We start from the raw sequence: 115343 nt of genomic DNA, 5'->3' as shown, positions 1-115343 counted from the left end.
GATCGTTTTTTTCCGCTTCCGCCTGCATAGTCAGATATGTTTTAAGATCATTGGGCGTTTCCCATGCCGTACCATAGATACGGGTCAGCATCGGGCGTTTTTCATCGCCGCGCCAATAGGCGCCCGCAATTTTTTGCAGCTTAAAACTTTGCGCGTTAATTTCTTTTGAATTGGCAACATGCGGCCCTCTGCATAAATCGACAAAATTACCCGACCGGTAAATCGAGATTTCCGCATCTTGAGGTAAATCATTGATAAGCTCGCATTTGTACGGTTGATCCTTAAAAAGCTCAAGCGCTTCTTGCCGACCGATAACTTCTTTTACAAAGTTTTGCGGAGTTGATAGAAGACGGCGCATTTCTTTTTCGATGCGAGCAAGATCATCCTGCGTGATCGATGTCGGAAGGTCAAAATCATAATAAAACCCGTGTTCAACAGCAGGTCCAATAGCGACCTTTGTGCCGGGGAATAAATTCATAACAGCTTCTGCCATTATGTGTGCAATACTGTGCCGTAGTAACGGTAATTTTTCTGATTTCGGTAATGAATAGTTCATACGACCTCCCTTTATCTCTTCTATTATATAAATATAAATAAAAGCATACCGCCGAATTTTTAGACTGTCAAGACGGCGTACAACTGTAAAACCGTCAGGGTAAACACGAGGCAAAAAATCTTGCGCAAAAATCTGTTATCCGATAATCTTACGGTATGAACACTCAAAATAGACTCTCTTTTTCTTCGGATTACATGGAAGGGGCTCATCCTGCGATTATCCAGCGCCTTGTACAAACAAATATGGAACAGACGGCAGGATACGGAACCGACGAATATTGTGAACGGGCACGTGCCCTTATCAGAAAAGCGTGCCAATGCCCTGAGGCGGCGGTGCATTTTCTTGTCGGCGGTACGCAGACAAACGCAACGGTTATCGATGCACTCCTTAACCGGTATGAGGGTGTTATCGCAGCTGAAACCGGTCATGTCGCTGTACACGAAGCGGGCGCAATAGAGTTCGGCGGGCATAAAGTGCTTTCTATTGCCTGCGACAAAGGTAAAATCACGGCCGCTTCGGTTAAGCGGTATCTACAGGATTTTTATGCGGACGGAAACTATGAACACATGGTATATCCGGGGATGGTATATATCTCGCAGCCGACGGAATACGGAACGCTCTACAGCAAGCAGGAGATGACCGCAATCAGTGCAGTGTGCCGCGAGTATCATATTCCGCTGTATGTTGACGGAGCGCGGCTTGCGTATGCGCTTGCCTGCAAAGAAAACGATGTAACGCTTGCAGACTTTGCAACGCTCTGTGATGCCTTTTACATCGGCGGCACGAAATGCGGCGCACTCTTCGGCGAAGCGGTTGTTATTCCCGATCCGAAACGTAGCCCACATTTTTTTACTATTATGAAACAGCACGGTGCGTTGCTCGCAAAAGGAAGACTGCTCGGCATTCAGTTTGAAACACTTTTTACCGATGACCTGTATCTTCATATCGGGGAAAATGCGATCCGAGCCGCCGATACCATTCGCTCATTCCTTGCCTCACACGGGTATGAACAATATTTTACGGCGCCGACAAATCAGATTTTCATCGTCCTTGAAAATACACGCTATGCAGAACTTTCAAAAAAAATCGCATTCGGGTTTTGGGAAAAGAAAGATGATTCGCACACCGTTGTCCGCATCGCAACCGACTGGGCAACCACGCCTGAGAACGTAGAAAAGCTCTTACAAGCACTTGCATAAACGACAGAACGTTCAAAGGAAAATACTATGGGAAAGGCCATTGCATTCAGAGTAAGCCAAAGCGATTATTTCAAATTTAGCATCGTCAATCAACAACCCCGACGCAAGCATCGGGGCACAGTGCACAACGTTTCGCACTGTGTGTTCTATAAGGTGGTTGCAGTCGGGTTTAATACCCTTTGTTACGACGCAGAGCGTTGCCGAGGACGGCAGGTATTAAACCCTCCGCACGAATAAAAGGCGGAGTCCGGGCATTTGCCGCGGTCTGTATCGCACTGTTGTACGGCTGGGTATTTATCGCGTTGGGAATAATCGCAATGATCATCATACTGCGTTTGCGGAAACGGCGGCGGAAGGCAGGGTAAACGCATCAGGCCGGTTTTCATATCCGCCACGGATGGCGGGGGTACTAATCAGCAACAAGTTTTTCGTTAGAAAAACTTGACATGAACATTGTACAAGGAAGTACAATGTTCGTGTTACCCGCAGAAAAATTGGGACTGAGGGATAGACTTTCCGTAAGCCTTTTGAAATAGACGGTGTAGGTACGAGGCGTGAGTACAAATTAACCGCAGGCGTATCTTTGATACGTTGAGGATTAATTTGTGCGCAGCAACAAAGTAGATACACCGTATATTTGCAAAAGGAAATTTTCCGCGATTTATATCTACTCAGCCTGATACGTTTACCCATTTACTGGGAAAATGTGCGAAATTTTATTTCCTTAAAATGCAACAGTTGAACAAAATATGAATTTTGGAAACTGTTGCATTCGTGCGCGAAAAGCGCACACATCAATACGCAAGTTTTCGAAAGAAAACTTGACGGTTAAGGTGAGCGGCATCATTGTAGACGCTCACCTTATACCTATGAAATTTCGCACAGAAGGAAGGCAACCGCTAAAAATATTTTTAATGCGGTTGCCCTGCATCGGAAGGATAAGGCTGAGAAAGCACAATAGAAAATTTTATGTGAATAGGTATAATGACAGACAAAGAGATACTGAAAGAATTAAGCGTAATCACAAAAGACAAGGTGCATTGGAACACAGCGATTGATGATGTCGCAGCAAAACTCGGCGAACAGTATTCAGCGGATGTAAAAGCAAAAGCGTTGTGGCTTCTCGGTGAAATGGGATTACAGTATCCGTTATCGGTGCAGCCGTATATTGAACAAATTGCGGACTATTTAAAAGACGGTAATCCGAAACTGCGGGAGCGCTCGGTAAACGCATTGGGGCGAATAGGCAGGGCAAACAAGGATTTGATTCTCCCTTATTTTGACACAATGATGAATATGCGCTCCGACACAGCAGAAGCGGTACGGCTTGCGTTTGTATGGGCTTGTGAAAATATTGCAACAGGCGCGCCGGAACTTTTTTGCGACACATTGGATTTGTTCTATGAGTTGATATCGGATAAGGGAGAGCGCGTACGAATTGAGGCGCCTGAAATGTTTCGGGTAATGGGAAAACGGCTGCCGCATTCTGTAGAACCGTACTTGGAAAAACTGGAATGGTTTGCACAACATGATCCGCATCCTGTTGTCCGTATTCACAGCGGCGGTGCAATTCGCATAACGAAAAAAGCATTGGAGGAAAGTAAATATGCCACAGATGAGTAAAGGCGGAAAATATATCTTCGGTTGGGCATTGATACGCGAAAACGGGCAGGTCATCTTTCCGCTACCGGCAGTGGAAGAATATAAATTACACCAAGAGCAATATATTTACATCGTTTCCGGCAGTAAGCAGACGGGCGGATTTTGTGTGATGAGCGAGCCCCTGCTTTCCCGCTCAACACTCAATCACATCTTAAAAGGAAACCCTCGTTTGGCGGATAGGACACTCAAAGAGGGTGAGTTGATTTCATATAAGGGAAGAAAATACGGCTGGCTTACCTTGAAAGATAATGGAGTTCACCTTTCAGAATCTTTAATGCAGATGTTGGATATAGAGACGGGAGATAAACTATTGGCAATTCGAAGCAGTAATATTGCTTTTACTATGGGTGCAAAAGGTTCATTGGTACAAAAAGCGAATGAATATACTGGAGAAATAGAAGTCTTCTGAAAATATGGTAAGAAGCTACTGAGGAGTAAAAACTATGACGATAAAAAAACTAGCAATCATCAGTCTTTCGCGGGGTTTGCTCGGCGAGCCGTTTATTAAGCACGAGGAAGAATTGGGCTTTAGGCGTTTACGCTCATACGGGATAGAAGTCGTTACTACTGCAAATGCCTGTAAAGGAATTGATTTTCTTCAAAGTCATCCCGAAGCCCGTGCGAAGGATTTATTGGATGCTTTCTCCGATCCGTCTATCGATATGATCCTGTGCGCAATCGGCGGAGACGACACATACAAGTTGCTGCCGTATTTATTTGAACATGATGAACTACGGAAGGCGGTACAACACAGCAAAAAGATCTTCCTCGGATTCTCCGATACAACGATGAATCATTTTATGCTGCATAACGTAGGCGTGAATACTTTTTACGGTCAGTCGTTTGTGGCGGATATCTGCGAACTTGAAGATGAAATGCTGCCGTATTCAAAAAAGTATTTTGAAGAATTGATTACAACCGGCACAATAAAAGAAATCCGCCCGAGCGATATGTGGTATAGTGAGCGTACGGCATTTGATGAATCACAGATCGGTGTAAAAAGAGTGCGGCACCGGAACAATGGATTTGAATTGTTGCAAGGGAATTCCGTATTCTCCGGCGCTATTCTCGGAGGCTGCATTGAAACAATGTATGATATGTTTGACAACACCCGCCATAATGACAGCCCTGCTTTGTGCCACCGGTATCATCTTTTCCCGAGCATTGACGATTGGCATGGTAAAATACTGCTTTTGGAATCGAGCGAAGAGCGCACAAAACCAGGGCTATATCAAAAGATGCTGCAAGCCTTAAAAGCAACCGGGATTTTTGAAGTTATAAACGGCATCCTTGTCGGCAAGCCTATTGACGAAGTATATTACGAAGACTACAAACGCCTTTTAATCAGCGAAATCAACAAACCGGATTTACCGATTGTGTACAACGTTAATATCGGACACGCGACACCGCGGTGTATTATTCCGCTCGGCATTGAGGCGATGGTTGATGCGGATGAACAGGTTATACGGTTTGCATGAAAGTCCTAAGATAAACATTTTACAAAAGGCAATGCTTCGAATGTGTGATTTTCCAGCATACTAATTAAACGGCAAGCCGTACCGGTTGGACGATTTGTTCCTTTTTCCCATGCTTCTACCGTCTTGAGTGAAACACCCATGTAATTTGCAAACAAAACCTGTGTCATCCCAACGGAATTTCTTATGTGTTTTATTTCAATGTTATTATATTTTTTTATAGGTTGAATTTCATACACGGTTTTACGGCCTTTTAACTCACCTCGCTCAATAGCAACTGCTTCATTTAAGCCGGTCATTAGACTATCAAAAAAATCACTCATGTTCTTTCCTCCAGTTCCTAGCAGCTTCTGTTTTTAAAACACCGATAACTTTTTTTACTGCATTCTTTTCCGAATCGGTTAGATTCGGTTTTTCTTCCTTTGAAAATACTTGAATCAGGTAAGTTTTTGCAAAAGTTGCAAAATCAACATAACAAACTCTGGCACTTCCGCTTTTGCCTCTACCCCGAAAAGCATATCGGATTTTTTTCAAACCGCCTGTTCCAATCATCACATCGCCTGCCTCCGGATTTTTGATAAGGAATTGCTGCAATTCAGCCAAATCATCATCATTAAATCCAAGTGCAAACCACCTTTTTGTGAATGATGGTGTTTCTATAAATTCTCTTCTCATCTTACACTTTATAAAATACCCTATAAAATAGGGGTTTGTCAACGGTATTCCCTGAATACTTCCCAATCCGGCTATCGATATGATATTATTCCGCTCGGCGTTGAGGCGACAGTTGATGAGGATGAACAGGTTATACGGTTTGCATAATTCGTATAATCTATCTCAGATTATGATGACGTCGATAATTAATAACTTACACTATTGAAGATGAGCGTATGAAATTAATCCAAAAAGCTTTTTTATATAAACTTGAAGCGGAAATACGCAACGGAAAATTAATATACACACAAAAGAGGTTACTTTCAAAAATTTCAAAGGAATGCAACCTCTATGATTTTGATGATGAAGTATATGAATCGGTATATAAAAATTGGCGCATTGGAATTATTGCCGCTATGCTTTTTCTCTTGGCAGGATTTATCATAATAGACATCTATGTTAATTCAAACACAATCGATAATTTCTTGTTTTATTTTATCCCTGCCGTAATTCTGACTATTCTTTTTTTTGTTACGATGAGAAAAACAGTTTATATCAATTCAAGAGCCGGTATATTTGAATTTCTCTATACTGAAGAAGCCCGCTATTTTCTCAGCGGACTGATACGTGAATATGATACATTGTATAAAAAATATAATATAAAAGAGTTTACCGGAAAATATTTTTCCGAACAATTAGAAGAGATAAAAAGTGAAGTTGATTTAAAAAAAATGTCTAAAAAAGAGGTAAAAGAAATTATTAATACTCATGCAGAACAATTATTAGATTGTTTTTGTCCGCTATGCAATAAAAGAAAAGGTATAAATGCATTAACCATAAATACCGCCTTCAGTATATTGATTTTGACGTTCCGCCATACGAACATTGAAATCGGCTGCAAAGAGTGTTTAAAAGAAAAAGTAAAAAAAGCAAATATCATGTCTTTATGCTGCGGAATCTGGAGCCTTCCATTCGGCATTCCCGTAACGCTGTTTGCAATTTTTAAAAATATACATTCTTTGAAATATCTAAACATGGATATACCGACAAAGACATTAAAAAAATATGTATTAAAAGCGATAAAATAGCGAATTATATAATTTTCCGTATTGCTACACCAACAATAGTTATTGCAACTACGAGGAAAAGGACACTTGTCACAACGACCATACTAGTAAACTTTTTTGCAGCTCCAGTTAATTCCAACTCAGGAGCGTTAAGGACGACCGTCCATCCGGTAGTCTGCATAGTAGAGTATGCAGCTATACAAGGAAGATCCATAAACGTGTAGTACCCAACCCCTGTTTGACCGGTTAACGCAGTCTCTATAAAAACCTTAAAAGATGCAAGACTTTCATCTGCTGCTGCTTCCGATATGATATTGTACTTATTTTCTACAAAATGTTGATCCCTGTCGGCGATTATTATTCCCGTTGAACCGAGTACGGAACAATAGCCGGTATGTCCTGCTGTTATGGGTTTGATTTTTTTCGAGAAAAAATCCGATGAAACAATCATGCTTAATACGCCGGCAATTTTATCTCCCATGTAGATAGGAACCGCAAAGATAAACGATACGGTATTTATGGATGAAAAAACAGTCAGTTCTGAAACGAAATGTTTCCCGCTTGCCGCCGCTCTAAACCATTCTTCGTTTAAAGCAGATACTCGTTCACCGCTATTTATAAAGCCGTGCCCATCCATGCCACAAAACACTATTCCACGGATTGCATCGTTAAAAGCAATTTGTTCATACACTATCTTTGCTTTCTTACTATTGGGGATAGACCGATCAGTAAACGCCGGCGAATGCGCCAGCATTTCGGCATATTGAAAAAAAGCGGCAGTTTCTTTATCTAACATATCAGCGACCGCTTCCGCTTTATCAACCAGAGCTGTTTCGGCTTGTTCACGAACCATTCTTTTTACGGCTTTGACTGCAAACCGGCTTTGTACGGCAATACCTATAATCAGCATACAACTAACTCCCGCTATCAGTTTTCTGCGCAGCCGTATTTTTTCCGTTTTGTTTTTTTCAGCCTCATATCCGTCACCATTTTGATTTTCGGTATATATTGTTCTATATCTTCCCATAATAATTACCTTGCTCGTATAACTACATCCGGCTCTATTTCTACAATATCGATATATTATAATGTCCGGTATCAAACTATAAAGTAAAAAGGCTGCCCAAAAACTAACATTTTCGGACAGCCTTCCAGTCGCAAGTTATATCAACTAACGATTATTTACTTCTTTTTCGTTGCGGTTTTAGCAGATTTTGCCGTTTTAGCTGTCTTTGCGGTTTTAGCCGTTTTTTTAGCTCCGGCCTTTTTATCCTCTATTGCAGCCTGTGCAGCAGCAAGGCGGGCAATCGGAACACGGAAGGGCGATGCCGAAACATAAGACATACCGGCACGGCAGCAGAACTTAACGGATTCCAAATCACCACCGTGTTCACCACAGATACCGACCTTTAATTCGGGGCGGGTCGAACGGCCTTTTGCAATACCTTCTTTTACGAGCAATCCAACACCGACCTGATCCAAAGACTGGAACGGATCTGCCGGGAATACTCCCGCTTTTTGTTCATCGACATACGCAGGTAAGAACTTCGCAGCGTCATCGCGGCTGATACCGAGCGTCATCTGCGTTAAGTCGTTGGTTCCAAACGAGAAGAACTCTGCCCGTTCTGCAATTTTATCGGCTAACAAAGCAGCACGCGGGGTTTCGATCATCGTACCGACTAGATATTTAATCTTAGCCTCATGCTTTTTAAGAATTGCATCTGCAACGCTGCGGACTCTCGCTTCAAGAATCGCAAACTCTTTGGGATCGATAGTAAGCGGAATCATAATTTCGGGCAGTACCGTGATGCCTTTTTTATGCACATTGCATGCCGCAGTAATAATAGCGGTTACCTGCATTTCGAGGATTTCGGGATAGGTAATTGCCAAACGGCAGCCGCGGTGACCGAGCATCGAGTTTGCTTCATGGAGCTGTTCAACCCGTTCTTTTACGCTTGCAAAGCTGATATTGAGCGCTTCGGCCAATTTCTGCTGCCCTTCTTTATCGTGCGGTACAAACTCGTGCAGCGGAGGATCGATTAAGCGGATGGTAACGCCCTTTCCATCCATTGCTTTAAAGATACCTTCAAAGTCCTTTGTTTGAATCGGAAGCAGCTTCGCTAAAGCCTTTTTGCGTCCATCGGTACTGTCCGCAACAATCATCTCACGAATTGCAAGGATACGTTTTTCATCATTAAAGAACATGTGTTCGGTGCGGCACAAACCGATACCTTCGGCGCCGTGTTCGATTGCAACTTTCGCATCTTCGGGGCGGTCAGCATTGGTGCGTACTTTAATGGTGCGAGTTTCATCAACCCACTTCATCAAGGTTTTATATGATTCGGGCTGTTTTGCTTGTACCAATTTTAATTCGCCGACATATACGTCGCCTTTAGTTCCGTCAAGGGTGATAAAATCTCCTTCTTTAAGAACCTTACCGTTATAACTGCATTCACCTTTTTCGTAATCGATCACGAGTTTTTCGCATCCGACGATACAGCATTTTCCCCAACCGCGTGCGACAACCGCCGCATGGCTCGTTTTTCCGCCGGTTGCAGTCAAGATACCCTGTGCAGCGTGCATACCGCCGACATCTTCGGGACTGGTTTCTTTACGCACGAGGATTGCTTTTTCTTTCTTTGCGGCCAGCGCCTCTGCCTTAGCGGCGGAAAAACAGATTTTTCCGGCGGCAGCGCCCGGTACTGCGGCAATTCCGCTGACAAGTAACGCGGATTTCAAGTTAGCCTGCTTATAGTCAATGGCAGGATAGAAGATACCTTCAATATCGCTCGCCTTAATACGCATAATCGCTTCTTCTTTTGTGATAAGTCCTTCATTTACCATATCGACGGCCATTCTGAACGCAGCGGCAGGAGAACGCTTACCGGTACGGCACTGGAGCATATAGAGTTTACCTTCTTCTACGGTGAACTCCATATCCTGCATGTCCTTATAGTGATCTTCCAAAAGAGCGCGAACTTTGCAGAGCTGATCGTATGCTTTTTTATCTTCTTTTTCAAACTCGGAGAGTTTAATCGGCGTACGAATACCCGCAACGACGTCTTCACCCTGCGCATTAAAGAGGTAATCGCCGTAGAATATATTTTCGCCGCTGTTGGGGTCGCGCGTAAAGCAAACGCCGGTACCGGAGGTAGCCCCCTTGTTACCGAATACCATCTGCATAACGTTGACTGCAGTGCCTTTAATTCCAACGAGGTTTTCTACGCGACGGTAGGTAACCGCTTTTTCGGCCATCCAAGAATTGAATACCGCTCCGATAGCACCCCAAAGCTGTTCGATCGGATCCTGCGGGAAGTCTTTTTTAATTTCTTTTTTATACAGTGCCTTAAATTTTGTGATAACTTCTGCAAGCTCGTCTTCATTTACATCCGTATCACCGACTTTTTTGCTCGCTGCAATGTTCAAGCGCCCGCGGGTATGCTTTTCTTTTACCTCATCGAAAAGGTCATCGAACTTCATACGATCGATGCCCATTGCCGTTGAACCGTACATCATAATGAAGCGGCGGTAGGCATCCAAAGCGAAACGGCGGTTCGATGTCTTTTTTGCCAAGCCTTCAACCGATTTATCGGTTAAACCGAGGTTCAAAATCGTTTCCATCATACCGGGCATCGAAACGGGAGCACCTGAACGGACGGAAACCAAAAGTGGGTCATTGGGATCACCGAGCTTCTTACCGGCGCTTTTTTCCAGCTTTGCCAAGTTTTCTTTTACAGACTGCTCCAGACCGGCAGGATATTTTTTATTGTTCGAATAATACAACTGACAAACTTCAGTGGTAATCGTAAAACCTGCGGGAACGGGCAACTTTGCGCGAGTCATTTCGGCCAAACCGGCTCCTTTGCCGCCCAGCAGCTGCTTCATCTCGCCATTGCCTTCAGCCTTGCCGTTTCCGAAGAAATAGACATATTTCTCTTCTGCCATGATTTCCTTCCTTAATAAGTAGATAAAAATAGATTAGATACCTATCGAGAACTTCTAAAAACGAACCGTTTTTTAGAGATGTCCTAACGTATAAATAATGTATTATTTTATAGTGTACGATGATTTATGTCAACGGCTCGATTAGAGCTGTCGGGCAACCGCACCAGACTATTTTTTAACCGCCCCGCAGAATAAGTGAGGCCGTTCAACCAGAGTTTCGCCGCCTTGCGTCTCAAATGCTTGCCCGACCTCACTTATTCTGCGTCCATGCTCTACTCTGTCTGATGCGATTACTCTTCTTCTAAAATAAACCTCGGATATCATTGCAAAAGACATTACCTTTTGTTATGCTGTCGGCATGAAAATAGTTGTAATATTGCTACAAGCATTGGGGAGCCTCGGCTTCATTTTATACGGCATGAAACTGATGAGCGAAGGTATTCAGAAAAGTGCCGGAGGAAGCCTTCACCGAATCCTCAATATGATGACCGGTAATCGGGTTCTTGCCGTAATCACCGGTTTTGCAGTTACCGCTATTGTTCAATCATCAGGCGCAACCACCGTTATGACCGTTTCTTTCGTCAATGCGGGGCTGCTCTCGCTGACGCAGGCAATCGGTGTTATCTTCGGCGCCAATATCGGTACTACGGTTACCGCATGGATTGTCGCACTGGTCGGCTTTCAACTCAAACTCGCCGAAATTGCAATTCCGGCATTCGGTATTGGCTTTTTTCTTACCTTCTTCAAAAAGTTTCGGAAAGAAAGCTTGGGCGAAGGAATTATGGGCTTTGGCCTCCTCTTCACGGGGCTCGGCATTCTCTCTTCGCTTATGCCGGATATTTCCGCCGATAACCTTTCGTTTTTATCGGTAGCCGCCGACGGCAGTATATACAGCATTATAATCGGTTTTGTTGCAGGCTTTGTTTTAACGGTTGTGCTGCACTCCTCGTCAGCAACCACCGCTATTATTTTAACTATGGCATACGGCAAGGTTATCGGCATAGAATTTGCTGCGGCAAGCGTACTCGGCAGTAACGTCGGTTCGACAATCGATGCGGTTGTCGCAGCAATCGGCAGCAAGCTCAATGCGCGCAGAACAGCTATGGTACACGTACTGTTTAACGTATGCGGCGCGCTTTTATTCTTAATCTTTTTTAAACCGTCACTTGCGTTGTTGTACCGTTTAACGCCCGAAGGCACCAAACTTGCAGATATCACTATCCGACTTGCACTTTTCCACTCACTGTTCAACATTCTGAATACATTGATTGCACTCCCCTTTGTTTCGTACATTGCACGCTTTGTAGAATGGCTTGTCAAAGACAAAGGGGACGAATCGCCGGAACGGTATCAACTGGTTATGCCGAACGAAACAGCGATTAAAGAAAATATCGAAGCATATATTCTGCAGGCTGAGCGCGAAATCAGTGTGATGTCTATGGTTGTTCGAAGAATGTTCGACACAATCCGTCCGCTGCTGGAAGACGATCATAAAGGATCCGTTGAAGCCGTCATCGAACAGCTCGTACAGCAAGAAGACTATGCAGACCAAATGCAGGAAGAATTGTCCCGTTTCTTAATTGCAACATCCCGTCTGTCCCTCAGCGCTAAAGCGGAACATAATGTACGGCTGATGTTGACAATCGTTGATAACCTCGAAAACATGACCGATCATATTTATGAATTGGGACTGCACATCGAAAAGAGCAAGAAGAAAAAGCTCAATATTCCGAAAGAGGATATGGATAAACTCTTGCCCTATCTCGGCGTTGTCAATCAATTTATTCACTTTGTACACGATCACTTAAATAAACCGTTGGCACAGGATCAATTAGCGCTTGCCGATGAGATGGAACAAACGATTGATGCAATGCGCAGCAATCTGAAAAAGCTCGCACGAAACCGGTTGGAAGAAGGTGGTAATGTTAAGGCAGAGCTTTTGTATATCGATATGGTACGGACAATTGAAAAGGTCGGAGACTGCGCGTTCAGTATTTCTGAAACACTTAGCAAAACGATGTAACAGTTTACCGATGGATACCTCTAAAAATTCGATTAGATGTACAAGATATTCCTTAAAGGTTGACCGACAGAATATCCCTGTATATTATTTAATACGAGGCGAGGTGAAATATGGAACTATTGAGATATGCCGAAGACGATCCGCAGCGGGTACTAGCGATAACCGATAGCGGCGAAACATTACATTACAGCGAAATCAATACAGCTGCAGCAGCGCTTCCGAAAGAAGCAGCCCATCAGCTGGTGTTTCTACTCTGTAGAAATTCGCCCGGGACGCTGCTCGGATACCTCGGTTGCTTAAAGGCAGGCGTCGTACCGCTTTTGTTGGATGCACACATCGCACCGGAGCTTCTACACCATTTAATTGAAACCTACCACCCTGCCTTTTATTATATCCCGCAAGACTTACCGGAAGAAACAAAAAATATCCTTCCGCTGAATAGACCCGTTACAACAATAGCAGACAGCGTACTGCTCCGTTCGGATAAAAAAGGGCCGGAGCTTTTTCAAGATTTAGCGCTGCTCCTCACCACATCGGGAAGTACCGGCAGCCCCAAGCTCGTACGGCTGACATACCGCAATATCTACGAAAACGCACGGTCAATCGCAGAATACCTACATATCACCGACAAGGAGCGGCCGGTAACTATGCTGCCGATGAGCTATTCATACGGAATGTCCATTATCAATAGCCATGTCCTTATGGGCGCAACCGTCATATTGACCGGGCACGATATCTTAACCGCTGCGTTCTGGAAACGGGTTAAGCAAGAGAGCGTCAGCTCGCTTGTGGGCATCCCCTATACCTATCAAATGTTCTCCCGTCTACGGCTGACCGAAATGGAGCTGCCGGCACTCAAAACGCTGACGCAAGCAGGAGGCAAACTGCTGTATGAACTGCATCAAAAATTCGGCGAATGGAGCCTGAACACCGGACGGCGCTTTTTTGTGATGTACGGACAAACCGAAGCCGCGCCGCGCATGGCATATCTGCCGCCAGATAAGACAATGGAAAAATGCGGCAGTATGGGTATTGCAATCCCCGGCGGCGAACTCAAGCTGATCGACGAAGCCGGTGCGGAAATTACCGCACCCGATACTGTCGGCGAGTTGGTGTACCACGGGCAGAATGTCGCGATGGGATATGCGGAATGCGCTGCCGATTTAGCGAAAAGCGACGAATGGCACGGAACGCTGCATACCGGTGATATGGCAAAACGGGATTCAGATGGGTATTTTTTTATCGTTGGGAGAAAAAAGCGATTTATCAAGGTGTTTGGCAATCGGGTTAATTTAGACGATACCGAACGGCTGCTGTCCGCCGCCTTTCCCGATGCCGAATTCGCTTGTATCGGGCAAGACGACCTCCTCTGCGTTTATACGACACTTAAAACGGAGGAACAGCATCACGCAATATCGGAATACCTCGCGCAAACGACACGGCTTCCGGCAAAGGTGTTCCATGTCTTTTTTATCGAAGCTATCCCTAAGAATCCGGCGGGGAAAACGCTCTATTCGCAGCTGGAGATACGTTAGAGCATCTTCTAAAAACTCGCATAGCTTCTAAAGATGCCCTGTACAGTTGTCCGTATATACAAAAAACGGCAGCCTACCTGAACGGTAAGCTGCCGTTATGTTGCTCTGCGTATTTTTTACAGAGCTTTCATCTCTTTAGCTGTAGGCTTAGAAACCTTCTTTAATTTAAACGTCATTGCACCACCATTTGATATTGTCATCGTTTCGCCGCTAACTTTATAATCACATTCAACCATGGCTATAACCGGAGCTTTAATTTTTCCGTTTTTTGCAGTATAGTCGCCTGAGGTTACCTTCGTAAGTGTACCCAATAGCTTACTGGCGACAATCATTTTGCCATCCGCACCAAAGTAAACATACTGTTCGAAAGCTGGCGCGCCAGCAGCAGTGTCTGTCACCTGCCAAACAGTATCAGTCTCGAACTTTGCACCGCAGCTGGTAACAAACAAGGCACTTCCGATAAGCACGGTGAGCATTGCAAGTAATGAAAGTTTTTTCATCTTTCGTTCCTTTACATAATGCAATAACGCATTACGTTTTTGAAAATACGTCCGCCATACGGCAAACGTAAGTTACACGTTGTGCATAACTTCTCTTCTATAATTACTCTCCCTCTCCCCTTAAAGTCAAGCACAAATATTAAAAAAAATGAAAAACAGTCTGATGCAATTGCTATCTTCTCGGCTTGCAGTTTTCGGCTCTTTCTCATATACTGAGCAGCATGAGTGAAAACACAACTGAAATAATTACCTATGATGATTTTGCAAAACTACAGCTGAAAACCGGCAAGGTTTTGGAATGTGTAAAAGCTGAAAATGCGGAAAAACTCTACATTTTACAGGTAGACCTCGGCGAAGAAAAGCCGCGCCAAATCGTTTCGAGCTTAGTAGACTACTACACTGCCGAAGAATTGGTCGGCAAAGAGATTATCGTGCTTGCAAACCTCAAGCCCGCTAAAATGCGCGGGCATATTTCCGAAGGTATGCTGCTCTGCGCGGAATCCGAAGATTCATCGATCTGCGTCCTGCTAAAACCCGAAACGCCGGTACCCGCCGGTACTAATATCACCTAACGCTCACCGAGCCTCAATGCAAATGAGAGGTTTTCCTTAGATTTATTTACGGAGGACACTATGAAAGCGCAAGAAATAAGTGCAGGCATATACTGTATCCATGCAGATATTTGCGCACGCACCAGCCGGTTTGAAGGTTTGTGGATGCTTCCTCAAGGGGTAAGCATCAATTCATACATCGTAAAAGGTGAAAAGACCGCCTTGATCGACATTGTTCGTGATTGGGACGGCTCGTTAAAAAGCTATACGGAACAACTGGAATCCATCGGGATTTCGTTCAAGGACATCGATTACCTTATTCTGAATCACTTGGAACCCGACCATTGCGGCCTGATCGAGTATGTCCATTCCTGTAATCCGCAGGCGGAAGTTATCAGTACGTCAAAAGGGCTGGCGATAGTCGAAAAGTTTTTTAAGGTGCAGGGAAATCTCCGCGCAGTTAAAACGGGAGATAGCCTTGACCTCGGCGGCGGAAAAGTTCTCCAATTTTACGAAACACCGAATGTGCACTGGCCCGAAACAATGATGACATATAACCCTGCAACCCAAGTGCTTTTTTCCTGCGATGCATTCGGTTCGTATGGCGCTATCGGCGAAAAGATCTTTGACGATCAGCATTCGGAAAAAGAACTGCGGTTTTACGAATCCGAAGCGCTGCGCTATTATTCCAACATCGTCGCAAGTTTCAGTACCTTTGTCTTAAAGGCTGTGGATAAACTTGCAGCGCTGGACATCAAATGCATTGCGCCGAGTCACGGTCTTATTTGGCGCTCCCATCCCGACCGTATTTCTGCCCTGTACAAACGGTTTGCAGGTTACAACGCCGGCGGCGAATGCGAAAAAGAAATCTGTATTATTTGGGGTTCTATGTACGGATATACCAAACAAGGGCTTGATGCCGTTATCAAAGGAATTGAAGCCGAACAAGTCCCCTACACTATCCACGACATACCCGACACGGACGTATCCTACATACTCGGTGATGCATACAAAGCGGCAGGCTTGGTGCTTGCGATGCCGACCTATGAATACAAGATGTTCCCGCCGATGGCGTACGTATTGGATTTATTTGAACGCAAGCACATTACCGATAAAACAGTACTGCGTATCGGAAACTGGGGATGGTCGGGCGGCGCAAAGAAAGAATACGAGCAAAAAACAGCCGCTCTGAAATGGAACCATCTGGAACAATATGAATGGCAGGGCAAGCTGCTCGACGCAGATATTCGGCTGCTGGAAGAACGGGGGGCAGAACTCGCTCGTATGGTCAAAACAGGCGTTCAAGCGTAAAGTTCAACCGCTTTCCATATTGGCACAGCTTGATTAGCACAACTTGACGTATGCACGAAATCGAATTAAAAGCGCATCTTGAACATCCCGAAAAAACCGAGGCGCTGTTATCCCGTATCGCAGATTTTTCACTCCGCTGCGTCAAGACCGACCGGTACTGGACGCTTGGAGAAAAGACGGTACGGATACGGCAGGAACTGATTGGGGGCAAAGAAACGGTTTTCGTAACGCATAAGCAAAAACACTATACCGGTACGATAGAAACCAACCGCGAACTTGAATTTGAACTTGCAGCCGCGTCCGTACCGGTATTTACCGAAATGCTCGAAAGCCTCGGTATGGCCTGCACCGCAAAGAAACAAAAGGAGACAAAAGTTTTTGTTCCGCACTCAAGCTTGTTTTCCGTGGACATACTCAAAGATACTCGGTCGGTGTCGGCGGAGCTTTCCCTCATACATCCGATCGGGTATTTTTTGGAAATCGAAGTCCTCTACCCCGATGAAGGTTCCGATACCGCCGCTTACGGACGGCATATCCGTAATGCGCAGCTCATTTTCGATACACTACTCGCCGCTTTAGAAGTTCCACAATCGGCTATCGAAATACGCCCGTATAATGAACTATTGGCTCGTTAGATTTTATGAAAACATATAAAACGATATTTTTTTTACCGCGTACATTTTTCTTTTTTGCCTTACTACTTCTGTTAAACGGAACAACCGTACTGTATGCGCTAACCATTGATGCACAGCTCGAATATGAAGTTGCCGTCTTGAATCCTGAATCTTTCAAAAAACATAACCGCATCTACAACTATGAACTCAATCACGCTTTTTCAGCACCTGAATTAACCGATGAAGGTGTTTTAGACACTCCACTCACCGTTTTTTATCCGGTACTTGAGGGAACATACCCGCTCGTTATTATCAGTCATGGCTGGCATGTTTCAAAAAAGCCGAATGCAAGCCTTGCCCGTTATCTTGCCTCTCAGGGATATGTTGCGGCAATATTGTCGGCAAAAGAAAAAAGTTACCCCGAAGAGTTTATCGCTGCATTTGAATCGGCATATACCCTTTTAAAAATGGCAAACGAAAATACCGAAAGCCGTTTATTTAAGCGGATGGATATGCAAAAAATAGCAATAATCGGTCACTCTATGGGAGGAACCGCTGCGCTGCATTTTTCAAAATCAACCCCCGATATCGGTGCCGTGATTGCATTGAATCCGTATAACGGAGCATCTTCTTTGGTAGAACGAGTTGGAGGAAAAAATGAGGTTCTCGGTACCGATCTAACCGCCCTGCACATTCCCATTCTTATTGTTACCGGCAACAAAGATAATGTTGCATATCCCGAAAAAACCTTTGAATTTTACGAACACTGCAATACCTCCGCTCCCGCAGCTTTTTTTGCCGTTAAGAACGGTGTCCATAGCAGCGGGCTCGATACCAAAGGCAATATGCTTTCAGGTTGGTTCGATATCGAACTTTATATGCGCTATAGGCTGTTAATACTCGGATGGCTCGACCTGTTTTTAAAGCAGAAAATATCAGAGGCGTCTATGCCGTACTTACACCCTGCCGCTTTTGAAGCAATAACAGGATGGTTTTATTCCGGTAACACAAAACGTTACCCCGCTTACGCTTTCCGTAACTTTTTGCGCCGGTAAGAGTACCGCTGAAAAACCGCTGCACGCTGAAGCTTTTGAGGACTTCCCGTCAAAAACCTCCCCGCGTACAGCCTCGTTCCGCTTGCGTACTAACACCACCTCCTGATATGAGCGGGAAACCTGCCTCGATAAAACTCATATACTCACCGTTCGGCGACAAAATGATGTGATCCAACACCTCAATTCCTAAGAGGCGTCCCGCCTCACAGAGCCGGTGTGTCAGGTTTAAATCCTCAGCAGAAGGCGCCAAAGCGCCTGAAGGGTGGTTGTGTGCAAGAATAACTGCGGCAGCTCTATCTGCAAGTGAATCGGCGAATACCTCACGAGGATGCACGAGCGTATGCGTCAGTGTCCCGACTGAAACTACACGGATTGCTAAAATTTCGTGCGCACCGTTCAGCGATACACAGATAAACTGCTCTTGTTTACGCACCGAGTAATGCCGCAAGAATGGAACGATATCACTCGGATGCCGGACTTTTTCACCTCCGACACCGTAATATCTCCTACCAAGCTCGAACGCCGCGAGTATCGTTGATAACTTCGCAGCCCCTATCCCGTTAACGGTCTTTAACGCCGCTTCGATACTTTCCGTTTTACGTGTATCGATATGCCGGATAATCTCTTCGGCAAGTTTTGTTACCGGCTTATTTGCAATACCGGTGTGCAGAAGAACCGCGAGTAAATCGGTATCGCTGAGCTGTTCCGCTCCATGCGCCAAAAGACGTTCTCGTATATTCGGTTTTTCCCGTACATTTGAATGTATAATCATACCCGATATATAGCGCACGAGCAGTCATTTTGGCAGGGAAAATGAGAAAAATATGTCGAGGATTTTCAGTAGCGGCATGCGGTATAGAGCTTTCCGCAAGCCTTTTGAAAATAGACTGTTAAGCAGTTGTACATCCGTGTACCTCTCTACCGATGTACGTCCATGTACATCGGTAGAGGACAAGTTTTGTTCCAAAACTTGTTCCTGACTTATTCCCCGCCCATCCTTGGGCGTTCTGACGACGAGATTTGTGTTCAGTACCGCCACGGATGGCGGGCGTATTAAGCAGAAACGATGTTTTGCCTTTGGCAAAACTCGCAAGTCAATTTACAACACGGATGTTGTAAATTGACGCAACTCGCTACTGCTTATAACCACGGACATCCCTGTCCGCTCTGATACGTTGAGGACACTTTTTTACCGTATGACGCAGTAGATGTGTCGTATATTTTTGAACCAGCGCCTTTTGAAAATAGACTGTTAAGCAGTTGTACATCCGTGTACAACTGCTTAACGACGAGTTTTTCTAACAAAAAACTCGCTTCTGCTCAATTTCACGGACATCCTTGTCCGTTTTGAAATTACGAGGCGCGAGCACAAATTAACCGCAGGCACGGTACAAAATGTACATCCCTGTACATTTTGTACCTACGTGTTTGCAGGGCAAACACGCTACTGACTAGAACCACCGCCATCCGTGGCGATTCTGAAATATCATTTGCCGCAAGCCTTTTGAAAATAGACGGCGTAGATACGAGGCGCGAGCACAAATTAACCGCAGACGTATCTTTGATACGTTGAGGATTAATTTGTGCGCAGCAACGAAGTAGATATGCCGTATATTTTCAAAAGGTTATCGGATGCTTCGTAACAAAGACAACAACTGCGACATCTGCTGCCCGCGCGGGTCGGTGCCGTCGACGGTTTTTTCCGCCTTACTGCCGGTCTTTGCCGGATCGGTGTAAATGAGTACCGCCATATCGCCTTTCGTCATCCTATCGTAGTATCCCTTCCGCGTAAGCGTTCCTTCGGTAAGGTCTTCCGAAATCCGCCCTATCGTGAACGTCCCGAGTACATCTTTTTCGTTGTACAAAAGACCGATGCCTTCATTCGCGATGGTGAGCGTTCCCTTTTTGACGATTTCGATAGTATAATCGGTAAAATCGCAGTCGCCCGAACCGATATCGATAACAGCTTCTGCTTGGGAACGACCGGCGATGCTGCCGATAACCGGCATTGCTTGATTAAATAGACCGATGATGCGGCGGACAGCGTTACCGAACCGATCATTACCCGACCGATACACCGTTAAGGTTTCCGCTTTTGAACCGGTACGCCCGACATAGAGGTCAAGCGTAATCTGTATATCCCGCTCATTTTCCTGCAAATTGATGATACCGAAATAATCGTTTCCGGCAGTGCGTGCCTGTCTGAACGCTTCCATATACGAACTGGGGCTATCCAGATGAGCGGAAACCGCAAAACGGCGGTTGTAAGAAAGAATATCGTTTATCAACGCCGCGGTGAGTTTTTCTGCTTCGGGATGAAACACATTGGCCGCATTTACCTGATAAAAAAGCCCGATAGAAAGGTGTGCCTTGTTCAAATACAGCGGATCGATCTGCCAGCGGTTCCGCACCGAGTGGTCGAGCATCTTGCTGTAAGCCTCTACCGTGTCGTTTATTCGAGCAGTGCTTTTTTCGATGGACTGAATAAATTCAAGCTGCTGTATGGCGCGCTCATAAAAGCCCTGCCGCATCAGGATATTGGAGTATGCTTGACGGCTGTCCGTGTCATAGGGGTACACCTTGAGGGCGCGCCGGTATTCGTATAAAGCTTGGTCAGTCATATTGCGGTTTAAAAAGGCATCGCCCTTTATGCGGTGCGCTCCGGCAAGCTCCTTCCGTTGTGCATCTTCAAACTCAAAGGTCTGAACGGCGATATCCTCAAGCAGGGTGCGCATCAGCTCGTTTTCGGTATCGACGGAAAGCCCGATTTGCGCAGCTTCAAAGGCTTGTTTTTTTTGCGCAAGCTTCATTAAGCAGAGCGCTTTTACATACCACGCATCAGCACGCTTACGGTCGCCTGCAATGCGCAAATCGGCTACGGACATCGCCTCGCGGTAACGGCCGGAGCTGTATAAAAGCGAGCAGAGCAACGCCCGCGCCTTGTCATAGTCTTCGTCGATGGTAAGCGCCGCACGGATACGTCCTTCCGCTTCGTTCAGGTTGCCTGCAAGGGCGGAAAGGTAACCGGCAAAGTAATGCACCTGCGCGTTATCCCCGTGGTATTGCAGGGCGCGGCTGATATAACTCTGCGCCGCTTTGTTATTGCCCGTTTCATAGCTGAGCAGCGCAAGCGACAGAAGAGCCTTGCGGTTTTCACTCTGACGGCGGAGCGCGGCGGTGTACAGTTCCGAAGCATTGGTTAAGCGACCGCCCGTTACCTCGATTTCCGCCATGCCAAAGCGGGCGTCGAGGTTGTTCGGATAACGATTTAAAACACTCGAAAAAATCTTTTGAGCGTCTTCGATACGCCCGATACCGATCAGAATAAACGCATAGAGGTTTTCGATATCGACATCCTGCGGGGAGTAACGGCGCGCCTTTTCAGCATAGACAATGGCCTGATCATATTCGCCCAGCGCGTAAAAACATTCGGCTAATCCTCGATACACGGCATTATAGGCAGGATTTTCTTTTAACGCCTGTTGATAGAGTTCTATAGCGCCGTACCAGTTTTCATGGTATTGCAGCTCCTTTCCTTTCTCAAATAGTTGAATAGGAGAAGCCAAAAGAGGCAGCGCAACGCAGAGCAGAAATATACTAAACAGACTATTTTTACGCATAAATCTTCCTTTTATTGATCCTCATCTTTAACCGCAGCGATCTTTACCGTGTTTATTTTATGCCCGTCCATATCCTGAACGATAAAATCAAAATTCTTCCACCGTACTTTTTCGTAACGCACGGGAATTTTTCCGAATAAATCAAATACAAACCCGCCGAGTGTTTCAAACTCATCGGAGGGCAGCTCCGTATGCAGACATTCCGCCAAATCGTCCATATCGACACGGGCATCGCAGAGCCAAAGCCCCTCCCCAATGGAAGAAATATCTTCACCTTCATTATCGAATTCATCCTGAATGTCGCCGACAATCTCTTCGATAATATCTTCCATACAGACAATACCCGAAATGCCGCCATATTCATCGACCGCAATCGCAATATGCACATGGCGGCGCTTAAACTCCCGTAACAGACCGTCAATACGCTTGGATTCGGGTACAAAAAACGGCTTTCTGATAATTTTTTCCAAATCGATCGGTTCTTTTTTTGCGAATGAATTGATTAAATCCTTCACATACAGGATACCCACCACATTATCGATAGATTCGTCATAAACCGGAAACCGCGAATGGCCGCTTTCTGCGACACGTGTCAGCAACTCTTCCATTTCCATATCCAGCGGAATAAAATCGACATCAATCCGCGGAATCATCACTTCTTTTACTGCGGTGTCGGAAAGATCTACCACACCGCGTATCATATCTTCTTTTTCTTCATTGAGCGAATCCTGCAAAATCTCGGAAACCGCCCGCTTTTTTTTCAGTTTATCAAATATCCCCATACTTATTCCTGATATATTACCGTACTACTATATTCCTTGAGTATTTTTTCCTGTAATTGCAGCATTTCCTGCTGCGGATCGTTATCACTATGATCCATCCCGCTCAGGTGCAAAATCCCATGTATCAGTAGCCGCTTTAATTCTTCATTCATCGTTACATTAAAAGTTTCGGCATTTGAGCGCAAACTATCGAGGCTAATTACAATATCTCCCGCATTAAAACGCAAGTTTCCGTCTTCATCATCGTATTCATCGCCCTGCTCAAAAGAAAGCACATCAGTCGGCAAGTCGATATGCCGGTAGGTCTTATTCAGCTCATGGATAAATGCATCGCGGCAAAACACAACGGATAAATCCCAATTCGTGTGTTCAAGCTGTGTAAGCACCGCCTCTAAAAACGGCAGAATCTGCACACTCCATTTCGGTTCGGGGACATCCTGCCATGTAATCGCAATAGTATTCATTTTATTCTTCCTTATTGTTCTTCCCATCCGGCTGCCCCTGCTTGACTGCCGTCGTTTGCTCCGATGTCGCAGTTGATGACTGCGCTGTTGCCGACGGTTCTGATACCGGTGTACCGACGGGGCTTTCGGATGCCGTTAATCCGAGGTCTATTTGCAGATAGTTTTTTACATCGGGAGAAATACTTTTCTCAAGCGGCATTTCCGATTGCGCCGATTTTTCATCGGGAGTCTTTTCCGGCGAGGCATCCTGCGGTGCAGCCTTTTCGTCGGGAGTTTTTCCACCTGCACCTTCTTTTTCGTCGGGGTCTTTTTGATTCGGGTACTTGATACGGGAATGGTAATATCCGGCAAGCGTCGTTACAAAAGATTCTTGAATAATGCGTAATTCCCGCAGCGTTAAATCGCAGTTATCAAGCTGTCCCGACTCCATTTTACCCTTAACGAGCTTCGCAATAAACTTTTCGAGCCGCGGGACTGACGGATGGTCTAACGTCCGGCAGGCGGCTTCGCTTACGTCGGCAAGCATTACCACGGCGGCCTCTTTGGTACGCGGCGGCTGCCCCGGATACGAAAAGTCCTTGGGGCTGACATTGGGGTCGAGTTCTTTGGCCTTTGCATAAAAGTATTGTACCAAAGAATTACCGTGATGCTGCCCGATAATGTCGATAACCTCGCGGGGCAGCCGCATACTTTCCGCTTTTTCCACACCGATTTTTACGTGACTGCGGATGATAGCCGCCGAAAGCCGCGGGTTTAAATCCAAGTGCTTATTATATGACGTCTGGTTTTCGACAAAGTATTCACTGTTTGCCATCTTGCCGATGTCGTGGTAATATGCGCCGACCCGCGCCAACAGCGCGTCTGCCCCGATTTCGCGGCAGGCTGCTTCCGCCAATGTCGCAACCATCATCGTATGGTTATAGGTACCGGAAGCCGTCAACAGCATCTGCTTCATCGTCGGAGAGTTAAGGTCGGAAAGCTCCATCAGGCGGAAGCAGGTCGGCGTATTCAGCCGGTCTTCCAAAATAGGCAAGAAGCCGAGCACAAAGATGCCGCTGATAAAGCCGTTTATGACCGAACCGAGCAGCACAAAGACAAAGTCGCTGTATGAGTCCGGAAATACCGAGCAAAGTACAAAGGTAATAATCGGGTGAATGATCGCAAGCTGGCATGCAGTCTTAATTAAATCCATCCGCCGTCCGGTCAAATTCATCAATGAGACAGCCGACAAGCCGGAGAACAGTGCAAAGAGCGCCGGTTCAAGCTTAAAACCGGTTGCCGTTAGCACAATCAGCATAACAAGAAATACCATCCGTATTGCCATCTTTGTGGAAATGAGCGTGGCTACCAGCATAGCAGTCAGCGCGGCAGGAATAAACGGAATAATATCGAGCGCCTGCACGAGGGATAGCGCCTTTGCCGTAAAAAGTACACTAAGGTATACGGCAAGCGAAATCAGCAATAAAAAAATCTTTCGGCTTTCTTTTAACCGGCCGCTAATTGACTGCGGCGACAACATAAAGACACCGATGATATAAAGACAGAGGATAAAGGCGGAAAGTCCCAAAAATTTATTGATGTCAATATAATTTCCCGCATCGGAATATGCCTGCAGCTGCCGGTAGTTTTCCGAGGTAATAATAAATCCTCGTTTAATAATCTTTTGATTTTTTTGAATGGTAACGATTACCGGCTGAACCTGTTTAAGCGCTTCCTGCGCCCGCATTTCCGTTTCTTTTTCATCGTAAATGATGGTCGGATGTAAAAAGGGCTGAATAAGTGCTGCCGTTATACCGGAATCAAGACTTGCATTCAGCGATCGTATTGCATTTTTGATATATGCATCGAGATTCTCTTTTTTAATAACCGAACTTGTCTGAATATTGATGTACTCGCGATTATTTCCGCGCCGTACTAACAGTGTCATTTCCGTTTGGTTAAAACCTTCAAGCCCTTTTTCGGGAAATTCGGCAATACCCACCGCCATCACCTGTTTAACGACAGCTTGTGCGGCAGATAACATCCCTTCAAATTGTTTTACCTTTTGTAAATCTTTCAACAGCTGCGCGTCAAAAAAACCCGGATATTCTTCCTGTATCCGCGCTTCAAAGATCGTTTCGGTATCATTATGTAAGGCAAGCATGAAAGAAACAAACTCATCGTATTTTTTGAGCGTTTCGGATACAAGTTCCATATCCTGCCGAAAAATAGGCGCAATCGTCTGCAATCGAGCGGTTTTTCTTATCTCCGTTGCAGCCTGATCCGTATAGGAAATATCCCTGCCTGCAATAACGTCGCGATCGGCCACCCTTCCTACGGCAAATTCATCAAGGTTTAAGTAGGCAAGCCCGCCGCGGTCAAGCGTGGTAAACAACATCGCAGCGATAACAACAAAAAAACTTACAATAAAGAGGATGGAAAAAACTTTTTCAGTTCGAAACCCGTCTATAATTTTGCGGAAAAAACCCGCTATGGACGGCAATACTACTGCTTTCATATATCCGGAATTGTTTTCGTCTTTCATTCGATAACTCCGCTATACTCCGCAAGAGTTGCGTTATCCTTTAAAAATACGATACTATTGTTTTTCATACGCATTAATAATCTTTTGCACCAGCGAATGACGAACTACTTCATTCGCAGAAAATTCAACGATTCCAATTCCGTCAATGGTACGGATTAAAGAAACGGCATGAACAAGCCCCGATTCCGATCTTCCGCGAATATCCGATTGGGACGGGTCGCCGGTAATAATCAGCTTTGAACCCTCGCCCATCCGCGTTAAAAACATCTTCATCTGTTCTTTTGTGGTATTCTGCGCTTCATCCAAAATAACAACGGCATTGTGCAGTGTCCGTCCGCGCATATAGGCAAGCGGCGCTACTTCGATGGTATTAGACTCTTCCATACTGCGCAGCACATCGGCAGGCAGCAGGGTTTCCATAATATCGAATAGCGGACGCAAATACGGATTTATTTTCTGCACAAGGTCGCCGGGTAAAAACCCGAGGCTTTCGCCGGCTTCCACCACCGGACGGGTTAAAATAAGCTTGCGCATCTTGTGCGACAGTAACAGCTTTAACGCAAGCGCCACCGCAATATAGGTTTTTCCCGTACCGGCTGGGCCAAGTCCGAACGTTATATCGTTTGCATAGATCGAATCGATCAATGCCGCCTGTTTTCTATTTTTAGGATAGACGGATTTTATACCACGCGGAATATGAATACACTGCGGACAAAAAGCCCCCCCCTGCGGCACACTATTGGCAACGCAGGAGGCAATAAAATCGGCAGAACTTTCCGAAGTAATTTCGGGACTTTTTAAAAGAGTGTCGATGAGTTTTTGAAACCTATTGCAAACGGCTTGGTCTGAAGTTACAACCGTTACCTCGTTTCCTCGACAGATAACGGGAACGCCTAAATAGGTTTCAAAAACCTGTAAATTCTCATCATTTGCGCCGCATAGAGAAGACAGTACGGTCTGATCTTCCAACACGATTGTATATGAGGTATCCAAAAACACTCCTTTCTAACTTTTCAAATGTAACGGTAGGGTACTCTCTGCGGAGTTATTCCCGCTTTCCGAGCTCTTTATCCAGAATAAGCAAACCGGCATTACCGTCGATATATTTGAAAGTATCGAGGATATCGCGATCATTCGCTTCTTCTTCCACCTGCTCATTGATAAACCACTGGAGGAAGCTCTGCGTTTTGTAGTCTTTTTCTGCAAGAGCAAGTTCATACAGGCTGTTAATCGAAGCCGTTACATACTGTTCGTGCTTGAGCACTTCCTGAATAATTTCTACCGGAGATTTTGCATACTGAACAGGTACTTCTTTAATGGCTTTTAGCACGGGCTTTCCGTCAACTGAAAACAGATAGTCATAGAGCTTCATCGCATGCCCTTGTTCTTCAAGCGCCTGCACCCTCATCCACTTGGCAAAACCTTTCAGCCCTTCCGATTCAAAATGTGTTGCCATCCCAAGATATAAATACGCTGAATAGAACTCTTTGTTGATTTGGTCGTTCAAAGCGTCTTCCAATTTCTTGCTAATCATAGTTTGCCCCCTTTTATCCGGCGTTAGGTATTTTAGATATATTCCCGCGACCGAATATAACAGAGCAAGTCTACAATGAAGATAGGGGATAGTCAAGAGAACGTTCAGGGCATAAACATCACGTTATTTTTTCAGCCCCGCAGTAAATGCGCCGTCTATTTTCAAAATAAGAGATAAAACAAAGCCCGCCTTTTTAGGCGGGCTTTGAGGTTGTCCCAAAAGTTGATTCCTTTTAAGCCAACCCTTTGTTTTGTTAGCATTCTACCGCTTACGGCATCGGCGTACGCCGCATACCGTAAACACGTGTGCTATTTACCAAAGTGGATAACAAAGCTGTAGCCATTCCAGTTATACTTTTTGTCGACACTACTGTCGTGGCACTCGCCTTCTTTGTGTGCAACAGAGTGCTTATCTAATCCTGACAGCGTAATAATCAGCCGACTATCCTTAAAGTGATCAAAACCGTTCAGTCGGGTAACTTCCAATTCGCCGGCTGGAATGGTAAACTCTTTGTATCCGTCCGACAGGGAAACATCGATACTCGTTGCATCGTCCTTATTTATTCTCGCATCCCATGTTCCGCCTACGGTTAATCCACCCTCACTTGTTACGTTAAAATGCACATTTTCCATCTTGGGAATAATCTTGATCTTGGTTATCCGGCTGATATATTTCCCGTTTGTGTTTGGAATCACCGAAGAAACAAAGAAGTGGGTTTGATTATTTAAAACCGTGTCTCCCGTAACGGTACGCTTCAAATAAGCATTGGTCAGTTTTTCTCCGTCAGGATATTTAACTAAATCCGTTACTGGCTCAACCTCTCCATTGTCTTTTTTTTTCGAAACTATTCCGTAAAGTTCAACTTCACTAAAGGTAAGCCATTTATCCTTTTTTTCGTATTTTTCCATGACCTTGTACGGTTCAAGCGTATATACCCAGTCGAAGTCAGCATCGGCAGTTCCCGGTACATTAGCATACTTTACTTCGAACTCATTGGACGATAAGGCTTTGTCTTTAAAATCATTATTTTTACTAAAGTAGCTGTCGTTGATATTGTCGAATTTTATCGACATGGTATAAGTTACCTTATACTTCTTCACTTTTCCGGCATGCGCCTTCTCTGTCCAACGGAGAGGATCATCATAATGGGTAGGATCATTAGCATCAAAGCCGCTCTCGGTGTCATTGGAGCGGTATTTCTTTGTTGCAATATCCGTCGCGTCTTCAAAAGTGCCTTCGTCCTTTACCTCTCTTTTAATGGTAATGGTTGCAGGCGTCGAATCGTCTTCCCCACTAGCAGTATTGGTTCCATACAATACCTTCCACACAACGGTTGCATTCTTTACCGCATCAAAATCTTTTACCATAAAGGTATTCTGCCCGCCCATGTGAGGCTTGTGATCAAGCGATGCAGTCAACAACTCATCATGACTCGTCCACAAAGGATTCGCTTTTTCTTTGTTCGCAGGATCCGGCTGTGCAATAGTAAACAACGGTGCAAGCTTGTCAATTCCTTCAATTTCCTTAGGATTCGTTACCGGATCTTCGGGAAGCTCGGGGGCGTACGCAGGGTTCGGCACCATTTTCTTTATGACAGCGACAATTTTATTGGCATCAAAAACGAGATCGACATCAGCGGCTTCGGTGAACGCTCCGGTAACATCATAACCCCATTTTACCGGCTCGGTAGGAAGATCCCGCTTAGACGTATTTCGCATTTCAGCCTTTAACGCATTAAGTGCACCCTGAACAGCTGATACATCAGTCGTGTACTTACCCATATCCTCTTTAAATGGCGGCCAGTCTTTACAGTCGAACACAGCGCCGCTATCGCGGTAATAATTATACATCAATTTATGAAGATAGGATTTATCCAATGCGGCTGCCTGTTCCGGTTTCTCTTTTACATTAACCAGTGTCAGTTTACCGTCTTTTATAACCAGCCGTAACTTGTCAACTGTCGCAAGGTTATCGACATTTCTAAAGCGGCCGCTGCCCGTTCCCTGTACTTCAAGCTCTACATCGAGTACCAAATTGGGGTAGCCTTGATGGTATCCGTCTTTAAAGTACTTATTGAAAGGATCTTCGCTGTGGTCAGGTAACACACCTGAATTATCATATTCGTCCCCGTTTAAAGAAAGCCACTTGCTCAGTTTGGGCAGGTACACCCTTTTAATGTACATTCTGTTCTTAAAGACCAGTTTTCCGTCTTTCAACTCTGCAACGCCCGTGTTTACCAAATCCATATAGTCTTGGTTGACGGTTAGATCTTTAGACAAAATACCGCCGTCTTTCATACTAATGGAAAAAGTAAAGCTTTCTTTGTCAAAGGTAATTTCGTGGTCAAAACCGGCTTCCTTTTTTCCGCCTTTGTCACCGGCATCCACAGTGTTGCGGGTGACCGTCCATACTTTGCCGGAAACTTCGGTTACCGCGGTTTCCAAAATGTCGGAAATAGAACTATTACCGCCAGCACCGCCGCCGCCGCCTCCTCCGCCGCCGCCGTTTTTCTGGCTGTCCTTAATCATCTGCTCTACTTCAGCCTTTGAAAGTCCCTGCTTACAGCCGACAATCAAAAAGACTGCCAGCAATACCGATAAGATGGATATGAATTTTTTCATATAAATCCTCCTTCGTAAAATAGTTATTGTATACACAATAACGTTATATCTATACTAATAGGCAATATCTAGTTATGTCAAGCGCAAAACATCAAAATGTAAGTACGCCTACCACTGCACCGTTACGGATAAGGCTTATATTCGTTAACGATGCTGATCTGTGTAGACACCGAACGCCCCTGAGCCAAGTCTTCGGCTATTTTCAGCGCTTTATCGATACAGGCAACGGAATCCGCAACTCCGTGCAGCACAATCTGTGTATCGGAAACTTCCGCATCCAAAAAATAAATCGGAAGTTCTTCTTTAAACGCAATCAAATTGACAATCCGCTGCCCAAGTAACAGTTCGGAAATGCGCTTAAGCCCTTCCAGCTCTTCCGCTGGTGAAATAGCTTCCTTACATGCGTGCGTAATAATGCTTGCGGCAAGCGGCGCTGTAGCAAAATCGGTATTAATAACGAGGCGATAGTGAGTTGGATCCTCCGGCTTCATATCAAAAAAACATCTATGGAAGCCTTCCCTATTGGTATCGCTTTCCGCCATCAAAGCGCGTGCTCTTTTTTCGGGCCAATCGAACTCTTTCATCAACCGCGCAATTCGGATATCATCAGAGGCTACCAGCCGTACCGCATAACAGCCGGGGATGCCGCGCAATAGCGCAAAGCCGCCGCGCCCGATAAAGATGCTGTTTCCTTTCAGTGCATATCCGTACACGACCTCCCGTAAATAATCAAAATAGGAGTCGCGGTTGCGAGAAAGTGACGCCCAAAAGCCGGGTTTTCGCTCGTCATAATGCGCAAGACTCTCTTTGGAAATTCCCTTGTCAATCAGATCTTTCTCTAAGTCTTTTTTATCAATAAATTCGTAGCCGAGCGATTTTGCCAGTTCTAAAGCCGTTTCATCGCCGTAAGAAGCTATTTGTCGTGAAATCGTAATAATTGCCATAAAGCCTCCTCTTCTATAGAATAAGGCTAAATACTCATTATGTCAAAGGAAGGTTTTACTTTTATGCACAAAAATTCTCGTCTTTCATGGAAGCCCATCGCTGCAAAAGAAATATGCGCCACACGGGTATTTAGTGTCAACGAAATTACCAGTCTTTCACCCGACAACGAAACAAAGACGTTTTCGACACTATCCGCGCCGGAATGGGTTATCGTTATTCCCCGTATCACCGATGCAAACGGTCGGCATTATTTTTTGATGGTAAAACAATGGCGGCATGGTTCGGCGCATCTATCGATCGAATTCCCCGGCGGTGTGGTCGATGAAGGAGAAACGCCGGAACAGGCGGCGCGGCGCGAGCTACTTGAAGAAACAGGAAAAACGGGGCGGAGCTTAACGCTGCTCGGCGAGGTATACCCCAACCCTGCGATTATGGGAAATAAAAGTCATATCTACTTTGCAGACTGCGAATCGGATACGCAAGCGCAGCATCTGGATGAAGATGAGTTTTTAGAAGCCGAAGCAGTCCCCGTCGAAGAGGTATTGAACAAGATGGGAACGGAACCTTACGACCATGCGCTTATGTGTACTGCGCTCTTCTTTTATCAGCGAGCTCATCCGTGCTGCTAATAAGTGGGAATATAAAAGAACCTCTAAAAACTTTCGTTTTTAGAGGTTCTCATCAGATTATTTTTTACTTTTTAGCAGGCGGTAATTTTTCGTAGGTTACCGCAGGATCGTATATACCACTGCGTTTTTCACCGCGGAGGCTCGGAATTGTTAAAATAATCCCGGGTTCAACCCAGTCGGGGTTATTGGGATCGGGCAATTTGTTTTTGTTCGCTTCATACAGCTTTCGCCACAGATACGGATTGTCATAAATCGCCTTATTCTTTGCAATATTCCACAGGCAATCCCGTTCGCCGCGCCATGTGCGAATACGGTATTGGGCTGGCAGAGTTGCAAATGAAGACTCATCACCGGTAACAACGGCAAGCGCATCCAAAACTTTTTTCGCACAGACAACTGCAACATCAAAGTCTTTATTGTCAAATGCGGTATTTCCTGCTTGTAAAGCTTCGGTTGCCGTCTTAAATGCCTCGGGATATTTCTCTTCGGCCTTGTTGTTTTTTGCCCATGTATAGCGGGTGCGCGCCCTATTCATTGCTTGTTCCGCTTCAATACGAGCAAGCATATATTGAATATAATCGGCTGATTTTTGAGCATTCTCTTCGGCAAGTCGAGAATACTCTATAGAGGCATCATAATCACCTTCATTATATGCCCGCCGTGCCAATTCGGAATAAGCGCGGCTTTTTCGCTGATATTCGTTATTATCGTACGATACGGCAAACAAAAATGCCGCCCCTACTAAAAAGAATACGGTACAGAGAATAGCTGTTTTTTTCATGGGTTACCTCCCGTTACCGGATGACGATGTTTTTCCGGTAGTTGTAGCGCGCTGTAATTCGTCAATATCAACCGGTTCTTCGGAAAAACCTTCCGCATTTTCCGGCAGGGGCGCCTCGCGATCGGCATCTTTTGCAAGCTTACTGCTGGCTTCTTGACGCGCCTTTGCACGTTCCATTGCCTCGGTTGCTTGCGCTCGTTTAACTTTTACCTTTTCGTATATATCGTTAAACTCATCGGCAGCAGTCATATACCCCGTATATGCTTGTTCGTACTTCTTATTGCCTGCAGCAATTCCTGCTGTACGGTAGCGATTCTCGGTTTTTGTATATGGATCTTTCATTGCTGTAGCCGCTTTCACCGAATCGGCACGTGAACGTGCTTCATCAGCCTTCTTTTTTGCATCACGCATCATCGAAGCAAACCCTGCCTCTTTTACCGTTTCATAGTAATTCAGCGCCTCTTCTGAGGTTTCAAACGCCTTTACCGGATTGGGTTCATAAAGATCAGGTATCTTTGCAGATAAATCCTGAGCCTTTTTATAACTTTCCGCATCATAGGTAGCAAGGTTATTTTTGTCGATCTTTGCTTTTAACTCAGCAATCTTCATTTGGTTAATCAGAGTACGATACTGAGTAATGGCTCTTTGAGCTTTTTCCTGTGCTTCTGCAAGGTTATTCGATTCATAATTCTTCCTTGCTTCGGCTGCCGTATCGTCGGCTGATTTAAATTGTGCAGGATAAGCCGTATCTGCTTTTGCCTTAACCGCTTCGGCACGAACCTTTTCCATCTCATCCAGTAAACGAGCGATTTTTTCCTGTTCTTCATTTTTTTCCGGTTCAACAGTTTTTACCGGTTCCGGTTTCGGCTCCGGTTTTGGTTCGGGCTGGGATTTACAGGCTCCAAAACCGAACAACAGAACGGAAACACAGAGAATATAAAACAATGTTTTCAGTGTTTTATTCATTATAACCTCCATTTCTAAACGGATATTCAGACATCCAAAAAACTCATCGAGTTCTTAAAGAAGTTTGTCTTGTGCGAAAGTTTTTCGCATAATGATAGATAAGTTACTATAGAACTCAATCATGTTCAAGAGACTGGCAATCAGGGCAAACTCCAAAAAAATCAAACCGATGTGAATCAATGCGATAGCCGCTAATTTCCGCAGCCTTTTGATCGCAATGTTCATCGGACGGCATAAAAGCATCTTCTACCTTGCCGCATCGGGTACAAATGACGTGATTATGCACGCTCATATCCGCATCAAAATGAGCAAAGGTACCGTCAACATTGATGACCTTGATTCGTTTTTGCTCGGCAAGAATATTCAAATTACGATAGACAGTTCCCTGACTCAAATGCGGAAAATCCTTCCGAAGCTGATCATACAGCCATGCCGCCGTAGGATGCGTACGAGTAGAACATAAAAGGTTGAACAAAGCCTCCCGCTGTTTTGAATGCTTGTATGACACAGCTTTTTTCATATATACCTCCCATAAAAAGTCAAGAAGAAAGTATCAACTTTCGATTGACTTTTTACGCACGTTCGCAAGGAAGTGAGAACGTGCTTATGATATACAAGTTTGCACTTGAACAAACTTGGGTAAATAAAAGCCGTGCTATTTGTACGGCTTTTATTTACACGCCTCATATCAAAGTATAGCGCCTAAAATTAATAATCAATATTACAATTTTAAAAGCACCACTGTCAATATTAAGCCTAGGCAAACGCATCAGACACTTCATATTATACCCTGCAGAATAATGGGGCTGTTCAACCAGAGTTGAACCTCTTCGCGGTTCAAATGGTCTCACAGCCCTCATTATTCTGCGGATTTTAATTTACCTGTCTGATGCGTTTGCCCGTCTGTTAGAAAAGAAGGCGTTATGTAAGTTTTTAGCGATTCCCATGATATGCTTACAGCGCTCATTCCCGACATACACGGATGCATATCGGGAAAAAGACATTGAAAGCACGAGATGCTTTTATTTTTTTACTTCAGTGTTCGGTTCAAAGGCCTTAGCATGTAAAAATTCCACCGATTTGGGGATTTCCACTTCTTTGATGTTGTTCTTCAAAAAAGCATACATGTTGATCTTTTTCACCGAAGCAGGAATTTTTACTGCCGTCAGCTCATTTTTGTAGAAGGATGAAGTATCAATCAGCTCAAGGGTTTCCGGCAAATTGAGTTCCGTCAAAGCATTCAATGCAAATGCACTCGGCTCAATCTTTGTTTCCTTACCACCGAAAGTAACTTCTTTAAGACCATTCCGGTAAAAAGCAAAGCCTTCAATATCTTTTAAAGCGCTCGGCAGTTTAACCGAGGTCAATTTGCATACACCAAACGCATCATAACCGATGCTCTCTACCGTGTCGGGGATAACAACAGAGGTTAAGCCCCTGCGGTAAAAAGCATTGTCGCCGATCCGCGTAATAGGAGTTCCGTCGGGCGCTGTTGCGGGAACGATCATATCGGTAAGTCCTTGCGTTTTTACCTTATCCTTTCCTTTCTGCGTCATACCCTTTAATTCGGCGCCTTTAAAAATAAAATCATCATTTTCCCATACATTTTCACTCATACTACTACCCCCTTACATCCGATTGAGCTGTACAATCTCGTTGAATGTTTCGAGCTGCGTTTTTACCTGCCCGAAATCCGACATCTGCTGATCATATCCGACTTTTACCAACGGAATCTTTGCTGCACTGAACGCCTGCTTAAGCGAGGGGTATTCCATCTCTTCCGTGTCGTCAAAGTTCATCATAAAGAGCAAGCATCCGTCCGCCTTGTTGTCCTTTGCCAGTTTCACCACATAAGCAGGACGCTTCGTAAGGTCGGGGTCGTAGAGGAGCGGGTCTTCATCCATACGGGCGAACTGATCGGCAAGCGCCATCATCGGATCGTCGATGGAGAGATCGATATCAACCTTCAACGCTCTGGATTCGTGCGCCACATCATCGGCGACAATACAGACTTTGTAGTCGTCAAAGACTTGCAGCAAGCCGGGGTTATCGGTAATAACACCGCTGGTAACCACCCGAACGCCGTCCCATTTTTCTTCCGGCAAGGCTTCGAGTAAAGAGTTCAGCTTTTTGAGCAGCTCGGTATGTTCATCTTTCAGCATAAAGTATGAGCTTTTCAGCACATAGCAACGGTCTGAGGCTTTAATGCTCTGAGGATGAGATGCTGCAAGTTTGATAAACCGGCGCTTTTCAGCCCTGTTTTCGTTATACACTTTGAACGCTTTCTTTAAGTTCTCATCAGTTACTTTAACACCGCAGATTTTTTCCAGCTCTTCCTTCGCCTTGGTAAAGATACGCGCATTGTACTTCTTACCGAAGTCCTCTTTACGATGCTGGCCATGATTGAGGAAGATCATCGGGATTTTCCGTCCGGCGCTCACCTTGTAGTTCTGAGAAAGCGGACGAAGGGTATCATCCAACGTTGTCAGCATTGAGGCGGAAAGTCCGTCGAGGGTACCGTCCAAGGCCATTTCCAAACAGCGCAATGCCAACGAGTAATAGAATGTCGGGAAGTATTCCTTTGCCCGCTCGATGGGGCCTTGACCGCCCCATACACCGAACGGCGCAATACCTGCCGCATAGACAATCTCTTCGGGTGCATAGTACGGGAAAATACCGACGGCTTTTTTCCCTGCCGCAAGGTATTTATCCAGCTGCTTCCGCGGATTGTTCGCCAAATATTTAAATTGTTCCAATAATTCTTTGATTGTTTCCATACTGTCCTCCCCTACTCCAGCGTCGGCTTCGACCAATCGGTCTCTTTGGTATTTTTAAAGTTGGTATAGACTTCCTCGCCTTTTGCTTTCTTATCCTGCTTGCGTTCGTCCATAATTTCTACCAAGCCCTGTACTCTCGTCTTGTACTGTTCCGTAGAGAAGTTGCGCTCATCAGCCTGATCGCCGTCAAAGTGAACGACCGGAATACCGAGGTCTTCTTTCCAACGCCGCTCGATTTCGGGCATCGCGCCGCTCCACGGTTTGCAGCTGCGGTTGTAGTTGACCAAAGCGCCGCTGATACCGTTTTCTTTTGCCATGGTCTCGCGCCATTCAACACCGGTTTCGATACAGACGGAGCACGGCGCCTTGCAGTACGCAGCGGCCATTTCACGGATATTCTCATAACGGAAGCCGAATGCCGGAGCGTATACGACAGCGGTTACGTTGACACCGCTGTCCTTTAAGGGGTCAAACAAGGGGCGGAGCGCCGGCCAGCACGGAATACCTTCAAACAAGATACGGTGCTCTTCGGGATATTCCCACGTAGAGGTGTTTTCTTTTACGGATTGTTCAAATTCCTGTGCCAGCAGTTCAAATCCGACAGCAGCGTCTTCTTCGCAGCGGGCGGCAACAATGTCTGCCATGTGGTTAAACAGGTCAAACCCGCTTAACGGAGACGGCTTGTATGACATAAATGAACAGGATTTCAGCCAAGCGGCGGCGGTTCTATTCGCCCGTGCGCAGGCATCTTCAAATTTCTTTTCGTCGAATTTCTTTCCGGTCAATTTTTCCAGCTGCTTGATGGCATAGTCAAACTGCCCGAGAAGGTAATCTACTTTTTCTTCGGGGACATCCACCGTATTGGAGAATGGAATGTCGACCATGATGAGCGGGATATTATGCATACGCGCAATATTTTCGTACCATTTAGTCATCATATTGCAGATATTGTTACAGCACAGCAAAAAGTCGGGCTGCGGCATTCTGCGCGAATCAGTCGGCTCTCCTGCGGCATACGCAAGGCTGATACGGGCATATCCGCAGATATCGTTATCGTATCCCATATCCTCCGCAGCTTGGCAGAGGCGCAATCCGTCTTTCTTAGCAGCCGTCGACGCCGCGTGATTTTCGGGATAGACTACATTCAAGTCAAAAGCTTTCGCTAATTCAATTGGAAATTTAGAAGAACTCCATCCGACTAATTCACCGCGCCGTTTTGCCTCCCATGCATTTGCATACACCCTATCTACGACATCGCGTAACAGAGCGGCGGCGGGCTTATGCCCTTCGATCGGCCGCGGCGTTTTGTTGGGTAACTTTTCCATCTTTTGGGCCATTTGTTTCCTCCTATGTCCTCAAGGTCATCTTTTAAAAAACCGGCAGGTTCTTTAAAAGATGCCATTCAGGTCTGCGCCGGCCTTGCATTCACCGGCATAGAACCTTACTTATTTTCCCGCCTGCATGCACTTTTGGTGTGCATACAGAGCGGCTCCAATTGCGCCATTTAACTGGCAATATTCACTCGTGTGAATTTTAAACCCTATATTTTTTTCCATTGCCCGAACCATTCCCTTATTCAGGGCGACTCCTCCGGTCATTACAACATCATCTTGAATGCCGACACGCTTTGCCAAACTACCGACGCGGCTGGCAATCGCAGTGTGGATTCCTTTTACGATATCGGGAATTTTTGCGCCGCTTGCCAGTTGAGAGATAACCTCCGATTCGGCAAACACGGTACAGGTTGAGCTGATTGTCAACTCTTTGGTGGACTGTTCATCAAGTTTTTCGAGATCCTCCAAATTGATTTCCAGAACCTTCGCAATAACATCGAGGAAGCGTCCCGTACCGGCAGCGCACTTATCGTTCATAACAAAGTTTTCGAGCATGCCGTTATCGCTGAGCTTTAACGCTTTAGAATCCTGTCCGCCTATATCGATAATAGTGCGAACATGCGGAAACAAGAAATAGGCGCCTTTAGCATGACAAGACAGCTCCGACATCTGCGCCGGTACTTCCTGCAAAGAGTTCCGCCCGTAGCCTGTTGCGATAGCTCCGTCAAGCTGCTCCATCGAGGTAAATCCGAGTTGTTCCAGCGCTTGCTTCATCACCCGTGCCGGCCCGCTGGTACCCGTCCCCACCGGAACGACTGCCGTTGCAACGATCTCCTTTCCATCTTTGATAATAACGCACTTGGAAGCCGTAGAACCGACGTCTACGCCCATAGTAAATGTACTCATACCGATATATCCGCTCCCTTGCCGATAAAAATATATAAAATCCCCGATCACGGGCAATTTTCAGGCAACCGCTTTTCAGTCAGCGGTTACCGTTATATGCGGCAAAAACCGCTTACACATTAGACCTATTCGATAACTGCGTTTTCGAATAGGTCGACGAGTTCTAAATCGCACAAATAGTACCCTAAAATGCAACAGTTGAACAAAGTGTGAACTTTGGAAACTGCTGCATTGATGTGCGGAACGCGCATACGTTAATACGCGATGTTTGCGAAGCAAACTCGACGTGTTTTTCAGCCGCGCTATTTCAGCGGCTGAAAATAAACCTACGATTTAGAACATCGCATTTCAAGGTAACCTGTTCAGAAACGGAAGTTTCCGAACAGGCTTATTAAAGTCCAAGCATGTGCTTTGCTAAATCCAAAAACTTTGTGATAATAATGGCATTGGTAATATTGCTGATAAAGCCGCCGATGACCGGCACGACAAAGAATGCTAACTTGGAATAGCGGTACTTACGGCATACCGTCTGCATCGTTGTCATCGAAACGGGTACTGCACCCAAGCCGAAACCAATATGACCAACTGCCATAACCGCCGCATCGTAGTTTCTGCCCAATAGATTAAACGTCAGGAAGTAACAGAAAAGTACAATCAGCACAACTTGTACCAACAGTAATACCACCAGCGCAGTACCTAAGCCTGCAAGCTGCCAGAGTTTCATCGAAACAAACAAGGCTAACGAGAATTCACCGACGATATCGAATGCATCATATAATACATTGTGTTTCGTAGGATTATTCTTTGAAGTTAAATCCAATATAAGGCGTGCCGCAATTCCTCCAAACATACAGCATACGTGAATGGGGAAGTTGATTTTAAAATGCTTCAAGATTAAAAACAACACCTGACCGATGCCGCATGCAATACACAAGAGAAACACCGCCTGCAATACATTGGCTTTATCTACCAAAGCACCCGCAGTGCCGCCGGAACCTTCTGCCTTTAATTCCGCAGCTTCTTCTTTGCCGTCTAATTCAGGGTTTTCAAGGTGAAAACGTTTTACCATAAAGTTACCGAACGGCCCGCCGATGATACAGCCTGAAATCAACCCGAAGGTTGCCGCAGCAATCGCAACTTCCATAGCCGCAGTTGCACCCGCTTCTACAGCAATCGGGGCAAACGAAGCGGCATTTCCGTGTCCGCCGGTCATCGGGATACTACCCGTCATCATTGAGATAAGGGGACTGATATGAAAAAGGCTCCCCACCGAAATGGCGGCAGCATTTTGCAAGGTTGCTAATAAGGCTGCCAATACGGTAAAGATAATGACCAGTTTACCGCCTTTTTTAAGCAACGCCAAACTCGCAGCAGCACCGCTTGCAGCAAAGAATAAACAATAGAACAGCTGATTGACCGTTTTATAATCAAAATTCAATTCAAAAATATTGACCGAATAGAGCAATAACGAGAGGAGCGCAAACAAGGTACCGCCCACAACAGAAGCGGGTAAACAATATTTTTTGAGAACAGGAATTTTATTGCGCAAAAACTCTCCCACATAGATTGCAATAACCGCAACCATGAGCGTTTCAAACATACCTAATTTTAAAACAATTCTTTCCATAACTCAGTCCTGATAATGCATACATTTCCGCATAAAAATTACGGAAATTGCAGTGCATAAATACGAGAACTGTTGAACGCAGTTTTTATCTACTTGAACAGTTCTCAAACGAAACAGTACCGGTTTCATTGCTAACAGCAACCAACCGGCACTATTTTTTGCATTCCCATGCAGTCATCCCTAAAAAACTCAGGTAAGTTTTTTAGGAGATAGATTTATTTCTTTACAAACGTATTGTACTCTCTGATTGCACGCGGTAACAGCATTTGATGGAATGCACACATTGCTTTCGGGTTCTGATATACCGAATTCGCAAAGGCAATCATATACGCCCGTATATCATACAAGCTGACGATTTCATCAACCATACCGGTCTTGGCACAATACTGCGGAACGGATTTTTCCTTATATTCATTGATCAGTTTATTCATCTTTTCAATAGTAGGCGTTAAATCCTTTCCCGCATCCTTGTCTTTTACCAAACGTCGACAATACATCGCGGTTGCAGCAGTTTCTCCGTTCATTACATTGATTTCAGTTGCCGCAGTACCGAGTGAGAACGCATTGGTATCATTGCCCTGAGGCCCGCCCAACACATAGTGAGCCGCTGCGGTACCCTTGCGCAACGTAACTTCCATCTGCGGGATATTGGAATCCTGAATGGAGTAGATAAGAGACTGCCCTAATCCCAACAGTTCTGCGCGTTCTGCATCGTTGCCAACATCGATACCGGTGGTATCCTGCAGCCAGACAATCGGAATTTTATCGCGAGCGCAAAGCGTTACGAACTCATTCATCTTCATAAGTCCCTGCCGATAGAGCTTACCGCCGATACCGACTGCGCCTTGTTTGTACTCGGGGTATTTCAGCAGCAAACCTTGGAAGTTTGCCACAATACCAACTAACAGCCCGTCAACTTTCGCAAGTCCGGTTACCATTTCGGGACCGTAGCCTTTTTTATACTCGCTGAATTCGCTGTTATCTACCAGCCGTCCGATAATATCGTAGATATTGTATATCTTCTTCTGGTTCATCGGCAAAATAGAATACAAATCGTTCGGATCGAGCGCCGGTTCCCGCGGTTCGTCTACGCGGAAAAACTCCAAATCGTAAGCGGGCAGGTAGTCCATATATTTTTTAATACCGTCTAATACGCCGATTTCGTCGCTGTACACCTCGCGGAAAAAGCCGGTTTCATTATAGTGAATGGAAACCGTTCCCGGTACATCGACACCTTTGGATTTTTTGCTTGCCTCGATAATCTGCTCGGCGCCCTCTTCGTCGATATAGCCTTTCGGATTCATACCGCCGACAATACCGGCGCCGCCGACTGCCATATTCGCTTTTTCATGCGCAATCAGGATGGTCGGGCTGATACTGTGATAGCCGCCACCTGCGGGGTTTGTTCCATAGATACCGACGATAACGGGAACACCGAGCTGTTGCAGCTCTACGTTCCGATAGAACGGAGTACCGCCGCCGCGACGATTCGCATAAACTTTTTCCTGCTCATCGAGCTTAACACCGCTACAGTTCAACACATAGACCAACGGGATGCGGAGGCATTTTGCCGTATCGGATGCCCGCAGTAAATTTTCTGCTTGCCCGGGAACCCACGCTCCGACAATCTTTTTATTATCGGATGCGACGATAACCGCCCACTTGCCGTTAATCCGCCCCAAGCCTTTGACAATACCGGTTGCGGTTTCAAAGTCCTGCGGATTATAGAGACTGTTTAAAGGACACCACGTACCTTCGTCAATCAGGTCGGCAATCCGCTGCAATGCGGTCATCTGTCCCTTTGCATTGACCGTTTCATCAGGGGTTCCCGCTTCGTGGATTTCATCTACAAGCCGACCGATTTCTTCTTCAACGTCCTTTATCAGCTTCTCATTTTCTTCATCAATATGTGCCAACTCTTTTCCAACTTGTTCCATATTTTGGAAATAGCTCGGCATCGAATAATCACCCATGTCTATTCCTCCGGTTACGACATTTTCCACAAGTACGAAATTCGCGGAAAATACTCTTTTTCTGTGCGAAATTTTACCAAAAATTTCGCACATTTTTTCTAACAGACGGGTAAACACATCAGGCAGAGTAGATTAACATCGCAAAATAATTGTAGCTATGACGTCTAAAACCAGCCTTTCCGTCAGCCTTTTGAAAATAACGGTACCGGATACAAGGCGCAAACAAAAACAAAGCGGAGACGTACTTGTTGTACGTTGAGCATTTATTTTTGTGCAGCAACGCCGTAAACGGTATGCATATTTTCAAAAAGAAAGGTTGAACGGCCTCCTTATATTCTGCGGGGCTGCTAAAAAATAGCCTGATGTGTTTGCCCTACCCTGATACTTACTCTTCGACAGGAACTTTGATAAATGCCTGTCCGGGATCGATTTCCTCACGGATCATCTTGATAACGTCTTCGCTCGGCGCATCAAGCAGAACAGCTTTGGAAACATCGAGGTCAAAGCCGGTATTTTCCAGTACGTCTTCGGGGGAAGAGGTCGGATAATAACCCGCTAAGTACATCCGCTTGGTCTTATCATCAAATTTGAGGATACCACGGTCGGTAACAACGGCGATCGGGCCTCTGTTTCCCGGAAGACCGAGTTTTTCACGTCCGCCGGCTCCGTCGCCCCATCCTGCACTGGTAATGTAGTCGATTTTATCGATAAAGCGGCGTTTTTCATGCTGCATCATAATGACGGTGTTTGAGTAGGTTGCAATACCGTTTGCCCCGCCGGAGCCGGTAAAACGGGTTTTGGGATTATGATAGTCGCCGATACAGGTTGAGTTTACGTTGCCGAAAGGGTCAATCTGAGCGCCGCCGATAAAGGCAATCATTCGATCGTTATCGTTGAGCCACTCGTTTGCTTCAAAACCGATAAAACGGACATTCGGCCATTGTACACCACAGTGAGCCATCAGCCGGTTATCACCAACACTGCGCGGTACTTCAATCGGAGCGCAGTCCATCAAACCGCTTTCTACAATCAGCTTACAATTCGGAGCAAAGATTCGTTTTGCCAACGATGCTCCGATTAAAGGAAGACCTGTTCCTACAATAACGATTTGACCGTCTTTAATGGTCTTCGCGATTGTAATCGCCTGCATTTCTTTATTGGTATAGTTCTTATAATTTGCCATCTTACTTATCCTCCTTTACAAGCTTTGCCGCATAGCCGAATCCCTGCACGACCTTCAGGTTTGCCAATCTGCTTGCGCCCAACTTATCGATATATTCGGTATGATCTTTTACGCCGTATACCCATTCCTGCAGATAAGCTTTAAAATCTTCTTCGGTCTTGGTAACAGTGTCATACATTTTGAAGAAATTTGCATCGTAATCATAATAGTTATAGCACTGAGCAGGATGAGCGCCATAAGGAGTGTGCACAACTGCATCGACACAGAATTCGGGGATTGAGTTTTTAGCAGGGTCTTTTCTGATTTCTTCTTCGGTTACCAGCTCTTCGCAAGTTACAATACACTTTTTCGCAGCAATTGCGATATCGATATCATGGAATTCATCACCTTCAATCGAACAGGTTCCTTCAATAGAAGCTTTCTGTACGTGGATGATTGCGGTATCCAAGCGCGGCACCGGTACGGCGATAACTTTTTCGCCGGGATTAAAGGGGTTCTCAACCTCTACCAATTTATCGCTGGGAAGGCGCGGATCTTTTGCACGCTCTTCTTTACTGATACCCCATTTGTTTACCAAATCGGTACCCTGCATCAGCCGTACCGGAAGATACGGGAGACCGAGAGAAGAAGCGTGGAGCATCAACATCAGTACATCCTGCGAATAGTCTTCCAGCTGCATTTTTTTGTTTTTTTCTATTTCGTTGCGGAAGCGGCGCGCTACATTCGTATAGCCGGAGTTTGCAATATAGCAGTTGATAAAGGCCTTTACTCTTCCTTCACCGATCAGCATATCCCAGTCGCCGCCTGCGGGACCGGAATATCCGATAAAATCACCCAAACCTTGACGCAGAATCTCGTTCACCGCCGCATAAGGCTTGCGGTTTGTCGTAAAACCGCCGAAACAAAGAACATCGCCCGATTTTACGTACGTTTTGATTGCATCATGCAATGACATAACCTTACTCATAATACATCTCCTTCCAACTATAGGTATTCTAATGAGATAGATAATCGCAGAAATTATTTTTCAGCGATATGCTCTATCAGACAAAGAGGGAACGCCGATAACATCGATATTCCCTCCGCATTATTACTTGCCGAAAATCAGCATAAAATAACCGGCTGCAACCGCCGATCCGATAACACCAGCCACATTCGGTCCCATTGCGTGCATCAACAGAAAGTTTGTCGGATTTTCAGACGCACCGACCGTTTGCGAAACGCGCGCAGCCATCGGTACCGCCGAAACGCCGGCAGATCCGATTAACGGGTTGATTTTTCCGCCGGTAACAACATACAAGAGCTTACCGAGCAAAATACCTCCGACGGTAGACATACAGAACGCAAACAATCCCATAAAGATAATGGAGATAGTTTGCACTCGCAGGAACAGTTCTCCGTTGGCGGTAGCACCGACCGTAACACCGAGCATAATCGTAACGATGTTAATCAATGCATTTTGCGCCGTATCGGATAAGCGCTGTACGACACCGGACTCTCTAAAGATATTGCCTAACATCAGCATACCAAGCAGCGGGGCAACCGACGGCAGCAACAGCGAAGTAAACAGAACCGTTCCGATGGGGAATACGATTTTTTCGGTCTTGCTCACCTTCCGGAGCTGCTTCATTTTTACTGCCCGCTCTTTTTTAGTGGTCAACAGCTTCATAATCGGCGGTTGAATCATCGGGATCAGCGCCATATACGAATACGCTGCAACGGCAATCGGCGCCAGCAGCTCAGGAGCCAAGTTGTTTGCGATATAAATAGAAGTAGGACCGTCGGCTCCACCGATAATGGCGATAGCAGCAGCCTGCTTCGCTGTAAAAATCGGTAAAGCGCTGGCAGTCATAAAAGTGATATAAATACCGAACTGCGCCGCCGCTCCAAGCAACAAACTGATGGGGTTGGCGATAAGTGGTCCGAAATCGGTCATTGCGCCTATTCCCATGAATATTAAGCACGGGAAGAGGTTGCTTTTGATACCACTGTAGATAATCCGTAGTACACCGGACGTATACCAAGGATCCGCTTCCTTCATCAAATCCGCTAACGGTAGATTCGTCAAAAACATACCGAAAGCAATAGGTAAAAGCAGCAACGGCTCGAACTGTTTTACGATGGCTAAATAAATTAAAACGAACGAGATGAGAAACATGACGAGCTGCTGCCATGTCAACGCAGCAAAGCCCGACTGTTGCATCATCGTCCCTACAACCTTAATGAATTCCATGCGATGCCCCTTATTTAACCTCTACCAGTACGGTATCCGTATCCACGGCATCTCCTTTCTTCACTCGGACAGCAGCTACGGAACCTGCAACTTCGGACACGATTTCGGTTTCCATCTTCATAGCTTCCAGAATAATGACAACCTGACCGACAGATACTGCATCGCCTTCCTTAACTTTTACATCAAGAACAGTACCGGGCATCGGGCTAACTACGTTTCCTGCTCCACCCGAAGCAGCAGGAGCAGCAGGCGCCGGGGCTGCGGGCTGGGGAGCGGCAACAGGCTGTGCAGCAGGAGCCGCTTGAACAGGGCGCGATACCCGTTCCGGCGGTCGTCTGGACAATGAGGAAGTTCCTCCGCCAACTCTTTCTACTTCAACTTCATATTTTTCACCATTCACAGTGACTACATAGTTCATACTAAACACTCCTTTATGTGGTTTATAGTTTCTTAATATTCGTAATTACGAATGAATTTAAAGGCTCGCGCCTTTCTTCGCTGATAGCGGCCGCAATAACTGCAACTTTTACCGCTTCGGCGCCTGCTGCAGGCTTTGCATTTACGGCTGTAGATACCGCTGTTGCAGGGGCTGCTTGAGGTTTGGCGGGTAAGTTTTTCTCTAAACTCGAAATAACTTTCGAAACAATCGTAACGTAAATCGCTAAGAAGATTAGAGATAAAAATACAATGCCAAGTCCAAGCAAAGATGACAACAAGCTTGTAACAAAGCTTATGTACTCTGTTGTAATCATTCATACCTCCTATAAGGAATAAATAGCTTGAAAAAGCATCCTGGATAATAGTTCTATCATAATACGAAAAGTGCTTTGCTGTCGAGACAGTAAAGCACTTTTTAGCTGTTTTTAGATAGTAAACCTGTTCGGAAACTTACGTTTCTGAACAGGTTACCTTGAAATGTGATGTTCTAAATCGTAGGTTTATTTTCAGCCGCTGAAATAGCGCGGCTGAAAAACACGTCGAGTTTGCTTCGCAAACATCGCGTATTAACGTATGCGCGTTCCGCACATCAATGCAGCAGTTTCCAAAGTTCACACTTTGTTCAACTGTTGCATTTTAGGGTACTATTTGTGCGATTTAGAACTCGGCGACCTGTTCGACAACGCAGTTATCGAACAGGTCTAGTATTTGAATATGTTCGGAAATGCGTTTTATTCAAAATCATCCGACAAAAATACTGGTAAATGTCTGAATAACAATCGCATTAATAAAGTCGATAAACAGCGAGCCGACGAGCGGAACTGCTAAGAATGCTTTTGTGGAGAAGCCGTTTACCGAGGTGAAAGCTTCCATGTTAGCGATAGCGTTCGGAGTGGCGCCCATACCGAAACCGCAGTGACCGGTTGCGATAACTGCTGCATCATAATCTCGTCCCATAATATTGAAGGTAACGAAGTATGCAAACAAGCCCATAACAACCGTCTGTACCAGAAGGATTACAACAAGCGGAATTGCCAAATCTGCCAATTCCCACAACTTCATCGACATCAATGCAATAGCCAAGAAGAAAGACAGACATACGCTTCCAATAATACCGATTTCATCGATAGGGGTTTTATTTTCAGTCTTGTCAACAATATTACGCATAATTGCGGCAATAAGCATCGGGATGAGATATGCCGGCAACGACAAGCCTGCTTTTTTAATAAGCGGTGTGATAAGACCGCCGACACCCATTGCAATACCGATCATAGCAGCCGCTTTAAAGAAAGATTTCTCACTCATTGCAGCTTTCTGCGCAAGTGTCTCTTCCTTTTCAGCCTGTTCTTGACCGGCTTTCTGAGCATCGCCTTCTTTACACACTAAGTTGTGCTTATCCTTTAAGCGCTTAGCAATCGGACCGCCGATAACGCATCCTGCAACCAAACCATACGTTGCCGAAGCAATTGCAACAACCGTAGCGCCCGAAACCCCACGCTCTTCCAAATAAGGGCCAAAAGCGCCGGAAGTTCCGTGTCCACCGGTCAGCGGGATGGAACCTGCTGCCAAACCGATACCGGGGTTAAGACCGAATACCTTTGCCAAAGCAACGCCGACAGAATCTTGAATAATAACAAGAATAACCGCAGCAATTAAAAACAGAATAACACCGACACCACCCTTTTTCAAAGCGGAAACACTCGCCAAGAATCCGATTGTAGTAAAGAACACAACCATAAAGAAATTCTTTAAGTTCCCGTCAAATGTAAATGAAAATAGTCCCAGATTATGACCTATCAGCATTACAATTGAGAACAATGTTCCTCCAATAACCGGCGCAGGAATGTAGTACTTCTGCAGAACCCCGACTTTGGCTTTGATACCGCTTCCCAACAGGTACAGTACAATCGCCAGTCCCAACGTTAGATACATATCAAACGTAAATGTAGCCATCTTTTATTACCTCCTCATACAAGATGCATTTACTGTAGCACACTCATAAAAACCTCTAAAGGCTCAAACAGAGCCTTTTAGAAGCACTTATATTGAGAATTATTGAATTTTATTCTTACAATCTCCCGTATCGAGATACTCTTTAACATTATCGAAAGTCGTTTCGATCATATTAAGAGCAGCCTCATCCGTATAGGAACCGACGTGCGGTGTAATAATGACTTTCGGGTACATATTGATCAGCTTTTCGAAAGCAGGAACAGGCAAAGTTTTACCCTTAAAATCCTTAAAGAAAATTTCAACCTCGTTTTCCAAGGTATCGATACCCGCACCGTAGAGCTTTCCGCTTTCCAATGCTTCAACTAACGCATCGGTATCGACAAGTTCTCCACGTCCCGTATTGATGAGGATAGCATTATCTTTCATCTTTGCAATTGATTCTTTGGTAATAATCTTACCGTTTTCCTTGATATACGGAGCATGCAGCGTAACGATATCGGATTTTGCCAATACCTCATCCATCGACATTTGCGTTACGATGTCTTCTACGCCGGTCTTCGGGAAAATATCGAATCCAATAACATTCGCGCCTAAACCCTTAAACAGTTTAGCAGCTGTCATACCGATTCGCCCCAATCCCAGTACGCCGACTGTACAATTCCGCACTTCACGCGAGAACATCTGCTTATCGACGATAAAGTTCTTATCTTTTGTTTTATTTCCGGTATAGGTAACATTTCTCAGCAGTGTCATCGCCAAGGTCAGCGCCAACTCGGCAATCGCATTCGGAGAATAGAACGGCACATAAGCCATTTTAAAACCTAATTCTTTTGCATACGGTATATCGATATGATTAACCCCTACCGTTCGGGTCAGCACATATTTCACACCGAGTTCTTTATAAATATCCAGCCGTTCTTTTGTTGCAAAGCAGTTTCCGCGCAAAACGACAACATCATGCCCCGCCGCTTTTTTCGCAGTCGCCTCGTCGGTGAGATATTCGGGGATTAAGGTCATTTCATACCCGAATTTCTTATTCACCGCTTCAAAGATAGGAACTTCGACATCACGCACTCCGTAAAAAATGATTTTCATGTTACAGTGCCTCCTTAGATTACATAAACCGGAAACTGAGTTGAGAATAGCATCAAACCAACAATACAAGCACTTATACCTACAAAAGTGTTATAACCACTTATATATAGATATATTGGATGATGATTTCAACATTCATTCCCGTAATACTTAATCCTACAATGCCTCTACCGCGTTGTCAAGAAAAAATTTTATTTATTTTGGACAAAGAAGAGAGATGGTATCCCCCTTGCCTAAACGAAACCGGTTAGGCAAAATAGATTAAGCCAAATTTACATCAAAGGAGATACCATCGAAATGGATTATTACGCATCTTATAAAAACAGTAAAGACCCCTCGTTGTTAAGAAAAGAGTTGGTCAGCTACGCGCTAAAGTACGGCAACAAAAAAGCTGCACAGCACTTTCAAACAACCATAAAAACAGTCAGAAAATGGAGAAAACGCTGGCAAGAACAAAAAGGAGTAGGACTCAAAGACCGGTCTAAAAAACCTGAAAAAAGCCCTCGCATGATGAAAAAGTATTGGCAATTCAAAATAAAAGCTCTAGCAGAAAAGGCAACCGCAGATAATAAACGTATTAACGGAGTAATGATTAAACGTGAGTATGGCATTCCTTACTCCCTCAAGACGGTTGTCAAATATTTAAAACAATACTACAAACTCCCGAGCAAAAAAACTCATCGAGAAAAAAAGCGCAATATGCGGGAAGTTAAAGATAAATATCGTGCATTTGAAAAAATACAGGTAGATATCAAATATTTGGATGATATTCCTGAATTTTATCACGATTTTATGCAGTTCCACTTACCAAAATACCAAATAACCGCTCGTTGTATCAAAACAGGGGCTTTATTTATCGGCTACACACAGCAACACAGCAGTACCAGTACCGCCATTTTCATCTATCGGCTGTTCACTCATCTCAAGCACTATGGCATCAAGCCAGCTGAAATAACAATCCAAACCGACAATGGTACTGAGTTTACTGCTCCATGGAATAGTCTCAAAAAAACACTTTTTACCAAAGTTATTGAAGTTTCTTTTACTTCTACGCATAAAACCATTCCCGTCGGGGCTAAGACCTATCAAAGCGATGTGGAAAGTTCTCATCGGCTTATCGAAGATGAATTTTACGCCTGCCGGTATTTTTCCAGTGCTCAAGACTTTTTGAAACAAGCGCATCAGTACCAGAACCACTTTAACTTTACTCGGTTTAATACCTATAAAAACGGCTCGCCCGTACAGCTTTTACAACAGGCTGCACCTCTTATTAACCGCGATGTTTTGAACTTTAAACCCGTTCTGGTTGACACGTTCTTTCATCTGTATAAAAATGAATTTAGATTGCTTGCCTCTTAGGGCGGGGATACCATCTCTCTTCAAATCCCAAAATTTTATTTATTTATTTTTTTTACGGAACATCCGTATCAAGCATATTTTAAGCACTTATCATAATTATCATCGTAGGCGGAGCATAGACAGTGATAAAGCATAGACAGTGATAAACGAAAAGATTAAAATGCACTCAATGCAGGTAAATTAAATAGAAGTTAAATGACACCCATGTTTGGAAAGGAGCCTTGCCTTTATGAAAAAAACAACACTGAAACGGTTCTCAATCCGCTATAAACTCATCCTTATTTTCGGTCTTTTAGTGATAGTCGCCGGTGCTACCGAAGCAGTACTGGCAATCAGTATTGCACGCAAAGCAGTAACCGAAAAAGTCGAAACGCATTTAAAGGACAAGGCTGTCGATGTTGCGAATATCATCGATGGAAGAATAACCGCACTCTATCAATTCCTGAACGGCATTGCACGCATGCCTTTTTTAATCGATCCTGCATATTCCTATCAAAAACGAGTAGCACTTTTACAAGAAGAAGCTGCAGCAAACAGTAAAATTATTGAACTGAATGTAACCGATCCGGACGGTACATTCTATTATGTGGGGAATACCGTTCAAGTAGGCGACAGGGCATGGTTCCAGTCAGCGCTTTCAGGAACCCCTTTTATTTCGGAACCGTATAAAGAGCGAGCAAAAGGGATGTTTGTCATAACGCTGGCAGTCCCAATCTTCGACGAAAACCATCATGTGCATAGCGTCCTTTCAGCCGATGTCAAGGGATTACTGCTTGCACAAAATATCGCAGATATTGTCGTCGGTGAAAGCGGATTCTGTTATATTATGGGTTTGACGGGAACCACTATTGCCGATAGGGACTTTCCCTTAGTCGAAGCGTTTTTTAATGCCTCTGAATTAGGGAAAACCGATCCGGACTTAGTAAGCCTCGGGACGTTCGAACAAATTGCTTTAAAAGCACAAGCCCCCGCGGTTGGATACTATGAATATTCAGGCATTTTAAAAATAGCCGCATACGCAAAAAGCAATATCTCCGGCTGGACAATCGTTATTAATGCTCCCTATCACGAGTTTATGGGAACCGTCGATTCGATGAGTATTACAATGATGGTTATCGGCATTTGCGTATTTATCACGGCTCTTCTTATCGTCTATTTTATCGCCCGCAGGCTAGTAAAACCTATTCAGGCAACGGTATACGCATTAAAAGATATTTCACAAGGTGAAGGTAATTTAACGGTCAGATTACCGGTTACGGGAAACGATGAAATTACCGATATGTCCGAATACTTTAATCAAACGATTGAAAAGATCGGTCATACGATAAAATCGATTGGAGCGAACAGCACCGAAATGGAAGCCATCGGTAATGAACTTGCAAATGATATGGTACAAACGGCTGGTGCAGTAAATGAAATCAGCGCCAATATCGAAGGCGTTAAACAACAGGCGCTCACACAGGCGGCAAGCGTTACCGAAACGGCAGCAACCGTCGAGGAAATTGTCCGCACTATTAAGCAACTCAACACCAGTATCCAAACGCAAGCGACAAGCGTCGCACAATCTTCATCTTCGATTGAACAGATGGTCGCAAATATAGCCTCTATTACCGGTACGCTTGAAAAGGCAAACAGCGCAGTAAAAAGCCTCGCAACCGCAACCGACGACGGCAAAGCAACACTCGGAACCTCAAATACCGTAACCCAAAAAATAGCCGAAGAATCCGGCTCGCTGATGGAAGCATCGAGTGTTATTCAGCATATTGCCTCTCAAACAAACTTGCTTGCAATGAATGCTGCCATCGAAGCGGCTCATGCAGGAGAAGCCGGAAAAGGTTTCGCCGTTGTCGCGGATGAAATTAGAAAATTAGCGGAAGATTCCGCCATGCAGGGAAAGACCATAACGGCAACGCTCAAAACACTCAGCGGAGAAATCGAAACACTTTCTACATCTTCCAGAACCGTAGAAGAAAAATTCAATACGATATTTAACTTAGCGGAGCAAGTGAAGGACATGAGCAATAGCCTGACCCATGCAATGCGAGAACAAGAAAACGGCAGCAAAGAAGTATTAACCGCCATCAAGAACATCAATACGGTAACGATAGAAGTGCAAGCAGGTTCCGAAGAGATGCTGAAAGGCGGGGGAAGCGTTGCTGAAGAGATGCGAAAGCTGGATGAACTTACCCGCATCATTACCGACGGCATGAACGAAATGGCAATAGGAGCGGCGCAGATCAATAACGCTGTTCAAGAAGTCAATAACATAACGCAACAAAATAAGCGAAGCATCGAAAATTTAACGGATGAAGTCGGCAAGTTTAAAGTCTAGTCGGCAGTAGAGGATGGATATGAAGAAGGTATGTATTATTACAGTGATTGTACTCGCGTGTGCGGCCGCGGTATTCTTTTTCGGATGGACTCAATTTTCAGTTCCTGCGGGAAAATACGGCATTATGCTGTCAAAGTCGGGAGGATATTACCCCCAAGCGATTATGCCCGGGAACTTTACATGGCGATGGGAACGGATTGTTCCGACGAACGCACAGATACTGGTATTCGACCTTACGCCGCGGCACGTCAATTATGCAGCGGACGGTTCACTTCCGTCAGCAGATTTATACAGCAAAGTATTGAACACAAAAGAGAATTTTTCATGGGCGTTCGGCATTGATGCCCTTGTTACACTGAAACCTGAACAGCTGGTACCGATTGTAGAAAAAAATACCATACAAACGCAAGATTCCCTTGAATCGTATATCGATTCGCATATACACGCAGCGTTGCAGACAATTATGTATCGGTATGTTTCGGAACTGATCGACAATCCTTATGAATATCAGCAAGTAAAAACCGATTATCATGCGCTTTCGGAAAAGCTCAAGAACGAACTTATAAAAACAGCCGGTCAGAACTTTTCCGTTGAAGCCGTTACTTTAACAAAACTCACCATCCCTGATATTCATACCTATAAGATTGCGGAACAGGCTTATAACACGTATGAACAACAGCGCGAAATGCTTTTGGCAGAAACCGCAGCAAAAGAAGCGCAATACGCAGCGTCGGAACAATTCCAGATAGACCGGCTGACAAAATGGGGAGACTTTTTGGCAAAATACCCGCACATCATCGAACTGATTGCCGTTGCGCAACAGGATTCCAAAGCGGCGCTCAATGCTTTAAAATCACTGGAAAAGAAACAGGAATGATTACTAATTTGTAACTCTGTATTACTGCTTCTTGTTTACTATAAGACTGTCTTTTAGCAAGTCAGACCGATTTTTCGAGTGGATATTTTCAATCGGATATAACAAGGAGCTAAAAAGCAAGATGATAATTTATAAACGTATTCATTTAGCGGTACCGCTCTGCATTGCGATAACTCTTTGCAGCTGTATGAAAGCACAAGCAGGGGAAAGGCATAAACCGCAGAACGAAAGCAAGAACGGAGGAGCAGCTATGGTAACGGCGGGAAACATAAAAGAGATTTATTTGGCGGGAGGCTGCTTTTGGGGTGTTGAAGGATACTTCCGCCGGATTACAGGTGTCGTTGAAACCGATACCGGATATGCGAACGGCACAACCGATACAACCGATTATCAGCACATACACGGAACCGATCATGCCGAAACCGTCAAAATAACCTACAACACCGGTGTTATCGCACTCGAAGAACTATTGGAACACTATTTCCGCATCATTGACCCGCTTTCCATAAATAAGCAGGGAAATGATGTCGGCAGGCAATACCGTACCGGCATTTACTACACCGATAAGAAAGATGTGCCGGTTATTCAATCTTTTTTAAAACGGATGCAGGCAAACTATTCGCGTCCGCTTGCAGTAGAAACGGAACCGCTACGGAATTTTGTACTGGCGGAAGACTATCATCAAGATTATCTTGAAAAAAATCCTAACGGGTACTGTCATATCAATTTAAACCTTGCCTCCGTACCCCTGCATGACGAAGCAAAGTTCAAATTACCTGATGCAAAACAGATTAAAGAACGGCTGACGCCGCTGCAATACAGTGTAACACAGGAGAAAGCAACCGAACGCCCCTTTACCAGCGAATATGATAAGTTTGAAGGAAAGGGAATTTACGTTGATGTTGTTACGGGAAAACCGCTTTTTTCTTCGAGCGATAAATATGATGCAGGCTGCGGATGGCCGAGCTTTACCAAACCGATTACCTCGCAGGCGGTTGATTTTACGCACGACAGCAGCTATGGCATGGAACGGATTGAAGTTACCTCAAAAACCGGCGGCGCGCATTTAGGTCACGTCTTTGACGACGGTCCGCAGGATAAAACAGGCTTGCGCTATTGCATCAACGGAGCTTCGTTGCGATTTGTTCCGTACGAAGAAATGGATGCCGCCGGCTACGGAGACTATAAACAATACGTAACCGACTAAGGAAAACACATCAGGCTGTTTTTTAGCAACCCCGCAGAAGAATTGAGGCTGTTCAACCAGAGTTGAACCTCTTCGCGGTTCAAATGGTCTCACAGCCTCAATTCTTCTGCAATTCCGATTTACTCTGCCTGATGTGTTTTCCCATCTGTTGAAAAAAATGCGAAATTTTGGATAAAATTTCGCATAAGGCATAAGAAGAAAGCAATCGCTTTAAATATTTCTCATGCGGTTGCTTTTATTTCTAAAAATATGACGGATTGTCTAGGTATGCCCAAATATCGATGAACGTATCGATATAGGCGGATTTCCGGCGTTTGGTATAAATCCGGGTGAACAGCGCTTCCTCGGCTTTTTGCACTTCCATTTTATGGATTTCAAGGTAGTCCCCGGCGGAAAAACCTGTTTCATCGGCGTAGCTGCCGGGAATAACTTCCGTTATCCGAAAAGACTTTTTTCCGCCGGCGCTTTCAAGGTAAATACCGTACACCGGCAGCATAGCCCGCGCGCGGCTATCCTTACGATACACCTGTTCGGCAGGCTGTTTAGGACGGGCTTCCAGCTGTACATACCAATCCTGCCGCGTTTTTTCCCAACGGTGCTCCTTCCGTTCCGCCCTGCCCATATTGCCGGCGGCATCACTTGTAGCGCCCGCCGTATCGCCGGTACTGATATTTGTATCGCTGGGATTATTGCCGGTACTGATATGTGCAATACCGGACGCGCTATTACCCGAGTTGCCGATTGCATCGGGGGCGGTACTGACGTTTACCTTGCCGGTACCGGTCGCTCTATTGTCCGCATCAGGGACAGTACTGACGTTTGCATTTCCGGTAGTGCCTGCTGTATCGGCGCCCGAACCGGAAGAACGAGCATCATTTGTAGAAGGAGTATGCAGGGGCGCATAGCCTGAAACTTTAACGATAGTACCGGCGCTCAATCGCATCAGCTCGGCCTGCAGTGCTTCCAAGCTGGGAACCGCCCGCCCATTCAGATGAGTAATAACGGCACCGGCGGGAATAACAGATGCGGATGAACCCGGCACTGCATAGACCAGCTCCGTTCCTGCCGTCTGTTGCGGCGATTCCTTTACGGAAACTCCATAGCAGGACATCCATGCATGAACGGTTTCACCGCCTGCGTAGAGCTGAGGCAGGATAAGCCGCAGCAGTTCCACCGGTATTGCAAAGTTTAAACCTTCGTTGCGCTCAAGACCGGCAAACACAATTGCCTGTACCCTGCCCGCTTCGTCGATAATCGGCCCGCCTGAGCTTCCATGATTAACGGGCGCATCGATCTGCAATACGCTGCCTAAAGACAGAAGTCGCCGGTTTTGTGCCGACACGATACCGGAAGTAAGCGTCTGTTCCAATCCGGCGGGCGAGCCGATCGCATAGATTCTACTGCCGATATTTAAGTCTTCCGAAGAGCCGAGCTGAAAATACACTTCGGGATTAATCTCCGTTTTAAGAAGTGCGAGGTCGAATATCGTATCCCAGCCGACTACCTTTGCCGGTATCCGCACCGTAGGATTTTCCGCACGCTTGATGTACACACGGGAAAAACCTTCGTATTCAGGATCAACTTCGCTTTGAATAACATGATAGTTTGTAATGAGATAGCCGTTAGCGTCGATAAAAAAGCCCGAACCGATCATCCGGTCAGCTCTCCCTAACCCTTTTTCAATCGTCATACCGCGGTCAACCCATACCGTTACGGTTCCTTTCATCATCTTTCGAACCGTTTCCAATGACGGCGCATCATGTACTCCGCCGGATAATCGGGCGATATCCTGAATCAGCGCATCAAATTTCTTTTCCTTCCATTTATCCCGCTGCGCCGCTATGAGTTTTTGCTCACTCCACTGCGTAGGCGTATGCCCTAATGCAGCAAGCGAGCGGAATATTTTGAGCGCTTCATCCCATGTGCCGTTCTCGACAGCCTTAAAAAACAATTCTTCAACAGCACTCTGAGCGTCTTGATACAACGTGTTTATTTCATCGGTACGTTCGGTATACAGCGTTAAACGCTTTGCCCGCAATAGGGCATCGAGCGGTTTTTCCGCGATAAGGCCGCGGACAGCTTCAACCTCCCGTGTTATGCTGCGGCCGTCCGTGTAATTGACGCTTTGAGAAAAAGAGGGAGTAACGGAAGTACAGGCGCTGAAAGTAACCAAAAGTACAATCAGCGTTGATATGTTATACGAAAACCGGCTCAATCTCACTTTCGCCCCTCAGCTTTCACAGGAGCGGCTCGAACGGGAACGCGCAACATTTGAACGAACACAGCGCCTTCGGAACGGACGGCATAGAGTTCATAACTACCGATTAATATCGTCCGCGCTTCCACATCGGAATCGGTATCCTTGAATAACGCTGTCAGTTTTTCAGCGACCTTATCGGAAAAAGAAGGACGCATTTCGAGCCAGTATACATTATATTGAGGATCTTTTATCAGCGGCACACTCGTCTTGCCGATAGTCAAGCGTTCCGGCGTTCCTTTTTTATAGTAGACCGACACCGGCAGTCCCGAATACCGATGCTTCCACACCGTCTGAGCATTTCCCGACGGAAACTGTGTATACTGAATTTCCGGCGTCCCGTCTTCATTTTCATCCCAATTTTTTATGACCGTTCCGTCCGTCTTGTAAAGTTCATAATATTCAAACACCTTATTTTTATTGATATCAACAGAAATTTTATCGAGTTTTCCCTGTTTGCTATATTGTTCCAGCACCTCAAAAAATCCGTCGCCGTCATAGTCATACTCTTTTTGTGCAAGTACGCCGTTCCGGTACCGAGCAAGCGCAAGCGTTTGCGTTCCCGTCTTTATTTCAGCCGAAATAATCCGGCCGTCTTCAAAGTGCATCCGCATAACCGCATTTGTATCCGACGGCGCAGGTTCTTCACTGTATAACACTGAAAAGATAAAATCATGCTCTTGCAGCAGGCGGGCATTGTTGCGTAACCGCAGCGTGAAGAAAGCCGGAGCTTCCGCATCCGTATCGCGCAGTCTTAAATCAAGTTCGGTCTGAGCAACCGGCTCCCATCGAAATGTAAGCGGACGCATGATATACTCCCGCTTTTCCGCCTTTTGCACAATCGAATGTACTGCCGGATAGCTGTCATATTGGACGGCATAACCGTTCTTCGCCGTAACAATAAGATCGGGGGCGCCGAAATTGCACTGTACCTGATATTCATACACCTCATCCTGATTGAGATCGAAAAAGGCTGATACGGGGCGTCCCTGTTCAAAGAAAACAGCCGCGTTGGAAATCCCGTCACGGTTATCGTCCTCTAAAAGCACGCCGCTAAAGGTTTTAAGGCGATTGCCAATCTCTTTTCGCATAGCATCCGTACCGGTCAGTCGGCACAACTCAATCAACTGATCGGAATACAAGGCGAACACGGACGCTTTAACATTTGCCTTTTGCGGCAGATGATCGGCAACGGTGACATCAAAAAATTCTTTAATGGCGGTCTTTTCATCGATGACACCGTAGCGAAGCTCCGCGAGTACCGCAGCAAGCTGCGTCCGTGCATCAAGCTTTTCGCTGTCTGCCGCATGCATATTACGGTACACTTTTAAACGGCGGCTGTTTTCCTGCGGGTTAGGGTCAAAGGGAGCTGCATACACTGCCAGCGACGGCTCCTGCTCAATCCAGACATAGAGTTGCTGTAAAAGAGAGTCGGCAAGTTTTTTCCCCGCGCGGGTCATCGCTTTATCCCGCTCCTGTAAAAAGAACAGCCGAGGGAACCGAAGGTCAAAACTCCAACGGTTTAACGCAGTTTCGATTACCTCCCGCGCCTGCCCGTCACGCCCTAACCCATAGAGCGCAGAAGCGCAGTAAAAGTCACGGTCGGCGGAATCAAAGGCAAGTGAGTCTAATACTTGAATTGCTTCGTTGTAGCGTTCCGTTTCAGTATAAAGACGGGCAAGCAGTAACACGAGATTGTCCCGATTATAGATACGCAACTTTAACCCCGAAGCCAGAGCCGCTTCCGCAGCATCGAGGCATTGTGCGCGTGTACCGTTCAACTGAATAAGGCATTGAGCCTTTAAATAAAAGAAGTCCGCAAAGGAATCGTCAAAAGTCATGCCTTTTTCGACATATTCAAGAGCTTCCGCATAGTTTGCATCGGTATAGAGCGCCGCGGCCTTTTGCAAATATTGCAACGCATACGAGGTATTCATTTGCTGTAGTTCACGGTTTACCGTTTGCGAATACACCGCCATTGCAGGTAGTAAAAATACCAGCAGCGTTTCTATTAAAAGGATTCTCCGTTTTATAGTCTTGAGCATTCTATTGTTCCTCCACAAACCAGTTTTTATATCCAAGGAAGCTGCCATATAAGGCGCGTATACGAGTACGCCTCCGAATACAAGTGTCCTCTATGATAATCGGCAAAAGTTCGCGAGCAAGTGAATCAACCTGCCACTCATTTAAAATTTTTTTTACTTCTTTTACATTTCCGGATTTCATTTGAATCCGATCGCCGCCGCGCCTTGATCTGACGGAAATGGGAAGTGTAAAAGGACCTACTCCGCAGCTTTTATCCTCACTATCCCGCACAAAAATACCGTTGGCAGTGTGATAAACTTCCAACTGTCCCAAAGGATACGCATATTTGCCGCATTGCGGAATAGTCAGAATGTATGACTTTTGATTATACAGCGTAAGATAGACCGTGCTGTTAAAAAGCAGGATACGATTACCACGGCGTTCCAACCGGAGAGCGCCGGCAGCAGCAATCTTTGAGCGAGTGTCAGCTTGCTTTTCGAGAACAATCGATGCAGCCTCCAAAGCATCCGACACCGCCGATGCCTCAGACATTGTTCCCTCCAATGCAGCCTCCGATATTTCCAGCGTTGCCGATGCTTCCGGCGCCGCTCCCTTCAATATTTCCGGCGCTACCGTGAGTTCGGACGAAAGCCTAAGGAGTATGCCCAGCGGAACCCGTGTCCCGATACCGAGCCGGCGGCACCCTTGTTCAAGCACCCTGAGCCGCAGCGCAGGATGGAGCGAATCAAAGAAATCCGCTGCGATTACAAGCGCACCATACTTGCATTGCTCCCAATTTGCCGCGTCGGCCACGCTGCTTGCATTGTCAGCCATACCGGTAAAGGTTTCGCGCGCAGTGGCCAGAGATTCCTCGCAAAATGAACGATCCAAGGCAATCCGTTGCAAAGTTTTATCCAATCCGGTGCGCCATCCGCCGAAGGTCATAGCCAATGCCGGTACTAGATGGTGCCGGATTCGGTTGCGCAGATATGTATCTTCCGCATTGGTGGCATCCTCGCGCCATACGATACCCTGCTGCCGTAAAAATGCTTCTATATCGCTCCGTTCTACCGTGATAAGCGGACGTAAATACCGTCCGCGCCGTACCGGCATCATCGATAAACTTGCCGTGTTGCCGCCTTGGAAGAGCCGCATCAGCGCTGTTTCATATACATCACTCCGGTTATGCGCCGTTACGATATAGTCGGCATCAATGGAAGCGGCGGTTTCTTCAAAAAGCCGGTATCGAAGCGCACGTGCGGCATCTTCGGTTCCCCGATTGCGTTCCTTTGCATAACGCTCCACTTCCCCGGCGGGGATTTCCGCAACCACACAAGATACCGGCGGCTCCAGACGGCTGCACAATTCGGCGACAAAAGCTGAATCGGCAGCGCTTTCTTCCGCACTTCGGATATTATGGTTAACCGTAACTGCGGTTAAACGGCAGCGAAGCCGCCTCTGTAATTGATGAAAGGCTAACAGTAATGCCGTAGAATCAGCACCGCCCGAACACGCAAGAAGAAAGCGACAAGGAATATGTGTTAAAAATGGTTTAAGATTGTTAAATACGGCATCGATGAGCGGATGAGAATACATACAATGAAAAGAATAAAACGTTTTTGAGGAAAAGACAAGAACAGAAAAAAAAGTGCAGGTGTAAGACCTGCACTTTGATAAGAAAATTATGCCTTTGCTTCCGGAGCGGCAGCATCCGCGGGTGTGGCACCCTCTGCAGAAGCAGCTTCTTCTGTGGGTGCGGGAGCTTCTTCTTTGGCAAATTTAACCATTGCAACCGCTAAATCGGGATCCGTCAAAACCTTAACACCTTCGGAAACTTCAATATCCCGAACGTGAATCGCTTCGTTAGCGCCGAGTTTTTCAACATTGACCACAATACGCTCGGGCAAGTTACGCGGCAAACATTCAACTTCAAGTTCCGCAATACCGGTTTCCAAAACAGCGCCTTGGCGACATGCTTCAGGAGACCCGGAAAGCCGAATTTGAATTTTAGTCCGCAACAGCTGACCGCGTTCAACAGCATAGAAATCCGCATGGAAAACCTTATCGTTTACGATATCATATTGATAATCTTTGATAAAAACTTCAAACTCGTCTTTTTCATCAACTTTAACGGTAATAAGCGTACTTTCAGTAACTGTTTTGAATAATTTTTCAAAATCGCGATAGGGAACATCAATAGCTGTCGAATGCCCCGCATTATCATAAATAACGGCAGGTAAACGATTGGCTCTACGGCATTTTGCAGTAGCAGCTTTTCCAAAATCTGTTCGGCGGCAGGCTGTCAAAACTCTCTCTTCCATAATCAGGAACTCCTTTGCATATAAAGCAAACAAGAGGCTCCTTCTGTATGAAAAGCCCCTTTTTTATATTTACATTCATATAAAGTCAACACGGATTATTTTGCAACAAAATAATCCGTATCTCCTTCAGACTGGGACGGTAGGATTCGAACCTACGGAATGACGGCACCAAAAGCCGTTGGCTTACCACTTGCCGACGTCCCATTATAAAAAACCATGCATTCATGCACAGTAATTCTCATATTTTTATAAACCGATCTGCATACCATCGGTTCTAGCTTTCTGCACAAGCCTCGTATGCGGAAAGTATCTTTTCTTGCAGTACCGATCGGAATTCAGGTGTTATCGGATGAGCAATATCCTTGTACGCACCGGTCTTAGTTCTGCGGCTCGGCATCGCAACAAAAACACCTTTCTCCCCTTCAATAAGCTTCACATTATGCAGTACGAAGCAGTCATCAAAGGTAACGGTTGCATAAGCCTTTAATTTGCCTTCAGCTACGGTCTTCCGGATCTGGACATCAGTGATCGTCATACTATGCCCCTCCTTACGGTAGACTTATTATACACCGCAAAGTATTCTTAGGCAAGTAAAAGGAACGGTTTACACCAGCTCCATCTTTTTGCCAAGACTTGGAAAGCGGAAGCCATAAGGCTCTCAGAGCTAAACAATCCGAAAACAGCCGAACCCGACCCGCTCATCTGTGCAAATGCTGCACCTTGTTCGTAAAGCTCTTTACGCACACGACCGATAACGGGGTAGCGCTGCTCAAGCGCCGGCTGAAAATCATTTACAAAACACCATCTTCCAAGCGGATCATGATACTGCTTTATCAGCTTTTCATATCCCCATGCTTCATATTCGCCGGATAGTATTCGCTTTTGTTTATCCAAAAGCGAATAAGCTTCTTTCGTTGAACTCTGCACATCCGGCCAAATCAGGATACCGAAACAGTCAGTACGGGATTGTATCGGCTCAAAAACCTCTCCCCGTCCTGTAACAATTCCAGCAGCGCCCCTAAGAAAAAATGGCACATCGCTACCGACTTGTAAAGCAAGTGTTGTAAGCTCTGAATCGCTCAACGGCATTTCAAAAAGCTCATTTACGCCCTTCAGTAAAGCAGCCGCATCGGATGAACCTGCTCCTAAACCGCTTCCTGCAGGGAGATTTTTTATTAACCGAACCTTTATGCCCGCATTAATTCCTGTTGCGCCTTTAAACACTTCCCATGCTTTAGTCAATGTGTTCTCAGCCGGTAAAGGCAATACAGGAGATTCAACCGTACAACTGTGCGAATCGCCTGATTGTGTTATGGAAAGATAATCCGCTATTGAAATACGCTGAAAAATACTTTCAAGGTTATGAAACCCATCTTCTCTTTTTGCCAGAACCTTTAGATGAATATTAATCTTTGAATACGCACAAAGACTAATTGCATCGGCACTCATGCTTGAAGCATTATTCATATAATATGAGTTTTGTCAACCGCCCCAAATATCTCCAAAATATCTCCGATCCGGCGGATGTGTGCTTTACATCTTGAGTTTTTTGTAGGTTTCTTCGAGCGGGTGTACTGCGCCGCCGAATTTCGGGAAACTCGGCACGGCATCACCTGATTTCCGCGGAATAAGGTGTATATGCAGGTGAAAGATCGTCTGCCCTGCACATTGATTATTTGCATTGAGCATATTGATACCCTCATATCCGCAGTCAGTCACACAATGGTTAGCGACTTTTTTTACCGTATCCATTACGTGATGGAGCGTCTCTTCGTCCGCATCCAAGATATTCGTCACATGCTTCTTGGGAACGACCAGCATGTGACCGTCAACATCTTTTGCAATATCCATAAAGACAATTGTGTATTCATCTTCATAGATTTTCATGCACGGAATTTCACCTTTAATAATCTTACAAAAAATACAATCATCCATACGTTAGCTCCTTTTTTTTCATTGTAAGAGGAAACCTCTTTGCCGTCAATCATACGTCTTTTGAAAATATACGACACATCTACTGCGCCGTCTATTTTTAAAAGGCTTACGGCAAGCTTTTCTTTTCCGTAAGCAGGGTAAACGCATCAGACAGAGTAGGTATAAATCGCGGAAAAATTGAGACCGTGAGATCATTTGAACCGCGAAGAGGTTCAACTCTGGTCGAACAGCCTTTTTATTTTGCGGGAATATCCGGAAACCGTCTGATGAAGTTGCCCTCCTTCTGTGTGAAATTTTGTCAAAAATTTCACACATTTTATTTTACCAGAAAGGTAACCTCATCAGACAAATAGAACAAAATCGCAAAATAAAGAGGCTGTGAGACCATTTGAACCGCGAAGAGGTTCAACTCTGGTCGAACAGCCTCTTTATTTTGCGGGAATATCCGAAGACCGTCTGAAGAGGTTACCTTTTACTTGACTGATTTTTTTTTTTATGCTAGCGTTTTGGCATGAACGACATCACAATGCCGCAATTGTTGCAACAAATTACAAAAAAATATCCGAATATTGCCGCTCAATATTCAAAGAATGAGCGAGGCGATTTTATTCCCCTCTCCTACTCTGATGTTTTTGATCGGGTATTGAGTTTTGCAGGCGGACTGTTATCCCTCGGCATCACGCGAGGAGATAGAGTCGGCCTTATCGCAGATAATCGGAAAGAATGGTACCATGCCAGTATGGGGATTATGGCGATCGGAGCGGCTGATGTTCCGCGCGGCTGCGATGCAACCGAACAGGATTTGGTACGCATTTTATCTTTCGCTGAATGTACGGCTGCTGTCATAGAAAATCGGGATCAATTCATAAAAATTCTGAAAAATCAGCCGCAGTTCCCGCTGCTTAAAACGCTCATTGTTTTTGATCCTTTTGATATTCAAGATGAAGAACTCAAAACAAAGGGCGACACTTCCCGCTTTACAATGTACAGCTACAATGAGATTATCGAACGGGGTATGGCATATCGAAAAGAACACCCCGAAGCGGTTGAACAGGAGCTGGAAAAAGGCGGCGATACGGAAGTCGCTACGATCATTTTTACCTCCGGTACGACAGGAGAACCCAAGGGTGTTATGCTGACACATAAGAACTTTATTGTGCAGCTGGATGACCTTAAAACGAGAGTTATCCTCTATCCCGGTGAAAAGGCGATCGTAGTACTGCCGGTATGGCATAGCTTTGAGCGGCTCTGTGAATATGTTATTTTGGCTTCTGCCGCGGGGATGGTGTACTCCAAACCGGTGGGAAGCATCTTGCTTGCAGACATTGCAAAAACCAATCCGGCACTGTTCCCATCGGTGCCGCGTATCTGGGAGTCCGTCTATACCGGTGTTTTTAAGGCAATGAAGCAGGCAGGCGGCATTAAGCAAAAACTGTTCAACTTCTTTGTCGCGGTAGGTCTGTTCCATGCACACCATGCGCGGAATGTTAAAGGGCTTAATCCTCATTTTGTTTTTTATACGAAGATCACCCGTCCGATTGTTTCCTTTATACCGTATCTTCTCACCCTGCCGCTCTATGCGCTGGGTAACGTGCTCGTGTTTAAAAAGATCCGTACCAAACTCGGCACCAGCTTCCGGCAAGGGGTTTCAGGCGGAGGAGCGCTACCGCCGAATATCGATGCTTTTTTCTGGGCGATTGGTGTAAGCGTTACCGAAGGCTACGGTTTAACCGAAACTGCACCGGTTGTGTCGGTTCGCCCGCTCGGACGCCCCGTATTCGGCACTATCGGGAAGCCGCTGTCGTGTACAACGGTAAAGATTGTCGATGACAACGGGAAAGAGCTGCCGGTAGGTCAACTCGGTACCGTAATGATCCGCGGCACCAGTGTTATGAAGAGGTATTACAAGCGGCAGGATTTAACCGATGCGGTTATCGATAAGGATGGTTGGTTCGACAGCGGCGACCTCGGCTTTAAAACGCTTGACGGCGAACTTATCCTGCGCGGCAGAAAAAAGGATACGATTGTACTACGCGGCGGAGAAAATATCGAGCCGGTACCGATAGAAATGAAGCTGCAAGAATCCTCGTTTATCGCGCAAGCTGTGGTTCTCGGGCAGGATCAGCGCTTTTTAGGAGCGCTCATTGTTGCAGACGAAACAGAGGTTAAAAGCTATGCGGCAGAGCAAGGGATACTGGCAGCCTCATTTGAAGAACTGCTGGTAAAACCGGAAATCAAGAAACTGTTTGAACAACAAATCGCTTCGCTGATAAACCATGAAAACGGCTTTAAGCTGTTTGAACGGATTAATCGTTTTGCGCTCCTTGCCAAACCTTTTGAAGCAGGTGTGGAACTTTCGGCAAAGCAGGACATAATGCGCTATAAGATCACTACATTATATAGTAAACAAATCGACACTTTATTCGCCGATTAACGGAAAAATTCTTACATTTTTCATTTTAATCGGCAGTCCCAACGCAGTGCATTCGTCAAAACTATACATCCGTGTATCGTTTTGACTGCGATGTTGCGGCATGCCAAAACATCGCTGCTATTTGGAACCACCGCCGTCCGTAGCGGTAGAGAAACGGCGGATATTAACCCCTGTACGAATCAATTACGAATGAGAGACGCACAGCTTGTACACAGCTATAGCTTTTTGCTCAACACCGCCACTGCGCGCCATTTTCTCTCTTTTTTCCTTGCATTTTTTCTCTATCCGTTTTACACTAAAGAACATAAGGAGTATGCAAATGACGCAGAAAAAAGTTTTTAAAACACTGTTCGTTGTTCTGGCGGCCGCATTTATGCTGTTCCCGTCGTGTAAAACAACTGAATCCGCTCCGGCAGCTGTATCAAAGCAATACAACGCTATTGAAGCAACAGCGCCGGCCAATCAAGTGGATGTGCTTCTATTCAACGACTTTCACGGTAACGTCGCGGAAGATGCCCGTCCCGGTAAAGGGAAAAATGCCGGTATGGCAAAGCTGCTCGGCTATGTGCACACCGCACAAAGGGAAAACCCGAATACGATTGTCGTAGCAGGCGGTGATAACTACCAAGGTACAGCAATTTCCAATTTGACCTACGGTGCACCGGTTTCCGCAATGATGAAGGCAATGGGCGTATCGGTATGCGCAGTCGGAAACCACGAATTCGACTGGGGCGTAAAGCACATGAAGGAATGGCAGAAAGACGGCAATTTTACTTTCTTGGCGGCAAATATCGTCGACAAAAACACCAAAAAACCTGTCTCGTGGGCAAAGCCATACGCGATTATTACCAAAGGCGGTTATAAAATTGCGTTTGTCGGTTTAGCTCATCCCGATACGGTAACCCTCACAAAAGCGGAACATGTCAGCGGTTTGGAGTTTACCGATCCCGTTAAAGCCGGACAGCAATGGGTTGACTACCTGTTGGCCGGAAAAGCTAAAGAAGGGAAACCGGATGCCATCATCGCATTAACCCACATTGATTCCGATCAGAAGGGTGAAGAAATCACCGGAAATGCAGTTGCTCTTGCTCAAATTAAGGGGTTAAACGCAATATTATCTGCTCACAGCCATCGGCCGGTACAGGGCGCTGTAGACGGTATGCCGATTATGCAGGCTTACTGCTATGGACGCGCAGTTGGAAAGCTCAGCATCACCTTTGATGAAAATAAAAACATCGCTTTGATTACTCCTGCCCTTGATGAAATTTGGAAGCACAAAGACACTATCGTCGAGGATGAAGAAGGTAAGGCCCTCTATGCAAAATACGATGCCGACCTAAAACCGATCTTAGGCGAAGTAATCGGTACTGCTGCTGCTGAGTTTACGCACGAAAGAAAGGATAAGGGCAGCAACACCTTGCTCGGCGTATGGGCTTCTGAAGCTCAGCGGAAAGTAGGCAAAGCGGACATCGCCATTCAAAACGGCGGCGGATTACGCAGAACGCTTGCGGCAGGAAATATTACCGTCGCCGATCTATACGAAATCATGCCGTTCGACAATTACTTGGTAGTGTTCGATCTCCCCGGTTCGGAAATCAAAAAGGCAATTGATCACGGTATTATGAACCCGAATATCACAGACGGACAGTTTGCAGGATTAAAGGTTGAATACGACAGTACCAAGCCTTTTGAAAACAGAGTAACTTCTATCGCATTGGCAGACGGTACTCCGCTCGATATGAACAAAACATATAAGGTTGTTGTCAATGACTTTATGTTTACCGGTGGTGATAAATACGACTTCTCGAAGGCAACGAACGTCGTCGAAACATACGTTCCGATTCGTGATGCCCTAATCGACGAAATTAAAGCGGCAAAAACTATTACGCCGAAAGCTCCGGATTACATCAAAGATATCAGCAAATAACTGATTTGTACGAGGGAACCTCTAAAAAACTAACCGACTTGCAGTTTTTAGAGGTTCTCAGTTGATTTTTAATGCATAATTCACTCATTGGTAACGTGGGGAATATGGGAGATTAGTAATTATGCTGATGCGTTATCTATTATCGAATTCTTTCAGATCTCTATAGTTAAAAAATGTAAAACTTTTCTGATTCTTTCCAGCCAAAAACCTTCAAAAGTCATATAGGACTGTAGGAGGTGTGAATGAAAAAATTACCTAACGTCCCAATGCAGTTCACCGCCCGGAATGACTATGCATTTAAGAAGCTCTTTGGTACCGAGGAAAATAAAGATATTATGATCGAATTTCTCTCGTTGGTCACAGATTTGCGTAAAACCGATTTTGATGATGTCCGTATCGAAAACAGTGAACAGCTTCCCCGCTTCTATAACGACAAAATCGGACGGCTCGATATAAAAATTCGCTTACAAGACGGCCGCAAAATCGATGTGGAAATGCAGAATACCTACTTTGATTACTATCCGAAGCGCAGTATTTTTTATTGTTCAAAGTTAATCCATGAGCATTTTATCAGTGGATTCCAGTATTCAAACTTGAAAAAATGTATTGCAATCAATGTACTGAACAGTCCCTTTAAATTGAGCCACAAGGTACATTCGGTGTATCAGATACGGGAAAGCGAGGAACAAACACTTTTGGATGAACTATTAGAGATTCACTTTTTAGATCTAACAAAACTCAACAAAAATAATTTGACAAGCTTAGAGAAATGGCTTATGTTTATCAAAACAGACGATAAGGAGGTAAGGCAGGTGCTAGCACAGGGAAATCCGATAATGACGAAGGCAAAACGAGTGATGGATATCTTTTATCTGGATGAACAAGAACGCAAGCGGTATGAGGCAGCGTGGGAATATGAGAGCGACCGGCTATCAATGATAAGCGAATCTGAGCGGAAAGGTCTTGAACGAGGTCTCATTGAAGGTAAATCTCTTGGACTTGCAGAGGGTGCGCGCCAAGCAAAGCTCGAAACGGCAAAAACGATGCTTACTATGGGCTATCCGCTCAGTGATATTTGCAAAATTGCCGGACTCTCCCTAGCCGAAGTAGAATCACTTAACTAATATGTAATCAGCCGGTTATAGAGTACAGTTGCTATAATCGGCATTATATTTTATATAGCGATTATCCCAACATTGAAGTACTGGAACTTGAAGAAGCGAATGGGCATTTCTAAAAACTCGGTTAGATTTGCTTCGCATCCTTCGGAATAGAAATGCCCGACGAGTTTCAATTTAAGTTTTTATACAATAGTGGCTTTCATCACCGCCACGGATGGCGGTGGTTCCACACAGTCGCGATGTTTTAGGCGTAAGACTAAAACTCGCCGATGAAAAATGTGCAAGGACGTACATTTTTCATCGCAACATCGCAAATTACATCTAAAGAAAACCTCTAAAAAGCTGAGGTTTTTAGAGGTTCCCTAATGAGGAAAACGAATATTTACTTAAAGTCTAAAAAAATCTTACTGCTGGCACTTACCTGCATATCCGTATGTGCTCAGCTTTATGCTCAAGATACTGCAAAAAATACAAACGCCGAAACGGATGCAAAAGATAAAGGATTGGCGGAATATTACGACACGCAACTTAATCTGCCGAAGAATCAGGTGGTAAAAGCGCGCGTTATTGAAATCGTATATGATGACCTTGCGGAAAGCAGGCCGGATGTTCCGATTGAATCCGACTTCCGGTATCAGCATTTAAAAATAGAAATTTTAACCGGCAAGCATAAGGGCGAAGTTTATACCGTCCGCAACACTATTGAACTGGCAATTCCGTACCGGCTTATCTTCCGGCTCCATGAAAAAATGATACTGCAGGTGGACGAAGATGAAGAAACCGGCAAGATAATAAACTTAAAAATCTATGAGCGCGCACGGGACACAAAAGTCTATGCACTCATTGTAATCTTTGCAGCGGCGCTTATCATCGTCGGCAAAAAAAACGGCCTCAAAGCGCTGATTACGCTCGGTATTACCGTAGGTCTTATTTTCGGTATTTTTCTCCCGTGCATTATACGGGGTTTTAACCCGATCTTATTGGCGCTCGCCGTATGCAGTTCCGCGACGGTTATCACGCTGCTGATCATCAGCGGCAACAATAAAAAAACATATACAGCCATCATAGGTACAATCGGCGGGGTTATCATTGCAGGGATATTCGCATTTATTGCCGGTAAGATACTCATGCTGACAGGGCTTGGAAACGAGGACGCGCAAATGCTTGCCTTTATACCGCAGCACCGTAGGATTGACTATCAAGGTTTGTTGTTTGCAGGTATTATGATCGGTGCGCTCGGCGCGGTGATGGATGTGGCAATGTCCATCTCATCGGCAATGTGGGAGATTATTTCCGTAAGCCCCGACATATCAAAAAAGCAACTGATAAAGTCCGGCATGAATATCGGCCGAGACATTATCGGCTCGATGTCGAACACACTGATTTTGGCGTATGTCAGTACCTCAATTCCCGTACTGCTGCTGTTTATTCTATTCTCCAACGGATTTACCGAAATTATCAACCTCGAACTTTTAGCCTCCGAGGTACTGCGCGCAGTCGCCGGAAGCATCGGGCTTATCTGCACCATCCCGATTACGGTGCGTCTTGTGGGGAGATTTCATCGTAAATTGTGAAGTGTAAGCTACCATCTCTTGAGTTGAAAAACATACCACAAAATACGAATTAACACGATTACTTTTTATTTTTTTACTATTACAATCAACAGCCCCGACGCAAGCGTCGGGGTTTAACCTCTCCGCACGAATAAAATTACAATGCAATTTGCAACCGCTGTTTCAATGCGTTTTGTAGCTCTTGTGAAAAATTAACCCCGGCTTCTTCCGCTTTATAATTGAGCCATGCCGGAATAGTAACAGTTTTCTTTATTGCTTTTTCAGAAAACTGTTTGCGCCAAGCATCAGTGTCGGCTATTACATAATTCACAAATCCGTTTTTTATTTTGATTTTGGATATATCACTCGGTTTCGGTATCTGTTGCCGATGATCTTCATAATGAGCAAGCATCATAGCTATGGCATCCTCTGCCATTTCTATTGCTTCCGTGATTGTTTCGCCAAATGTAAAACAGCCGGAAATATCAGGAACTCTTACACCTATTTTTCCATCATCGTATTCAAAAATAACGGGATATGTATATTTCATATTATGCCTCCTTTTACTATTTTAAACCTGCTTCTTTGAGAATATTATGCGCTGTTCCTGTCGGAATATCACCTTTATGCCGAGGTATCGCAATCATTTTACCTGTCTCTTTATGGATTGCTTTATCGTGTTTTGCTCCGGCAGTAATTTCATAACCGGCTTTTTTTAATAGTTTTATAATCTCATCTGCTGTCATAGCATCACCTTATGATACAATTATAACACGTATAAGCACGTATTTCAAGGTATCGCGATTTACGAAATAATTGGAGAAGTTTCAAAATCTAAAGATTTTCTCAACTGCTGTATTTTAAAAAACGATTTTTCAGCAGCTGCTCCTCTTCTTCGCAAATTCTTTTTGTCCACCCACTGCTACCTCCCCGCATCTTCCACAAGACGCAAAAGCGCCGAGCCGAATTTTTCCGCTTTTATTTCACCGATACCGAATACGTTCAGCAGTTCACGTACCGTGCGCGGCTTTCTGAGGATGAGGTCTTCGATTGTTCTATCTCCGAATATAACGTAAGGCGGAACGTTTTCTTCCTCGACAGCATATCTGCGCCAGTCTTTTATCGCTTCATACAACAACCGGTCGGGACAGACCGGTAGCTTGTGCGATATTCTCAATCGATAGTCCTAAACCGAAGAAATTCTTTGCCGTTTTAAGCACTTTGGGGAATTCAATGAAAATTCGCACTCCATTTGCCAAAAATTGGGAATGGATATCGCGATACCCATTCCCAATTATTTATGTTCCGCTGTTGCCAATTAAGGTTGCGCAGTTGTCAAACAACCATCTGAGCCGACATACCAACGAGTGCTGCCTTTCGGCGTTACGGTAAACTTGGTGTAGTTTTGCGGTGTACCATCCGTTATATTGCCTGCAAGCACTTGCGTAGTCGTATTGCAGTTTTCAGGCGTTATGCAGGCTGCGACTTCTCCCAGCGGGTTCAACTGACCGTCAACGGTAATCTTTCTGCCGTTCTTCAAATACACGTCGTTGTCTGCATCAATTCTTGCACGGCCGGACATCTTTACTGTAACAGCGTCAGTACCATCCCAAACCTGTATCCCTGCACCTTTTCCCGGTGTGCCAATAGTATTTCCTCTAATTGTACCGCCGGACATATCAAGCAGCGCGGGACCATTATTTATTCCGAGCGCCACTCCGCCGCCGCCTTTTTCGGTGTTATTGACTGTGTTAGCAGTATTGCTTTCTATGTTGCCGCCGGTCATGTTCATGGTACCGCTTAATACCTGAACGCCACCTCCATGGTTACGCGCCGTATTATTCCGAATAGTGCCGCCTTCCATGGTAAATATACCTCCGCCAAACGCCTTAACGCCGCCGCCGTTCCCTGCTGTGTTGTTTTGTATTTTACCGCTGCTCATCTCGCCGTGTGCGCCGATTTTGTTCAGGTAAATACCGCCGCCATCTTGGGTTGCTTCGTTTCCGATAACCTGTGCGCCGCTCTGCACCTTTAAGGAGCAGCCTTCACCGATATAGATACCGCCGCCCAAGCCGTTGTCTGGTCCGGTTCCGGTTGCTTTGTTTGCCTCTCCTGTGCCTATGCCGCCTATTATGGCGCCGTCTTTGATTGTTATGGTGGAAGCCTTGCTATCGCTCTTTTTCGTATAGATGCCGCCGCCGTTTCCGTTTGGTGCGGTGTTACCGGTAATGGTGCAGTTTGTTATGTCGACGGTTGCGCCGCTTACGCAGATTGCCCCGCCGCAACTCGCCGAGCAGCCGGTGATAGCGTTTGAGCCGTTCATAATAAGCCAGCCGTTTTCGTTTACATAAATTCCGCCGCCGTATGCGCTCGCAACATTTGCAGAAAACGTTGAGTTTTTCATAATAATACCACCGGATTCAACGTATATTCCGGCTCCGTCTCCATGCCAGTGGCTGTTAGTTATTGCCTTGCAGCCGGAAACGATTACATCGCTGAGCGATACCCTTCCCTTTTCAAGGGCTATACCGCCGCCTTTTGTACCAAGTTTGCCAGCGGAACCGTTGCCCGCATAGCCGTTTTTAAGTGTAAGTCTTTTGAGCGTGAGCATTTTGTTGGATTCCACCTTGAAGATGCGATGCGGTGTTGCAGGGGCATCGCTCGGCGGAGTGCCTATATGGTTGCTGTTCGCATTAAGAATATCTGAAGCCGCGTCGGTCGCCCCCTGTATCGTAAGGTCTTTGTCGATGACGATTTCGCCCGAGTCGCCGATGGCGTTCGTCGCTTTAATTTCGCCGTCTATGGTGATGACGGTACCGGCAGGGGCGATTCGTACAAGCTTTCGCAGTTTTCGCCATGCATCGGGACTTGCATTTGCATTTATGGTTTTAGATATTTTTTCTAAGGTTCCATCATTTTTTATTGCCCATACATACTCCGGATCAGAGTTCTGCGTTACGGTAAACTTGTCGTGTTCACCGTTTGAAAACGGAGTAGTTCCGGTAAGCACTTGTACGGTCCGTTGTAAGTTTCGGGCGTGATGCGGGCAACAATAGGTTCGGTACTCGTCAAAGCGCTGTCTATTTTAATCGAAGCGCCGGCCGCAAGATACACATCATTTTCGCCCGGCGTGTTTACGTCTTCTTCGGTTGACGGGGTAATCACGGTTTTTCCTGTCAACGCAAGTACCCCGCCATTTCCGCCATTAACCCTGCCATAACGTAGCTGTATATTATCCAGAATAAGCTCCGTGCCTCCACGTATGTTGAATATCCGACCATTTTCGTAGGCGTTTATCGTATGGCTCGGATGGCCGGAGTTTGGCCGCAGGGTCAACTTCTTACCGTCCGTTACTGCTATTTCGGTATTGCCATATCGTAAGGAGCGGTAAGGTCGCTGCCGATGTTAATCCCAATTTCATTACCGGCAGGGGCGTTTTGTACGACATTTTTCAGCTCACGGTAGGTGGTAACAGCTCCTATCACTTTAATATGCAGTGTGGTTTTATGCCCTTCTACGCCGTCTTTTACAGCCCATACGTTGAGGGTATGTGCTCCTGGTGTGGTTACGGTTATGGCTCCGCCGCTCGGCGTCTGTTCAGCTTCACTATCAAGCCTATATTTTACCGTTGCAGTGCTGCCTGTCCGCGGGGTAAGCAAGAACTGTGCTTTGTCGGTTAAGTTGTAAATAGCCAGCAGCGACGCTTCAGTATAGCTTGACACATCGGGTATAATGTCTTCGGTAACATAACCTTTCGTTGCTGCAGAAATATTTTTCTGATCAGCGGTAGTGCTGAAATCCTGTTTTAGTTTAAGAACGGGAAGCTCCTGCCGCAGCAGTTTTACAAAGAATTCTTTTTCATTGCTTTCGGCATAGCCGGTTAATGAGGCTTTGAGGGTAATTTTGTAGAACGCTTCGTTTTCGCTGCTGTCAAGCGCCGGTAGGTTTACGGTAACAGGCGTCGTACCGCTTACAGAGCGTATCTCATTCCAGCTCGAGCCATCGTGCTTATAAATAGCTCCCGTTATTCCGGCTCCGCTGTGTGCAGTTGCCGTCAATGCTTTTCCATCCATACCCGGGAAGGAGAACGGAGCGCTTTCCGTTGTTCCCGTTATTGGAGTTACGCCGTCAAGTAATTTTACATCGGGCAATTTGAGCGTATCGGTGCTGATCTTTATCACCTCGGAACTAAACCCCAGCTCGTCTTTTACGCTGACGGCGTACGATGTTGCGGGGCCGTCTACTTTGACATTGGTCTTTAAGCGGAGTACCCACTCCGTACTATGACCTGTCTTTGTACGGAGTGCAACTTTTCGGGGGATTTTAGTACGATACCGTTATCTCGTCTAGCCCCTCGGCTTTCTGTTTAAAGTCTTGAGGTGTATCGATATAGAAAGTTTCTTTATAGAGAGGCGTAAAAATCGTTCCCCTTATCATCCGTAATCAAGAATACCGGCAAGTCTTTGACCGAAATCAGCTGCACGGCTTCCATTCCCAAATCAGGATAGTCGAGGACTTTACGTGCGGTAATATGCTTTTCCGCAATCAATGCCGCAGCGCCGCCGATGGTACCGAGATAAAAGGCGCCGTATTTTTTACAGGCAGTGCGCCACAGTTCAGACCGGTTCCCCTTGGCGATAGTGATGAGCGCAGCGCCCCTGCTCATCAAATCGTCTGCATAGGGATCCATGCGGTTTGCTGTCGTAGGCCCGAAGCTGCCGATAACGGCGCCTTTCGGTGTTTCCGCCGGTCCGGCATAGAGAATCGGATAGTGCAGCGTATAATCGGGCAGCGGCTTACCGCTTTCCAGCAAAGCCTTCCAGCGGGCATGCGCCGCATCGCGCGCAACCAAAATCTCGCCCGAAAAGAGGAACGCCTGCCCGACCGGGTAGCCGGAAAGCTTGGTACGGGCTGCATCGATGGAGCTGAGATCGACCTTAACCGGCTCCCCATGATGCGTACCGGTGCCGGCTGTATACGCTGCCGCTTTTTCCAAGTACGGCTGAGGATCGGAAACATTTTTTTGCAAAAAGGCACCTTCACGGTTGATATAACCGACAAGATTTCGATGCGCATTGCACGACACTCCAATAGAGGCAAAGCAGCTTGCCCCATGCCGTGGCAATCGGAACACACGGGCGTGCGCCGCAAGATGAGAACCGCCGAATTGGGCGCCCAAACCGGTTTCCGCTGCAATCTGTAATACCCGCTCCTCCCAGTCCTTACACCGCAACGGACGCACTCCGCCGACCGTATCCGTCCAACGGATAGCGCCGCCGGCTTCGTTTAACGCCTCTACCGCATCCCAATAGCCGGTCGTTGCCAACTTAAGCGTTTGCAAGTTTTGTTCGGGACTCAACCCGCCGATGACAACAGCAATCGTGTACGGCGGACAGGCAGCAGTTCCAAGGGCGGTGATTTTCGTCTGCAAAAAACGCTCAAAGGATTGCGGGTTTAACAGCGCCTTTGTCGCACAGGTAAAATCCGTTTTATTGGAAGAACCGCCGCCCTTCGCGCAGAACAAGAAACGGTACGAAGGCTCAGCGCTTCCGTTTGTGCTGAATATATCGACTTGAGCCGGTAAATTGCTTGCCGAATTTTTTTCATCAAAAAGCGAAGAAGGAATGTTAATAGAAAAACGCAGATTATTCTCTTTATAGGCTTTTCCGACGCCTGCAGTAAGCGCTTCCGTATCGGAACCGAAAGGCGCGGTTCCATTCGCAGCGTTTAAGGCCGAAGATACGGCGGCATCTTTCCATCCAAAGACTTGCGCAACGCCCGTGTCCTGACAGAGCGGCAGCGTACCTTTTGCCGCAATGACGGCATTTTCCAGCAATTTAACCGCAACGAGCCGGTCGTTTTCAGAAGATGCGGGATCGCACGCAACATTCAGTAAACTTTCCAAATGTTCTTGAGGAAAGGTAAAGGATAAGCGTTTAAACGCTTGCTCTGCAAAAACAGCGAGTACGCTGCTGTCCACTGTTAATCCGTTTCCGCACTGCTCCGCCGCAAGGTCGGAGACGGGGATAATCTTTTCAAATTCCATATAAAACCTTGTTAATCTTCTTCCTTATTCAAAGGAATCAATGGTACCCGTTCAAGTTCGGCATCTTTTCCATATACCGACTTAACGGCTTTTACGGCAGCATCAAAATTATCAGTCCTTTTTACATCGGTTATATCATAAAAAGGTTTGCTACACTTGCAGGTAAAATCGCCAATATATACATAGCGTACATCATCCGGCACTTCGATTTTAGCTTGTAATGGTACATTTACAAATAGTACTTCCGAACCGGCAAAATGATATTGCAGACTATGAATATTAATATATCGTTTTCCATAAGCAAAAGGAAAGGTTATCATAGCGAAATCGATATCCCGAGCATCTTCTTCCGGCATTCCCGCCAGAGGCATTCTGACATTAGAAGCCTTAATGGCTACTTTATCCGTTGTACTGTAATAATGACCGATGTTCAGTTTTGAAAAATACATGTGAGAATAGTTTGCAAAAAACTCTGTATCGGGTAACGGTTGAATTTTTAGAGAAAATACGATAACAACTTCATTCTTTGTAGGAGCTTTTGGAGGCTTTTTATCAGCGGCAAAGAGATCCATACCGGTAATAAAAACAGCAATAGCAATAATAAGCGAAACAATGGTGCATTTATTTTTTCTCATTTTGAATCTCCTCTATTCTTTTATCAATAAGAGCTTCCCAATCCGTATTTTTAAATTGGACTTTCATCTTAATTAATGTTTTCAGTTCATACTCAGATTGCTCACTACGAGGGTAAAGAGAGAGTGTTGCCGAATAGCCCTTCAGCATAGCGCCTTTAATTATAAAATCATAAGCGCCTATAAACTGCAAACCTGCTTTTTGCGTAGTAAATGCAATATTACCTTCTTTTCCCAAACTGGGACTGTAATACGTAATGGAATTTGTAAACCAGTTATCATAGCGAAGCTGTACAAGTTGGAAACTAAGATTTTTTGCAAGAGGAGAAAAGCAAAAAGAGCCGCTTCCCATCAATAAAGGCGTTACATAAAGAGCTTCCTTAGAAGAATCCATTTGGACATACATATGAACCCCTTTTACATTCACATATCCATAGACGAGACAGTCTGTTTTAGGATCACCCATTGATTGTACGGTAACTTGCTTACCGTTTACACTTGCTTTACCTTCTTCCGCTGCCATTTTAAGATTGCTGAATAAGATACACGAAGTAAATACCGGTATTATGCTGAGCAAATATATAAGTACCGCACCCTTCTTAAGGATTTTTGTTTTCATTATTGATATCTCCTTTCAATATACTTAGAATCGTATTGATACGTTGATACGAACTCCGGGATTCGTCTTTTTTATTCCTTTTAAGTATGTTCGTGCAATAAAATCGGCACCGAACGAGAGTGTTGTAAAACTCACCGGTACAAATTCAACGCCGGCACCGTAATGTACAAACGTATCGATCGGAGGAATGAACAGTCCTACTCCGACAAATGCTTGCGGTGCGATATATACAACATTATTGATATTGATCGGTATCTGCCCGCGCAATTCAGGACAGAGTCCGAATGTAAAGTTAAAGGAACCACTTCTTGAAGAACCGAATGAAGACTTATCACCACGAGCAGTAGCATCGCGCGGCTTATCGATAATAGCCGACATCCCGACCTCTGCATATTTAAAGCTATAAAAGAAACCGAAAGAAAAAGCCGATATCCAACGTCTATCCCTACTAAAGCCAATATACGATAAGGGCATTCTCATTTTTGTAGGAATTTCGTCAATAAAGACCGAAGATTTTCCCGCAGTTTTTTTCTCCTTCTTTGCACTCTTTTTATTTTGAGTTGAAGAATCGGTACCGATTTGAGGAGGCTCATTCAGACTGGCACCGTCCATCTGCCATGAATTATAGGATTTTTTCCAAACGGTAAAAAATTTCGACTTCTGAACTTCATCATACAGAACAAATTCATAACCGTTATCAGCCTTTTTCAAACTACCGATATCCGTACCTGCATCGGGTAAATAGGTATTTTCCTCCGGATCGACAGTAGTGTAGATATCATACGCAAGAGCTGTCCTAATTCCGTTTATAGGATTCCCAAAAATCGACGCGGCTAATATTTCATTTCTAAAAAGCTTCGGAGCCTTTCGCAGCGCTTTCAAGTATACATCAAGCCCGCTTTGGATCGCGTAATCTTCGGAAACATAAATGGTTAACTTTCGGATTCGCTTTACAATCTCTTTATTTTTGTCACTCTCTTTATCGATTTTAAAATTTTTACAAGATTCAGCAAATATATTTAAAGAAGCAGTTAAATCACGTTCGATTTTTTTATTTCCGGCAAAAGCTTTCTCATCCATAAATTTAGTGATCGTAGAAGCAGGAATTGCAAAATTAGTTGCCTGTCGAAAAACAGCCTTTGCGGAGTTAATACCGATAATTTCGTATCCCGAAGGCGCATTAGCAGCCTTTATCAATAAGGGACCGCCTGAATTTCCGGAATCGATAGGTGCGGAATGCTGAAGAAAAGTAGATATTTTCGGATCGATATCATCGGGCAGCCGCGCACGCGCATTTGTTATGGTACCTTTTCCAAGCTGCCACATTGGTTTTCCAGCCAGCCCCGGATAACCGGCAGACCAAGCATCGATTCCGTCGACAGGCGCTTTTGACGCAAAAGTTAAATAGGAACCAGCTTTACCGTTTGGTACTTCGGCAATGGCAAGATCCAATTCTTCGTCAACAGCAATAATTTTACAGTTTTCGATTTTTGTGGTTTCACCATTAGCATCTTCAATTTCCAGCGTAAGCGATGTCGCATAAGCGGCAACATGATAGTTTGTTAACACATAGTCTTTTTTATTTTGTCCTTTAATAAAAAAGCCAGATCCGAACACACCTTCTTTTGCATTTTTAAAAAGATCAGCCAAATCCGAATACCCAGCCGTCTCCAGTTTATCCGACGCATCTTCCATAAAGGCAACGGTTTTCTCGCTGTAATTCGGTTTTACAATACAAACAGCATTTCTGATATCTGCAAACGCTACCGTAACACTGAGAAAAAAAAACAAACAAATAATTTTGTTCTTCATGAACATCTTCCTTACATACTATGCATAGTCTCTTTGTTATATGGTATAAAATTTATCGTATTCTTGTCAACATTCGGTACATGCGTAAATTTCCGTTCTGCTCCAATGGTAGTCGGCGGACCATGCCCCGGAAAAAGGAGAAGCGCATCATCATGAATAAATAGCTTTTTTTCAAGCTGCTCCGCAAGCGTTTTTGCAGCGAAACTATGAATCGTACTGCCGGTCATCCCTGCGGTAAGACTATCGCCGGTAAAAATACAGTTATCTATCTTAAATAGATAGGAATCGGGCGAATGACCGGGCACCGAAAAACATTCAACAGAAAAACCGGCAATTGAAAGTGTACAATCACCCCTCAGCATTTTTCCGTGTTTACCGACCAATGCATGATCCGCCGCATATATGCGCGGGTTGTAAATTTTTAACAGCGTCGAAAGCCCGTACCTGTAATGACGAATATGATTATGCGTAATACAGACAGCGCTGAGTATATAACCATTATCTTCGATATGACCGATCACTTCTCCGGTTATCTTTCCCGGATCGATAATCAACGCTTCTTTGCTTATCTCATTGCCGACAAGATAGCTGTTTACAAAACCTTCATTCAAATAATGAGGATATATTTTCATTTTACAAATTCCTCAGTATCAAAATGAGCAACACGAGTATTGGAAGATTTAAACGATACATCATCATAGATGTTTTTAAAAAAAGATACCTTCTTTATATTGCAATTTTCGAATGGTGTTTTATGCAATGAGCATCGAATAAAACGGGAACAGTATAAATCTGAATCTTTAAAGCCGCATTCGTACGTTGTAATCCCTGTAAAATTATTGATGAGCAGTTCCGAATCGGTAAAAACGGTGTTTCCAAAAATGCTTCCTGCAAAGCAGGAAAACTGAATATCTACTTTATCAAAGGTACAATGTACAAAGCGGGCAAAGTCAAAAAAAGAGAGCCGAACCCGTGTCCCCGTAAAGGAACAATCCGTAAAACAACTATGCGCAAAGGAGCAACCGGTAAGTTTTTTCCCTGAAAAATCAATGCCGTTAATCGTAAGACCGGCAAAATTCATACTGTTAAGATCAGAACCCGACTCAAGCGCCGAGGTGAGATTCTTATGAGATAATTGTTTAGTCATGTCGAACATACCGGTAAGCTCCAGTTGAAACAGTGTTTGTACCTATTATATCGCCTTTATCTTATTTGTCAAAGTTAGAGTATGGAAATCAGCAGGGGAATTGATGACTAGCGTAAGGGCATCTTTTAAAAACTGAAGTTAATCAGGGCTTGCCTATTTTTATAGAAAAATAAAAGATTTTGTGATATACTCAATCCATCTTATCTAAAGAGAGGCAACATTTATGTCTTATGAAGCAATGGTAGAGCAAATAAAAACTGTTCCTCAAGAATGCCTGGTTGATATAGAAAATTATATACAATTTGTTTTGTATCGATACAATCTTAATTGTAGAACTGAGAAAAATAAAAACTTATCAAAATATTTCGGTTCTGTGAATTTCAATAAGGATGCGCTTGTACTTCAAAAGGAAATGAGAGATGAATGGAGTTGACTGTCTTGCAGACACAAATGCATTGATTTATTTGCTTAACGGCAATTCTTGTATGTTTCCTTATCTGGAGAAAAATCTTGCATTATCAATAATTTCAGCAATGGAACTTTTATCTTTTTCCGGAATGACTGAAACGGAAGGACAAAGTATAAGATCTTTTATAAATGACTGCACGGAAATCACACTGTCAAATGATATAAAAGAAAAGACAATAGAAATTCGTAAGAAATATAGAGCAAAACTCCCTGATGCAATTATTGCAGCTTCTGCTATCGTAAATGGCTTACCCCTTATCACTGCTGATAAAGGTTTTAAGCAAATTGAAGAATTGGATTTACAAATAATTGTACCAATTATGTAACAAAAACTAACGAGCAGTTCAAGACAAATAGATTTTTTCTTCATCACGAAGGCAAAAATGGCTTGAAATATACCCATAATATTGTCCAATCCATTGATTTTTCTCGACTACATCCTTGTACGAACTTTGTGCATCGGTACCGCCACGGATGGCGGGCGTATTGAGCAGAAACGATGTTTTGCCTTTGGCAAAACTCGCAAGTCAATTTACAACACGGATGTTGTAAATTGACGCAACTCGCTGCTGCTTATAACCACCGCCGTCCTTGGCGGTTCTGAAATACCTCTGCCGTCAGCCTTTTGAAATAGACTGTCCAGAAGTGTACATCCGTGTACACTTCTGGACGCGAGTTTTTGCTCACGCAAAAACATCGCTGTTGCGTGAAACCACGGACATCCTTGTCCGTTCTGAACACCCTTTCCGTCAGCCTTTTGAAATAGACGGCGTAGATACAAGGCGCGAGCGAAAATTAACCGCAGGCGTATCTTTGATACGTTGAGGATTAATTTTCGCGCAGCAACGCAGTAGATACACCGTATATTTCAAAAGGACTAGGCGTGCCACTCCATCTCCTGATCCATCGGATACATCGGACTCGGCAAATATTTGTAGTGCAGACGGGAGAACACTTCGTTGGTACTGCCATCGGTGAGCACGAGCATCGAGCGTTTTGCAATGGCGCGGATTTCCGGTTCAAGGTAGCCAAGCTTGACGACGATGACCTTGCGCTCCGTAGGTTCAACGCCGAGCGCCCGCATCATTTCGGGGTCATAGCAGCCGACATGCTTTGACGTTATAACGACATCGACGCCGCCGACATCCAAGAGCGCCATATCGCTGTTCTGAGCCTCTGCCCATGCCTTGCACAGTTTTTTTACCGTCGCTTTTACTTGAATGGGAGAACTCTTTTCCTTGTCAAAGGCGGCGCCGAGCGTCCCCTCTACAACGTTTCCTTCTCCAGCTTTAAAGGCGGCTGCAACTAAGGCGGGGTCGTAAAAAGCCTGATAACACAGCGGCGGGTTTAACGAGGTTAAGAAGGGATCGGCAAGGATTGCCTTTAAGAAGTTAGTTACATCCTGCGAAGAACCGGCGGTAGGATTGTCGCCTGAGTCGGAAAGCACTACCGGATAAACGCCTGATTCAACACTGGAGCGTGCATGGACAAGGGCGTCGGCGGGTTCGCGGGTTTCGTTGTAAAAGCCGAATTCTTTTCTGGTATCCCAGAACAACTGAGCAAGCTCCCGTGCCTTTTCGGTTGCAAGCTGCTTATCTCCGTCGGTTACCACCATCGCCGTAACACCGTTGTCGGCAGTATCAGCCCATGGAAAGCCAAGCAGATAAGAGGCTGCCATAATGTGCGGCTGCTTTTCATATTCGCGCAACGTTGCCGTTAGCTTTTTCATCGGTTCCACACTGGTTTCAGATTGTTCACCTGCGATAAGGAACGGAATCTTAACTGCCGACATAACCGGCCTGATGCCCTTTTCCAACGTCTCGATAGTCATCCGCGCCGCATGAATGCCGATTTCATACGTGTCCGTATGCGGGGCGCACTTATATCCTACATAGCCGTCTACATAGTCGAGCATCCGCTGCGAAATTGTTGCGTGCATATCAAGCGATGACAAAATAGGAATGTTGGGGCAGATTTTACGGATATCTTCCAGTAAATCGCCTTCCGCCTCGCCTATTTCGCGCACCCGCATCGAACCGTGCAGGGAAAGACACAGCGCATCCAGCGGCAGCGCATCCTTAATCGCCTGCAAAAATTCTTGTTTTAACGAAAGGTAGTAATCTTTGTCCCATTCGCCGTTCGGAACCGCCCGTGCAATAAGCGTCGGAATAACCTCGTATCCCGCTTCTTTCAGCGTTGCAATCGAACCGAAAACGGAACTTTGTCCCTTTCCCTCTAAAAGATCCTTTCCCCGTAATACCCAAATATCATCGGGTCCGGTGGTAATCGGATTAAAAGTATCGGACTCATGGTGCATACCGCCCACAAGCACCCGCTTTTTTCTATTCATTAAAAAACTCCTTCAATATGAACAAATACAAATCCCCAGCAGCTTTCGATAATGTAAAAAATATTGAGAACCTCTAAAACCGTCCGGATTTTTAAAGATATCCGATACGGCATCATCGGAAAGGAGATGCCGCTATTCCTTTAAAGCCCCTTCTCCAAAACCCTTAATCAGCTGCGCGTGAAAGATGATATAGAATACAATCATCGGAAGCACACCGATAACAAGAGAGGCATACTGCAAACCATAGTCGATGTTGAGCCGCCCCGCAAATTGGGTAATCGCAACCGGCAAACTCTTCAGCGCTGCCTTCGTTGTAAAGACGAACACGAATAAAAATTCATTCCAGTGCTGTAAGAAGGATAGAATAACCATCGTCGCAATGACAGGGACGGAGAGCGGCATAATCATCATCCAGAATATGTAGCGGTACTTTGCGCCGTCTATTTCTGCCGATTCAATGAGCGCATTGGGAATACCTTTAACATAGGAGATTGCAATCATAATGGAAATTGGCAAGTTGAATGCAATGTATGGAATGATGACACCTAAGCGTGTATTAATCAAGCTGAGTTTTGCTTCCAATTGGAACAACGGAATAATAACCGCATGAACGCTGATCATTAAGCCAAAGGCAAAAATCGAGGTAAAAATCTTTGCTGATTTAAAAGGAAATTTCGTTAAGCCGAAAGCCGCTGCCATTGCAAGAAGCATGGTAGAAACGGTCGCCGTAATGGTATAGATAAAACTGTTTACCAATGCAATACCCAATCCGCCCTTTGCCCACGATTCGGTATAGTTAAAAACGGTAGGAGCTTTCGGCAGCGCCAACGGGTGAATCATAATTTCCGCATTCAGTTTAAAAGATGAATAAAAAAGCCAAACAAGCGGGAACAGCGTAAGTACCACAAAGGTCATCATCAAAATATAGGCGCTTGTTTGCCAGCCCTGAGAGGCTTGTTGCAGCATATTTCGTTTCGTAGTCATATCAGCCTCCTAATAATCAAATCGTTTTGTTACGGCTCGACTTATCATCAAGGCTATAACGGTAAAGATAATAATGATAACGGCCAGCGCACTGCCATATCCGTAATTCTGGAACACAAAAGTTGTATTGTACATATAAACGGCGATAACTTCCGTAAAGTGCGCAGGACCTCCGCCGGTCATTGAATAGATTAGGTCAAAACTCTTAAAGCTACCCGAAACTGCAAGAATGGTATTGATAAAGATAACATTTGCAAGCATCGGCGCAATAAGACGAATAAAAATCTTTCCTTCCCGTGCGCCTTCAAGCTGTGCCGCCTCTATGACGCTATACGGTATCCGCTGTAAGTTGGCTAAAAAGATAACCATATAAAGACTGGTATGCTGCCACAACAGTACGAAAAGAATCGGAACAATCGCAAGATATTTATCTTCAAATATCGTCATAATGTAGTCGGGATTGCCGGTGAGGTCGCGTATAATTGCAGGAACCACGCCAACAGGAGAAAATATTCGGTTCCACAGTTGTGCAACGATGACGGACGAAATGGTTATCGGTAAGAAAATCAATACTTCAAAAAAATTCGCGTGTTTTACCATTTTCCGGTACAACATATACGCAAGTAAAAGCCCAAGCGGAATCTGCCCTAGCACCGAAATCAATACGATGAGGATATTATTCCGTAAGCCGATGTAGAAAACGGGGTCAGTAAACATTCTAATATAGTTACCAAGCCCGATAAATTCCATTTTCCCATACCCTTTCCACTTTGTCAGGCTTAAATAAAAGCTGAACAGCACGGGAAAGATAATGATGCCGATGTAAATAATAAAAGCAGGCAAGATAAAAGAAATATAGCTTGTCCGCTTTTGCCGTAAATAGGTCATATACCGTAAACCACCTTAGTGTTTAATTATAAATTATAATTATGCATTACCAAACAGATACAGCCATTACGGCGAAGTATTTCAAACTTCTGTATGCCGATCGGCAGCTCTCGTGTAAAGTTCATGTCTTTATATTCGTATTTCCAAGATTTATTGTAGTATAGGGCATCTTTTAAAAATTCGGTTAGATTTTTAGAGGTGTCCTATAGATTTTTAGCATAGAAAATTTGCTTATCTCCACAGCCATCTATGGAGATAAGCATTCCCTTACATTTATATTTTTGTTTTACTTCTTGCGGTGAGAATCGTTAGCAGCAACCCAAGCTTCGTATTCGTTTGCAAGCTCAGCGGGGGTTTTCTGCCCGATCATAACTGCTTGAATACCGGGATTGAGCAAACTATTTACACCTTCGCTGTCCATCTTCGCATCGATAACATAGCCCATGCTCTGATTGTTAATCAGGTCGATGTATTGCTTTGTAAGCTGGTCGATATCGAATTTTGAAAGATCAAGTTTATAGGTAGTAGTGGTACCGTATTTTGTCAAAATTTCGCATGCTTCTTTACCGGACATAAAGGAAATGAATTTCCATGCAGCGTCGGCTTTTGCACCGGTTAATTTTGCATTCATACCGAAAGATTCACCGGTTGTCGCAGCGCTGGAGCCATGTGTAACTTCTCCTGCAATAGCAGGGAATGCCATTAACTGATACTGTTCATAGTCTTCCGGTTTTGCAGCTTTTTTCAATGCGGAAATGCGCCAACCTGCATCCAAAAGATACACAGCCTTATCGGCAATAAATTCACCCCAAGAAGCGGTACCTTCCATCTGGTTTACTCCGGGAGGGAACAGTTTTGAATCAGTCATCGTTTTAATAACGTTGATTGCGTCGACAAACTGTTGATCGGAGAACTTTGCTGTTCCAACCATCGCTTTATCAAACCATTCAGTACCAGCCATACGGTCGGTCAGCATAGACAATAAGAGCGACTGAGCCTGCCACTGTCCCTTATTCGCAAAAGCGAGCGGGGTTAAACCGGCTGCTCTGATAGCGGGAACTTGAGCAATCATTTCGTCAAGTGTTGTCGGGGTAGTTAGACCAAGTTGTTTTTGCAGTTTCGGATTGACATACACAACCGTACATACCGCAAGGTTCTGTGAAATAATATAGATTTCGCCATTCGGTCCCTGGGGCGCCCAAACGGCGGGGTTATACTGATTTTTTAAATCGTCCGTCAAATAGGGGCGAAGGTCTTTTACCATACCACGGTCAAGCACATAACCTGAACGGGCACCGGCATACGTGGTGAATACATCGGGAATATCCCCTGAAGCGGCCATGATTTGGAATTTATCATGGAATGCTTCGCCGTTTACGTACTCGAATTCAAGTTTGATATTCGGGTACTGCTTTTCAAAAGCTGCAACGGTCTCGGGCCAATACGCCGATTGCGGATTAGCAAGATCCATCTGCATATACACCGAAAGGGTTACCGGTGCATTCGAATCGGCGTTATCCTCTTTCGGCTTACAGCCTGTAAGTACAAAAAGTACAGTACACAAGCATAAGAACGATAGCGCAATGCTCTTTTTCATTGCATCCTCCTCAGGTAGACAACTGTCAATTCAGATATGAACTTTCAATTGTCAACTTTAAATATAGTAGATAGAAAATAGTATATCATTGATTTACGCTTTTTACCAGCAATTTTTTTTAAATTTGTTCAAAGCCTCTAAAAGCGAAGCGAATTTTTAAAGATACCTACTTGCATCCGGCTAAGCGGCAGTACTCATTATCGATATATTCGTACTATCCAAGCAGCGCACGCTCAAGATATTCAAAACACTCCTGCAAATCGGTACACCGGAGAATCGCGTAATCATCAAAATATGTCGGCTGTTCGTTAACAATGGCAACCGCCCCACCCGCTTTCAGGGTCAGCTGCGGTAGCGCTGCGGCTGGATAGACGGTAAGGCTGCTACCCAATACCAGCAGTAAATCCGCTCTATCGCATTCTTTTTGTGCCTCCGTTATCGCCGCAAATGGGAGCGCTTCGCCGAAAAACGTAATATCAGGTTTTAATGCATGATGACACTTGGGGCAGAGCGGTACCTCTCCCTTACGGGCAACCTCGACGACATCTTCAAAGGTTGTACTATAGGAACAATGCGTACAGCTATGCCGAGAAGGAGAACCGTGTACCTCGATAACGTGCTTGCTTCCGGCCTTTTGATGTAACAAGTCGATATTTTGAGTAATGAGTGCCTTTAAGATTCCGCGGGATTCCAGTCCGGCAAGTACCTGATGTACAATTGACGGCTCTTTTTCTTGCAATCCGTAGATGAATTCCTTTGCAAGCCGGTAGTACACGGACGGTGTCTCTCTAAATACTTCGATATCGAACATCTTATCGGTTTCGGGCAGCGTATAAAGTCCGTTCTTACCTCTAAAATCCCGAATACCGGACAAGGTACTGACCCCCGCGCCCGTAAAGGCAACGCAGTGCTGCGCCGCTGCTATGCGATCCGCCAATTCCCGATATGTTTTTTCGTTTTTCATACGAGCCTCCCTTTAGATTACTTCGCGTTTTTTGCCGCTTCTACGGCGAGGGTGTCGCACAGTTCGTTGTAACGGTTGCCGGCATGTCCTTTTACCCACATCCACTCAAGGCTGAGTTGAGATGCAAGTGCATCGAGCTGCTGCCAAAGGTCTTGATTTTTTACCGCTCCTCTGTCAGCCGTTCGCCATCCGTTCAGCTTCCACTTTTTTATCCATGAAGAAATCCCCTGCTGCACATACTGGGAATCCGTATGCAGAGTTACCGGACAGTCTGCATAGCGGGGTTGTATCTTTTCCTGATAGGCAATAAGCGCTTGAATAACGGCAGATAATTCCATTCTGTTATTCGTAGTCAGTTTTTCTCCGCCGGAACCCCGCAGTAATTCCTGATCCGGCTGATCCCCTTGCATATCTTTGAGAATCATCACGAATGCCCAGCCACCCGGCCCGGGATTTTGAGAGCATGCTCCGTCGGTGTACAATTTAATTTTTGCTGTTGTCATAATATCTCCATTATAGGGCAAACGCATCAGACTGTTTTTTAACTACCCCGCAGAATAAGTGAGGCCGTTCAACCAGAATTTCGCCGCTTGGCGGCTCAAATGGTCGCCCGACCTCACTTATTCTGCGACATTTGATTTACACGTCTGATGCGTTTGCCCTTCCTTTAAATAAACCGTGCGAAATTTTTGACAAAATTTTGCACGGTAAAGAAGGCAACTGCTTGGAATATTTCTAATGCAGTTGCCTTGTCCATATATCCGCGGCTTCGGTGAGAAGCGATTCGGTCATTTCCCAGCTCATACAGGGGTCGGTAATTGATTTACCGTATTCGCTCTTTTCGGAGCAATGCTCCGGCGAGACGGTACCTGCCTGAATAAAGCTTTCGAGCATACAGCCGCGGATTGCCTCAAGCTGCGGCTGTTCCAGCCTCAGTCGGAGACTTTCAAGCAGGATGTCCCGCTGCTTTTCGGGCTGCCGTTGCGAGTTGCCGTGCGAACAGTCAATCAAGATCGCCGGCCGTATGCCCTGTTCCGCCAAGAGACGGTAACTTTCTTCTATTGAAGCCCTGTCGCAGTTTGCCCCGTGTACGCTGCCCCGCAATACGAGGTGCGCGTATTCATTGCCGCTCGTATGCATTACGGCGGGATTGCCGTTTTGCATAAGACCGAGAAAGGCATGCGGTTCCCGTGCGGAAACAATCGCGTTTATCGCCGTACTGATATCGCCGTCAGTAGGGTTCTTAAAACCGACCGGCATCGACAGCCCCGAAGCAAGTTCCCGATGTATCTGACTTTCGGCGGAGCGCGCACCAATAGACGCCCAGCTGATAAAATCCGCAGTATATTGCGGCACAATAGGGTCGAGCAGCTCCGAAGCGGCCGGCAGCCCCAGTTCGGTAATAGCGCTCAGCGTTTTACGCGCCGTCTCCAGCCCACCGGTAATATTAATAACCCCATCAAGTGCGGGCTCTACAATCAAGCCGCGCCAGCCCAAACCGGTACGCGGCTTTTCAAAATACACCCGCATAATAATACAAAAGCGGTCGCGGTATTTTGTCCGCAGACGCATTAACCGCTTTGCATAATCCAGTGCAGAGATCGGATCGTGGATGGAACACGGCCCGGCAATCAATAAAAACCGGTTATCGGCGCCGGACAAAATCGCTTCCACCTCTTTTCTTCCGGTCAATACCGTCCGACATGACGCATCCGATACAGGGATTTTTTCAAGCATAAGCTGCGGCGAAAGCAGCGGATGAACTCGTTCAATACGCCGATGGTATAACAGCGGGTGGCTATTCATGGTCAAGACTGCTCTTCAACATCCGTACTATCCGAAGTCCGTGCAATATCGATCAGCGTAAACAAGAGGATGACAAACAACGGCCCAAGCACAATTCCGTTCAGCTTAAAAAACCGAATGCCGCCGAGTATCGAAAAGAAAATGAGCAGCGGATGTATTTGAATACGATCTTTTAAAAACATCGGTCGCAACACATTATCAACCGAACTGATAAAAAAACCGGCAACGCAGAAAAAAAGAATCCCTTTGAGTACACCGGCTGTTAAGAATATTTCAATCGCGATCGGCACCCATACCAACGCACAGCCGAGTAAGGGCAAAAACGAACTGAAAAAGGTTAAAAAGGACAAGAGCAGCGCTCCTTCCACCTGAAAAATAGTGTACACGATAAACGCCGCTGCAAACTGACATATCGATACGAGAAAGTACCCCATAAAAAGGTTGGTAATAGTGTCCTTTACTTTTGCCGCCAGCTTTTGTCCTTCCGACACTTGAATCGGAATAGCCGTTACAAAAACCGAAGCGAGGTATTGCCCGTCGATAAAAAGAAAATAGAGTGCGAAACACATAAATAGGAGCGAAAGCACAAAATTACCAATATTTTTTGCAAGACTTGTCGCATAACGGACAATTGTATTCGCATATTGCAGAAATAAATTCATCAGCTCTTTTTTTACATCGAATACCGAAAGATCGATTGTTCCCATCGAAATCTGCATGACTAATTCGTTGAGCGGCGCATCTTTTTCCATTCTCAATAACTGCGGGTGCGTAACGAAAAAGTTCATCATTTTCTTTACGAACATCTGCCCTTGTCCAATCAACTTTATGGCAAAAAAGAACAGTATTCCGGCAACCAGTATGATAATGCCGACCGAAAATAAAGCAGCGATAATTCTCTGCTGCATTTTAAACCATCGTGACTCAGGTTTCAACTTTTTAAGTAGTTTATGGTACAGCGGAGCGAACATGATGTAGAGAATAGCCGACCATAACAGTACGCTCGCGTAAGGCAGGAAAACCCGCGCTACCAGCACAACGGTAATCGCCAGAATGATGAAAAAAGAAACGGTTTGAAACTTGAGTGATTTCTGCATGCTTATTTTGTTCCGCCTGCTGAAATTGAAGATTCGATATCTTTAAAATACCGGACGGTTCCAACACGGAGTTCATCGGTTGCCGGTTCGTCGCACACGATGATTGCATGCGGGTGCAGTTGGAGCGCAGAAATCGTCCAGATATGATTGACGCTGCCTTCCACTGCATGACGCACAGCCCGCGCTTTGTTGTAACCGGTTGCAAGGATCATCACTTCTTCCGCATCGGTAATCGTACCGATACCGACGGTCAGCGCTGTCTTGGGAACGGCTGCCGTATCGCCGTTAAAAAAGCGGGCATTCATCGCAATGGTATCCTGTGTCAGTGTTTTCTGACGTGTGCGGGACGCAAGAGAAGAACCGGGTTCATTGAAGGCAATATGCCCGTCTGCTCCAACTCCGCCCATAAAGAGATGAATTTTTCCGTACTGTGCAATCGCCGCTTCGTATTTTTTGCATTCAGCCTCAGGATCTTTCGCCATACCATCTAAAATGTGGACATTGGCGGGGGCGATATCGATGTGCTTAAAAAAGTTTTCATACATAAAGTAGTGATAACTTTGCGGATGGTCGGGAGATAAACCGACATACTCATCCATATTAAAAGTAACAACATCCTGAAACGAAATGTTCCCTTCTCGATGCCGTTTAATCAATTCTTTGTAAACACCGAGCGGTGTAGAACCGGTTGGTAAACCAAGCACGAACGGCTTTGATGCAGATGGAGCAAAGTCCGTAATTTTTTTGCAAATGTAATCTGCCGCCCATACGGAACAGGCATCATAATCGGGTTTTATAATTAAACGCATAGCTTCTCCTATACAAACGTTTGCAGTAACATTTTGATGCGTATCTCTCAAAACTGAAGTTTTAAGAGATACGCTGATAGCTTCTAAAAACACAGGTTATATTTTTAGCAAGTCCTCGTCATATTTTTTCTTTAAAATAAATTTTTTTTCAAATTTCCTTTTATGACGGTTGCAAGCACATTGAACTGCTTATCGAATACGATAAGATCTCCTTTATACCCCGGCATAATGGAACCGCGTTTGGAATACCGCATAATTTCTGCCGGATTTGCAGAGCCGAAGCGAACGGCAGTCTCTATCGGGAAACCGAAAGATACAAGATTTTTAACCCCGCGAATCATCGAAAGGCTTGAGCCTGCAATAACCCCATCCCTTTTACGATGGAAACAACCGCCTTGGAGCACAACTTCTTCTCCGTTCGCAATCAACGTACCGTCATGCTGTTCCGTCGGCTTGAGACTATCGGTTATTAAGACAATCTTATCAATCGGTTTATCCCGTGCCAATAGCCGGATAAGATCAGGATGAACATGGATACCGTCCGCGATAATTTCGCAGGACATTTCCGGATGGATTAAAATCGCACCGACGGCTCCCGGATTACGATGATGCATTTGGCTCATTGCGTTAAAGAGATGTGTCGAATGTAAAATCCCCGCCTGCATTCCTTCAAGCATATTCTCGTAGAGCGCATTGGTATGCCCCGCCTGCAGCACAATATTTTTTTTGATGCAGTAGAGTGCCAGCTCACGCATATTTTTAAGCTCTGGAGCTACGGTCATATTGACGATATTTCCGTTTGAAGCAGCCCAAAGCTTATCCATCAAATCAATATTGACGGGACTGATTGCGGAAGGGCTTAACGCTCCGGGTTTTTCCGGCGAAATGAACGGACCTTCAAGGTGCACTCCCATGATGGTCGCACCTTCTTCATGCCCCATCGCATCAACAATTGCGCGAATACATTCGATCATATTCTCCGGATCGGTCGGATACAGTGTAGGATTAAAGGCTGTTACGCCATATTCAGCAAGAGCCTTCGACATACCAAGGATGGAATCGGGAGAACTGTCCTCCGTCCCAAACCCTGCAAAGCCGTGGATATGGGTATCAATCAGCCCCGGAGCAATATATGCTTTATCGACATCGATGATACGTACTTCCGGAGAAAAACGTTTATTTAAAAAACGGCGCTCGCTAAAGACATCCTCAATCTTACCGTCCTTAACATAGACGCAGCCGTTTTCCATTAATGAGTAACCGGTTACTACCGTTGCATTATGAAAACAAAGTGCATTTTCCATGATTTTTTCTCCGTAATTCGGTCAATTTTATCAAAAAAATGTTAAAAAGCCTAGAGCTCGCATTGAATCACGTTAAATCTAACCGAAAAAGAAGCGGTGCATCACGTAAAAATCTAACCCAAAATAGAAGCCCAAAGGAAGGGCACAATGGGGTTAGACATGAAAACAAAAAAGAAATTGAGCGAAGAAACGGCAAAACGGTATTGTACGGCAGCAAAGAAACAAAAGACGAAAATCCTCGATGAGTTCATCGCAACAACCGGTTACAATCGAAAGTATGCCATTCACGTTCTGAAAAACAGTGCATACGTAAAACTCACGCACTTTAACAATGTCGCAAGACAGAGCGTACAGGTTATTACAAAGACACGTAAAAAGCGGAACTATGAAAAATACTACGGTCAAGACGTACAACAAGAAGTCATCCGGCTGTGGATTTTTTCGATGTATCTGTGTGCAAAACGGCTCGTGCCGTTCATTCGGGATAATATCGATTACTTTGCTCAAAAGTTCAGCTATGATGAAAAACTGAAAGCAAAACTCGCCCGCATATCAAGCGCGACAGTCGGCAGGATTCTTAAACCGGAAATCCCAAAACATTCCATCCGCGGTATTTCAACAACACGACCTGTAAAGAATCTTAATAAGCTCATCCCCATCCGTACCTTTTTCGATTGGGATGAACGGAAGCCGGGTTTTTTTGAGGTTGACACCGTTGCCAACTGCGGCATAAGTACCCAAGGACAGTATATTTGCACGCTTACCCTTACCGATGTTCATTCAGGCTGGACGGAAAATAGAGCCCTTTTAAACAAAGCTCATCGTTGGGTAAAAGAAGCAATAGAAGATGTGAAAGAGAAGCTCCCGTTTCAGATGAAAGGTATTGATAGCGACAACGGAAGTGAGTTCAAAAATACACAGCTGTTGCAATGGTGTAAAAGTAATGAGATTATCTTCACTCGGAGCCGATCGTATAAAAAGAATGATAATTGTTTTGTTGAACAGAAAAATGATAGTGTCGTAAGGCACATTGTCGGTTACTATCGCTTTGAGGGAGAAGCTGCGCGAGCGGTTATGGCTGACCTTTATCAGCAGTATAATAAGCTCGTCAATTTCTTTTTTCCTTCGATGAAAATTATTTCAAAAAAACGGATAGACGCAAAGGTCATAAAAAAATATGATACGGCAAAGACTCCGTATTGCAGGCTGATGGAAAGCTCTGATGTAAGCGAGGCGGTAAAAGCTGAGCTGTGCCGCAGGAAGAACAACTTGGATTTACAACAGCTGCTTGAAACAACGCAAAGCTTGCAAAGTAAACTTATCTCTATGGCTCAACCTTGGACATAGAGTGCTACGGTTAGATTTTTACTTGAGTAACCGCAATCCTTTCGGTTAGATTTTTACGTGAGTAAATACGGAGCTCATAAAGGCAGCTGCATCAGGTTTCTTGTAGGAATTCCCCGAAGAATCAGGAGGCTCTTCAACCAAAATTGAACCTCTTCGCGGTTCAAATGGTCTCACAGCCTCCTGATTCTTCGCCAGTTGCTCTACTCCACCTAATGCAGTCGCCCTATTCTTAAATCAACAACCCCGACGCGAGCGTCGAGGTATGTTGTTCTCATAAGGTGGTTGCAGTCGGCTTTCATACCCTTTGTTACGACGCAGAGCGTCGGGGTATTAAACCCTCCGCACGAATAAAACCGTACGAAATTTTTCAAAAATTTCGTACAAAAGGAAGGCGACTGCATCAGGTTTCTGCAACTTCTGTATTGACCGCATGAGACATTTTCCTAAAAAATGTATTTTGGGATAACACTTTATTAGAAAGTATGTTATAATAATTCTATATGGATTCTCAGGGGAACAAATTTACACCCGATTTGCGCTTTAAACGGCAGAATATGACCATCGGAGCGCGGAATCGTGTTATACAAAATATTTATTATCTCATGAAAGCACACCGCTCATTCTTGATTCTCGGTCACCAAAGCCCTGATGAAGATTGCTATGCATCGACAGTTGCAGGAGCGTTGTTATTACGTAAGTTTAATAAACATGTCAGCATTTTTTTAGAATCCGTACCGCCTGAAAACCTTAAATTTCTCACTTCTATCTGCAAATATAATAAGATCAATATATACTATGGAACAATGCCGCCGATCCGTTCCGTTGAAGTGCTCTGTATCTTAGATACACCAAAGCCTGATATGATTGCCGCAAACGGCTGTATCTATGATTTTCTTAATACGCCGTCTATTCCAAAACTTGAAGTAGACCATCACTTTGATTCCGATGCCGCATATATTGGAGATCCCGCCTATTCTTTAGTTCTCCATGCCTCAAGCACTTGCGAAATATTATGTCGAATATGCTATAAATTAGCAACTCACCCCGAAATACGGCAGCGTTACAGCATTGAAGAGCTTTATTCACGAAATCTGGTGCTGACACTCTTGACCGGTATGCTCGGCGATGCAAAAATGGGAAATTACATTTCCAACCCGCACGATAAAGAAGTTTTTGACTATTTTTCTAATCATTTAAATTTGATGTTGCGGATAAGTACCCATTCGGAGGGACGTACAAAAAAAATCGAATCGATGGAACGGCTGCTTGATGTGATGGAGACGACCGATGCCGAAACCGAGAAAATCTACCATACCATTATTGACCGCGCTAAATATACCGGACACATTGGAACGATTATCTTGTCGGAAGATGAGTCGAATGCTTTCTTTGCAAGTATTGAATACGCACAGTTTACCGGTATGATTAAGGAAGCAACCAATGCCATTGCAGAGAAAGTCGAAGGAGTAGGGATTTCCGCCTACTATGATTCTCCCGGCAAGTCCAATAAAATACAGTGCCGTATCCGTGCAAGCGAAACGGTACGAGGCATTAATTTACACCCGGTGCTTACTCATTTTAAGATTACGGACGGAGGCGGTCATCCCGGCGCCATTGCTTTTCGGCTGCCCCGAGAATCCGGAAGCTCGCTTTATACGCTGCTTGAAGACATCCAATCTTTTATTAAACAAAACATATTGGTATGAAGCAAAATTTTCAATTATTAATGGAACAAACCATTGCGGAGCTTGGCGACTCCTTTACTACCGAAGCTCCACCGCGGCTGCTGCTCCATTCGTGCTGTGCGCCGTGCAGTTCTTCGGTAATAAAACGGCTTTCCGGATATTTTAAGTTAACTGTCTTCTATTATAATCCCAACATTGATACCCAGCTCGAATACCGTACCCGGGCGGATGAACAAATCCGTTTAATCGAACAGTATAATACGTCAAAAGAATTTCCATACCGAATCGATTATGCGATACGGGACTATAACCATGAACAATTCCTCGAAATAGCGGAAGGCTATACGGATTGCCCTGAAGGCGGAGAGCGCTGCTTCCGTTGTTATCGGCTCCGGCTTGCAGCAACAGTACGCGAAGCAACAGCTCAAGGTTTTGATTTTTTCTGCACGACACTTTCGCTCAGCCCGCTTAAAAGCGCAGCAAAAATCAACGAAATCGGCATGGAGCTTGCCACGGACAAGTGCCGATGGCTGCCGAGCGACTTTAAGAAAAAAGACGGATATCTGGAGTCCATTAGGCTCAGCAAGGAGTTGGGGTTGTACCGACAAGACTACTGTGGCTGCGAGTTCTCCCGCACCTTTTGAAAATATACGGCACATCTACTTCGTTGCTGCGCACAAATTAATCCTCAACGTATCAGAACGCCCAAGGACGGGCGTGGTTCCACGCAGCAACGTGTTTGCTTGCAAACTTGCAGCCCAAAAATGTACACGGATGTACATTTTTGGGCGAGGATGTCCGTGGTTCTATGTAGCAGCGAGTTTTTCACTAGAAAAACTCGACGTTGAGCAGTTGTACAAAGATGTACAACTGCTCAACAGGCTATTTTCAAAAACGATGGTTCAAAAATATACGGCTCATCTGCGTTGTCGCATTGCTAAAAGCGTACTTCATGGAGAAATCATTTCTCTTGCGATGAACACAAGCATTGATACTTGTAATTCTTAATTATCTACCGCCCATTCGTTGATAGTTCTCGTCTGTTCGTCAAATCCTGCACCGATCAGCACTATCTTTTTCCCTTCTACCTTATACTGTGCCGCATAGTTCTTTTTTCTTATCTGAGCAATCGCATCTTCCGCACTGCCGTTACCGGTAAGCTTAAACTCAAAAATATATACAATATTAGTTGTATAAACAACACAATCCGAACGTCCTGTCGAACAGTGGACTTCCGTCTGCACAAATTGCCCCATCAGTCTAAAAATCAGATATATAGCAGTTTGATAATTTTGTTCTCTCAACTTGAGATTTTCTTTACTGAAATCGTCATACGGAATACCTGCAATGATCGCCTGCATCCGTTCCATAAAAGAATTCACATTACCTTCGCGGATGTCTTGTACGAATCGTGCTACCGATGTCCCCGCTTGATCAAACTGCACGTTGGAGTATGCAGGCAAAAGGTTTTCCAAAAAACCGTACCGTACTTCATCATTCGGAAAGCCGAGCCGATACAGCCGTAAATCGCATGCATAGTCTTTGATTGTTAAGTACCCTGCTTGAAACAGAATAGGCAATGCATCCTGCGCAACAGCTCGATAGGTTTGCAATCCCGATTCACTAAGCTCAACATTCCCATCCAAGTCGGGGATAAAGTACTGTGCTTCTTTTAGGAAGGTAACCAAAAAGGTTGGTGTGCCCGTACTGAACCAGTAACTTTTAATTTCTTTATCATCAAAGGCATTTAGTATGCTATAGGGATTATACAAACCTTTTCCTGCAGGATGGAAAAGATAGCCGTCATACCACTGTTTTAATGCTGAAACTGCCTGCTGCCGGTCAAGCTTTTGCCGCTCGGCAAGAGCTTGAATTTCAGGTTGAAAATTTTCTTCCAGTTCTTCCTGTGTAATGCCACAGATATCTGCGTAATTTTCATGCAGACTAATGTCTTTTAAGTTATTCAGATCACTGAAAATACTGACTTTACTAAATTTGGTGACACCGGTTAAGAAGGCAAAGCGGATATATTGATCACAGGTTTTTATCACCGAGTAAAACGCTTTCAGCATATTGCGGTATTGTTCGTTCAGAGCAGCATTGACACCCATGGTTTGAAGCATCGGCTTGTCGTATTCGTCTACCAAAATAACTACTTGTTTACCGGTTTTTTTGTATGCACGTTCTAAAAGACCTTCAAAACGCTTTGCAGGAGTTTCTTCAATAGCAACCCTTCCGTATATTTCTTCAAGCCGATATAAAAAGATATTGAGATTTTCCATTAAGGCTTCCATACCATTATAGTTGCCTGTATTAAAATCCAAATAAAACACCGGATATTCCTGCCACGCAGCTCTGCCTTCTTTAGCAGCTTGCGCTGTTTCCGCTTGTTCAACATACAAGCCTTTGAATAGTTCTTTTTGTCCTAAAAAATATGCCGCCAGCGTTGAAAGGAATAAGCTTTTTCCAAACCGCCGCGGACGGCTTAAAAAATACGGATTAGATGCTTGCACAAGATTCCAGACAAATGTCGTTTTATCAACATAGATATAACCGTCCCTGCGAAGTTTCTCGAAACTCTGTACACCAATCGGTAATTTGCGTGTAATGGTCATAGCTATATTATAGCACCTATAACCGTTTTTCGCAATTTTCTATCGACACTCTTCTTTTTAGCATTTCTTCTTTAAAAGCGGCATCCGTATCAATGTTTAAGCGGCATTGCCGCTTAAAGTGGTTCAAAAGGCTGAGGTTTGAGCAAGCGCTTCCCACTGTTCTGTAAGTTCAGCGGCGGTTGCTTGTAAGGCTTGAATCTGCTGCAGAATGCTGCGAGCTTTTTCACCGTCGGTATATACTTCGGGGTTTGCGAGCTGTGCTTCCAGTTCTCTTATTTTGTTTTCGGTTTCGGCAAGTTGTGCAAAAATACGTTCTTCCTCTTTTTCGCGCTTTCGCTTTTCCGCCCGCAGCTTTTTTTGTTCTTCATAAGAAAGAGCACCGCCGCCGTCGGCACTGCCTACCGGCATCCCCGCTTGTGAACCGGAAGGCACCCCTGATGCGCTACCGGAAAAAACACTGCGTGTTTTCCCGCCGCCCGAAGAATCCGCTGCTTTCCCGCTTAGGCTACCGACGACGGAACTGCCGGTACCTTGGCTTTTAGAGAACTGCGTATATCCTGCCGTTTGCCCCGACTTTTCGGCTGAACTGCCGGCTGCTTCGGCGGCAATCCGGTATAGGTAATAGTCGTAGGTGCCCGGGAAATTTCTAATGCGGGTGCCGGCATCAGGTGTTGCCGAAGCTGTCAGTTCAAGGACGCGGGTTGCAAGCCCTTGGATAAAAAACTTATCGTGCGAAACAAAGATAACCGTCCCTTCAAACCGCTGCAGTGCATCGAGCAGCACATCTTTGGAATGGAGGTCGAGGTGATTAGTCGGCTCGTCTAAGATGAGGAGGTTGAGCGGCTTCAATAGCAGCCGAAGCAGCGCCAGCCTGCTTTTTTCCCCGCCGGACAGCACGGATAGCTGCTTATGGATGTCGTCGCCGCGGAACAAAAAGGCAGCGAGCATATCGTAGAGTTTCGGTATAAGGTGTGTCGGTGCCTCCCGCTCCATCAGCTGCATGATGGTTTCGCTGCCGGTAATCCGCTCGGCCTCATCCTGCGAAAAATAACCGGTAATAATGCCCGCCCCATACTTTACGGAGCCGGTATACGCGGAATCCTCACCCGCCAGTATCCGCAAAAAAGTGGTTTTACCGGCGCCGTTCCGTCCCGCCAATGCCAGCCGTTCCTGCTTGGTAACGGTGAGCTCCGCATCTTTCAGCACGAGCCGTTCTCCATAGACCTTTGTGATTCCCTCAGCTTGCAGTGCAATATTTCCCGAATGAGGGGCGGGCGGAAAGCTAAAGTGAATCTTCTTTAAGTGTTCGGGCAATTCAATACGCTCAAGTTTTTCGAGCCGCTTTACCCGATCCTGCACCGCTGCGGCTTTTGTCGCCTTGTAGCGGAACTTCCTGATAAAGTCTTCGGTTTTTGCAATTTCCAGCTGCTGCTGCGCGTACGCTTTTATCAGCGAGGCAAGTTCTACCTCCCGCGTCTTTTCATAGTTGGTATAGGTTCCGGCATAGCGTTTAAGCGTTCCGTTGAACAATTCATACGTTTCGTTAACCGTTGCGTCCAAAAACGAGCGGTCATGACTAACCAGTAAAAAACCGCCGGTAAATTTTTTTAGCCAGAGTTCAAGCCAGCTGCGCGCTTCGATATCGAGGTAGTTGGTAGGTTCATCTAAAATGATGATGTCAGCCCCGCTCAAAAGAATCTTCGCAAGCGCAATGCGCATCTGCCATCCGCCCGAAAACTCATCGGTAAGGCGGGTAAAATCTTCCGACGTAAAGCCAAGCCCGCGCAGCGTTTCATCCGCAAGCCGCTGCCTAAAATACCAGCCCGATTGCTCAAGCTCGGTTTGCAGGGCGTGATAATCGTGCGCAAGCCGCTCCGCCTTTGCAGCATCGGCCTCTTCGCTCATAAGCTTGCCGACTGCTTCAAGCTGTTCTACCAGCTGTGCCCCGCGGGAAAAGGCGGTATCGGCTTCTTCTGCCAGCGTTTTACCCCTGTGTATAATGCCGGACTGAGGCAGATAGGCAATGCGGGTATTCTTTTCCATCGAAATAGAACCGGAATCGGCCTGCATCACCCCTGCGATAATTTTCATCAGGGTTGATTTACCGCTGCCGTTGGCTCCGGTGAGCGCCGCCTTTGTTCCCTGTGTCAGTACCAGCGTGATATTTTGGAGGATATCGCGATCGCCGAACGCAAGAGAGATATTTGAAAGCTGAACAAACGGCATTACTCTTCCGTTCCTTCCGTCCCGAAAAAGAGGATAACCGGATTGAGGCTGCGCACGGCAGCGACACCGTCGGTAATATTCTCCGGCTTTACATACTCAAGTTTAACGCCCTGTTTGGACACCGTGTAAAAAAAGTCAATCCAGTCGCCGCTGCCGTCAAATTTAAACGACAGAATCCCCATATATTCGGTTTTCAGCTTAGCGCTGATAAAATACCGGATCGCCACGGAACCGGAATTTCCCGCACCCTTAGGAATAATCGTCGGGGATAGCACTTGGTATCCTTTCCAGAGGAAGCGACCGCCATCCAAGAATTCCAGCACACCGTAATTTACGGAATTAAATACCGGACCGGTTGTAACAAGGGTTTGCAGAGCATCGTTCCTGCGTTCCGTTTCGGCTTGCGCCAGTTCCTGCGGGTCTTCTTTCAACGTAATAAAATACTGTATTTGTACCCGCCCCTTCTCATCGGTATAGTTGACGGCAATCGTATCCGAATCTCTGATTTGCATCAGGAGCGGCGAACCTTCAAATTGATAAGCGCCCATCCGGTTTTTTGTGATACCGGTATAAGAAAAGGCCAACTGCTCATCTTTCAGCATGATGCGCGCGACTCCTGTTCCATCGCCGGGGAAAAAGCCGAAAGTATCCGTCATCCGTTCGGGATCGATCTGTTTTTTCCGAATCATATTGCGGTAATATTCGGGATACCATCGGCTTTTTAAGATAGTCGTAAGAATCTCGTCTGCTACTGTTTCCGTTGTCTGCCGTGAGACGGTGGGTTCTCCTTCATCATACGTAAAAAGATTATAAGAAAAACACCAGCCGCGAGTGCCATCGTTGGTCATCACATAGAGCCAATCACCTTCCAAGGGTTTATCCCGCGCAACAACCGGAGCGCCCTCCCCTTTCCAAAGAACCTTTACAATCTGACTTTCGCGCAGGCGATATACCTGTTTACCGGTGTTATCGGGCGTAGAACGGAGCGGCAGACCGTCCCGCTTTACCGCGGCATACACGGAGCGATATTCGGCTGTCTTTTTAATATAAGCTTCGGCTTCACGTTTTGAAGAACAAAAGGTGAGCTGCCAGAGCGGAATCTCTATTTTTTGATTATTCAGCTCGGCGATATACACCTTCGAAATATTCGAACGGACAAGAATCGGCACCACATCCGACGCCGTCAAGTTATATTCGGGGATTGACCAATTAACGACACCGTAGCCGATTTTTTTTGAACAACCGGTTATCGTAAAAAAAACGGAACAGACGGCTGTTAAGATGAACACAGTAAATACAGTATTACAAGAATGATGCAGTTTTTTCATATATATTCCTAAATTATCCTAAACTATTGGATTATACTTTAAAGCCCGCATCCGCGCAAGGATATTGCCGCAGAGTAAACGTATCAAAAATATCTTAAGCGGTTATTTTCCTTCTGTACGAAATTTTGAATAAAATTTCGTACATTTTTTTTGGCAGATGAGATGGGTAAACGCATCAGGCAGAGTAGATAAAAAGCGCAGAATAATTGGGACTGTGAGACCATTTGAACCATCTTCAACTGTTGTACATCCGTGTACAACAGTTGAAGGCGAGTTTTGTGCGTGCACAAAACATCGCTGCTGTATGGAACCACTGCCATCCTTGGCAGTTCTGGTTGAACAGACCCAATTATTCTGCGGGGCTATTTAAAAAATAGCCTGATGTGTTTGCCCTGACCCTTAAAGAGTCATTGACAAGGAGGTTATTGTAGTCATAATGGATGAGTATGAAAAATTTCCTTTTTATCGCAGTGGTTGTATGCTGTATGCTATCTGCTTGTAAAAGTGCCGAGGATTCGATTGCCGTTATTTGGACTGACCATACTGAATTCATTTCTTATTGCGAGGCTTTTAACAGCGCTCAAAGCCGTTACAAAATAACCATCAGCTATAAAGAAAACCCTTCAGATGCTTTAATGGCTGCATCCGAACAACCGGATATCGTCATTGGACCATGGCTTAGAGGTGATGCAACACGGGTAAAATTCAGTAAGCTGGGAGGCCTGCTTTCTAAAAAGAAAATCGATCCGGATATTTTTTATCCGTTATTATTTGAATTGGGGAATAGTAATGGGTCGCAATACCTCTTGCCGGTCAGCTTTAATTTACCGACCATTATCTTTTCTGCATCGCAAAAAAATTTGGTAAAAACAAATTTTACCATTTCTCTTGAAGAAATGAGAGAACTTGCCGCAGCATATAATAAAAAAAGCGGAGCGGAATATACTGAAATGGGTTTTTCTCCCCGCTGGGATACCGATTTTCTCTATGTTACCGCACAAGGCCTCGATGTGTCCTTTGAAGAAACAAAAAATCTCTTTTCGTGGAATGATAAAATGCTGCAGGAATTGATTATGTATACGCGCCGATGGTCGGAAGAGATCAATACAAACGCTGCGGCTGAGGATGAATTCAAATTCAAATACCTCTACGACCCGCCGTATACGTTAATTACAAACGGACGCTGCCTATTCTGGTACTTACCGAGCGATAAACTGTTTTCATTAAATAACGAAAGATTAAAGTCGCTCGATTATCGGTGGATGAATTACAACGGTAAGACACCGGTACAGGATGAAGTTATATATGCAGGGATTTGTAAAAAGGCAAAAAATACGGCAGCAGCACGGGCATTTCTAATTTGGTTCTTCAATGAAGAAAGTCAGAAAGGTTTGCTTGCCCGTTCTCAAACCGATAATATGATTGCTCCTTCTTTCGGATTAGCGGGAGGTTTTTCTGCAGTAAAAAACGTAACCGAAAATATTTTTCCCGTTTATTACCCTCTTTTGCTCAAGCATTTGCCGCAAACCGATGATTTTTCCGCTCCGCATATTTTACCTCATAACTGGCTGCTGCTTAAAAAAGAAATTATCTTTCCTTATTTACGGGATCAAACACGGATGTTCTCCGGTGATGAAAAACCACTATCACTCAATAGACGAGTATCCGATTGGTATAAAAAACCCCGTTAGTTTTTATCGAAAATCTTTAGCGCATCTCTAAAAACTTGGTTGGATTTGCTTCATATCCTTTGGGATAGAGATGCGCTTTAATAGTGTAGACCGATTCCAATAAAGATTTCGCTAATTGCTTCTCCATCACGGTTTGCGCGCCCACTTAAACCGGAAAGATTTTTAAGTTCCGTTAAATCAAAGCCGACACTCGCCCTAACGTAAATACTCCGCATTTTTTCAGGATAGACGATTACTTCAAGTCCCCCCGCATACCATCCGTCTGCCGGATGATAATACCGTCCCGTTTTTTTATCGTGTGATAACGCGATATCTAAGAAAGGAACAAGCTGAATATCGCAATTAAAAAATCGCGTCCATGCAACGCCGGTAATAGTTTGAAAATCCAATGAAACAATCCGAATAGGGATGTCAAGATTAAAGGTAAAAGCAGTGTCCGTATCGATCCGTTTATTTAAGATTCCGCGAAGCGTAGAACCTGCCTGCGTACTCGTACTTCCGAATAAATGATAAAAAAACTGCATCCGCCCATATATACCAATCCTATTTATAAATGGATAATATCCTGCTAAAGAGGCGGAAAAACCGATACTCATCTTTCGTTTGTCGTAAAATTGATAAGCGTAGGTATTACCGAGTGAAAATGAAAGACCTTTTCTAAAATTCAACTCCCAATTCACCTTTGAAAGAGAAAGCGTATGTCCCCAGTTAAAGGTCCATGTTCTCAGACTATCCGCCTGTATACCATCAAATGCCCAGTTTCCAGAGAGGCTCATAGATGGTGTCCATACGAGTGATCCGAAGTTTTTCACCTCAGTAATCATAACAGGAGCACGTACAAATAATGTTGTTTTAAAATAATATCGGTCATTAGGATATAAATAACCTAACCCGCTCGGCCGTTTTTGCTCTGTCTGCTCTACAGGAGGCTCTACGATGAGATCTTCCCTTTCAGGGGACACTTCATGGGTTCGCGACGTACTCGTAATGGACATTTGGCTTGATGCACGATCGTTAATTGCCAATTCAGGTAAAAGACCGAATGTCAGAGACAGGCGCTTATTAAATTTAACTGATGCCGTCAGTCCGGTACCGATATTTATTTTCGGAGCTTCTTTGTATGCATAAACAATTTGAAAACTGTTATCCCATAACAGATTAAATGCCCCTACTTTAAATGGTAATGCAAAATTGATTGAAGATGAAAAAATCTGCTGACCTGTTTCGGTTGAACGGTACACTGCATCTACTTTTAAGGGCTGCAATGTTCCGATAAAATTAAAATCTTGCATTTTCAGCTTCAACTGAAAGCCGCTATTCGAATCGAAAGAAGGATACGGAACTACAATGAAATTCCATGTATCGGTGATTGCAATAGTAAGCATAACAGGTATTACTGCTTCGTTATTTGGGGCGCCGTACTCCGTATCGATTTGAACTGACTGAATAACCCGAATATTTTTAAATTGCTGTTCAAGATTATCGAGATAGCGCAGCATTACTTCTTCCGAATCAAAAATACGACTGGTGTCGATCGGAACTGCTTGAGAAAGCGGATGCTTCTGCGTTAACCCCTTAATATTGTAGTTGACGGCCGTTATTTGATAGCTTTGCGCAAGAGGTACTTCGGCAGTCGTATCGGTTAGAGGTGTCTCTGCCGGCACATCATCAATCAGAGCTGATTGTGCGGTTTCAGCTTTCTGTGCATAAACAACCGCACTAAAGAACATGCATACGCTGACAATGACAGATCGTATCAAACGTGTATACTTATATGGTTTATATTCAATCATACTATATCCTTTTAGGAAGTAATGCTAAGCCGTACCTGTTTAACATATTACTACCTATTTAAGCAAGAGGTGAGCTTTGCTCATCGGTTTTCCGTCAACATTTTTAAATAATACTTTTGACCACGATGACGCTAAGTACTATGCTTTTCCCAAGCAAAGTATGAAACTGCTTTTATTATACAAATGACCAAACTTCGCAAAGAAGAAATAGAAAGAGTATAAAATCAATATCCCCCACTACCCACTTTCGCCCACACAAAAAAAGGGCTGTCCTTTTAGAACAGCCCTTTAATTTTACTGATGTTAATCCCTTAAATCGTTAATCCGCTAAATCGGGCATTCGGGTTAAATATTCAATGCCTTTACTTCCTGATTGATTATTAGAGTACCCGATAACCGGTCTACCGTCAGTTCCAACGCCGATATTAAACCGGTTGGAATCGCTGTCTACAATGCGTGTGGGAATAATTTGCGATTCCCATGCACCGGTAAACTTATCGTTATTATTTACACCGCTGGCAAGAGAGGCGACAGCAGGCACACCATTATTCGCTTTATACCATGCAACCTTGGCAACAGTTCCAAGTCCTTTGTAAGCAATATACGGCGTGTTACCGTGTACCGTAAGCGTCAATTTCCCTCCAACGGCAAGATACGAATCAACTTTTACCATTTTTCTGTTAGCAGGATTGCTGTATTCCGGGATATAAATATATTTTACATCACCGCCGAAAGAATCTTGATATGCAATATGAACATGTTTGTCTTTGTCTACTACCATGCTCACATAGTCCCCGCCGCAGTTCGTATCAAGTACAACAGGAGTTGACCATGACGTATTTTCATCATTTGTTGCGTAGATATAGTTGAGCGATGTGCCGCTATAGTAAACCAGAATACCGCGTGCAGCAGTAACAATAGTGCCTGTCTCCGTAACCGGAACACCCGCGGCAGCGGAATACACCCCATTACCGTCGCCGGTTGCGAATACTTGCGGCAGCGTTGTGGTACCGCTATAGTTACCAGTGGTATTAAATCTTCTGTTATCATTGTTGCTATCATTGTAAGAAGGCCAGTTAGTACTATTATACGTTACTTGATTCAGCTCATTCTTATTGATATAGAGGTTGAGCGTTTCGGTATCCTTGTGTACCTTATGTGCATTTGCACTGTTATTATTCCCTACAAGGGTTGTATCCGTTCCGACTTTAAAATACCGGAATATAACGCGGTCATCAAGCGCATCATAGGTAGAATAAAATACGTGCGATAGGCTGTCGGTACCAACCATTTTGATGCAGGGATATTGATATCTATCCAAAACAGCTGTAACCCCGCTCTTGTATAAACCGTCCATCCAAACGTTATAATTCCTAAAAAAATATGACGTTCCATTCGGTGTTGTATCGGGCGGATTATAGAAAAAGTTTGTCATTATTCCGCCGGTATCGGGAGCCTTCCCAGTGCCCCGAAGCGCAACATTGATATCGAATAAGGCAGCCCTGCTGTTATCGCTATTTAACGCAAGCGCAGAAAAGGTGAATAAATCCCAGTTTGAATATATTTTTATTTCAGCGCTTCCATCCCAGAATTCCGCAAGACCATATCCGCCGGCATTATTGACGTACGCAAACTGAGGGGTGTTTTCCTTCATTACCATAGAAGGATAGACGGCATTTTTTGCATAAGTTGCAACAGTACTCTCCCATAGCGGTGTAAAATCCCACAGTTCAATTTTGCAGTCATTATCCGCACTTGCTTGAATAAGCGATGCCTCTTTATTGTATTCGGCTGCATTATTATCAATATTATTGATACTCGGAATATCGTTTACAATAAATGTAAGATACCCGTTGCCGGCAGCTTTCATAATTACCTTCCATTTGCTATTATCACCGGCGGTAACCTGAGAAGCGGTAAGCCCCGTACCTTTCTTTGTTGTACCTTCAAGCGCTGTTTTAAACTTGGATAAACGGATGTCGGAATCATTGCCTGAAAGTGTTGTAGGCTGCAAATTAAATCCTGTTACGGTTACGGTTTCATATTCCGACGCAGATGCTTTTGCCCGTACAGTATATGCCCCCGCCGCACTGCGCATAAAATCTTTTCCAAGCAGTGTTTTAATACCGGTTTCAACTTCTGTAATATACGGCACGACATCAACCTTCCTGCTATCAGACGCGGTATTTGTTTGAGCGGTATCTTTTACCGTTACCGTAACGGTTTTATCCAAGCCCACGCCGTTCGCTATCTTTGAGCTATCCCAATCGAGCTGCCATTTAACGGTATGCCCCTTTTCTACGCTGAACTCATTCGATACAACAGTAAACTTCCAACCGTCTGTATCAAAATTATCGGGTTCTACCGTAAAAGTACCGTTTGCAGTATTATACGCCGCCAGTTTCGTTTCGCCTCCCAAAACGGCGCCGGCTACACCGGTAAATGTAAAGCCGTCGATCTTTGCCCAAATTTCCGTGATAACCTGATCATCATACGCAGTTCCCGTAATGCTTATTTTACCGGAAACTTTATCGTCTTTATCCATAAGACCGGTTGTTTGGTTAAAAGTACTTGGTAAATCGGTTCCTATTTCGATATGTCCGTTATCGCGGCTGTTGCCGTATAAGCTGTTTTCAGTTTCGGAAACCCACTTAAATGGATTTATCTCGTTTGTGGGCGCAATTCTGTCTGTAGTATCGACAATAACATCAAGTTCCAGCTCTGCCATCCACGTATCGGTACCGCAGGTTAACCCCTGTGCGGAATCCCATACGGTAAGAAGAAGCTTACGCTTTTTGGGGTCGCTTGTGGCAAGGTCATCACTTTGACCTATTTTAGTAAAATCAGCCGCATTCAGCGTAATGACGCCATTTGAAGGTAATGCAGTTAGATTCCGAATGTCAGTACCGTTTGTTACGCATTTCAGCGTATACTTTTTAGCGCCGCTTCCGCCGCCGGTTCCAATTTTAATGTGCGACGTATTGTTTTTAAACCTAAACGTACCGCCGTCAGCTTTACCGTGCCAATCGTATTGTTTGCTGTCGATACCGTCAGGATTTGCTGCGTTATATGTCAGCGTCAATGTCTTAGTTTCAACCGTAGAGCCGACATCCGCGATAGCACCGTTCCGGTTCATATCCGTTCCCAATGCTACAGCACTTATCCTCAAAGGCTCCTTTTTAAGTTTTATGGGTACTTTAATCGGAGCAGAGACATTATTTGCGCGGTCAATCGGCGTAATGACGATTTCCCCTATGCCGTCTGCAAAACCGTTTACATTAATCTCACCCTTCCATGTTACAAAGTTGGCATCGCCGTTACCGACATCCGTTTGCACGCCGCTCGGAAACTCCAAAGCAACTTCGGTTGCAGAAGGATCGCCATATTTTACTTTGACCTTTTCAACTCCCGCGCCTACATCATACGCAGCGCCGGATACCCACACTTTACCGCTCGTGTCAGGCTTCAAATATTCAATGGGGCTGTAAATAAGATACCCCTTTGTAGGATTGGCCGGAGCAGACGCAAGCGTAACTTCGCCAGTATTCTTGTCGAATGCGGTAATTTCAATATCCTCGCCCGAAGTAAAAAGCTTCATCGACGTACTGATATTTGTTTTTCCTTTCAATGCATAGTCGGTAAACGAAGTACCGCTCACCGTTACGATACCCGACGAATATATTTTTGTACCAAACACTGCTGTAGGCTTACTGTTATCATACTTAAAGGAGAATGAAGTTGAAGCTGTTAAACCGTCTATATCTCCTTGTTTTTGTTTTTTAGCCTTTATCATAACGTTAATAGTAAATCCGTTATTATTTGTGGGATTCGCCGTCGTCTTTAACGGAATCCGCATTTTGTAATTGTGGCCGTCTTGTTCAAAACACTGCTGATTATGCAGCTTATAGCCGGTTATTTCGCTGTTTCCCGTTAAAGAGACATCCTGACCGATATAGGTACCGCTTATATCTATTCTTTCGATACCGGCATCATGCGATAAATCTGCACATAAATAAAGATCATCTCCCTTTATCCACATATTTGAAACATAGTCTTGGTTTTCAGGGTCTATCGGCCATGATGGAATGGGCGTGTTGATATTACCATCCGTTGCAACTTTCATACCGGTAATGGTCGGAGCCGCTTTATCGATGGTAACTTTAATCGGCGCTGTCCATTGACCGGCAATATTCTTATCATTTTTACCACGCAATCTAAACCAAATAACCCGCTGCGTACCGCTTGAAGCGTCAAATTCTTTACTTTTGTTTATTTCTACCGACCAATACGGACTTCCCTCCGTATATGATAATTGTTTCCCCTCAGAAGGACACCAGTCAGTACTGCCGAATACAGCACTCTCGCTAAAATCCGGTTTATCGGAAGCATCTACCTTATCGGTAATCTGAATCATCACCGCCTTGACCACTCCCGCTGCAGGATTGGGCACGCTCACTGTTCCCCAAATACGGATCGTACCGCCTAAAACTTTATCCGCGTCAGGCGATCGTACCGTTACTTCAGGAATATCTCCGTTCGGGTCTACTCTTATTATGTGCCTGACAATACCGGCATTGCCTGCTTTATCTTCCACTAAAAAGAAGAGTGGAATATCATACAGTTCTACTCCCGCTGCAAGCCCGTCAACCTTTTTTCCGAGACTTTCGGCTTTTGTTTTTTGCGTGATATTATCCGCATCGGTAAAGGTAATAGCCCATGTATCTCCCGATAATTCAAACGCTTTCCACTCTGCAGTGGTTTCATCAGGCTTTTTCGTTATATCGCTGCTATCTTGTTTACCGACGATATATTTTATGCTTTTTACACCGCTGGGTATATCGATAACCGATCCGCGCATCGTAAAATCACCACTCTGATTTTTAGATAAATCGGGACTCAGTATTTCTATTTGGGGCGGTCTGTTGTCTATTTTATAGTTTTTTGTAATTGTAGATGGCTTTCCACCCTTGTCGGTAACGGTAACGATTGCTTCATATTCACCGTCGGGAATAGCGTATCCATTTTCATTCGCTTCGTTGTCTATATGAACCGTCCACTCTACCGAGGCGCTGCCTTTGCTAAATCCTCCGACGTCATATACTTGGCTCATTTGTTTCGTTTTGATGTTTTTAAAAACAACCGAAATCGATTGGATACCATCGTCATCGTTCGCCTTCCCCTTTAAGTCAAATGAACCGCGTATTGCCCCCCCCCCATCAGGATGGGTAATCTCCCCAATCGGCGGAAGAATATCTATCTGACCGCCTAAACCGATATTGTTCTTACACGTCGTAAATAAGGCTGTAAAGCACATTATCAATGCTGCTACTAATGCTGTTTTTCCAATACGTGCCTTTTTCATACACTGCTCCTTTGCTTTTATACTATACCAAGAGTATCCCGCCTCTCATATTGGCAGTAATACCTCAGAACTTTATTCGTGCGGAGGATTTAATACCCCGACGCTTGCGTCGTAATAAAGGGTATTAAAGCCGACTGCAACCACCTTATAGAACACACAGTGCGAAACGTTGAGCACTGTGCCCCGACGCTTGCGTCGGGGTTGTTGATTAACGATGCCCAAAACTTTTATTTTACTTTACAAAAGCAACTACTTGCCTACATAGAATGCAGCGCGGTAATCCGAACTGGTTTTAAACCCTACCGCAACAGGCATCTTCTCCGTAGTATTGTAATGCTTTGCCTTCGTTTCAATACAGATACGGCCGCTTGCCGCCCGTTGGTTAAGCGGAGCGGTCATTGTTTCCCAGCCTTCTTCATTCGTTCCCGTATTGTTAAAGTCCATAGAGGTTTTATAGGCAATGCGGATAGCATCGTATGAATTGGGACGGGACACATACGTGATATACGGAGTTGCGCCGTCCATGGTCATATCTATAGACGTACCGGAATCATCCAGTACTTCCGACTTTCCAAACGTATACTTTGTTGAACCGTCATTAGGAGTATTCGTAGATTTTACGTATACGAGTTCTCCCTTGGTGTTTTGGAATGCAATATGCAGAACTCCATCGCTGCCGATACATGCATTGATGTAGTCGCTTGCATTCTTACCATTCTTGTCCGAAGAAGCGAGAACGCTTTGTATCTTCCAATGATTGGGCGAACTAGGCTGTTTTGACGTACTTCTTGCAAGGCGCAAGCTTCCTGTAGCAGCATCCATGTACACTACAACAGGATATCCGTCCTTAGTTACCGTAACGGCGATGGATTCCCACACCGCACTTGAAACGGAAAGTCCCTCTTCAAAGCTGTTCGTGTTCAGTACATACGGCTTCGCCACAGCAGTTGAACCGTCAGGATTTACAAATGTAAATGTTTTTTGAGCATCCGGAGCACCAGCCGGAGCGTCAGGTACTTTGCATTCGCTATCGGTTACGTCGGTATTGCCGTCAATGACGCACCACGGAAGCGCTTGACCACTTGTATTCGGCTTTTTGCTGTCATCTACCCAGGCGAATTTTACGGCTCCGGTCAACCGATCATAGTAAACCGTATAAATATTGTCTCCGGAACGCACTGTCCGTATGTTTTTAAACTGCTGCAATTCGTTATCATAGGTAAACAGTTCAAACCGGTATATCCTAAAATAACGATTCGGGGTTATACAGACCTCTACCAGAGATGCATCTTTATCATAGAGATATAAGCCCCCAGCATTTGCAGATTGGGTATCGTTCCAAGGATAACTAGAGTCTCCATTTCCCCAGTCAAAATCACGACCTCCATGATAATTTGCAGCATACAGTACATTTACTTCCGCTCCATTCACGGTTATATCGGTTTCTTCCGGCGGGTCATATCCGGTAAATACTCTTGTTGCACCATCTCCGGCTGTAACAGAACCACTTCCTGTAAATGCATTTGAATAATACACTTCCGACTTTGAATAATTACTGAACGAAGCATACAGTGTTCCGTCAGTTCCTTTACTCATTGCAGGATAAATGGCATTTTTGCTGCCCTTAAACGTATCTTCTTTATTTACACGCCAGATATGCACAAATCTGTCGTCAGAATGTTTTGCGGTTCCGTATGTATTGGATTTTTCCATATTGCTTTCGGTATACGCATTTGTATTATTCACCGCAGCGACACCGTTTACCACAAGATGCAGATACCCGTCTTTTGCCGTATTGGGAACTGTAAAGGTAAAACTCTTCTTATCACCACTTAAAGTAAGACTCTCCATTGCAACTGAAGAACCGGTTCCGTCTTTATTTTCAGTAATCTTTAAAGAGGGAGCGTTTCCTTCAAAGTTAAAGCCTGTAATCGTATTGCCAGCTTCCCCACGGAGTAAGGGTATCGCGCCGCTTCGCGCTCTGTTTGTATTGTATGTACTGTTTCTACTGACACCGGTAATATACGGCACGACATCGACCTTCCGCTCTTTTGAAACCGTATTGGTTTGAGCGGTATCTTTTACCGTTACCATAATCGTTTTATTCAAGCCGACACCGCCTGTTATCTTTGAGCTATCCCAATCGAGCTGCCATTTAACGGTATGACCCTTTTCAACACTGAACTCATTCGATACAACAGTAAACTTCCATCCGTTTGTATCAACATTACCGGATTCTACCGTAAAATTACCGGTTGAAGTACTATACGTTGCAAGCCTGTGACCTACTTGAGCATCCGTAGTACTTGCACCGGTGAACGTAAAGCCGTCGATCTTTGCCCAAATTTCCGTAATAACCTGATCGTCATACGCAGTACCGGTAATGCTTATTTTGCCGGAAACCTGCGAATTACCGCTTGCCTTGATTTCGATGTGTCCGTTATCGCGGCTGTTGCCGTACAAACTGTTTTCAGTTTCGGAAACCCACTTAAATGGATCAATAGTGTTTGTAGGCGCAATTCTGTCTGTAGTATCGACAATAACATCAAGTTCCAGTTCTGCCATCCACGTATCGGTACCGCAGGTTAACCCCTGTGCGGAATCCCATACGGTAAGAAGAAGCTTACGCTTTTTGGGGTCGCTTGTGGCAAGGTCATCACTTTGACCTATTTTAGTAAAATCAGCCGCATTCAGCGTAATAACGCCATCTGAAGGTAAAGCTATTAGATTCCGAATGTCAGTACCGTTTGTTACGCATTTCAGTGTATACTTTTTAGCGCCGCTTCCGCCGACAGTTCCAATTTTAATGTGCGACGTATTGTTTTTAAACCTAAACGTACCGCCGTCAGCTTTACCGTGCCAATCATATTTTTCACTGTCGATACCGTCAGGATTTGCTGCGTTATATGTCAGCGCCAATGTTTTGGTTTCAACCACCGTAGAGCCGACATCCGCGATAGCGCCGTTCCGGTTCATATCCGTTCCCAATGCTACAGAATCTATCTTCAAAGGCTCCTTTTTAAGTTTTACGGGTACTTCAATCGGAGCAGAGGCATTATTTGCACGGTCAATCGGCGTAATGACGATTTTCCCCGTACCATCTACAAAGCTGCTGACATCGAGTTCACCTTTCCATGTTACAAAGTTTACATCACCGTTACCGACATCCGTTCGCACGCCGCTCGGAAACTCTAAAGTCATTTTGCTTGATGCAACACCATTATAGTTTACTTCAACTTTTTCAACTCCCGCACCTACATCATACGCAGCGCCGGATACCCACACTTTACCGCTCGTGTCAGGCGTCAAATATTCAATGGGGCTGTAAATAAGATACCCCTTTGTAGGATTGGCTGGAGCAGACGCAAGCGTAACTTCGCCGGTATTCTTGTCGAATGCGGTAATTGCAATATCCTCGCCCGAAGCAAAAAACTTCATCGAAGTATTGATATTTGTTTTCCCTATTAACGCAGGGTCGGTAAACAAAGTTCCATTTACCTGCACGGTACCAGATGAAGCTATTTTCGTACCGAACACCGCTGTAGGAGCAGTATTATCGTATTTAAAAGAGAACGAAGTTGAAGCGGTTAAACCGTCTATATCTCCTTGTTTTTGTTTTTTAGCCTTTATCATAACGTTAATAGTAAATCCGTTATTATTTGCAGGATTCGCCGTCGTCTTTAACGGAATCCGCATTTTGTAGTTATGACCGTCTTGTTCAAAACACTGCTGATTATGCAGCTTATAGCCGGTTATTTCGCTGTTCCCCGTTAAAGAAACCTCCTGACCGATATAGGTACCGTTTATATCTATTCTTTCGATACCGGCATCATGCGATAAATCTGCACATAAATAAAGATCATCTCCCTTTATCCACATATTTGAAACATAGTCTTGGTTTTCAGGGTCTATCGGCCATGATGGAATGGGCGTGTTGATATTACCATCCGTTGCAACTTTCATACCGGTAATGGTCGGAGCCGCTTTATCGATGGTAACTTTAATCGGCGCTGTCCATTGACCGGCAATATTCTTATCATTTTTACCACGCAATCTAAACCAAATAACCCGCTGCGTACCGCTTGAAGCGTCAAATTCTTTACTTTTGTTTATTTCTACCGACCAATACGGACTTCCCTCCGTATATGATAATTGTTTCCCCTCAGAAGGACACCAGTCAGTACTGCCGAATACAGCACTCTCGCTAAAATCCGGTTTATCGGAAGCATCTACCTTATCGGTAATCTGAATCATCACCGCCTTGACCACTCCCGCTGCAGGATTGGGCACGCTCACTGTTCCCCAAATACGGATCGTACCGCCTAAAACTTTATCCGCGTCAGGCGATCGTACCGTTATTTCAGGAATATCTCCGTTCGGGTCTACTCTTATTATGTGACTGACAATACCGGCATTGCCTGCTTTATCTTCCACTAAAAAGAAGAGTGGAATATCATACAGTTCTACTCCCGCTGCAAGCCCGTCAACCTTTTTACCGAGACTTTCAGCTTTTGCTTTTTGCGTGATACTATCCGCATTAGTAAAATCGATCGTCCATATATCTGCCAATACATCAAGCGAGTTCCAATTGGTAGCGTCTTTAGCAGGCTCTTTCGTTATATCGCTGCTATCTTGTTTACCGACGATATATTTTATGCTTTTTACACCGCTGAGTATATCGATAACCGACCCGCGCATCGTAAAATCACCACTCTGATTTTTAGATAAATCGGGACTCAGTATTTCTATTTGGGGCGGTCTATTATCTATTTTATAATTCTTTGTAATTTTGGATGGTTTTCCACCCTTGTCGGTAACGGTAACGATTGCTTCATATTCACCGTCAGGAATATCGTATCCATTTTCATTCGCTTCGTTGTCTATATGAACCGT

Annotated in this window: 92 protein-coding genes and 1 tRNA gene (2 of these 93 only partly in view); 26 read left to right on the top strand and 67 right to left on the bottom strand. The window is 44.9% G+C overall.

Translation table 11 applies throughout. The features are described from left to right. Window positions 1–556, bottom strand: partial view of a threonine--tRNA ligase gene (gene thrS / locus DWB79_RS07375; RefSeq protein WP_016523410.1) — the start only. The gene continues 1205 nt to the left of window position 1, outside the view; only the first 556 of its 1761 coding nucleotides appear in the window; its start codon is at window positions 554–556; its stop codon lies off the left edge, out of view. Between the two features lie 155 nt (window positions 557–711). Here thrS and DWB79_RS07370 point away from each other — a divergent pair, with 155 nt between their 5' ends. From DWB79_RS07370 to DWB79_RS07355, 4 genes are all read left to right on the top strand, one after another. Next, window positions 712–1755, top strand: a complete 1044-nt coding sequence (locus tag DWB79_RS07370; protein WP_016523409.1) for a threonine aldolase family protein — start codon at window positions 712–714, stop codon at window positions 1753–1755. Between the two features lie 984 nt (window positions 1756–2739). Continuing rightward, window positions 2740–3378, top strand: a complete 639-nt coding sequence (locus tag DWB79_RS07365; protein ID WP_016523407.1) for a sister chromatid cohesion protein PDS5 — start codon at window positions 2740–2742, stop codon at window positions 3376–3378. Further along, window positions 3362–3826, top strand: coding sequence for a hypothetical protein (locus tag DWB79_RS07360; RefSeq protein ID WP_016523406.1), 465 nt, complete (start codon window positions 3362–3364; stop codon window positions 3824–3826). The genes DWB79_RS07365 and DWB79_RS07360 overlap by 17 nt, the downstream gene beginning before the upstream one ends. A 34-nt stretch (window positions 3827–3860) precedes the next feature. Next, the gene (locus tag DWB79_RS07355) at window positions 3861–4895 is read left to right on the top strand and encodes a S66 family peptidase (RefSeq protein ID WP_016523405.1); all 1035 of its coding nucleotides are present in this window, start codon (window positions 3861–3863) and stop codon (window positions 4893–4895) included. A 5-nt stretch (window positions 4896–4900) separates the two neighbouring features. Here DWB79_RS07355 and DWB79_RS07350 read toward each other — a convergent pair whose 3' ends face one another. Continuing rightward, entirely contained in the window at window positions 4901–5215 is a 315-nt protein-coding gene (locus tag DWB79_RS07350) for a helix-turn-helix domain-containing protein (protein WP_016523404.1), read from the bottom strand. Then, window positions 5208–5633: a type II toxin-antitoxin system RelE/ParE family toxin gene (locus DWB79_RS07345; protein WP_245541308.1), complete on the bottom strand. Its 426-nt coding sequence runs from the start codon at window positions 5631–5633 to the stop codon at window positions 5208–5210. The genes DWB79_RS07350 and DWB79_RS07345 overlap by 8 nt, the downstream gene beginning before the upstream one ends. A gap of 149 nt (window positions 5634–5782) precedes the next feature. Between DWB79_RS07345 and DWB79_RS12080 the strand changes: the two genes are divergently transcribed. Beyond that, window positions 5783–6634: a hypothetical protein gene (locus DWB79_RS12080; protein WP_016523402.1), complete on the top strand. Its 852-nt coding sequence runs from the start codon at window positions 5783–5785 to the stop codon at window positions 6632–6634. A gap of 4 nt (window positions 6635–6638) precedes the next feature. On the opposite strand, the gene DWB79_RS07330 is transcribed toward DWB79_RS12080, so the two are convergent. Beyond that, window positions 6639–7640: a cache domain-containing protein gene (locus tag DWB79_RS07330; RefSeq protein ID WP_016523401.1), complete on the bottom strand. Its 1002-nt coding sequence runs from the start codon at window positions 7638–7640 to the stop codon at window positions 6639–6641. 155 nt (window positions 7641–7795) lie between these two features. Further along, a complete protein-coding gene (gene ppdK / locus DWB79_RS07325) occupies window positions 7796–10558 on the bottom strand; it encodes a pyruvate, phosphate dikinase (protein ID WP_016523400.1) in 2763 nt (920 codons plus the stop codon). A gap of 358 nt (window positions 10559–10916) precedes the next feature. Here ppdK and DWB79_RS07320 point away from each other — a divergent pair, with 358 nt between their 5' ends. Beyond that, window positions 10917–12581 (top strand): Na/Pi cotransporter family protein, encoded by a 1665-nt coding sequence (locus DWB79_RS07320; RefSeq protein ID WP_016523399.1) that lies wholly within the window; start codon window positions 10917–10919, stop codon window positions 12579–12581. 110 nt (window positions 12582–12691) lie between these two features. Beyond that, window positions 12692–14116 (top strand): AMP-binding protein, encoded by a 1425-nt coding sequence (locus DWB79_RS07315; RefSeq protein WP_016523398.1) that lies wholly within the window; start codon window positions 12692–12694, stop codon window positions 14114–14116. Window positions 14117–14232: 116 nt separating this feature from the next. Here the strand turns inward: DWB79_RS07315 and DWB79_RS07310 are convergent, their stop codons facing one another. After that, window positions 14233–14616, bottom strand: coding sequence for a hypothetical protein (locus DWB79_RS07310; protein ID WP_016523397.1), 384 nt, complete (start codon window positions 14614–14616; stop codon window positions 14233–14235). 221 nt (window positions 14617–14837) lie between these two features. Between DWB79_RS07310 and metG the strand changes: the two genes are divergently transcribed. Genes metG through DWB79_RS07290 form a run of 4 tightly spaced genes read left to right on the top strand, consistent with a single transcriptional unit; the run spans window position 14838 to window position 18147 of the window. Next, window positions 14838–15188, top strand: a complete 351-nt coding sequence (metG, locus tag DWB79_RS07305) for a methionine--tRNA ligase subunit beta (protein ID WP_016523396.1) — start codon at window positions 14838–14840, stop codon at window positions 15186–15188. 60 nt (window positions 15189–15248) lie between these two features. After that, entirely contained in the window at window positions 15249–16478 is a 1230-nt protein-coding gene (locus tag DWB79_RS07300) for an FprA family A-type flavoprotein (protein ID WP_016523395.1), read from the top strand. A gap of 50 nt (window positions 16479–16528) precedes the next feature. Next, a complete protein-coding gene (locus DWB79_RS07295; protein ID WP_016523394.1) occupies window positions 16529–17113 on the top strand; it encodes a CYTH domain-containing protein in 585 nt (194 codons plus the stop codon). 5 nt (window positions 17114–17118) lie between these two features. Next, window positions 17119–18147 carry an alpha/beta hydrolase family protein gene (locus tag DWB79_RS07290; protein ID WP_016523393.1) on the top strand — a complete coding sequence of 343 codons (1029 nt, stop codon included), beginning with the start codon at window positions 17119–17121 and terminating at the stop codon, window positions 18145–18147. 49 nt (window positions 18148–18196) lie between these two features. Here DWB79_RS07290 and radC read toward each other — a convergent pair whose 3' ends face one another. The 9 genes from radC to DWB79_RS07245 all read right to left on the bottom strand — a co-directional run bounded on the left by radC (window position 18197) and on the right by DWB79_RS07245 (window position 30636). Then, window positions 18197–18919, bottom strand: a complete 723-nt coding sequence (gene radC / locus DWB79_RS07285) for a RadC family protein (RefSeq protein ID WP_016523392.1) — start codon at window positions 18917–18919, stop codon at window positions 18197–18199. Between the two features lie 853 nt (window positions 18920–19772). Next, complete coding sequence (locus DWB79_RS07280; protein ID WP_016523391.1) at window positions 19773–21767, bottom strand: tetratricopeptide repeat protein; 1995 nt, start codon at window positions 21765–21767, stop codon at window positions 19773–19775. A gap of 11 nt (window positions 21768–21778) precedes the next feature. Continuing rightward, entirely contained in the window at window positions 21779–22549 is a 771-nt protein-coding gene (locus DWB79_RS07275) for a hemolysin family protein (RefSeq protein ID WP_016523390.1), read from the bottom strand. A gap of 2 nt (window positions 22550–22551) precedes the next feature. After that, window positions 22552–23013: an rRNA maturation RNase YbeY gene (ybeY, locus tag DWB79_RS07270; RefSeq protein WP_016523389.1), complete on the bottom strand. Its 462-nt coding sequence runs from the start codon at window positions 23011–23013 to the stop codon at window positions 22552–22554. Between the two features lies 1 nt (window position 23014). Continuing rightward, the gene (locus DWB79_RS07265) at window positions 23015–25537 is read right to left on the bottom strand and encodes an HD family phosphohydrolase (RefSeq protein ID WP_016523388.1); all 2523 of its coding nucleotides are present in this window, start codon (window positions 25535–25537) and stop codon (window positions 23015–23017) included. A 54-nt stretch (window positions 25538–25591) separates the two neighbouring features. Then, window positions 25592–26530: a PhoH family protein gene (locus tag DWB79_RS07260; protein ID WP_016523387.1), complete on the bottom strand. Its 939-nt coding sequence runs from the start codon at window positions 26528–26530 to the stop codon at window positions 25592–25594. A 52-nt stretch (window positions 26531–26582) separates the two neighbouring features. Continuing rightward, entirely contained in the window at window positions 26583–27071 is a 489-nt protein-coding gene (locus DWB79_RS07255) for a ferritin (RefSeq protein ID WP_016523386.1), read from the bottom strand. A gap of 308 nt (window positions 27072–27379) precedes the next feature. After that, the gene (locus tag DWB79_RS07250) at window positions 27380–29692 is read right to left on the bottom strand and encodes a hypothetical protein (protein ID WP_016523385.1); all 2313 of its coding nucleotides are present in this window, start codon (window positions 29690–29692) and stop codon (window positions 27380–27382) included. Between the two features lie 122 nt (window positions 29693–29814). Continuing rightward, complete coding sequence (locus DWB79_RS07245; RefSeq protein ID WP_016523384.1) at window positions 29815–30636, bottom strand: cytidylate kinase-like family protein; 822 nt, start codon at window positions 30634–30636, stop codon at window positions 29815–29817. Window positions 30637–30699: 63 nt separating this feature from the next. On the opposite strand from DWB79_RS07245, the gene DWB79_RS07240 reads away from it, so the two are divergent. After that, window positions 30700–31266, top strand: a complete 567-nt coding sequence (locus tag DWB79_RS07240) for an NUDIX hydrolase (RefSeq protein WP_040859548.1) — start codon at window positions 30700–30702, stop codon at window positions 31264–31266. A gap of 64 nt (window positions 31267–31330) precedes the next feature. Here the strand turns inward: DWB79_RS07240 and DWB79_RS07235 are convergent, their stop codons facing one another. From DWB79_RS07235 to DWB79_RS07160, 16 genes are all read right to left on the bottom strand, one after another. After that, window positions 31331–32047 carry a DUF4398 domain-containing protein gene (locus tag DWB79_RS07235; RefSeq protein WP_016523382.1) on the bottom strand — a complete coding sequence of 239 codons (717 nt, stop codon included), beginning with the start codon at window positions 32045–32047 and terminating at the stop codon, window positions 31331–31333. A 3-nt stretch (window positions 32048–32050) separates the two neighbouring features. Further along, the gene (locus DWB79_RS07230; protein ID WP_016523381.1) at window positions 32051–33013 is read right to left on the bottom strand and encodes a hypothetical protein; all 963 of its coding nucleotides are present in this window, start codon (window positions 33011–33013) and stop codon (window positions 32051–32053) included. Between the two features lie 115 nt (window positions 33014–33128). Further along, on the bottom strand, window positions 33129–33533 hold the full coding sequence (locus DWB79_RS07225) for a Fur family transcriptional regulator (RefSeq protein WP_016523380.1): 405 nt from the start codon (window positions 33531–33533) through the stop codon (window positions 33129–33131). Between the two features lie 502 nt (window positions 33534–34035). Then, window positions 34036–34629: a leucine-rich repeat domain-containing protein gene (locus DWB79_RS07220; RefSeq protein WP_016523379.1), complete on the bottom strand. Its 594-nt coding sequence runs from the start codon at window positions 34627–34629 to the stop codon at window positions 34036–34038. Between the two features lie 12 nt (window positions 34630–34641). Next, window positions 34642–35790, bottom strand: a complete 1149-nt coding sequence (locus tag DWB79_RS07215; protein WP_016523378.1) for a 2-hydroxyacyl-CoA dehydratase subunit D — start codon at window positions 35788–35790, stop codon at window positions 34642–34644. Window positions 35791–35801: 11 nt separating this feature from the next. Further along, window positions 35802–37127 (bottom strand): 2-hydroxyacyl-CoA dehydratase subunit D, encoded by a 1326-nt coding sequence (locus tag DWB79_RS07210; RefSeq protein ID WP_016523377.1) that lies wholly within the window; start codon window positions 37125–37127, stop codon window positions 35802–35804. Between the two features lie 108 nt (window positions 37128–37235). Next, window positions 37236–38030, bottom strand: coding sequence for an acyl-CoA dehydratase activase (locus DWB79_RS07205; RefSeq protein WP_016523376.1), 795 nt, complete (start codon window positions 38028–38030; stop codon window positions 37236–37238). Window positions 38031–38421: 391 nt separating this feature from the next. Continuing rightward, window positions 38422–39657, bottom strand: coding sequence for a sodium/glutamate symporter (locus tag DWB79_RS07200; protein ID WP_016523375.1), 1236 nt, complete (start codon window positions 39655–39657; stop codon window positions 38422–38424). 215 nt (window positions 39658–39872) lie between these two features. Continuing rightward, a complete protein-coding gene (locus DWB79_RS07195) occupies window positions 39873–41630 on the bottom strand; it encodes an acyl-CoA carboxylase subunit beta (RefSeq protein ID WP_016523374.1) in 1758 nt (585 codons plus the stop codon). A gap of 385 nt (window positions 41631–42015) precedes the next feature. Then, complete coding sequence (gctB, locus tag DWB79_RS07190; protein ID WP_016523373.1) at window positions 42016–42813, bottom strand: glutaconate CoA-transferase subunit B; 798 nt, start codon at window positions 42811–42813, stop codon at window positions 42016–42018. Window position 42814: 1 nt separating this feature from the next. Next, window positions 42815–43780 (bottom strand): glutaconate CoA-transferase subunit A, encoded by a 966-nt coding sequence (gene gctA / locus DWB79_RS07185; RefSeq protein ID WP_016523372.1) that lies wholly within the window; start codon window positions 43778–43780, stop codon window positions 42815–42817. 123 nt (window positions 43781–43903) lie between these two features. Next, on the bottom strand, window positions 43904–45046 hold the full coding sequence (locus DWB79_RS07180; RefSeq protein ID WP_016523371.1) for a sodium ion-translocating decarboxylase subunit beta: 1143 nt from the start codon (window positions 45044–45046) through the stop codon (window positions 43904–43906). A 10-nt stretch (window positions 45047–45056) separates the two neighbouring features. Next, window positions 45057–45464: a biotin/lipoyl-containing protein gene (locus DWB79_RS07175; RefSeq protein ID WP_016523370.1), complete on the bottom strand. Its 408-nt coding sequence runs from the start codon at window positions 45462–45464 to the stop codon at window positions 45057–45059. A 22-nt stretch (window positions 45465–45486) separates the two neighbouring features. After that, complete coding sequence (locus DWB79_RS07170) at window positions 45487–45798, bottom strand: OadG family transporter subunit (RefSeq protein WP_016523369.1); 312 nt, start codon at window positions 45796–45798, stop codon at window positions 45487–45489. Between the two features lie 427 nt (window positions 45799–46225). Continuing rightward, window positions 46226–47437, bottom strand: coding sequence for a sodium/glutamate symporter (gene gltS / locus DWB79_RS07165; RefSeq protein ID WP_016523368.1), 1212 nt, complete (start codon window positions 47435–47437; stop codon window positions 46226–46228). A 99-nt stretch (window positions 47438–47536) separates the two neighbouring features. Further along, a complete protein-coding gene (locus DWB79_RS07160; RefSeq protein ID WP_016523367.1) occupies window positions 47537–48532 on the bottom strand; it encodes a 2-hydroxyacid dehydrogenase in 996 nt (331 codons plus the stop codon). 297 nt (window positions 48533–48829) lie between these two features. Here DWB79_RS07160 and DWB79_RS07155 point away from each other — a divergent pair, with 297 nt between their 5' ends. The 4 genes from DWB79_RS07155 to msrB all read left to right on the top strand — a co-directional run bounded on the left by DWB79_RS07155 (window position 48830) and on the right by msrB (window position 54307). After that, window positions 48830–49891, top strand: coding sequence for a helix-turn-helix domain-containing protein (locus DWB79_RS07155; RefSeq protein ID WP_016522365.1), 1062 nt, complete (start codon window positions 48830–48832; stop codon window positions 49889–49891). 229 nt (window positions 49892–50120) lie between these two features. Further along, entirely contained in the window at window positions 50121–52223 is a 2103-nt protein-coding gene (locus tag DWB79_RS07150) for a methyl-accepting chemotaxis protein (RefSeq protein ID WP_016523366.1), read from the top strand. 19 nt (window positions 52224–52242) lie between these two features. Then, complete coding sequence (locus tag DWB79_RS07145) at window positions 52243–53100, top strand: SPFH domain-containing protein (RefSeq protein ID WP_016523365.1); 858 nt, start codon at window positions 52243–52245, stop codon at window positions 53098–53100. A 121-nt stretch (window positions 53101–53221) separates the two neighbouring features. Next, window positions 53222–54307: a peptide-methionine (R)-S-oxide reductase MsrB gene (msrB, locus tag DWB79_RS07140; RefSeq protein WP_016523364.1), complete on the top strand. Its 1086-nt coding sequence runs from the start codon at window positions 53222–53224 to the stop codon at window positions 54305–54307. 241 nt (window positions 54308–54548) lie between these two features. Here msrB and DWB79_RS07135 read toward each other — a convergent pair whose 3' ends face one another. The 8 genes from DWB79_RS07135 to DWB79_RS07100 form a co-directional block, all read right to left on the bottom strand. After that, entirely contained in the window at window positions 54549–56528 is a 1980-nt protein-coding gene (locus DWB79_RS07135) for a trypsin-like peptidase domain-containing protein (RefSeq protein ID WP_016523363.1), read from the bottom strand. Next, window positions 56525–58609: a tetratricopeptide repeat protein gene (locus DWB79_RS07130; protein ID WP_016523362.1), complete on the bottom strand. Its 2085-nt coding sequence runs from the start codon at window positions 58607–58609 to the stop codon at window positions 56525–56527. The genes DWB79_RS07135 and DWB79_RS07130 overlap by 4 nt, the downstream gene beginning before the upstream one ends. Before the next feature lies 1 nt (window position 58610). Then, window positions 58611–60185 (bottom strand): tRNA lysidine(34) synthetase TilS, encoded by a 1575-nt coding sequence (gene tilS / locus DWB79_RS07125; RefSeq protein ID WP_016523361.1) that lies wholly within the window; start codon window positions 60183–60185, stop codon window positions 58611–58613. 86 nt (window positions 60186–60271) lie between these two features. Then, window positions 60272–60910, bottom strand: coding sequence for a 50S ribosomal protein L25 (locus tag DWB79_RS07120; RefSeq protein ID WP_016523360.1), 639 nt, complete (start codon window positions 60908–60910; stop codon window positions 60272–60274). Window positions 60911–61041: 131 nt separating this feature from the next. Continuing rightward, window positions 61042–61114: transfer RNA gene (locus tag DWB79_RS07115), tRNA-Gln, on the bottom strand. Window positions 61115–61184: 70 nt separating this feature from the next. After that, window positions 61185–61445 carry a septation regulator SpoVG gene (spoVG, locus tag DWB79_RS07110; protein WP_016523359.1) on the bottom strand — a complete coding sequence of 87 codons (261 nt, stop codon included), beginning with the start codon at window positions 61443–61445 and terminating at the stop codon, window positions 61185–61187. Between the two features lie 47 nt (window positions 61446–61492). Then, complete coding sequence (gene ispE / locus DWB79_RS07105) at window positions 61493–62377, bottom strand: 4-(cytidine 5'-diphospho)-2-C-methyl-D-erythritol kinase (RefSeq protein ID WP_016523358.1); 885 nt, start codon at window positions 62375–62377, stop codon at window positions 61493–61495. Window positions 62378–62443: 66 nt separating this feature from the next. Continuing rightward, window positions 62444–62845 (bottom strand): HIT family protein, encoded by a 402-nt coding sequence (locus DWB79_RS07100; RefSeq protein WP_016523357.1) that lies wholly within the window; start codon window positions 62843–62845, stop codon window positions 62444–62446. Window positions 62846–63356: 511 nt separating this feature from the next. Between DWB79_RS07100 and DWB79_RS07095 the strand changes: the two genes are divergently transcribed. From DWB79_RS07095 to DWB79_RS07080, 4 genes are all read left to right on the top strand, one after another. Further along, complete coding sequence (locus tag DWB79_RS07095) at window positions 63357–65279, top strand: AMP-dependent synthetase/ligase (RefSeq protein WP_016523356.1); 1923 nt, start codon at window positions 63357–63359, stop codon at window positions 65277–65279. 319 nt (window positions 65280–65598) lie between these two features. Next, window positions 65599–67206: a 5'-nucleotidase C-terminal domain-containing protein gene (locus tag DWB79_RS07090; protein WP_016523354.1), complete on the top strand. Its 1608-nt coding sequence runs from the start codon at window positions 65599–65601 to the stop codon at window positions 67204–67206. A 242-nt stretch (window positions 67207–67448) separates the two neighbouring features. Further along, window positions 67449–68330 (top strand): Rpn family recombination-promoting nuclease/putative transposase, encoded by an 882-nt coding sequence (locus DWB79_RS07085; protein ID WP_016523353.1) that lies wholly within the window; start codon window positions 67449–67451, stop codon window positions 68328–68330. Between the two features lie 362 nt (window positions 68331–68692). Continuing rightward, complete coding sequence (locus DWB79_RS07080; protein ID WP_016523352.1) at window positions 68693–69901, top strand: YibE/F family protein; 1209 nt, start codon at window positions 68693–68695, stop codon at window positions 69899–69901. 136 nt (window positions 69902–70037) lie between these two features. Here the strand turns inward: DWB79_RS07080 and DWB79_RS07075 are convergent, their stop codons facing one another. The 12 genes from DWB79_RS07075 to DWB79_RS07020 all read right to left on the bottom strand — a co-directional run bounded on the left by DWB79_RS07075 (window position 70038) and on the right by DWB79_RS07020 (window position 80145). Beyond that, window positions 70038–70430, bottom strand: a complete 393-nt coding sequence (locus tag DWB79_RS07075; RefSeq protein WP_016523351.1) for a type II toxin-antitoxin system HicB family antitoxin — start codon at window positions 70428–70430, stop codon at window positions 70038–70040. 16 nt (window positions 70431–70446) lie between these two features. Then, window positions 70447–70626, bottom strand: a complete 180-nt coding sequence (locus tag DWB79_RS07070; protein WP_016523350.1) for a type II toxin-antitoxin system HicA family toxin — start codon at window positions 70624–70626, stop codon at window positions 70447–70449. A 176-nt stretch (window positions 70627–70802) separates the two neighbouring features. Beyond that, on the bottom strand, window positions 70803–71057 hold the full coding sequence (locus tag DWB79_RS07065) for an HRDC domain-containing protein (protein WP_016523349.1): 255 nt from the start codon (window positions 71055–71057) through the stop codon (window positions 70803–70805). A 141-nt stretch (window positions 71058–71198) separates the two neighbouring features. After that, window positions 71199–72890: a hypothetical protein gene (locus DWB79_RS07060; RefSeq protein WP_016523348.1), complete on the bottom strand. Its 1692-nt coding sequence runs from the start codon at window positions 72888–72890 to the stop codon at window positions 71199–71201. Then, window positions 72836–73216, bottom strand: coding sequence for a hypothetical protein (locus tag DWB79_RS07055; protein ID WP_016523347.1), 381 nt, complete (start codon window positions 73214–73216; stop codon window positions 72836–72838). The genes DWB79_RS07060 and DWB79_RS07055 overlap by 55 nt, the downstream gene beginning before the upstream one ends. Window positions 73217–73236: 20 nt before the next feature. Next, the gene (locus DWB79_RS07050; protein ID WP_016523346.1) at window positions 73237–74061 is read right to left on the bottom strand and encodes a hypothetical protein; all 825 of its coding nucleotides are present in this window, start codon (window positions 74059–74061) and stop codon (window positions 73237–73239) included. 221 nt (window positions 74062–74282) lie between these two features. Next, window positions 74283–75926, bottom strand: a complete 1644-nt coding sequence (locus DWB79_RS07045; RefSeq protein ID WP_016523345.1) for a fumarate hydratase C-terminal domain-containing protein — start codon at window positions 75924–75926, stop codon at window positions 74283–74285. A gap of 11 nt (window positions 75927–75937) precedes the next feature. Further along, a complete protein-coding gene (locus tag DWB79_RS07040; protein WP_016523344.1) occupies window positions 75938–76561 on the bottom strand; it encodes a hypothetical protein in 624 nt (207 codons plus the stop codon). Then, window positions 76548–77177: a hypothetical protein gene (locus DWB79_RS07035; RefSeq protein ID WP_016523343.1), complete on the bottom strand. Its 630-nt coding sequence runs from the start codon at window positions 77175–77177 to the stop codon at window positions 76548–76550. Before DWB79_RS07035 ends, DWB79_RS07040 begins: the two co-directional genes overlap by 14 nt. A gap of 24 nt (window positions 77178–77201) precedes the next feature. Further along, entirely contained in the window at window positions 77202–78989 is a 1788-nt protein-coding gene (locus DWB79_RS07030) for a S1C family serine protease (protein ID WP_016523342.1), read from the bottom strand. Window positions 78990–79000: 11 nt separating this feature from the next. Next, entirely contained in the window at window positions 79001–79621 is a 621-nt protein-coding gene (locus DWB79_RS07025; RefSeq protein ID WP_016523341.1) for an MBL fold metallo-hydrolase, read from the bottom strand. After that, a complete protein-coding gene (locus DWB79_RS07020; RefSeq protein ID WP_016523340.1) occupies window positions 79618–80145 on the bottom strand; it encodes a pentapeptide repeat-containing protein in 528 nt (175 codons plus the stop codon). Before DWB79_RS07020 ends, DWB79_RS07025 begins: the two co-directional genes overlap by 4 nt. 214 nt (window positions 80146–80359) lie before the next feature. Here DWB79_RS07020 and DWB79_RS07015 point away from each other — a divergent pair, with 214 nt between their 5' ends. Both DWB79_RS07015 and DWB79_RS07010 read left to right on the top strand, forming a co-directional pair. After that, on the top strand, window positions 80360–80569 hold the full coding sequence (locus DWB79_RS07015) for a hypothetical protein (RefSeq protein ID WP_016523339.1): 210 nt from the start codon (window positions 80360–80362) through the stop codon (window positions 80567–80569). Continuing rightward, window positions 80556–80930, top strand: a complete 375-nt coding sequence (locus DWB79_RS07010) for a type II toxin-antitoxin system VapC family toxin (RefSeq protein WP_016523338.1) — start codon at window positions 80556–80558, stop codon at window positions 80928–80930. The genes DWB79_RS07015 and DWB79_RS07010 overlap by 14 nt, the downstream gene beginning before the upstream one ends. A 551-nt stretch (window positions 80931–81481) precedes the next feature. Here DWB79_RS07010 and DWB79_RS07005 read toward each other — a convergent pair. The 10 genes from DWB79_RS07005 to nagA form a co-directional block, all read right to left on the bottom strand. Continuing rightward, window positions 81482–82954, bottom strand: a complete 1473-nt coding sequence (locus DWB79_RS07005; protein WP_016523337.1) for a M81 family metallopeptidase — start codon at window positions 82952–82954, stop codon at window positions 81482–81484. Window positions 82955–83086: 132 nt separating this feature from the next. Next, on the bottom strand, window positions 83087–83938 hold the full coding sequence (locus DWB79_RS07000) for a carbohydrate ABC transporter permease (RefSeq protein WP_016523336.1): 852 nt from the start codon (window positions 83936–83938) through the stop codon (window positions 83087–83089). A gap of 9 nt (window positions 83939–83947) precedes the next feature. Further along, window positions 83948–84826: a carbohydrate ABC transporter permease gene (locus DWB79_RS06995; RefSeq protein ID WP_016523335.1), complete on the bottom strand. Its 879-nt coding sequence runs from the start codon at window positions 84824–84826 to the stop codon at window positions 83948–83950. Between the two features lie 286 nt (window positions 84827–85112). Beyond that, window positions 85113–86423, bottom strand: a complete 1311-nt coding sequence (locus DWB79_RS06990; protein ID WP_016523334.1) for an ABC transporter substrate-binding protein — start codon at window positions 86421–86423, stop codon at window positions 85113–85115. Window positions 86424–86637: 214 nt separating this feature from the next. Beyond that, window positions 86638–87387 carry a Sir2 family NAD-dependent protein deacetylase gene (locus tag DWB79_RS06985; protein ID WP_016523333.1) on the bottom strand — a complete coding sequence of 250 codons (750 nt, stop codon included), beginning with the start codon at window positions 87385–87387 and terminating at the stop codon, window positions 86638–86640. Between the two features lie 17 nt (window positions 87388–87404). Continuing rightward, window positions 87405–87890, bottom strand: a complete 486-nt coding sequence (rnhA, locus tag DWB79_RS06980) for a ribonuclease HI (RefSeq protein ID WP_016523332.1) — start codon at window positions 87888–87890, stop codon at window positions 87405–87407. Between the two features lie 232 nt (window positions 87891–88122). Further along, window positions 88123–89193, bottom strand: a complete 1071-nt coding sequence (locus DWB79_RS06975) for a 3-deoxy-7-phosphoheptulonate synthase (protein WP_016523331.1) — start codon at window positions 89191–89193, stop codon at window positions 88123–88125. A 2-nt stretch (window positions 89194–89195) separates the two neighbouring features. Then, window positions 89196–90290 (bottom strand): AI-2E family transporter, encoded by a 1095-nt coding sequence (locus tag DWB79_RS06970; protein WP_016523330.1) that lies wholly within the window; start codon window positions 90288–90290, stop codon window positions 89196–89198. Window positions 90291–90292: 2 nt separating this feature from the next. Continuing rightward, entirely contained in the window at window positions 90293–91099 is an 807-nt protein-coding gene (gene nagB / locus DWB79_RS06965) for a glucosamine-6-phosphate deaminase (protein ID WP_016523329.1), read from the bottom strand. Window positions 91100–91230: 131 nt separating this feature from the next. Further along, the gene (gene nagA / locus DWB79_RS06960) at window positions 91231–92403 is read right to left on the bottom strand and encodes an N-acetylglucosamine-6-phosphate deacetylase (RefSeq protein WP_016523328.1); all 1173 of its coding nucleotides are present in this window, start codon (window positions 92401–92403) and stop codon (window positions 91231–91233) included. Window positions 92404–92550: 147 nt separating this feature from the next. Between nagA and DWB79_RS06955 the strand changes: the two genes are divergently transcribed. The 3 genes from DWB79_RS06955 (at window position 92551) to DWB79_RS06945 (ending at window position 96079) form a co-directional block, all read left to right on the top strand. Next, window positions 92551–93750, top strand: coding sequence for an integrase catalytic domain-containing protein (locus tag DWB79_RS06955; protein ID WP_016522693.1), 1200 nt, complete (start codon window positions 92551–92553; stop codon window positions 93748–93750). A gap of 500 nt (window positions 93751–94250) precedes the next feature. Beyond that, a complete protein-coding gene (locus DWB79_RS06950; protein ID WP_016523327.1) occupies window positions 94251–95456 on the top strand; it encodes a DHH family phosphoesterase in 1206 nt (401 codons plus the stop codon). Next, a complete protein-coding gene (locus DWB79_RS06945; protein WP_016523326.1) occupies window positions 95453–96079 on the top strand; it encodes an epoxyqueuosine reductase QueH in 627 nt (208 codons plus the stop codon). The genes DWB79_RS06950 and DWB79_RS06945 overlap by 4 nt, the downstream gene beginning before the upstream one ends. Window positions 96080–96439: 360 nt before the next feature. On the opposite strand, the gene DWB79_RS06940 is transcribed toward DWB79_RS06945, so the two are convergent. The 3 genes from DWB79_RS06940 to DWB79_RS06930 all read right to left on the bottom strand — a co-directional run bounded on the left by DWB79_RS06940 (window position 96440) and on the right by DWB79_RS06930 (window position 101604). Continuing rightward, a complete protein-coding gene (locus tag DWB79_RS06940; RefSeq protein WP_016523324.1) occupies window positions 96440–98050 on the bottom strand; it encodes an ATP-binding protein in 1611 nt (536 codons plus the stop codon). 123 nt (window positions 98051–98173) lie between these two features. Beyond that, window positions 98174–100276: an ABC-F family ATP-binding cassette domain-containing protein gene (locus tag DWB79_RS06935; protein ID WP_016523323.1), complete on the bottom strand. Its 2103-nt coding sequence runs from the start codon at window positions 100274–100276 to the stop codon at window positions 98174–98176. After that, window positions 100276–101604 (bottom strand): SH3 domain-containing protein, encoded by a 1329-nt coding sequence (locus tag DWB79_RS06930; protein WP_016523322.1) that lies wholly within the window; start codon window positions 101602–101604, stop codon window positions 100276–100278. Before DWB79_RS06930 ends, DWB79_RS06935 begins: the two co-directional genes overlap by 1 nt. Window positions 101605–102050: 446 nt before the next feature. On the opposite strand from DWB79_RS06930, the gene DWB79_RS06925 reads away from it, so the two are divergent. Then, a complete protein-coding gene (locus tag DWB79_RS06925) occupies window positions 102051–103295 on the top strand; it encodes an extracellular solute-binding protein (protein WP_016523321.1) in 1245 nt (414 codons plus the stop codon). Window positions 103296–103372: 77 nt separating this feature from the next. Here DWB79_RS06925 and DWB79_RS06920 read toward each other — a convergent pair whose 3' ends face one another. The 3 genes from DWB79_RS06920 to DWB79_RS06910 form a co-directional block, all read right to left on the bottom strand. Further along, the gene (locus DWB79_RS06920) at window positions 103373–105088 is read right to left on the bottom strand and encodes a BamA/TamA family outer membrane protein (RefSeq protein WP_016523320.1); all 1716 of its coding nucleotides are present in this window, start codon (window positions 105086–105088) and stop codon (window positions 103373–103375) included. Between the two features lie 319 nt (window positions 105089–105407). Next, a complete protein-coding gene (locus DWB79_RS06915; RefSeq protein ID WP_206180989.1) occupies window positions 105408–110450 on the bottom strand; it encodes a hypothetical protein in 5043 nt (1680 codons plus the stop codon). A 249-nt stretch (window positions 110451–110699) separates the two neighbouring features. Then, window positions 110700–115343: the 3' portion of a hypothetical protein gene (locus tag DWB79_RS06910; RefSeq protein ID WP_206180987.1), read on the bottom strand. The gene runs 300 nt beyond the window's last position; the window shows 4644 of its 4944 coding nt (coding positions 301–4944); its start codon lies off the right edge, out of view; it ends in the stop codon at window positions 110700–110702.

Origin of the sequence: Treponema medium (assembly GCF_017161265.1) — a bacterium.
Taxonomy (GTDB): domain Bacteria; phylum Spirochaetota; class Spirochaetia; order Treponematales; family Treponemataceae; genus Treponema; species Treponema medium.
This window is presented reverse-complemented; position numbering and strand designations above follow the sequence as displayed.

Coding starts and splice junctions, on each gene's coding strand:
- DWB79_RS07370 (WP_016523409.1), top strand. CDS start 712: ATGAACACTCAAAATAGACTCTCTTTTTCTTCGGATTACATGGAAGGG.
- DWB79_RS07365 (WP_016523407.1), top strand. CDS start 2,740: ATGACAGACAAAGAGATACTGAAAGAATTAAGCGTAATCACAAAAGAC.
- DWB79_RS07360 (WP_016523406.1), top strand. CDS start 3,362: ATGCCACAGATGAGTAAAGGCGGAAAATATATCTTCGGTTGGGCATTG.
- DWB79_RS07355 (WP_016523405.1), top strand. CDS start 3,861: ATGACGATAAAAAAACTAGCAATCATCAGTCTTTCGCGGGGTTTGCTC.
- DWB79_RS07350 (WP_016523404.1), bottom strand. CDS start 5,215: ATGAGTGATTTTTTTGATAGTCTAATGACCGGCTTAAATGAAGCAGTT.
- DWB79_RS12080 (WP_016523402.1), top strand. CDS start 5,783: ATGAAATTAATCCAAAAAGCTTTTTTATATAAACTTGAAGCGGAAATA.
- DWB79_RS07330 (WP_016523401.1), bottom strand. CDS start 7,640: ATGGGAAGATATAGAACAATATATACCGAAAATCAAAATGGTGACGGA.
- ppdK (WP_016523400.1), bottom strand. CDS start 10,558: ATGGCAGAAGAGAAATATGTCTATTTCTTCGGAAACGGCAAGGCTGAA.
- DWB79_RS07320 (WP_016523399.1), top strand. CDS start 10,917: ATGAAAATAGTTGTAATATTGCTACAAGCATTGGGGAGCCTCGGCTTC.
- DWB79_RS07315 (WP_016523398.1), top strand. CDS start 12,692: ATGGAACTATTGAGATATGCCGAAGACGATCCGCAGCGGGTACTAGCG.
- DWB79_RS07310 (WP_016523397.1), bottom strand. CDS start 14,616: ATGAAAAAACTTTCATTACTTGCAATGCTCACCGTGCTTATCGGAAGT.
- metG (WP_016523396.1), top strand. CDS start 14,838: ATGAGTGAAAACACAACTGAAATAATTACCTATGATGATTTTGCAAAA.
- DWB79_RS07300 (WP_016523395.1), top strand. CDS start 15,249: ATGAAAGCGCAAGAAATAAGTGCAGGCATATACTGTATCCATGCAGAT.
- DWB79_RS07295 (WP_016523394.1), top strand. CDS start 16,529: ATGCACGAAATCGAATTAAAAGCGCATCTTGAACATCCCGAAAAAACC.
- DWB79_RS07290 (WP_016523393.1), top strand. CDS start 17,119: ATGAAAACATATAAAACGATATTTTTTTTACCGCGTACATTTTTCTTT.
- radC (WP_016523392.1), bottom strand. CDS start 18,919: ATGATTATACATTCAAATGTACGGGAAAAACCGAATATACGAGAACGT.
- DWB79_RS07280 (WP_016523391.1), bottom strand. CDS start 21,767: ATGCGTAAAAATAGTCTGTTTAGTATATTTCTGCTCTGCGTTGCGCTG.
- DWB79_RS07275 (WP_016523390.1), bottom strand. CDS start 22,549: ATGGGGATATTTGATAAACTGAAAAAAAAGCGGGCGGTTTCCGAGATT.
- ybeY (WP_016523389.1), bottom strand. CDS start 23,013: ATGAATACTATTGCGATTACATGGCAGGATGTCCCCGAACCGAAATGG.
- DWB79_RS07265 (WP_016523388.1), bottom strand. CDS start 25,537: ATGAAAGACGAAAACAATTCCGGATATATGAAAGCAGTAGTATTGCCG.
- DWB79_RS07255 (WP_016523386.1), bottom strand. CDS start 27,071: ATGATTAGCAAGAAATTGGAAGACGCTTTGAACGACCAAATCAACAAA.
- DWB79_RS07250 (WP_016523385.1), bottom strand. CDS start 29,692: ATGAAAAAATTCATATCCATCTTATCGGTATTGCTGGCAGTCTTTTTG.
- DWB79_RS07245 (WP_016523384.1), bottom strand. CDS start 30,636: ATGGCAATTATTACGATTTCACGACAAATAGCTTCTTACGGCGATGAA.
- DWB79_RS07240 (WP_040859548.1), top strand. CDS start 30,700: ATGCACAAAAATTCTCGTCTTTCATGGAAGCCCATCGCTGCAAAAGAA.
- DWB79_RS07235 (WP_016523382.1), bottom strand. CDS start 32,047: ATGAAAAAAACAGCTATTCTCTGTACCGTATTCTTTTTAGTAGGGGCG.
- DWB79_RS07230 (WP_016523381.1), bottom strand. CDS start 33,013: ATGAATAAAACACTGAAAACATTGTTTTATATTCTCTGTGTTTCCGTT.
- DWB79_RS07225 (WP_016523380.1), bottom strand. CDS start 33,533: ATGAAAAAAGCTGTGTCATACAAGCATTCAAAACAGCGGGAGGCTTTG.
- DWB79_RS07220 (WP_016523379.1), bottom strand. CDS start 34,629: ATGAGTGAAAATGTATGGGAAAATGATGATTTTATTTTTAAAGGCGCC.
- DWB79_RS07215 (WP_016523378.1), bottom strand. CDS start 35,790: ATGGAAACAATCAAAGAATTATTGGAACAATTTAAATATTTGGCGAAC.
- DWB79_RS07210 (WP_016523377.1), bottom strand. CDS start 37,127: ATGGCCCAAAAGATGGAAAAGTTACCCAACAAAACGCCGCGGCCGATC.
- DWB79_RS07205 (WP_016523376.1), bottom strand. CDS start 38,030: ATGAGTACATTTACTATGGGCGTAGACGTCGGTTCTACGGCTTCCAAG.
- DWB79_RS07200 (WP_016523375.1), bottom strand. CDS start 39,657: ATGGAAAGAATTGTTTTAAAATTAGGTATGTTTGAAACGCTCATGGTT.
- DWB79_RS07195 (WP_016523374.1), bottom strand. CDS start 41,630: ATGGGTGATTATTCGATGCCGAGCTATTTCCAAAATATGGAACAAGTT.
- gctB (WP_016523373.1), bottom strand. CDS start 42,813: ATGGCAAATTATAAGAACTATACCAATAAAGAAATGCAGGCGATTACA.
- gctA (WP_016523372.1), bottom strand. CDS start 43,780: ATGAGTAAGGTTATGTCATTGCATGATGCAATCAAAACGTACGTAAAA.
- DWB79_RS07180 (WP_016523371.1), bottom strand. CDS start 45,046: ATGGAATTCATTAAGGTTGTAGGGACGATGATGCAACAGTCGGGCTTT.
- DWB79_RS07175 (WP_016523370.1), bottom strand. CDS start 45,464: ATGAACTATGTAGTCACTGTGAATGGTGAAAAATATGAAGTTGAAGTA.
- DWB79_RS07170 (WP_016523369.1), bottom strand. CDS start 45,798: ATGATTACAACAGAGTACATAAGCTTTGTTACAAGCTTGTTGTCATCT.
- gltS (WP_016523368.1), bottom strand. CDS start 47,437: ATGGCTACATTTACGTTTGATATGTATCTAACGTTGGGACTGGCGATT.
- DWB79_RS07160 (WP_016523367.1), bottom strand. CDS start 48,532: ATGAAAATCATTTTTTACGGAGTGCGTGATGTCGAAGTTCCTATCTTT.
- DWB79_RS07155 (WP_016522365.1), top strand. CDS start 48,830: ATGGATTATTACGCATCTTATAAAAACAGTAAAGACCCCTCGTTGTTA.
- DWB79_RS07150 (WP_016523366.1), top strand. CDS start 50,121: ATGAAAAAAACAACACTGAAACGGTTCTCAATCCGCTATAAACTCATC.
- DWB79_RS07145 (WP_016523365.1), top strand. CDS start 52,243: ATGAAGAAGGTATGTATTATTACAGTGATTGTACTCGCGTGTGCGGCC.
- msrB (WP_016523364.1), top strand. CDS start 53,222: ATGATAATTTATAAACGTATTCATTTAGCGGTACCGCTCTGCATTGCG.
- DWB79_RS07130 (WP_016523362.1), bottom strand. CDS start 58,609: ATGCTCAAGACTATAAAACGGAGAATCCTTTTAATAGAAACGCTGCTG.
- tilS (WP_016523361.1), bottom strand. CDS start 60,185: ATGTATTCTCATCCGCTCATCGATGCCGTATTTAACAATCTTAAACCA.
- DWB79_RS07120 (WP_016523360.1), bottom strand. CDS start 60,910: ATGGAAGAGAGAGTTTTGACAGCCTGCCGCCGAACAGATTTTGGAAAA.
- spoVG (WP_016523359.1), bottom strand. CDS start 61,445: ATGACGATCACTGATGTCCAGATCCGGAAGACCGTAGCTGAAGGCAAA.
- ispE (WP_016523358.1), bottom strand. CDS start 62,377: ATGAATAATGCTTCAAGCATGAGTGCCGATGCAATTAGTCTTTGTGCG.
- DWB79_RS07100 (WP_016523357.1), bottom strand. CDS start 62,845: ATGGATGATTGTATTTTTTGTAAGATTATTAAAGGTGAAATTCCGTGC.
- DWB79_RS07095 (WP_016523356.1), top strand. CDS start 63,357: ATGAACGACATCACAATGCCGCAATTGTTGCAACAAATTACAAAAAAA.
- DWB79_RS07090 (WP_016523354.1), top strand. CDS start 65,599: ATGACGCAGAAAAAAGTTTTTAAAACACTGTTCGTTGTTCTGGCGGCC.
- DWB79_RS07085 (WP_016523353.1), top strand. CDS start 67,449: ATGAAAAAATTACCTAACGTCCCAATGCAGTTCACCGCCCGGAATGAC.
- DWB79_RS07080 (WP_016523352.1), top strand. CDS start 68,693: ATGAGGAAAACGAATATTTACTTAAAGTCTAAAAAAATCTTACTGCTG.
- DWB79_RS07075 (WP_016523351.1), bottom strand. CDS start 70,430: ATGAAATATACATATCCCGTTATTTTTGAATACGATGATGGAAAAATA.
- DWB79_RS07070 (WP_016523350.1), bottom strand. CDS start 70,626: ATGACAGCAGATGAGATTATAAAACTATTAAAAAAAGCCGGTTATGAA.
- DWB79_RS07045 (WP_016523345.1), bottom strand. CDS start 75,926: ATGGAATTTGAAAAGATTATCCCCGTCTCCGACCTTGCGGCGGAGCAG.
- DWB79_RS07040 (WP_016523344.1), bottom strand. CDS start 76,561: ATGAGAAAAAATAAATGCACCATTGTTTCGCTTATTATTGCTATTGCT.
- DWB79_RS07035 (WP_016523343.1), bottom strand. CDS start 77,177: ATGAAAACAAAAATCCTTAAGAAGGGTGCGGTACTTATATATTTGCTC.
- DWB79_RS07030 (WP_016523342.1), bottom strand. CDS start 78,989: ATGAAGAACAAAATTATTTGTTTGTTTTTTTTTCTCAGTGTTACGGTA.
- DWB79_RS07025 (WP_016523341.1), bottom strand. CDS start 79,621: ATGAAAATATATCCTCATTATTTGAATGAAGGTTTTGTAAACAGCTAT.
- DWB79_RS07020 (WP_016523340.1), bottom strand. CDS start 80,145: ATGTTCGACATGACTAAACAATTATCTCATAAGAATCTCACCTCGGCG.
- DWB79_RS07015 (WP_016523339.1), top strand. CDS start 80,360: ATGTCTTATGAAGCAATGGTAGAGCAAATAAAAACTGTTCCTCAAGAA.
- DWB79_RS07010 (WP_016523338.1), top strand. CDS start 80,556: ATGAATGGAGTTGACTGTCTTGCAGACACAAATGCATTGATTTATTTG.
- DWB79_RS07005 (WP_016523337.1), bottom strand. CDS start 82,954: ATGAATAGAAAAAAGCGGGTGCTTGTGGGCGGTATGCACCATGAGTCC.
- DWB79_RS07000 (WP_016523336.1), bottom strand. CDS start 83,938: ATGACTACGAAACGAAATATGCTGCAACAAGCCTCTCAGGGCTGGCAA.
- DWB79_RS06995 (WP_016523335.1), bottom strand. CDS start 84,826: ATGACCTATTTACGGCAAAAGCGGACAAGCTATATTTCTTTTATCTTG.
- DWB79_RS06990 (WP_016523334.1), bottom strand. CDS start 86,423: ATGAAAAAGAGCATTGCGCTATCGTTCTTATGCTTGTGTACTGTACTT.
- DWB79_RS06985 (WP_016523333.1), bottom strand. CDS start 87,387: ATGAAAAACGAAAAAACATATCGGGAATTGGCGGATCGCATAGCAGCG.
- rnhA (WP_016523332.1), bottom strand. CDS start 87,890: ATGACAACAGCAAAAATTAAATTGTACACCGACGGAGCATGCTCTCAA.
- DWB79_RS06975 (WP_016523331.1), bottom strand. CDS start 89,193: ATGAATAGCCACCCGCTGTTATACCATCGGCGTATTGAACGAGTTCAT.
- DWB79_RS06970 (WP_016523330.1), bottom strand. CDS start 90,290: ATGCAGAAATCACTCAAGTTTCAAACCGTTTCTTTTTTCATCATTCTG.
- nagB (WP_016523329.1), bottom strand. CDS start 91,099: ATGCGTTTAATTATAAAACCCGATTATGATGCCTGTTCCGTATGGGCG.
- nagA (WP_016523328.1), bottom strand. CDS start 92,403: ATGGAAAATGCACTTTGTTTTCATAATGCAACGGTAGTAACCGGTTAC.
- DWB79_RS06955 (WP_016522693.1), top strand. CDS start 92,551: ATGGGGTTAGACATGAAAACAAAAAAGAAATTGAGCGAAGAAACGGCA.
- DWB79_RS06950 (WP_016523327.1), top strand. CDS start 94,251: ATGGATTCTCAGGGGAACAAATTTACACCCGATTTGCGCTTTAAACGG.
- DWB79_RS06945 (WP_016523326.1), top strand. CDS start 95,453: ATGAAGCAAAATTTTCAATTATTAATGGAACAAACCATTGCGGAGCTT.
- DWB79_RS06940 (WP_016523324.1), bottom strand. CDS start 98,050: ATGACCATTACACGCAAATTACCGATTGGTGTACAGAGTTTCGAGAAA.
- DWB79_RS06935 (WP_016523323.1), bottom strand. CDS start 100,276: ATGCCGTTTGTTCAGCTTTCAAATATCTCTCTTGCGTTCGGCGATCGC.
- DWB79_RS06930 (WP_016523322.1), bottom strand. CDS start 101,604: ATGAAAAAACTGCATCATTCTTGTAATACTGTATTTACTGTGTTCATC.
- DWB79_RS06925 (WP_016523321.1), top strand. CDS start 102,051: ATGAAAAATTTCCTTTTTATCGCAGTGGTTGTATGCTGTATGCTATCT.
- DWB79_RS06920 (WP_016523320.1), bottom strand. CDS start 105,088: ATGATTGAATATAAACCATATAAGTATACACGTTTGATACGATCTGTC.
- DWB79_RS06915 (WP_206180989.1), bottom strand. CDS start 110,450: ATGAAAAAGGCACGTATTGGAAAAACAGCATTAGTAGCAGCATTGATA.